The following is a 94,856-nucleotide window of genomic DNA, read 5'->3' on the forward strand; positions in this document are numbered from 1 at the left end:
AGCCGACTCCCTTGGGTGAAGCAGGAAGCAGACCCTTCAAGAGCAATCTTGATTGAATAGTGAGACTTGAGAAAGTTTAGCTAAGTTTTGTGTAGCAGAAACAGAGTTGGCTAGGGAATAGTGGGAAAATTTGGATTTTAGCCGTGTTTTCCGCTACTTAGTAGCTAGGCTGTTGATTTATACAGCCGTACTGCGCTTATTTACCTATAGCCAATATAACAGGCTGGAAGCCTGAGTGGGATCAGCCTAGCGGGGGGAAAACCCTCAATATGGGTATCGCAGCCGATTTGACAGCTAATTTTTTTGGCGAATTCCCCTCTGTTCAATCCTTTGAGGGCTTTTGTCAGGGCGATCGCATTTTAGAGGGCCTATGCAAAGAACCAATTTTTATTAACAACTCGACTGATGCAGAGATTGTCCACCAGTCGAGTTGTCAACAAACAGGCGGCTATTATCTACCCTAGAAGTCGAATCTCTAGCTGAGTCCAGTTAACTGTTCAGCTACTGCTAGAAAGTGGCAGAGTTCGGTAGGCTATATGTAGCAGCCCAATAGCTAATTAGTCAAATTCTTGATTTAATCGCTTCTGATATTTCATCCACTGAATTTTGTGTACAGTGGCTTGAGGGTTCAGCACTGTTGTGGCAATTCCGTAAATTAGAGTAGGCAAAATCTCACGATTTAACCAGCTTTCTCCGGCTTTTCTCATGAAGCGAGTTGCCACAATCTCTCTTAACTTATTGAGTTTTTTTAACGGCGACAGATTTTGGAAAAAGATTTCTTGGTATTGGCTCAAGGTTAACTCTGATTGACCGCGAATTCTGCGTTGCTGGTTTTCTTTAACGCAGTCTATCGCTAGACGCTTGTTAAACCAATATTTATCGGTTAACGAATTGCCCAAAACTCGGTAGTTTCCTAAGGGCATCTTTGTGCTTAGCATCCCGTGCTTTTGAGCTAGTCTGGCCATCAGTTCGGTATCTGCACCTACTTTCCAGTCGTCTAAAAATCCTCCGATTTCTAGGATAGCTTCTCGTTCTACTACTAAAGCTGTAGGAAAAACCCAAGGAAGCGCGCCGTTTTCTTGAACATCCTGCAATTCTTCCCGATTTGTGGGATACGTGGGAATGTAGCTGACTTTCTCGCCTTCCTTGTTGAGATAGCGGAGGGCGTGACCGACTGATTTAACTTCTGGGTGTTTTTTGAGGAGATTCAAACATTCTTCTAGTTTGTTTGGTTCCCAGGTGTCGTCACTGTCTAAAAATGCGATAAATTTTCCGGTTGCTGCTTCGAGCATTAAATTTCTAGATTTGTAAGCTCCTAGGTTTTTCGGATTTTTGTAATACTTAATTCGCGGATCTTGCCCCGCCATGTCAGTAACTATTTTGTCGGTGCCGTCGGTGGAACCGTCATCAATCACTAGGATTTCTATATTCCGGTGAGTCCCCTGGAGTGCGGAGGCGATCGCTTCGCCTATAGTGTCTTTGGCGTTGAATGCCGGCATGATGATGCTAACTTTTTCGCGGGAAAAATTTGTGCTAATGGCAAGTGATGCTGCTTTTCTGACAATCCTGGGTGCGAGAATAGTGGGCGACGCAGTTTTGAGTTTTCCTGTGTTTAACTTGTTATCGATTGCACCTCCCATATCTCTATTCTTGATGTTTTTGAGATTAAATCCGGGGATGAATGCGCCGATGTTGTTTGCGTTCATAAAGCTTGATGGAGATGTTTATTTGAGATGATTGTTTGCTTCAATAGATTCCGATTAACTAACACTCCGGACAGTTTGGTAAACTGCTCACTAAAACTTTTTGTTTTTTTAAGTTCAAGGATTGCGCTTTTTTTTAAAGTTGGGTCTACGGCCTGACTTTTAAAAAAGATCCAGCCTATTACCAGAAAGAATTGGTTGAAAGCCGTAACCCCGATCGGGAGAAATTAAAATCAGACTATTCATTACTCCAATCCTCTGACTTAAGGGTAGAGGTCGCTCTCAAACTGTCAACTGTCAAGCGGTCAACTGTCAACTGTCAACTGTTGAAGTAGATAGGACTTTGAGCCTTAAAATAACCCAAAATTTTGCTCAGAATATTTGTTAATAAAAAATTAATAATTAATGTAGCCATAGTAGCACTCTTCCCACTCGGCTGCAACACTTTTGGCTATAAGTTTTTTTGATAATGCTTAATATTTCTGATCATTTAAATTACCATGTAGTGTATTTAACAATTACCCTACTGAACATATTTGAGTTTGAGTAAACTTGTGGCTGTTAATGATTCTTCGCTGAAGTGAAATTAAATCTATGTCTTTAGGATGATGTCATTTAATTGTCACTGTAATATCTCCTAAGAGAGCGGGGGGAAATGTTTTCAAAGTTAAGCAATAAAGTGCGTATCTATACTTGTTTCATCACGGTAATATCTACTGACAAAGCGGGGAGAAATGTTTTCAAAGTTAAGCAATAAAGTGCGTATTTATACTTGTTTCATCACGGTAATACTGTTAGGTGGGTGCCACCAGCAGCTACAGCCAAACTTGCAGCAGCAGCGCAGCAAACAGGTCATGGCAGTTTCGGCTCACCCCCTGGCGAGCGCCGCGGGGCTGAGCGTGCTGCAACAGGGAGGCAATGCGGTGGATGCGGCGGCTGCTACGGCTTTGGCGATTTCGGTGGTGGAGCCTTTTTCGGCGGGTATCGGCGGCGGAGGTTTTTTGCTGCTGCGACGGGCCGAAACGGGGACTGTGCAAGCGCTGGATTTCCGGGAACGATCGCCCAAACGAGCAACGCGCGATATGTACCTGGACAAGCAAGGTAAGGTACGCAAGCGGGCAAGTCTGGACGGGCATTTGGCGGCGGGCATTCCGGGTACTGTGGCTGGACTTTATACGGTGCACCGCGAGTATGGTAAGTTACCTTGGGCGCAGGTGGTGGCTCCGGCGATCGCCCTTGCCCAAAAGGGTTTTCCAGTAAGTTCCCGCTTCACAAAGGCTACTCTGCAACGAAAGGATGCGATTAACAAGAATCGGGCGGCACGGGATATTTTCACTCGTGGTGATGTTTTATACCAACCGGGGGAGGTTTTGGTGCAGCGAGATTTGGCGCGGACATTGCGACAAATTGCACAAAATCCCCAAAGTTTTTATCGCGGAGATATTGCGCGGGCGATCGCCACCGACATGGCTAAAAATGGTGGCATTATCACTCTCGAAGACCTGAAAAACTATACGCCGATTTGGCGCAATCCGGTTTGTGGCAAGTTTCGCACTTACGAAATTTGCGCGATGTCGCCTCCCTCTTCCGGTGGCGTTCATTTGTTGCAAATCCTCAATATTCTAGGCGATACCGATCTCAAGAGTTTGGGAAGGAAAAGCCCGGATGCGCTACATTTGCTGGCGGAATCGATGAGGATTGCCTATGCTGACAGGGCCGAATATTTGGGCGATCCAGATTTTGTCAGCGTACCTGTCAAAGCTCTGACTAACAAAAATTATGGGAAATTTCGCCGATCGCAAATCGAAATTTCCAAAGCCAAACCTTCGAGCGAAGTAAAAGCTGTTGATGCTAAAACTTTGAGCCGCTTTGTGTACGAGTCGCCGGAAACTACGCACCTGACGGTAGTTGACAAAGAGCGCAATGTTGTTAGTTTGACGTTTACGGTGAATGGAGGTTTTGGGGCTGGGGTTGTGGCGGCGGGTACGGGAATTTTGCTCAACAATGAGATGGATGATTTTGCTGCTGCGCCGGGAGTGCCGAATTTGTTTGGTTTGGTGGGCGGTGAGGCAAATGCGATCGCCCCTCTTAAAACTCCTTTATCCAGCATGACACCGGTTATCGTGACGGAAAATGGCCAATTTCGCCTTGCTGCGGGGGCTCCTGGAGGCAGCACGATTATTACCACGGTTTTGCAAATTGTCCTCAACCTGTTGGTTTACGACATGAATGTGGGCGAGGCTGTGTCTGCTCCCCGGGTGCACCATCAGTGGCAGCCGGATCGCCTGATGGTGGAACGCGGAGGTTTTGAGGCTGGGACGCTTGAGGAGTTACGCAGGCGGGGACACCAGATTGTCGAACGTGACGGCTGGGGAAATGCAAATGCGATCGTCCTGACTGATGACGGTTGGTTGGAAGGGGCTGCCGATCCGCGCGGGGAAGGAGAAGCAAGGGGGTTTTAGCGATCGGTGATTAGTGCTGTCCCCGCTCGCGAACTTTCTCATCAGTCATTTGTCATCAGTCATTTGTTTTGATATCAGGTGGAGTCGATCGACCCCACTCGATATCAATTGCGGATTTACCCAAAAACCCCGGTTTTTTATTTTAGCAAAATCTTTTGTCAAGGGCGATCGTAAACCTCATAAAAACCAGGTTTCTTGGGTATCCTGTGCCTACTTCCTCAAATTATTAGTCTGTGTACGTATATTTTGGTATTAGTATTTTATCCTGAAGTTTATTGATTGAATAATTGCTAAGAAATACCCAAAATATTAACCATCCAAGCCGTAAAATTACGTAGATGTAAAGTCATTGTAAAGGCACTAGACATTGATGCTTATCTAATGTAAAAATGAATTTAGACATTAAACAATCTTAGTCTTTTAAACAAAAATATATGATAAGTTATCACAAAATTGCTGCCTTAACAGCTACCTTGACTGCTGCTCTGAGCTTTTTGGCATCACCAGTAATGGCATTTTCGGTAGGGGCAACTAATAACACTGAGATTTTGAAAAATAATTTGTTAGGAAATAACATAGCAGGATTGAGTGATTTCTCTGTTTTAATTACCGGAAATCAGGCTGCCTTTGGTACTTTTATTAATGACCCTTTTGGTTTGCAGTCAGGCGTTGTTCTCAGCACTGGCAAAGTCACCAATATACCGGGCCAGAATCGGAAAGATAACCTAATGACCAACGGCAGCGATTTAAACACGGACTTTGGAGTAAAGGGCGAATCTGGGGATTTAACTCAGCTAGACCTCAGATTTTTTGCTGACGACACTGCTGAAAAATTGTTCTTTGAGTATGTATTTGGTTCAGAGGAGTTTCCTGAGTTCGGCGGTTCTGAATACAATGACGATTTTGAACTGTTGCTGAATGGTCGTAATTTGGCAAAATTGAGCGACGGGAAAACAGTTACGATTAATAATCTCGTTCCCGATCCAAATAATCGCTCTACAGATCACTCAGACTATATTAACAACCCAAGTTTGATGGGTATTGCTGCTAACATCATTAAGCTAGACGGTTTTACTAAAGTTTTAGGGTTTGAGGGTTTGCTCAAGCAAAATCAGACAAATGTTCTCAGCATCCGCATGAAAGATGTGGGCGACGGTAATTTTGATTCGGCTGTATTTATTAAAGGCGGTTCTGTGGGAACGATCAAAGCTGATACAATTCCCAAATCGGTGGCTGTATTGATTAAAGACAGTTCTGTGGAGACGGTAGAAGCTGAGCCAGTTCCAGAACCGATGACGGTCGGAGGTTTGATGGCGGGAGGTGCTATGCTGGCTGCTGGACGAAAGTTGCGTCGCCGGAAATAATCAATCACGGAAGCGTTCAATCAAAAAAAATCAAGATGGTTAAGTATGTAAAATTATTAGTTTGCAAACCCAATCAATTTCCCAAGTTTTGACATAATAATTGTGAGAAAAGCCTCCCCCAAAAGCCTAAAAAGGTGAAAAGTCAGATCCAACTTGCAGTACATCTCTTGGGGGAGATTTTGGGAATGGAAAATTCGCTGCCGGCTATAGATCAATACGGTTCACTTAAGATGGTCCGAAGAGAGGAACGAAGCATAAGCCCTAGCCCTTTCAGGGCAGCTTCGCCAACGGGCAGGCACGCGCCAACCCAGTATCTATTTTTCATGAGTTTTCCCTCTTGTCATATCATTTCCGGTTGCACTCCTTATGATATAGAGGAGACGGCAGTGCCGTGTCCCTACCGTGATTAATCGTAGGGACACGGCACTGCCGTCTCCTAATTTCCGTTAATAATTCCGATGCAACAACTAACCCCAATCAAAACAGTTACAATTGAGAGAGAATTCCCAGCAGGTACTTCCCTCAAGCGTCTGAAAATCCAAGAATTTGACAATGACATGGAAGTATTCCAGGTAGTGCTGTGAAGGAAAGGATGGAGTAAGCTACTCTTAGAGAGAATTGTTTGCTATTGGTTATATGACAGTAGAAATTCTTCAATTTTAGATTCGAGACTCAAGTTCAAGCTCCCAGATTTAATGCTGCAAGTAAATCTAAAATATAAAATACAAAATCGACTGACATATACAGTACAGGAAAAAAACAATGGCTAGAATTAGACTGATGCACGCTAAGCTACATGGAGTGCGCGTAACCGATGCAAATGTTAATTATGTAGGCAGCGTCACCATTGACAATGAATTGATCGATAAGGTGGGAATTCTGCCTTTACAGGAGGTGGAAATTTGGAATGTTAGCAATGGGAACCGCTTGTCAACCTATGTGTTGCCAGGAGAGCCGGGAAGTGGTATCATTTGTCTCAACGGTGCAGCATCTCATTTGTGCGATCCTGGAGATTTTGTAATTATTGCTGCCTATGAAGAATGCGATCGCGCTGAGGTATTTCGCACCGGGCACGAGGCGCGAGTAGTAATTGCCGATGAACACAATCGTTGTAAAAAGTTTTTCTACCAGACTTTAGTTCCCTGCGAGGGCAAACTTTTGTTTCAATCTGAGACAACCGAATTACCACCAACCACGAATTCCTAACGTTTTATCACAAAAAAAGTAGGACTTACGCATGGGAACCCAGAAACCGGGTTTGTTACCGATATTAAAGATTCCCAGCGAATATTTTCGTGAAAAAACGCGGTTTGTTCCATCGGAGGGCTTCAACAGTTGACAGTTGACAGTTGACAGTTGACAGTTTGAGAGCGACCTCTACCTATAAGTCCGAGGATTGGAGTAATGAATAGTCTGATTTTAATTTCTCTCTCGAAGGCGGGCGGGCTTTCAACCAATTCTTTCTGGTAAGTCCCGAAGAGGATTTTTGGCATCAGCTATGAAATTTTTGGATCGAAACAATGAAATGCTGTTCTTTCAAGTTTTGAACCCATTTCCTTTAATGAGTTTTATCGGTTGGTATTACCTGTCTGCGAGCAAGCAGCAGATGAAGAAATCGGGATAAGATTCAAACATAAAGGTAATACTAAAGTGTGCAAGTTAAATGTGGAACAGCTTATAATTTGACATAACTTAACCGCTATAGGTTCGTAGTGAGGACTTTAGTCCTCTCAATTTGAAGAGGACTAAAGTCCTCACTACGAACCGATTTTATGGGGGTTGTTTTAGGTGACACTATCTAAGTTGGGAGTAACAATTTGCCGAAACTAGATTTTTGGCTTCAGAATTGAGGAAAAACTCAATCCTTTAACTGTGTACGGTACCGTCGGGCAAGATTGTACCTGTTAATCTAGCTCCTGTGAGTTTTACCATGACGCGATCGCCATAACCGATTTTAGCACCCGTCAAATCCGCACCGCTCAAGTCTGCACCGCTCAAATCCGCTCCGATTAAATTGGTTTCTCTCAGGTTGGCATTAATCAAACAAGCTCCTAACAGGTTAGCCCTAAACAAGTTAGCTTTTTGTAAATTCGCACCTGTGAGGTTGATGTTGTGGAGAAAAGTATCGCTTAAGTCGGCTTCACTCAGGTTTGCATTGCTCAAGTTTCTCCCTGAAAAATCCTTTTCTTTTAAGGAAGCTCCTTTGAAGTTGGAACCGCTCAAATCGGGAGCTTGCGGCGCAGCTTGTCGGTAAGATTGAGATGGCTGCGGCTGTGGCGATTGGTAGCGGGAGGCATCGGAATAAGGCCCCGTCGGATTTGGAGCATAGTTTCCACCATAATTTCCCGCATAATTACCAGCAGGTTTTCCTGAATAGGGTTCGGAAGAGTAGCGTGGCTCTTTTGGCGTTGCTGGTGGTGGCTGGGTGTTTCTGTACTGAGTGTTTTGTGGCTGGGTATTTTGTTGTTGGGTGTTTTGATACTGAGTATTTCTGTACTGGGTGTTTTGTTGCTGGGTGTTTTGATACTGAGTATTTCTGTACTGGGTGTTTTGTTGCTGGGTGTTTTGTTGCTGGGTGTGTTTGTGCTGAGTATTTTTATGCTGAGTGTTCTGATTTTGACCTCTTGGCTGAATCGATCGCAATTGTTCCCGAGCTTGATTAATTTCCTTAATCTTTTCTTCAGCTTTCTGGAGTAGTCTAGGATTATCTTTAGGGATGCGATCGGGGTGCCAAATGAACGCTAAATCCTTGTAAGCTTGAGTAATTTCTTCTCGGGAAGCTCCCGGTAATAGTCCCAGCACTCTATAGTATTGATCGAGGTCGTTCATATTACCACCTTTCGCTTTAAGAAATTAGGAATTAAAAATTAAGATCGGAGCAAAAACGGCTATAAAAGCTTGTTTGTCCGATCGTACATTGGATGAACTATAACTCAGCTAAGCTGCTGCTGGCAAAAAGTCTCGGATTAGCTGCAAATATGTTGCGGCATCCTCCAGCATTGGAAAGTGAGCTGTATTGGGAATTATAACAAATTCTACTTTTTTGCTGAGGGAGGCTGCTTGTTCTCCCATGGCGGCGGGGATAATTTGATCGAATTCTCCAGCTACCAGCAGTGTGGGCACACTCAACCGTGCAAATTCCTGGGGCATTTCCTCGGCTGCTCTTTTGCTAACTGCTGTCACCATTGTACCGATCGCAGCTTCCTCGTCTGCCATTAAGAAATCCTTGAGAAATGCTAAACTGACGGCTGTGGGGAGAGATTGGCGCAAAAACCGAGCCATAAAGATGCGATCGGCAAACGGAATAGCAGCCAGCCAAGACGGGCGAAATTTGACTACATAGCCGCCGAATTTATGAAAAGTTGTGAAGGCTTTCTCATCGTATTCAAAAATGCCGCTGCAAGTGAGAATGGCTTTTTCTACTTTTTCGGGGTAAAGGTTGAGAAATAAAGTAGCAATAGATGCTCCTGTAGAGTGAGCGTTGAGAAAGACGCGGCTTAAATTCAGAGCTTCTAATAATTCGGCTAAGTCGCGGGCGTAGGTTTCGAGCTCGTAACTGGACTCAGGAGGTGATGGCGGTAAGGGCGATCGACCAAAACCTCTCATATCGTACAGCAAACAATCAAAGTCATTGGCGATCGCCTGTGCAGTGCTTTCCCAGTAGCGGGCTGAGCCAGCCCAGCCGTGGAGAAATACCATAACTGGTTTGCCGCTGGGTTGGGCGCTATTGTCTGCTGTTATCCACTCGTAATAATGTTCTACACCGCGAACTGAAATGAAAGACATGATATTGATTTTAGATTTTAGATTTTAGATTCTAACTCATAATTGTTCACTAAATACCCAAATTCCCGACTTCTTAAAGAAGTCAGGAATCTCAAAACTACATTTATCCAAAAATCTGCGTTAATCTGCGTCAATCCGCCCACATCTGCGGTCAAAAATCATACACATAGAAACCAACCATAAAGCTTAAGCTGCCGAAGCGGCCAACCAGAATAAACCATCTACTAACAGCGTGCTAAAAACTGCTCCGCTGAAGGCGCGCCAGTGTAATTGACGATCGCGCAAACTGATCAAACCCACAGTCAAAAGTACAGCAATTAAAACGATCGCACAACCAATACCCCAAGGAGTGTCAATTTGCCCGATCGCACTTTGGAAAATCGGCATAGCCAATTCCGGTTCCGCGTGCATCACTTGTCTCCAGTAAGGCATCAAACCTGTCAAGTAAAAATATATGTCGGTAATAGCGGTTCCCAGTAACGAACCTAAATAAAAATATGCTCCAACTTTCCCCCAAGATTTACCCAAACACCAAATCGCAAATGGCAAACCAATTGCTTCTATCGGTAAGTGCAAAATTGGTTCCCATCTAAACCAGCCCCAATAAATCGAACCAGCCAGCCAACATCCGGCAAATCCCAATAATAAGTCTCCCCAAAGTTGAGTTTTTGGGCGGAAAATTAAGATTAAACTAAGTACGAACCAGGGGATAGTTGATAGCAAACTGATGGTGGGATACAAACGCACTAATGGTGCTTGCACAAAGACTGGAATTGAGACTAAAAATGCTGATGCGCCAAATACCAACCACTGCTGAATGCTCTTGCTTCTATCTGAAGAAGATACAGGATTTTCTATGCCGGTAAAAGTAGCAGTAGATGCGATCGCCGATGATAATAAATTAAAGTTAAACAACTGATTGGACTCCGTACTGTTTCAATAAGTGAACTAAAAATGTTGCTGCGGTGGCTGGTTTCGTCGTCTCGATGCGATCGGCTGTTTGACTGATTTGCCAACCTTGCGCGGTTTGGGGCGATCGCCACAAATCTAAATGTTCAACGGGGCGATCGGCATAAAAACTGTCTTCACCGCCACCGAGAATAGCTGAACTCCAGTGTGTAAAGCTATCGTGGCTGATCCGGTGAATCGGGAAATTGCCCCCCAGGGGTACTCCCCAACCGTCCAAAGCAATGAATGCAGCGACTTTCCCGCCGATTTGTTGCCACATCCACGCAGCCCCGATCGCCCCGGCTACTCCAGCCGAAAAACTAACGAATACTAGACTTTCTCCTGTCAACTCTTGACTGCACAAAAAGTGGAATATGTCAAGGGCTGAAAAAGGTGGCTGTTTATGAGCTGGGAAAATCTTAACAGAGTAAGATCTTTGGATATTTTGCCGAGGTTCTACGTTTCCCCAAACTTCCGAAAGTCCCTCTAGGAAACAATCAGTGAGTTTTGGGTCGTGGATTCCGGGGCAAATTACCAGTCTCATTGTGCTTCAATAAAATTAATCAAGAGCTTAACATAACTTTACTTTATTGTACACCATAACTAATTATATGCCATACGGGGGGATAGGATATTAAACTCATGATAGCGCAAAGTTTGAAGAATATCCCCCCAAAATAAACGCTGGGAACGCTGCAAACCTGCGGAATCCGAGGCAAGGCGAAAGAGTCTTAAGAAAACATAAAACTTATCCCCCCTAACCCCATTCCCTGTCAGGCTGAATAAAGTCTGATTCTAGTTCTAGTCACCCTACGAGTTTCGGGTCGGAACCAAAAAACCGATTCACGACTGACACTCATCAACCCGGTTTCTAGGATAAATCAGAGGTTTAGCCCGGAATTATCGGTGCAGAAACCGGGAATCAGCCCAGCGCGCGCAACTCGTGCGATCGCCAACAATCAAAAATCTCAGATCCACTCTTCATCCTGTCTGGATCTCTTAGAATAAATAAAATTGAGGAATACAAAGTGGTTGCTTCTCCAGAAAAAATTGAATTCAAAACATCTGCCGCACCGGCAAACAGCGATCGCGTAGCCGTCTTGCTGATGGGTTACGGCGAAGTCGAAAGCTACGACGATTTTGCGAATTACAACGAACAAGCTTTAAACTTACTGACGGCAAAGTTTGCGCCAGTACCAAATTGGATTTATCCGCCACTGGCGAAGATTTTGGCAATTTTTGACTTGCACGAGTGGAGTCACCAACACGGTAAATTCGTGTCGCCCCACAATGCAATTTTTGAACAACAACGGGCGGGGATTGAACAGAATTTGCAGGAGAAATGGGGCGATAAAGTAAAAGTGTTCAAAGCTTTTAACTTTTGCGCGCCGTTTTTGCCGGAACAAGTAATCCCGCAAATTAAAGCAGAAGGATTTGACAAAATTCTGATTTATCCGCTGTTGGTTGTTGATTCTGTTTTCACTAGCGGGATTGCTGTGGAACAGGTAAACAATGCTTTAGCACAAACCTTTGATGGTAAAGAACATTGGGTAACAGGACAGCGTTATATTCCTTCTTTTTACGATGAACCAGCTTACATCCAGCTAATGGCGGATTTGGTTGAAGAGGAAATTAAAAACGATTTAGCTGTAGCACATTTGCCTTCTCAGATTGGGATTGTGCTGATGAATCACGGTTGTCCGCACAAGGCGAAGGGCTTCACTTCGGGGATTGTGGAAAGTCAAGCTTTGTACGATCGCGTGCGGGAACGTTTGATGTATCGTTATCCTTTGATTTCGGTGGGCTGGCTGAATCATGACACGCCGCTGATTGAATGGACTCAGCCGGATGCGACGTTGGCTGCGAAGAATTTGATTGATTTGGGTGCAACTGCGATCGTGTTTATGCCGATCGGATTTGCGACAGAAAACCACGAAACTTTGTTAGATGTAGACCACATTATTGAGGGTTTACAGAAGCAACGTCAAGGAGTTACTTACCGCAAATTGCCTTGTGTTAACGACCATCCTGAGTTCCTGAAAATGGCGGCAGAGTGGGCAAATCCTCAAATTGAAGCGTTGTTGAGTGAAAGTGCGATCGCGGTTAATCCGAATTTGGTGGTTCGGGATCACGTGCATTCTCATGGGGATCATGGGCATAATCATGGGGATCATGGGCATTCTCACGGCGATCATGGGCATAATCATGGTGGCCACGGGCACAATCATTAATTAGGATCTTAGAAACCGGGTTTTTTGCGATAATACTGCGTTGAAGACGACAGATTCGGTAAAAACCCGGTTTCTTTTTTTGTGGGAGTGGGTAAATCGAGATTAATTTACCCACTTTGGTGTTTTTAGGGAAAGGGCGATCGGCTTTTTTATCAGATTTTCTATGCTTGCCAGACATATGCTTAGTCGCTAAACTGTAGATATATCTTTTAAAAAAATCCTTAGAGTGTTCACACTAGCTATAAAATCGAAGTGTATCAACCTAAATAGGAGAGGCTAAACAATAAATAATACGAAAAACTATTGATGGTATTCTTTGTTTTTATATGTACTATTGCACTTTCAATAGCTTCGTCCAATGCTTGTCCCCACCAAAGCATCACTGCATTAGCTGGTTTTTGCTTGGCTTCTTCAAGAGCGCTTAGTGCTTCAGATGCTCCTATATCACTTAGTGCCCAAACCGCAGCAGCTCTTGTTACAGGATGTTCATGATCAAGAAATGCAACCAAAGGCATAACTGCCCTCTTGTCTCCAATATCTGCTAATGCACGCATGCAAATCCATCTCACATCCCCATCCGTATCTCTCAAGCAATGAATTAGAGCATCAACTGCTTCGCAACTCTTCAAAAGTTTTAAGGACTTTGCTGTGATCCATCGGATATTGCATCGTCTATCCTGTAAATGTATCAGAAGTTCTGAAGCCATTTCTGTATTCTTCGATATTCCTACTAACCAGATGCCAAAAGCTTTTATGTTTTCAAATTTATCTAGCTGAATTAGATATTTACCAATCAGAATTATTAGCCGATTACCTATGAATAAATCTGTTTCACATAAATCAACAAATCGTTGTTGCAAGTTTTTATTCAGCCGATGGTTATTTTCTATTACTTGTTGTCTAAATTCTTTAGAATAGCGTTCTTCACTGGCTAACATTGCTGCACGAGCTAATACGTCTCGTTGACCTGGCATAGTAAATATTCCAGTGATACCAAGCCAACCATACATTATATTTTTGATGAATTTTTCTGGTTCTTTAACAATATCTGCTGCTATGATAATAACTTCTTTCCATTCGTTATTACTAATTTGGGGTGATATATTACCTCCTGAGTCAAAAATTTGCGTGAGTTTAACGGCTGCAAAATATTCTTGAAATGCTTGATGATTCCACTCAATTTTTTGACTGGTTACTTGACGTAAAAATCCATGTAAAAGGATTTCTTCCAATATTTCTTGTGATGAATATTTTATATTTTCTGTATTCTGATTATGCGATTTTGCATAGGTAGCAAATATAAACATTACAAAATCGTAAGTTGCAGTCACTATATACCCATCCTTGAGCATTTCAAATGCAAGACTTGCCAAAAGCTGGATTTTGAGTTGTATGCAGTATTTGTTAGGTCTACAATCCTCTCTGTCTTGGAAAACATGATCGACAAATTTCTTAAATATACCTCCTTTTGATAGATAGGTTCTTTCTTTTGTTTGCTTAAATATTTGAATTGTCATCCAAAGAAGTAAAGGATTTCGCAGTATATTAATAGGTGAATTTGTGCTTTGAAAATCTGATTTTAAATTAAATCCTGTTATTTCAAAAAATCTATTAGTATCTTTTTTATCTAGATAATTTTGAACAAAAACTATTTGTTTTTTTGCCGTCAGACATTGTATAGTAATTGAACTAATTTCTTTTTTTATTTTTGTTCGGAAATCATGAATTCTGCTCGTAAGATAATATTTATTTTTTGGGTATTTATGGATAAACGTTAAAATATTACGCTCAACACCAGATTCTCGTAGAAACAAAGGAATTTCGTTTATGCCATCCAAAAGTACAGTGAAATGTCCATTTGACAGCATTTTACAGAGGATACTATTTGGTACAGACAAACCATTTTGTGAAAGACTTGCATCCAGAAGTTCTAAGATATCATTTTTTTGACTCAACAAAGACAAAGGAACATATACAGGAATTGATGAAAATGCCTGATAGTCCAAAATCAAACCACACTCCCGACGTAGAAGCTCCAAAAGTACAGTGGTCTTTCCAGATCCAGCTTCACCAAGTATTAAAAGTTTTTGGTATTCATTAATGAAATCAAAAACTGGCTTTTCAATGGATACAGAGACTGAGGAATCGTTACTGAGCTTATTTGTAATTTTAGGATCTAAAGAAGTGACTGGATCTACCAAACCTTGCAGTGAGATATACTTCCCACCCCACATACTCTCGTAATAGTTGGTAGACCATTTGATAGCATTAGCCGCATAGTTTACTATCTCTTCTTTCGATATTTCTGCGAGCGGTTCTGGAAACGTCAGTCAGAAATTGAAGGAAGGATTATTAACAGTGCCTCCTTGTACAACCATCCCAATTTTTTCTGCTAATTTTGCAAAATTATAGATGCTAGTCGCTTGAGACTGAACAGCGCCTGCTACGGCTTGAACTGCTTGAGCAATTTCTGGATCTGCGTTTGCCGCGTCTTCTACTTGTTGTTGAATAAGAACTACTTGCCCACCATCTAAGGGCTGTTGTTCGGCTAGTTCTATGGAAGTTGCTGTGGCTGGAAAGCGCTCCTTGAGTAGTCGCACTAACTTGCCACCCTGCTCAAGTGCCTTCTCCCCAATCTTTTCACCTGTCTTTTCAGCAGCTTTCGTTATGACCAAGGTTGCAAGCGCTGTAGCTGTCAATGATACAGGTTCCATAATTTACAGTTTGGTAGTAGTTTGTATCCAGTCTAGCATACGATCTTCCGATTGGCATTGCCAATAGTAATAGCCCTACATTTTGTAGCCGCTCAATAATTTGGGGTAAACCGCTAAGTGACGAGCCTCAAACGAGAGTAAAATCGCTCCCTACAATGAAGCTCAAGTTAACGAAGTTTTCGCTTTTTATGCAGCTCACTCTCAGGAAATAGACGCATCTATTGCCGCCGAGCAAATTATCGAAGCCGATCGCTCGTCGGCGATATTCGCTTGAGGAGTTGGTTGAGCCGATCGCACCTGAAAACATTCATAATGAGATTGATAGTGGAGTTGCTGTGGGTAATGAAGTTTGGTGACACGCTCGAATTATGGTGACAGTGCGAAACTTGGGAAAAAAACCAGGTTTCTTCGATCCGGCATTGAGCGCCAAAATTTGACAATTGACTATGCAGTTTTGACATTACCGACTTTTTCCTTAACTTGCGCTACTTCTGAATGGTTATCTCGCTGCAAAAACTCATCAAGCAACTCATAAAAACGATAAAATGCTCGTTCTTCATTGTTAGTATAAAACTCGATTATTCTTGCCCATGAACCTGATGTTGATACTTCATATCGCTTTTGCAACCAGGGTTGAAAATCGCCATAAAATTGCATTTCCTTTTCTGTGGGTTCAAATCCCAACTCTTCTCTAGCCGTTCTATAACCGACTATAAACATAAAAAGATCGCTTGCAGAAGCCCGTCCGATATACATTCCTGGTTTTTTATGAATTTTATTCAACATCTCAAAAAGTCCGCTCATCTCAATAGTCTCCTTTTTTTTTCAATAAACACTTTTATAAACTGTCTAATTCTTCAACTATAAACTCTCCTCTGCGACAGGAAAAATCATTCACCCAATCTTCTCTAGACAGTCCCTCAGTTGACAAATTATCAAAAACTAGCCCGCGTAGTTCAACTCCGTAGTGAGTTCCATTCGTTGTAATAGACTCATTTGTACCTTCCGATATTTCTAAGCGTGTACTTAAGATAAATTCTTCTCTATACTTAGTTTTGAGCTTGAGTAACTTACCCGCAATTCCATTTTCTGCTAGCCATTTTAACACGGCTTGGGCACACAGGTCACATTTAAGGATATCGTACTGGCTGACGATCGCACCAATCTCTCGATAAATCTCCTCATCGGAAAAATCGCTCACTTTCCCTCACACCCTCTAAAATCTTCCATCAAAATCGATCGCATTCTCAGATTGCAAAGGACGATCAATTTCATTTTTGATCGAGCATCACTTCATCATCCTCATCCAAGCCGAAATTCTCTGGAACTAATCGCTCGAAGCTATTGCGGGTAGGAAGCTCAGGCAAATCTCCCAGCATAGCAACTGCTTCAGCAAGTAGATTCAGATTCTCTGGATCGGGGTGTTTTTGTGCTGCGCGCACAGCCAAGATGACGATACGCAATCCTCCTCTCATGCGATCGACATCACGGGCTAGTCCATACATTGCTTGAAAGTCATTTTCCTCAATAATCCGGTACTGTCCTGTTTTGGTTTGGAGGGTAGCAATGACACCATTGGCGATCGAACTAAGTGCTTCTGCGCCCTGCAAACGAAACTTCTCAAAGGATGTCCAGTTTGCACCGCTTCGCAACCTAAATTTTTTATTTTTAATCTGCATAGTTTAACCTCCTTACTATATCCTAACGTAAACCCAACGAAAAAACAACGGGTAATTAATTTTAGCTTAAAATAATAGGACAGGACTTACGCAGTCCGACCAAAGAAACCGGGTTTTTCACAGTTTCTGCGACTGTAACCGAGTATTCTCGCAAAAACCCGGTTTCTGATTACCCGTGCGTCCAGGACTATAGATAAACCCACTTCGACTATACTAATTGAATGGCTATTTCCCCAACCAACTTATCAATCTCTGCCTCAGTGGTGAAATAGTGAACGCAAGCCCGCACGCAATCAGGATTCAGAATTGTCCGCACCATAATTCCCTGCTTCTCCAACAAATCGACAAGCTTTTTATGCGGCATCCCGTTAGTCAATCGAAACGAAACCAAACCCGCTTCCGGTGCCGAAGTCCGCAAACATTCTACATGGCTAATTTCCGACAAACGTTCCCAGAGATACTTGCTCAAACGGCAGATTTCTGCATACCTTTCCTCGATTGTACCCCATTCATGTTGCAGGGCGATCGCACTTCGCAAACCCGCATACAAAGGATAAGCCGAAGTCGCAATTTCGTAACGTTGAGCTCCCGGTTTTAAGCCAATCGGTTTAGCATTAGCATCCGTCACAATTCCCCGCCAACCGATAAACACCGGCTGCAAATCTGCCAAAGCTTCTGCACTCACATAAAGTCCACCCAAACCTTCCGGGCCACACCACCATTTATGACCCGTGAAAGCATAAAAATCAACTCCCGACTCAATCAAATTCAAAGGCAAAACTCCCACAGATTGAGCCGCATCAACTAATACTCTGACTTTCTTCTTTGTAGCCAGCAATTCCTCTTGTCCCCCCGATGAAATTAGTGCAAATTCCTCTTGTCCCCCCCCTTGGCAAGGGGGGGTTAGGGGGGGTTCATAGCCTTCATGGCACACTTTCACAATCTCAGTCAGAGGCAAAACTTGGCCAGTATTCCACAAGATGTGACTGATTACCAACAAACGAGTATTCGGCTGCAAATAATTAGCAATTACCGCCACCGCATCGCCCTGATTCAAAGTAGCCACTAGCGGACAAATCGAAACCTCAAGGTTGAAACGGCGCTGCAATTCCATTACACTAGCTACAATGCCAGGGTGTTCTCCGTCAGAAAGCAATAAATGGTCGCCAGGATGCCAATCAATGCCCCACAGAGCAATATTGCAGCCGACGGTGACATCTTCAGTCAGGGCGATCGTTTCGGGAGGGACAGCTAACTCGTTTGCGATCGCACGTCGCGTCAGCATCGCCTCCTGAGCCACCCAAGCACCGATTTCCCCCGAAAACGGCCCCCCAAGCTGCACCCGCTTATAGGCCTCATAAATCGCCTCTAAAGCAGTCTCAGGCAACGGCCCTTGTCCGCCGTAGTTAAAATAAGCTTTATTGGCCAAAGCTGGAAATTGTTGCCGGTGTTTGTCCTTTGTCATTTTTTCTGGGGAATTAATTGATAACGTTAATATTGATAGAACTTACACAATAACCCTAGGAATACGCAACTACGGGGATTGCCTCTACAAAATACTATATATGGACTGTGTGTGCGGCATGACAGATTGAATAAATATTAATGTCAAAAACTTCTCTCAAAAAGCCTTCTTACTTCTATCTTTTACATCCATGACATCTGTTACATCCGTTATATAATCAATCGATTGCCAAACCTTCTATCTTTTACATCCGTGACATCCGTGACACAATCCGTTGACGAACCTTCTGTAAACACTAAATGTTAATAACTGACAAACTACTACTTTCCTATCAACGATGTAATCTCCGAGCATTTTTAGATATATTGGGAGATTGGAAACAACAAGATCCACCAAGTGACTTTTTGCTAAAATTGATGCGAGATAGCTCGACATACCAGCAGCAAACTTTAGAATCCGAAACCTACGAACAACCATATTATCCTAGAGGGGATTGGGCGGCTGGTGCGGCGGCTACTTTGAGTTTAATGCAGCAAGGAGTCGATCGCATTTATCGAGGAGTCCTTTGCCAAGATGAATTAGGTAAAACCAATGGTGAAACAGCTTCTATATCAGGGATTGACGGTCAATATTTGCCAGACATTGGCGAGATTCCCGAAACTTCAGTGCATCTTTCCTCCTCAATCCTGCACTCTTCCGAAATCACTCTCGTCAGTCGCCCGCACTTATTAATCAAACAGCCTGGAGATTCCAATTTTGGTAATTGGAGTTATGCGACAGCCGATATGTGGTTAAGTAAAAAACCAAAACTAGACTATCAAATTATTGCTGCTTTTCATGCGAAAGTCTTAGCTTCCATGCAGGGAACAATGCCCGAAACTGCGTGGCTGATGCTGCGGACAAAAGGGCTTTGGGCGGTGAATCTCTACCAGCGAATGCCTCAAATGTTCCAGATTTTGGATGAGTGCATTGAGATGTTAGAAAATCGGCAGAAACCGGAGGTTTTCATTTCTCGGCAAAAGTGTACTCTTTGCGGTTGGTATACGGCTTGTCACGAGGAAGCCGAATCGATTAAACATCTTTCGCTATTGCCGGGAGTTACGGCTAAGCGATATGCTATATTAAAAGTTCTAGGATTGACTGATTTAGCATCTTTGGCTAATGCTAATTCCGATTTATTAGCGAGTTATCCTGAGTTTGTGGCGGGAGTGGCTGTCGATGTGGTGCAACAAGCGCGATCGACTTTGTTAAATCAACCGTTTGTGCGAGAAGCAGGAAGTTCGGCAACGGATTTTGTAACGGATTTAACGGATGTCAAAGAAGGAAGTTCGGCAGCGGATTATGTAACGAATTTAACGGATGTTAAAGATAGAGGTTCGGCAACGACAGCGGTTAATCAGTTTATCAGAATACCAGAAGTTGCAGGGAATAGTTTAGTAATAGCTAAAATTGAGTCCGTAAAGATTACAGAAAATAAATCTGCTGCACCTTCTATACCTGCGCCGATTCTCCGCAAAAAACCAATTCCTTATTCACAATCTGTCTTTTTGCCGATCGCCCCAATCGAACTCTACTTTGACATCGAAGCCGAACCGGAGTTAAATTTAGATTATCTCCACGGAGTATTAGTTGTTGACAGGTACAACAACACTGAAAAATTCCACGGCTTCCTTGCAGAATCACCGGCTGAGGAAGGTGCAATCTGGGAGCAATTTTTAGAACTAATGTGGGCTTATCCCATTGCTCCGATTTTCCACTTTTGTGACTACGAAGTCAAGACTTTTAAGCGACTGGCTAAACTTTACAACACTCCAGCTTACTTGTGGAAGCCTGTGCTGAAAAGGTTTGTGGATATTCACAAGCAAGTGACGCAGCAAGCGATTATGCCGGTGGAAAGTTACGCACTCAAACCCATTGCGCGCTGGTTGGGTTTTGACTGGCGCGATGCTAAGGCTAACGGTGCTCAGTGTGTCTGTTGGTACGATGATTGGCTCAAAACGGGCGATCGCGATCTCTTGGAGGCGATCGTCCGCTACAATGAGGACGACTGTCGCGCTACTTACATCGTTAAAGATTGGTTGACTAATTTTTTGTTGAGTCAGAAACAGTAATTTTCTGATTGAACGAACCGCGAAGACGCAAAGGCCGCGAAGCAAGAAAGATAAGAAGATAGTAAGATGCACAATTTAGGGAAAATACTTATATTTATTGCCTGTTTTTTGATGGCAGCAACTGTTGCTATTTTTGTCAATCTTTCGGCCCAATCTTTCGCTGTTACCAAAATAGATTTTATCGGTAGGGCAATATTTCCAACAGGTTCTCCCTTTGGGGGGACAGAAATTGGCGGACTTTCGGGAATTACCTATGATGCGGAGAAACAAGTTTATTATGCTATTTCTGATGACCGCAGCAGCAAGGCTCCGGCGCGCTTCTATTCTCTGAAAATTAACTTGGCATCTGGTAAGCTGGAGAAAGACAATATTGAATTTACTGGTGTGACGACTTTATTAGATGAAAACGGTAAAAGTTTTCCCGAATTCAGTTTAGATCCCGAAGGGATAACTTTTACTGGCAAAAGCGTGTTTGTTTCTTCTGAGGGAGATGTCGATCGCCAAATCGCTCCTTTCATCAAAGAATTCTCCCTGGATGGTAAACTGCTCAAAACGCTACCAATTCCTGACCTATTTTTGCCCGATGCCAAAGGTACTAAAGGCATCCGCAACAATCTCGCCTTTGAAAACTTGACTCTAACTGCCGATCGCAAATACTTATTCACCGCCACCGAAAACGCTACAGTTCAAGATGGCGCCGTAACTTCCCTAGAAAAAGGCAGCCCGTGCCGGATTTTGCGGTACGATGCTGCGAGTGGCAATCCAGATGCCTCCTTTGCCTACATCACGGAACCGCTACCCCCTGGTGCCAATCCTGTGGGAAAATTAACTAGCAACGGTTTAGTGGATTTATTGGCGATCGACGACAAGCGCTTGCTGAGTTTAGAGCGCGCTTTCTCCCTGGAAACCGGCACGACGATCAGAATTTTTGAGATTTCTTTGGAAAAAGCCGATCGCATTGAAGCACTCCCAAGCCTCAAAACCCGTATCAGCGAGGTTTCCCCCGCCCAAAAACGGCTGCTGCTGGATTTGGAAACTCTGAAAATTCCCCTAGACAACATTGAGGGCTTGACATTTGGCCCCGATTTAGCCGATGGTACCAGAGGCCTGATTTTGGTAAGCGACAACAACTTCAGTCCCCTGCAAGAGACTCAAATTTTGGGCTTCCAAATAAAAGTTCAAAAAACCTCTTGACAAACGGTGCAGTTATCTGCATAATAGAAGTTGTGCCTGAAACAAAGGCAAAACGAGGGACAGTAGTTCAATTGGTTAGAGCACCGCCCTGTCACGGCGGAAGTTGCGGGTTCGAGCCCCGTCTGTCCCGTTCTCTCGAAAGTTTAGGGTTGTAATAAACTTTTTTCTGGATTAAGCAGGAGGCAAACATGACTGCGACGCTCATTCATCCCTCTCCAGAAAAAACCACACAACGGGTGGTACTATCTAGTATCAGTTGGCAGACTTACCAAAGCTTGTTAGCAGAAGCTGGAGACAACAGGTCTTCGCGGTTTTCATATTTTCAAGAAGTATTAGAAATTATCATGCCATCAGATTTGCATGAAACTGTTAATTGTTTGCTAAAACAGTTTGTGACTACTTTAAGCGATGAATTAAAGTTGAAACGTAAGGGATTTGGTTCGACAACTCTCAATCGTGAAGATTTAAAACAAGGTGCCGAACCAGATTCCTGTTTTTATATCCAAAATGTCGATCGCATTCGTGGCAGAAAAATTAACTTATCAATTGACCCGCCACCAGATTTAATCATTGAAGTCGATCTTACCAGTCCATCTACTAATCGCTTTAGTATTTACAAAAACCTGGGAGTTCCTGAAATTTGGAGATATCTCGGAGAGACTGTACAATTTTTTCAATTTCAGAACGGAGAATATGTAATCTGTGAATGTAGTGCCACTTTTCCGATTGTTTCTTCAGAAATAATCACTCAATTTTTGCAGATGGCCGAGACGGAGGATGATATGACTATAATTGACGCTTTGCGAGTATGGGTGAGGGAGCAGTTGCGATCGCCCGAAAATGAATAATACTTAACTTAATTTAACTAATTCCTTTCTCCCACGGACGATCGACTCAAAGGTGTGGGATAATAAAGGGTCGGAATATCTGATATGTCAAAACCAGGGCGATCGGCACTAGGATCGGAATAGCCACTAGCAGTCCCCATTTACCAAACTTAAGTTTTTGACCGTCCGATTTGAACAGGAAAGTCACAGCGACAATTCCCATGAGTACCCAAAGACCACCGAAGCCCATGAAGACTGTATATCCTGCGTCTTCCATTTTTCCCCCTGCTTTTAGTAGCAATCAATCTTTAATCTTAGTTGCAGTTTGTTTCTGTTGAAATCTGCAAATCGGTCGATCGCACTTACTCAATTTAACTCTATTCCAACTTTGCCCGACAGCGACCTTCAATTTCGCACTCGATCCGCGCAGTTCGATCGCTCATAATACTTGCTAAGTCCGGTCTTCCCGTCAAAGGCAGCCGCCAATCAGCCCAAATTCCGTACAGCCAATTCGCGATCGCCCCAACAATCGGCAACTTAGTCACAGCATAGACCCAACCAATCCCCAAAATCTCGTAGATCCGCCGAAATACCTCAACATTTTTAATTGCCGTACCGTCGGGTAACACCGCGTGAATCCGGCCCATCGCCGTTTCGTAGTCGATTCCGCCGTGGGCTTGGGGGTTGTAGTCATCCTCCGCAATATCCACAAACGACACCAAACCTCGGCCCGCGTCCCGCTTTTTCAAGAAATTGACCTCCCGCACGCACAGCGGACATTCACCGTCGTACAAAAGCTCAATCTGCCAAGATGGCTTAATTTCAACAGATTCGGGAAATTCAGTTTTAGCAGTAGACATAGGGAAATTTATTTTAATGGCGATCGCACACAAACATTTTACCTGAAGACGAGCGGAAAGCCGCTGACTTCAGGCTCAGGCATGGGGATGAACGCGGCCCAGACTTGAGTCGCAAGAGAAACGATTACCAGGCTGTTTCTCGCAGTCAAATTTATACACTAGCACGCTTATTTTATCAAAAAATGATATCATAGATTCATGTTAACAGTAACTCACGAGTACAAACTTCGACCTAATAAACACCAAGTCGAAATATTTGAGACTTGGTTAAACGTTTGTCGTCAGGTATATAACTATGCCTTGAGAGAACGGAAGGATTGGGTAAATTCTCGCAAGTCTCCTGTTAATGCTTGTTCGATAGTTGGTGAATATATCATCTCACCAGACACACCTAGACCTACCTATGCTAGTCAGTGTAAAAATCTAGCAAGAGCTAAGAAGATTTATTCCGAATTAAAGGTTCCGCATTCGCAAGTGTTGCAGCAAACATTAAAGGTGTTAGAATCGGCATTTGTGGCAATGTGGGATCGAGGACATGGTTTTCCACGCTTTAAAAAAAGGCTGCGCTCGTTTGTGTTTCCGGCTGTCAAAGATGCAGCAGTGGAGAATGGACGGGTTAATCTGCCAAAAATTGGTTGGGTCAGGTTGAAGATGTCTAGGCCTGTACCAGAGGGTTTTCTCCTGGCGCAAATTAGAGTAGTTAAAAAGGCTTCTGGTTATTTTGTAATGCTGACTTATCGGTTAGCGGTAAATATACCGGACATTCTCCCGTCGGGACATCCTCTAGGTGTGGATATCGGACTAGATAAATACTTGGCAACCTCTGATGGAGAATTGGTAAATCGACCGAGATTCTTTAATGCACTTCACCGCGAGTTGAAATTACTGCAACGAAGATTAAAGCATAAGAGAAAAGGGTCTAATAACTGGCTAAAGCTTCAAAGAAAAATTTCTCAAATTTATCAAAGAATTAGCGATACTCGAAAGGATTGGCATTATAAATTAGCTCATCGGCTGTGCGACCAAGCGTCCATGATATTTGTTGAAAATATCAATTTTAAGGCTTGGGCTAAGGGGTTGTTTGGTAAACATACTTTAGATGCAGCTTATGGTCAATTTTTTTCCATCCTGTCTCATGTGTGCTGGAAGCGTGGGGTGTATTTTGCCCAAGTAGACAAGAACTATACCAGTCAAACCTGCCCTAATTGTGGAACCTTGACTGGTAAGAAAAGCCTAGATGTCAGGGTTCATTCTTGCCCTGAATGTGGGTATACGACCCACAGAGATGTAGCAGCAGCACAGGTGATTAGAAATCGAGGTATCCTTGCGGTTGGACAGCCCGTGAGTCAAATTGCTTCGGGAGGCGTACTGTCGGGAGTCCATAGGAATATCGGGCTAGATAAGGAATAGAAATTAAATAACTTAAGCAAATTTGTGGGATGGGCGGGAGAGCCCGTGCAGAAAGGACGGGCGGGACGCCCATCCCACAACAATCATCGAGCGTGTAAGTTATTAAATTTTCATTCCTAAGTGCCTTTGAGAGAAGAATCCCCCCGATTCATCGGTGGGGAGTGTCAAAAGAATTAATAATTATCGATCGCGCCGACCGCATCCCTGCCGCAGTTATTCCTGCTTTAAAAAATAGGCCCAAAGGTCAATCCAGTCTTGGGCGCCGACAATGCTAATATCGTCAAGATGCCGTCTGCTCAAAAAGCCCGAGACTTTCGCCCGATCGCTAATTAGCCTATTTATCGAGCAATTCCAGGCAAACCAACTGGCAAACACAATTTTTAAGGCGGCAACAAAATATAATAAAATTTGTAGTCACAGCCACAGCAAATCCCCCAACCAGTAAATTGCCCCCAATCTAAAAGCAAAAAGATAAATGAACGTCAGAGTCCGTCTAGCCCCCAGTCCCACCGGAAACCTCCACATCGGTACCGCCAGAACCGCCGTATTTAACTGGCTGTTTGCCCGCAACCAAGGCGGAACATTCATCCTGCGGGTAGAAGACACAGACGTAGAACGTTCTAAAAGCGAATACACCGACAACATCCTCGAAGGACTCACCTGGCTGGGTATGAACTGGGACGAAGGCCCGAGTTTTCAGTCCCAGCGTCTGGAAATCTACCGCCAAACAGTCCAAACCCTTCTCGACAAAGGACTCGCTTACCGCTGCTACACCACGTCAGCAGAACTTGACGAGATGCGGGAAGCACAAAAAGCCAACAAACAGGCCCCCCGCTACGACAACCGCCACCGCCACCTGACGGAGGAACAGCGCGCAGCTTTTGAAGCAGAAGGGCGGCAAGCTGTGATTCGGTTTATCATTGAGGACGATCGCACGATCGCGTGGAACGACATGGTGCGCGACACCGTAACCTGGAAAGGTAGCGACCTCGGCGGCGATATGGTAATCGCCCGCGCATCCAGCGGCGGCCTCATCGGCCAGCCCCTCTACAACCTCGCCGTAGTCGCCGACGACATCGACATGGCCATCACCCACGTCATCCGCGGCGAAGATCACATCGGCAATACTCCGAAACAAATATTGCTTTACGAAGCTTTGGGCGCGACAATCCCAGAATTTGCCCACACACCGCTGATTTTAAACGCGCAAGGGCAAAAACTTTCTAAACGCGACGGCGTTACCTCGATTTCTGACTTCAAAGATATGGGTTATATCCCCGAAGCTTTAGTCAATTACATGACTTTGCTGGGTTGGACTGCGCCGGATTCTACGCAAGAAATATTTACATTGTCCGAAGCTGCGGCAGTCTTTACATTCGATCGAGTCAACAAAGCCGGTGCAAAATTTGATTGGGATAAACTCAATTGGCTTAACGGTCAATACCTGCACAAGATGCCTGTGCCGCAATTGACAGATTTGCTGATACCTTATTGGCAGAAAGCCGGTTATGAGTTTGATTCTAAGGCCGATCGCCCTTGGCTCGAACAAATAGCTGCTTTAATCGGCCCGAGTCTCGTTCGCTTAACCGATGCTGTCGGTATGTGCAAGTTGTTCTTCTTGCCAACTTTGGAATACGAAGAAGAAGCACTCGCACAGTTGCAGCAATCAGGCGCTGCACAGGCTTTACAAGCAGTTCAAGAAGCTCTGGAAAGTCATCCCACCCTAATAGCAGCAGAAGCTCAGAAAATCACTAAAAAGCTCAGTAAAGAGAAAAATCTTAACAAAGGGCTGATTATGCGATCGCTCAGAGCCGCTCTGACAGGTGCAATGCACGGCCCCGACCTGATAGAATCTTGGGTAATCCTTCACCAGCGGGGGACGGCTAAAACCCGCTTGCTTGATGCCATTAGCAACTTGAATTTGCCGGCAGTTGGTGTTGCGGCCGAAACTCCTAGCCTAGAACAACCCAAAGCCGAAACTCCCGCCGAAATTTCCGAGCGGGAACAGCCAGCAGTCGAGGTTTCAACAGTCGAAACACAGGTGGTTGAGCTATCAGCAGCAGAGGTTACAGCAGTCGAAACACCGACTCTTGAAACAGTCGAAACGCCTTTGGTAGAACCAGCAGCAGAGGTTACAGCAGTCGAAACACCGACTCTGGAACCAGCAGCGGAAGTTACAGCAGTCGAAACGCCGACTCTTGAACCAGCAGCGGAAGTTACAGCAGTCGAAACGCCGACTCTTGAACCAGCAGCGGAAGTTACAGCAGTCGAAACACCGGCTGTTTCAACAGTCGGAACGGAGGTTTCAGCAGTCGATATTTCGGCAGTTGAAACAGCCGCAGCAGCAGTTGAAATACCTGCCGCCAATCAGCAAAAAACTATTGCGAGTGGAGAAATGACTTCATCAAACGAACCAGAAACAACCGTTATCATCACCGAAATTCCTGCTGAAAATGAAGCAGACAGTTCGAGCGGTAGCACAAAAGTCATCATTACCGAAGAACCAAATCAGACACAGCAGATCAAAGAACAAATTATTTCAATTTTGTCGGAGTTTCCTGCTTACATCGGCAGCTTTTACGAGCAGTACAAAAGTCCCTTGACAGTTGTCGGTGTCATATTAGCCTCGATTGTTTCTTTGAAAGTGCTTTTGGGCATTGTAGACGAACTCAACGACATCCCCCTGCTAGCACCCACATTCGAGCTAATTGGTATCGGATACAGCGCCTGGTTTATCTACCGCTATTTGCTCCGCTCTTCCAACCGCCAACAATTAGGTCAAGAAATTCAAGCTTTGAAAGAACAAGTTTTTGGCAAAAAGTCCTAAATTTTTGTTGGTAATTTGTTGATTTTGTACCCGATACTGACAAGTTTAAATATGTTGTCAGTGTCGGGTTTTTTAATGAAGGAAGTTCGGCAACGGATTGTGTAACGGATGGAAGGTAGAAGGTAGAAGGTAGAAGGTAGAAGGTAGAAGATAGCCGTAGGGTGCGTCGAAGAAAGAAAAATCCCTCAATACAAACCCAAAATCTGACAGCGACGCACCAGCCATAGCGAGCAGACTCGTAAACAAAACAACTGTTTGTCTTGTTTGCTTAACTATCGTTTCATACCAAATTCTGGTTATTCATCCCCGTTATGAATTGTCTGGTGCGTCGCTGTTTGGGGCATGAAAACTGAATAACTTAAGCAACTTTGCTTCCCGATTTTTGTTCCAGTAAGGACGAAGGGGGGATAGTCGCCTAGGTTATTAAATTTTCATTCCTTAGATGTTCGGGCAATATTCTCTTTCCGATTAGATGTGATGTTGCTTTTCCTACTAAAAATTTATCGAATATGTATAATGGTGCACTTAAAAATCCTAATTTATTCAAAATCATTGCTTTCATGACTTGTCCTGGGTTCAGAAGTTCTTGGGTTCTTATTCCTACTATGAAAGTTGAATTCTTCTACTAATTCCATCTCGTCCATAGCACAATACCGTTTACTTAAGACCGCCCTGGGGGTAAAACCTATGAAAAATAGATACGGAGATTGCTTCGTTCCTCTCGAAGTAGCATCTTAAGTAAACCGTATTGGTCTATAGCAATCCTAAATCATTTGTAAATTTCTTACTCCCTCCCCGAACTCGCTCTGAGGGTTGGGGTGGGGTAAAAAAATTACGACTCCTGCAAAGATTGCTATAGTAGAAGATTTAATTCGAGCAGAAGAAGCACATCTACAGCAACTCGAACAGCAAAATCAGCAACTAGAACAGCAAGTTAATGCAGAAAGGCAGCACGTAGAAAGATTGAAACAGTGGCTTCGAGAATTGGAGGTAGACCTGGATACAGCACTTTAAATTGCAATGCAAAGTCTGATGTAACGTCTGGATTAATTGGTCAGCTCTTTTCTGAAGATAGCAATCACAATCATATTGGTTCGTAGTGAGGACTTTAGTCCTCATAATTAAAGGACTAAATTCCTCACTACGAACCGTTTTTATTAGGAATGATTGATTGGACGCGATCTGATATAGAGTCTGATTTTTTAAAGAAGTCGAGCCTGTGGGTATTCTATGAATGCCTGGTTATCATACAATGATTGTAGATTAAGTGATTTTCTACGGGTCAAAGTCGTGGCTTTCAAAATTGGTTTGCTAGGTTTGGGTACGGTTGGCGCGGGAACAGCAGAGATTTTGCTCTCCCCAGATGGGCGCCATCCGCTGTTGCAGGAATTGGAAATCTATCGGGTGGGAGTGCGCGATATTTCTCGAACTCGGTCTTTACAATTGCCAGAAAATGTGCTGACAACTGACCTAGAGGCGATCGCGACTGACCCGGAAATTGATATTGTAGTAGAACTGATTGGCGGATTGGAACCGGCGCGATCGCTCATTCTGAAAGCGATCGACAACGGGAAGCACGTAGTCACCGCCAACAAAGCAGTTATCGCCCGCTACGGTAATGAAATCTTCGACGCTGCTAATGCAAAAGGCGTTTATGTAATGCTAGAAGCTGCGGTGGGCGGCGGCATTCCGGTCATTCAAACCCTCAAACAATCTTTAGGTGCAAACCGCATCAAAAGTGTCACCGGCATCGTTAACGGCACAACTAATTACATCCTGACGCGGATGCAGACAGAAGGTGCAGACTTTGCCGAAGTCCTCGCGGACGCTCAGCAATTAGGTTATGCTGAAGCTGACCCTACAGCAGATGTGGATGGATGGGATGCTGCTGATAAAATTGCTATTTTAGCTTCGTTAGCTTTTGGCGGACGCATCAATTTAGCAGATATTCACTGCGAAGGTATCAGGCAAGTTAGCGCGGCTGATATTGACTACGCCGACAAGCTGGGATTTACGATCAAATTGCTGGCTATTGCTCAAGAAACTAGCAAAATTTCCGAACATAATGGGGATGCAGAAGGGGAACTCCTCTCGATTCGGGTGCATCCTACTTTTGTGCCGAAAGCTCATCCGCTGGCTAGTGTGAACGGCGTTTACAATGCAATTTTAGTTGAAGGAGATGCGATCGGGCAATTGATGCTCTACGGGCGCGGTGCGGGGGCTGGGCCCACAGCCAGCGCGGTAGTATCCGACATTTTGAATGTGGCTGCTATCCTGAAAACCGAAACTGTGCCGATTCCCCATCCTTTGCTGAGTTGCACTCACCAACACTACTGCAAAATAGCAGAAATGCAGGAACTTGTGACTCGCTTTTACGCGCGTTTTCTGACGCGGGATACTCCGGGGGTAATTGGCAAACTTGGCACTTGTTTCGGCAACCACCAAGTTAGTTTGGAGTCCATTGTGCAGACGGGAATTCACGGCGATTTAGCAGAAATTGTTGTCGTGACTCACGATGTTCGGGAAGGTAATTTCCAACAAGCACTCGATGAAATTCGCGCGATGGAAGCAGTCGATAGTATTGCGAGCACGTTGCGAGTTTTGTAAGAATTGCACAAGGTTATACCAATTTTTTATGAGGTTGCATAGAATCCGATCCCCCCTAGCCCCCCTTAATAAGGGGGGGACAAGATTCCGATCAAAGTCCCCCTTCTTAAGGGGGATTTAGGGGGATCGAGATATGTGCAACTTCACATTAAATTGGTATTAGTAGTGAGGACTTTAGTCATTCTTTTCCTGAGGACTAAAGTCCTCACTACGAACCTTTTTTAGATTGTTTTTAATTTAGTATGGATCAATAAAATTGGATTTTGTCGATCGCCCTACAGGAAGGCACTTGCTAGATTCCCTCTACGAAAAGTTTGCCAAACCCCAACTCCACGATACTGAGGATCCCAGCAATCCGTCAATTTATGTTCGGCACGCAGAGGGGCAAGTTGTTGATGGAAATTATACCATAGAAAAAGTGTTTGAAGACTCGCGCACTGGTTTTTATGCTGAAAGTCGCCTTCCGGTTTCTGGGAATAATCCGCCCGTGCTCGTGATTCGCGGATACGGTTCGTGGTATCCTTTCGATCGCGTTTTGGAAGATACACCCGATGTATTTATGGCCAAAGTACAACGCCAGTTAAAAGCGGCGGAAACTGTAGGCGCTATAGATTGGCTTAAACAGCAATTTCGCAGCGGAAATCCGGCGGATGTCATCGGAGAAAGTTTGGGCGGCAAAGTTGCTCAGCAAATTGTAGCAAAATACCCGGATTATATTCGATCGACTGTAACGTTTAATTCTTTGGGCGTTGCGGAAAAGTTAGCTGAAACTTGCACCGCTAACAATGTTTTTCACTACTTTACTTTAGGCGAAAGGTATGCTTTCTGGGCAAATGGAGGCGATTACATACCGGGAACGATTTTTGTGATTTCCCAGAAAGGGAAAAACTGGTGGTATAAAATCGAAGAGGCGATCGTCCGAATGGCCCGTTTTGAAGGCAAGTTTCGCAAAAGGCGAGTCCTGGTGGTAATGTTGGCTCAGTTGCTGTTGTTAAATCGGCATAATGCGATCGTCCTCAACAAGAAAAAGCCGGTAGTCGTTGAGATCGATCGCGCGCAACTGCAAATTTTCCGAAAAAGCCGCTTCACCTAAACCCCTACCAAAGCCTTCGATGCGCCCGGTGACTGATTTTCCCGCGCTGCGACGGCGAGTACCAGACAAAGCGCTGCGATCGCTTTTTCCCACTCTTCCTTGACGGCGGTGGGTTGAACCCCATCAAAGGCGCTAACTAACCGAGGAATCGATCGATCTAATGCAAGTCTTGGAATCGATTTGTGCATCTCAACTAAATCAGTTAAACTCTCTTGATTCTTCAGAAAACCGACTACCCATTTTGTAGCATGATCTGGACTATCTGGGACATTTTTAATTCCCAATTCTGTTTGCAACCAATCATAAAAAGCTGGGAGTTTTTGGGATAATATAGCCCCAGCAGTAGGCAAACTTTCTTTAAGCAAAGCAGTATCCAGACTTCCCAAGAGTTGATTGAATTCCGGTGAATCCAGCAAGCTGGTTAATGGAAGTGCAAGCAGGGCTTCGGAAGCATCAGAGGATAAATTTAAAGTGCGCGAAAATGTTGATAGCATTGGAAAGTCTCTCAGAAAGATGATGCTTTCACTATGCCAGTAACGCAGAGCAATGAATATGAGCTACCTCATATTAACCCATTTTGATTAGGAATAATTAAATTGAACCCATTTTTTACGCTAGCAACTCATCGACGGCAATACTAAAACCTGGCAAAACTATTTGAGTGCTGACGACTTCACCTATGGTAAATAAAAGTCTCTGCTGTTGAGTAACAACAACAATCCACTGACTCTCAGGAAGTACCAGCCATATTTCTTGACAGCCCGATTGCAGGTATTCATTGGTTTTGGCAAATACTTCTTCCGCTTTATCAGTAGGAGAAATAATTTCAGCAATCAACGGGAAACTTTGAGGAAGTATGGTAAAATCATTAAATTGGGCGACTAATTCTGGTGTCAAGTAAGAAACATCAGGACAGCGACCTCTCTCTACTGTACGGCAACCTGTTTCTGTGTAAACTTCTCCACCTTGTCCGCTGGAAATTGCGTAATTTCCCCAGTAGCGGGATAGCCGAGATTGAATCCGACCAGTTTTTGCTGTCATGCCGTTTTTTTCTACTAATTCTCCATCGATCCATTCTGTGCTGTCAGGCGGGTTTTCCATCCATTCTTCTAGGGAAATTCTGGGAGATTCAATAACTTGAATTTCCCTGGATTCGATGAGTGAACTTACCATCATGTGAGTCAATCCTTCTATATGTGTACTATCTCACAATTTGAGCGGAATATTAAGTTTTCTAGAGTGAAGACCGGGGCGGGTTTATAATAAAATAGGTTTGTAGTGAGGACTTTAGTCCGCAACAAATAAGGACTAAAGTCCTCACTACGAACCTATATAGGAAGCTATATTTGAATGTTTTAAACAAATTCTCCTTTCGCCACCATCACCACTTTACCTCCCACCAAAACTTCTATTTCTTCCTGATTTTTTTGAGCTTTCAACAACAGCAACGAAGGTCTACCAATTTCATAACCCTGTTCGACTCTCACATCAATCTTTGATTCCCCGCAATAAGTATATTCTACCAAATATCCAGCCAAACAGCCATTGGCACTGCCCGTCGCCGGATCTTCGGGGATTCCTAAGGAATGGGCGAAAACTCGGACGTTTAAATCATTAATGTCGCTGTAAGTTTCTGGGCAGAATATCAAAATTTCTTTGGCTTCTGTGGTATTAATTAATTCAAAATATTTATCTAAGTTGACTTGAGCTTTTTTGACGGCTGCGAGGGTTTTTAACGGGACAATTATAAACGGTACTCCGGTAGAAACTTCTTGAATTGGGAAGTTTGTCTCAATCTCATCGGGTTGTAAATTTAGGACGCTGGCGAGAGTTTCGGTTGGCAAAACTTGACCGAATGTTGGTGGGTTTTGTCGCATCCACAAAATATCTGCGGATTCGTTGCGATAATTAAAGGTGACAGGAATTTGACCCACGGCTAAATTGAGAATTACTCGATCGACCTTTTGGCCAATTATCTGTTGTTGTAGCACAAACGCCGTCCCCAGCGTCGGATGACCGGCAAACGGTAATTCCTTCTTGGGCGTGAAGATACGCACGTCATAGCCGCCGTTTTCCGGCTGGTTTGATGGAATAAACGTAGTTTCCGAATAATTGATTTCCTTCGCTATCAGCAGCATTTCGGCCTCTGAGAGTTCCGCAACTCCCGCGCCGCAAAAGACAGCTAGCTGATTGCCAGCATATTTTGACTCGGCAAACACGTCAACGATATAAAAATTCATATTTCCCTCCTTTAAGATTAGAAGACCGGGCGATTGAAATCGCGTCTATACAGACAAAACCCGCCTCCGCTTTCCCTCTTTTAAGATTAGAAGACCGGGCGATTGAAATCGCGTCTATACAGACAAAACCCGCCTCCGCGGGTTGAATACCAGACGGTTAAAATTACGTTATCTTCTCTTTGTCCGCGGAGGCGGACATTGTTTGTGTAGACGCGATTTCAATCGCCGACTCTTATCGACATCGACAAGATTTTTGACCCAGACTCGCTACTTCAAACAGCGAATAGCCTGCAACATACCCCGGGCTTTATTGAGAGTTTCTTCATACTCCATATCCGGGTTAGAATCGGCCACCAAACCAGCACCGGCTTGCACAGAAACCGAATGTTTGTCACCGCCCTGCGATTGAACAACCATAGTGCGAATTGTAATCGCACTATTCAACTGTCCCTCAAAATCATAAAACCCGTAAACCCCAGAATACGGGCCGCGACGGCAACCTTCCAACTCGTGCACAATTTCCATCGCCCGAATCTTCGGAGCACCGCTAACCGTACCAGCAGGAAAACCAGCTTTCAACAAATCCCAAGCCGTCTTATCTTCAGCCAATTCTCCGATTACATTGCTAACAATGTGCATCACATGAGAATAACGCTCAATTTTCATTAATTCGTCAACTTTTACAGTACCGCTGCGGCAAACTCTGCCTAAATCGTTTCTGCCCAAATCAACTAACATCACGTGTTCCGCAATTTCCTTCGGATCTTGCAGTAATTCAGCAGCCAAAGCATCGTCTTGTTGAGGAGTTTGACCCCGGCGGCGCGTACCGGCAATCGGCCGCAAAGTTGCAATCCTTTTGCCGTCAACAGTATTTTCTGCCTTCACCATCACTTCTGGACTGGAACCGATAATCTGCCAATCTCCAAAATTAAAATAAGCCATGTACGGAGAAGGATTGATCAGGCGCAAAGAGCGGTAAAGTGCAAAAGGATCGCCCGTGTATTCTGCTTCCAGCCGCTGCGAAATCACTACCTGAAAAATATCTCCCGCTTTGATATAATCCTTGGCTTTCAATACATTTTCACAATACTTGTCGCGGGTGGTATTGCTGCTGTAAGCTAATTCTGTATTTTCAGTTGTGGAACTTGCATCTTGCCCGTAACTCGGCGGAGTCCATTCTAGGAGAGTAGATTGTTGTGAAAGTGGCGATTTCAGCTTATTTACTAACTGAGAAACCCGATCGCACGCTGCCCCATAGGCCTCGGCCAAATCAACGCCTGTCTCGCGCAAATCCGCATAGGCGACGGCCCAAATTTTCCGTTTCACCTGGTCGAAAATCAGCAAATTATCAACCTGCATCCACAACCCATCCGGCAAATCATTCTCGCCCGCCGGATGCACTGGAACTCGCGGTTCAATCCACTTAATTAACTCGTAACCCCAAAAACCGAACAACCCGCCAATTCCCGGCGGTAACTGCGGCAATTTCACTGGTTTGTAAGGCTGCAAACACTCGGTTAAAGCCTCAAACGGATCGCCCGTAAATACTTTTTCGGAACCGTCGCGGTAAACTTGAGTTGTGCGATCGCCCCTAGCCTCCAAAATCCACAGCGGATCGCACCCTAACAAACTATAACGCCCGAGTTTTTCCCCACCTTCCACCGACTCCAGCAGAAAACTGTAAGGTTGACCGGCGCAAACCCGATACCACGCAGACACAGGCGTATCCAAATCAGCCACCCATTCTTGATATACGGGTACAAAATTGCCTTGTTTCGCCAGTTCCGAAAATTGTGAGAAATCGGGAAATATCATATATAGCAGTTGACAGTTGACAGTTGACAGTTGACAGTTGACAGTTGACAGGAATCAAATTGGAGAGCGATCGCTTGGGGATCTCAGGGGTCTCTTCATGAGGTGCTTTATGTCAATACCTTGAATGGCGGTTGCTATACTAACTTTAATTACAATCAATAAACAAAAGACGGAAACCAACAGCCCTCCGGCGATTGGTACTCGCCAACAGCCATCACCGCCATCGGCTTGACGGCGCGCAGCCCTTGTTGCAAACACCAGCGAAACAAACTTCCATACCTCAGCGGCAAGTGAAAAGCTAGCACATCTTCGGAACTGTACGCAGCAGCCCCCAAGAGCAAAACCTGCATATCTGCCTCGGTTTCGGCGACGCTGTGACCCAAAGCAGATATCGCACAAGTATAAGCCACAATCCGACCTTGCTGGTACGCAACTAACGGACAATAATTATTTAGGGCGTATTCAATCTCGGAAGTTCGATCGCACCCACAGACTTTTTCGCACAAAGCCGCGCATTCGCCCACATTCTCGCCAGCCATCGGCCGCACCTCAAACCCATACTGCGGCACGCTGCGAAACTTCCCCTCCATTAACACGAAAGGTTCCTTCACCTCAAAACCCAGAGAAGCGTACAGCGACAGCGAGGCCATGTTGAAAGATTCTTGCACCAAACGGATGCCTACAGCATCCTGTCCCCGTTCCAGCAAGGCTTTCATGATTTGTCGCCCTGCGCCGCGGCCTTGAAAAGCCCGATCGACACTGACTGGCCCAATACCGCGAATCGGGTTGCGTTCATCCATAAAACCGCAGCCGACAACCGCACCGTCATTCTCGGCTACAACGCCAAAATATGACGGACTTTCGATCCAAAACCGAGTAATTTCGGCCGCCAACTCTACCGTTAGAAAATCTGTGTGAGGGAAGCAGTGGCGATCGGAAATATCTTTAAAAGCTTCATAATTAATGCGAGCGCAAACATCGATATCAGAAATCTGCGATCGCCTGATTGCGACATTCATTTTTAATTTAAGGATTAACTATTAATTAGATTTGATATTTGCAGTAGAAGCTGGGCGCTGCCCATTCCTGTCAACTTAACCCTAAAACCCTTGATAAATCTCGCTTTTCTCCGAGGCCAGATCCCCCTCAATCCCCCGGATAGTCGGGGGAGGAAAGAGAATGCTCTTGTCCCCCCTTTTAAGAAGGAGACGAAAGAGAATGCTCATGTCCCCACCGACTATCAGGGGGGCTAGGGGGATCAGTCTTAACTGAGTCCCAAATAAGCAATATTACTTATGTTTTGCTCAGCAATAGATCGATCGCTTAAGGATCGTAGGTCTTCTTACCTGTGAACTTCACCTTGATCGGATTGGGATTGCTGCCAATATTGCGAGGGACACTACCATTAGCAACACGACCTTCGTTCACCTTCTCAGGGAACACGCCATCCTTGGGATGCAGGTACTCAGTAGAACCGTCAGGAAAAACGCGGTAGATTTTGTAGTTCGAGATTTTGAATTTCGCCCGCAGTTGCTGGCCGCCCAAAGCGATACACTGCTCCTTCCGGGGCAGATACAGCAAGTTGTCGCCTTGACGCATAATCGCAGCGCCACCTGTAGGCATTTCAAACACTTGTTCCTTGGGGCTAGTCCAAGTGATAGCATACTTCTCTTCAACTAGCGCCTTGGTCAGCAAGCCGCCGGTGCTGCCGCCGAAGATGGGGGGTTGTCCAGTCAGTTCTTCTGCCATAGATATATCCAAAGGATTTTTACGGCATCCTATCATCGCCACTGTACCCTGTTATCGAAATTGTAAGGAAAGTTAACAGTTTTTGGGCGATCGATCTTTTCTGATAATTAGGAATTAGTAATTAATAATTGATAATTTGTAATTTTTACCAAAGTTATAAAACAGAACTCTCTCTGCACAAATCCCGAAAAAATATCTCAAAAAAATGTAATGCTTCGGGTACTGGTCGGGCACCCAAAGCATCGCACATTGCCCAATTCCTCACACGCGATCGCACAAATCTGCCCATATATTACCGAGCAGCACCTAACCCTAAGTCAAGAACCAATTAGGGTCATAGCCGCGCGGAATTTGACTCAAAGCAGTCCAAGTTTCTTGGTTGACAATCCCGTCGGCCTCGATCCCAAAGCTTTTTTGAAATGCGCTAACAGCCCGATCAGTCAAAGTGGCAAATTGACCGTCAATAGAGCCCCGATAGTGCTGGGAAATGGTCAGAACTTCTTGAACAGTAGTGACTGCTTCCCCAGAACTGCCGAATTTAAGTACCGGCATATTCACAGGAGCTTCAGTATAAAGGGCCTGCCAAGTCAGCGGCCCGACAATGCCGTCCGGCGACAAGAAAACCCGATACTGAAACAGTTTCACAGCAAATTCAACTGATGAGTTAAAAATTCCTTTTACAGGCTGCCGGTAAACCCGCAACTTGGTTAACATTTGTTCGAGTTCCAATACCGCTTGACCTTGAGAACCTAATTGCAGTTGTGGCTTAGTAATAGCTTGTTGGGTAGATTTCATCTTGGTTGTAAATGACATATTGATTTTCCTCTAGGTTTGAGTATTCCGATCGCAAAAAAGTTTTTCCGGGCGAAATATGGGCATCCTCAACTTTTCACGAATCAACACTGACGCCCGCCCGTGTCTCAACAGATTCGATCGACTGCAAGCCCTCTCCAGACTTGTGGCCCTTCCGACTTAACGCTCCCAATATCCCGGTAGTGCTCTGCCGCCCAACCCTTTATTTTGCCTAAAAGCCGGGTTTAAGACGCAAGCACGTCCTGAATCTGCTTTGATACTTTCGATCCTAAGGCCCAACACCGCCGGGTCGCATCACCTGTAAAAGCTATCTCGCGGGGTGAGAGGAGGTATAGCACAATACGGTTTACTTAAGATGGTCCTTCGATAGGAACGAAGCAATCTCCGTATCTATTTTTCATAGGTTTTACCCCCAGGGCGGTCTTAAGTAAACGGTATTGGGGTATAGCAGCGGAGGCGAGTTCTGCTTTGAAAACTTCTTAACTTTATTCCAGCCAGCGAACCAATATTTTCTTTAAAAACCGAGTTTTTACGCAAGTTTTTTTGATCTACATTACTAACTGCCTACAAAAATAGTTTATAGCTAAGTAATATCCACAGCTTGTACGCTCAAATGATATTAAAGTCCTCGGTAATGTCCACAATGTGTACCTACAATCATATTGATTGTGCAAGTGTAAAAACCAAGTGTTTCTGTGATTCTTTGTTATATCCAGAAATCTCCCAATCCTGCAATTGCTTTCCCCAACGCCCCGCGAGCAGCTATTTATCTACGCCCTAACTTTTATTATTAAAATTTAATAAAGTCATTTACAATGATGGTGGGATGCTGTATGATTTCATTTAAAGGCTGTAACACTTCCACCATAAAAAAATTAAGAGTTGCAATTTCTAGGTCGCTAGACCTCTTAAAACAAACACCTGCTAAATACGTAAGTAATTTTAAGATTGTGCGATCGTTCGATACATCGCTGCAACCTGCGGCTTTGTAAAGTAGCGATCGCCCGCCATTCATTGGGGTTCCATATGTGCCATTCTCTAATTAATTCGGCATTGATTTATAATCAACTGGGAAAATCTACTATGCTGCCAGCTTCAGGGATTTCTGGTTACAACTTACAAGAGCTGATTCACCAAGGAACTAACACAGTTATTTATCGAGCCATATCGACAGCAGAAAAACAATTAGTCATTCTCAAAGTCTTAAACACCGACTGCCCGACCCTAGAACAGAGCGCCAGTTTAAAACACGAATATCAAATCACAAAACATATCGACTCAGAGTATGTCATCAAAGTCTATCGACTCGAAATCCATCCTTTTTGCTTAGTGTTAGTATTAGAAGATATCGGAGGGGTATCCCTGAAATATTGGATCGAAAACTTAGAACATCAACCAGAATTAGCCGAGCCCGAAACCGACAATCTAGAGGCGAATGCCACGCATTACCAATTATCGATTGCCGATTTTTTAAACATAGCCGTATCCTTGGCAAAAGCTTTAGTATTGCTGCATCAAAATCAAATCATACATAAAGACATTAAACCGGATAATATTATCATAAATCCCCAAACAAAGCAAGTAAAACTTGCTGATTTTAGCATCGCTTCGCGGTTGAGAAAAGAACAAACACACTCAAAAAATTCCGATCGCCTAGAAGGAACCCTGGCATATATGTCCCCCGAACAAACCCGGCGCATGAACCGTTCCATCGACTACCGCAGCGATTTCTACTCTCTCGGCGTCACCTTTTACGAATTACTGACAGGACAATTACCATTTACCAGCAGTGACCCGTTAGAAATGGTACACTGTCACATAGCCAAACCACCAGTTCCCCTGCAACAACTCAACCCACAAATTCCCATAGTTTTGACCCAAATTGTGGCAAAACTCATGGCAAAAAATGCCGAACTTAGATATCAAACTGCCACAGGATTATTAGCAGATTTAGAACGCTGCCAAAATCAAATAAAGAATTCAGGGACAATTTCTAACTTTATTCCCGGACAACTAGATGCCCTGAGTCAGTTGTCAATTCCTCAGAAACTCTACGGACGAAACACAGAAATAGCACAATTATTAGAAGTGTTCGATCGTGTCTGCAAAGGCAGCGGTGAAATTGTCCTAGTCAGTGGCTATTCCGGCATCGGCAAATCTGCATTAGTTCATGAGATTGTCCGTGATATAACGCGGCAACGTGGCTATTTTATATCTGGTAAATGCGACCAGTTTAAGCGGAATGTTCCCTACGCTTGTTTCACTCAAGCTATGGGTAACTTCGTGCAGCAAATTTTGATGGAAAGCCCAACTCAGCTAGTAGCATGGCGACAAAGACTACTCAACGCTTTGCAGAAAAATGCTCGAATTGCGATCGATGCTATCCCGGAGTTACAATTGATTTTGGGCGAACAACCTCCCGTACCCGAACTCGGTGCTATTGAATCTCAAAACCGCTTCAACGGAGTGATGAAGAAGTTTGTCCAAGCAATTGCAACAGCCGAACATCCTTTGGTAATGTTTCTCGATGACTGTCAGTGGATGGATGCTGGAAGCGTTAATTTGTATCAACACAACTGCACCGAAGAAAATCCTTACTTCCTGCTTATTCTTGCTTATCGAAATAGCGAAGTAAGTCCGAGCCATCCCTTTATGTTGGCAAATGAGGCAATGAGGGCCGCAGGAATTGCGATCGCCAATATTCACCTGGAACCCTTGGCAATTTATGAAGTAAATCGATTAGTTTCTGACACTTTAAACTGTTCTCCTAGAAAAGTCGCATCCTTGGCACAATTGCTGCTCGAAAAAACTCAGGGAAATCCTTTCTTTTTAAAGCAGTTATTGAAGTCACTGTCTCAAGAAAATTTTCTGATATTTAATATAGAACTTGCAGAATGGGAATGGGACACCCAAGAAATCAAACAGCAAAATATTTCCGAAAATGTAGTTGATTTAATGGCTCATAAAATTCAATATTTATCTGAACAAAGTCAGACAATTTTACAATTAGCTGCTTGTATAAACAACGAATTTAATCTGGATATATTATCAGTAGTGAGCGAACAATCTTTGACTAAAACAGCACAATATTTGTGGGAAGCGCTAGAATTAGGGTTGATTTTGCCTGTAGATGACGCCTATCTAGTACCACAAGTATTTGAGCAATGGGAATTAGAAAAGTTGGCTCCAATAATTGGCAAAGTGCGCTACAATTTTTTGCACGATCGGGTTCAACAAGCCGCTTATGTGATGATTCCTGAGTCCCAAAAACAATCAGTTCACTGGAAGCTGGGACGTTTGTTGTTGGAGGGGAGCAATGAAGCTGAACGTCAAGAACAGATTTTTGATATTGTTAATCATTTGAACTTTGCTCGCGAATTCATTGCTAATCCTGAAGAACTTTATGAATTAGCACAATTAAATTTACAAGCAGGTAAAACTGCTAAAGCTGCTTCGGCTTTTGAAGATGCGCTTACTTTTTTCCAAGCTGGGTGCGACTGTTTGCCTGTCTCAAGTTGGCAAGATAATTATAGCTTGAGTTTTGCGCTAAATTTAGAGCTGGGTGAAGCAGAATATTTAAATAGTAACAATGATGCAGCTTTAGCAATTTTTGACCGGATTCTGACCAAAACTCATACTTTGTTAGAACAGTGTGCGATCGCAGAATTGCAAATAACTTGTCTGCGGATGAAGAATGACTTATCTGCCGCTTATGAGTTAGGGATTGAAACGTTAAATTCTTTGGGGGTTGAGATTGAACCTTACCCGGATGATGAATTTCTAGCCCGAGAATTAGCAGAGACGAAGAGGATGATCGGGCGATCGATCGATATATTAGCAGATTTACCCAAACTTACCGATTCGCTACAACTAGCAGCTCATCGAATTTTGAAAGAACTTTTCCCGATCGCCTATTTTACCAGTCCCAACGCTCAATATCTCTGCGCGATGAAGTTTGTACAAACAAGCATTCTGTACGGGAATTCACCATTTTCCGCCTTTGGTTACACTTTGTACGCCTTTACTTTGGTCAATAAATATCGCGAAATCAAGGCGGGCTGCGCCGCCGGAGAACTCTCGCTCAATCTCTACGAAGGCTGTGACAATAAAGAGTTAGGTACTTGTATTTTTCATATGTGGGGGGCTTTAACTTTACATTATATGAAATATATCGATGAATGCAAGCCTTTTATGCTCAAAGCTTTCAATAGCGGTTTAGAAACAGGTGCTTATCAATGGTCGGGATATGCTTCGATTAATTATCTATGGGTCTGCTTTTTTGGCAACGAGTCTTTGAGCAAAGCTACAGAAATTGCCGATCAATTTATTCCAGCGCTTTCAAAGGTCGATCGCAATATGCTAGCTTATCACTTGCTGACCAAAAATGCGATCGCCCAACTGACTAGCTCACCAGAAACCTACCCAGAGCCGGAAACCTTCATCGACGAACACCAGCTTTTAGAATTTGCCAAATCCTCAGCCGATCTTACCACTGCTTTTGTCATCTATCTTTACAAGCTCACCCATGCTAATTGGTTTGGCGAAGTCGATCGCGCCTTAGAATATGCTCTCTTCGGCGCGGAATTTTTGAAAGGCGGTGCCGGTCATTTTGTCAACCCGGTTTTTCGGTTCCATCACGCGATCGCCCTAGCTGCTGGTTGCACAAACGCCAATGATACCGAGTACAAACTATACCGAAAACAGCTCACTATTAGTCTGGAGAATTTTCGAGATTTGGCAGAACACTGTCCTGCAAATTATCTGCACAAATATTCATTAATTCAGGCAGAAATCGCGAGGTTGTCAGGAGACAGCCATACAGCAGCACAACATTATGATTGGGCGATCGCCTCCGCCCTCAAAAATGGCTTCGTCCAAAATGCTGCCCTAGCCAATGAATTAGCTGCCAGATTTTATATAACACAAAATCGTGCCAATCTCGCCAAAATTTATCTCAATGATGCCCGTTTTTGCTATGTCGAGTGGGGTGCAACCGCCAAAGTTCATCAACTAGAACAATCTCATCCAGATTGGTTTAACAAAATCAGCGACGATCGGATCGCTATAAATACAACTGCGACTACCGCCACTGATGCCAATATTTTTGATTTGAAAACAGTAATCAAAGCTTCTCAGGCTATTTCTAGCGAAATCGTCTTAGAAAAATTGTTAAAAAAACTGCTGCATATTATTTTAGAAAATGCAGGCGCTCAAACCGGGTGTATTCTTTTGGAACGAGACGGATACTTGTTCGTTGAAGTGTCGGATAGCGACCCGCATAATTATGCAATATTTGAAGAATTCCACCCAGTCAAAAATAACTACAAAGTCCCTCTTTCTATCGTCAATTATGTAGCAAGAACTCAGGAACCTCTGGTACTAATCGATGCAACTAAAGAAACACTTTACCAATTCGATACATACATTCAGCATCAGCAACCGAAGTCAGTTTTGTGCGCGCCAATTGTCTATCAAGGAAAGTCAATCGGTATAGTTTATCTAGAAAATAACTTGGTCGCTGGAGCCTTCACTGACGAAGGTTTGACACTTTTGGAAATGTTGACCGCACAAGCAGCAATTGCTATTGCAAATGCGCGTTCCTACGCTAGCGAACAAGATAAATCCCGCCAGTTAACTGAATCCCTACAAAACTTGCAACAATCTCAAGCCGAACTCGCTCAAAAAGAAGAGGAGTACCGCAGTATTTTTGAAAGTGTAGCAGACGGACTTATCTTAATAGATTTGGAGACTAGAAAATTTGCGGCAGCAAACCCGGTAATGTGCGAAATGTACGGTTATTCTATGGAGGAATTCTTGAGATTAAGTCCTTTAGATCTCCTGCACCCAAAGTGCCTACATTTATTCGATGAGTTTATGACAACCGTTAGCTTGCACCAAGAATTTTATTGTGAAGCTGTCGTGCTGCGAAAAGACGGTACAGAATTCGATATTGAGGTAAGAGCAAAGTTTTTTGAATACAGAGGGAAACCCCACGCTTTGTCAATCATTCGCGATATCAGCCAGCGCAAAGTAGCGGAACAAGCTTTACAAACATCAGAAGCTCAACTGAGAGAGAAAGCTGAAAATTTAGAAGCCATATTGATCGAACTGCAACAAACTCAAGCACAATTAGTTCAAACTGAAAAAATCTCTCAACTCGGACAACTGGTAGCTGGAGTAGCCCACGAAGTGAACAATCCTATTGGCTTTATTTCTGGGAACTTGCACCACGTTCAAGAATATATTGGTGATTTAATTAACTTGGTGAATATTTATCAAGAAAACTTTCCAGAACCGGGAGCAGAAATTGAACAGGAAATTGCATCGATCGATCTACAATATCTATTAGCCGACTTGCCCAAAACTACGGCGTCCATGAAGATGGGAATCGATCGCATCCGCGACATTATGCAATCTCTGCGGAACTATTCTCGTAGCGACAGTCAGGAAAAAAGAGCAGTTGACATCCACGAAGGCATTGAAACTACTTTAATGATTTTATCTCACCGCCTCAAGGCTAAGCACAACAGACCGGCAATTAAAATCATTAAACATTACGGTGAGTTGCCAACATTAAAATGCCATCCCGGGCAAATAAATCAAGTATTTATGAATTTGATTGCTAATGCGATCGATGCTGTGGAAGAATTTAACGCGGGCAAAACCTACGCAGAAATTGAACAAAATCCCAATATAATTATGATTTCTACCGTGGGTGTTTGCCAGCAAAAACTGGAAATCATCGATACAATTGTGATTCAGATTGCTGACAATGGAATGGGAATGCCGGAATCTGTCAGAGAAAAAATGTTTGCGCCATTTTTTACAACTAAAGCAGAAGGTAAAGGTACGGGATTGGGACTGTCTATTTGCCATCAGATAGTCACTGAAATACATGGGGGAACTTTGGAATGTTTGTCTTCGGTAGGAGGCGGAACAGAGTTTGTGATTGGTCTTCCGATTTAGGGGAGTTATTGGGCATGGGGCATGGGGCATGGGGCATGGGGCATGGGGCATTGGTTATTGGTTATTGGTTATTGGTTATTGGTTATTGGTTATTGGTTATTGGTTATTGGTTATTGGTTATTGGTTATTGGTTATTGGTTATTGGTTACGTCATTCGTCATTCGTCATGGGATCAGACGGCGGTTGAAACCGCGTCTACACAAACGAAACCTGCCTCCGCAGGTTGAACATCGGACGGCGGTTGAAACCGCCCGGTCTTCTAAACAATTGGAATGGTAAAGTGAAATTCACTTCCTCGGTCTTTTCCTGGGGAATCTACCCAAATTTTACCGCCCCAGCCGGCAACAATTTGTTTGCAAATTGCTAATCCCAAACCGGTGCCGCCGGCGCTGCGCCGCAATGCTCCTTCTTCTTGATAAAATCGATCGAACACTACTTTCAAACTATTCGCCTCTATTCCCCGCCCTGTATCGGCTACAAGCACTTCCACCATGCGAGAACCGTTGCATTTCGCTCTTATGGTGACGCTTCCCTGGGGTGTGGTGAATTTGCAGGCGTTGTCTAGGAGTTTGGACAGTACCTCCACTAACCATTCGCCGTCTGCTTGCACTAAGGGCAATTCTGCGGACACTTCGGCGATAATTTGTGGTAACTGTCGATCGACTCCGCCGCGCGATCGCACGCTGCTGAGGGCCAAGTCAACGCATTCTTGCAGCGTCAGCGATTCTACATTCCATTTAACTCGCCCGCTTTCTAAGTGAGAAAGTGTTAAGAAATCCTGGACGAGTTTCCGCATTCGATCGGCATCTCCGAGGGCTGTTTCTAACATGATTTGCCGCAATTCTTGGGGCATATCTGGCTCGGAGTTCAAACTTTCTAGACACACTTGAATGGTAGAAAGTGGGGTGCGGAGTTCGTGGCCTGTGATGGCAATTAGATTGCTGCGAGTGCGGTCTAATGCTTCTAATTGTTGGTTGAGTTCTTCTAAGTGAGCGTAGGTTTCGGCTTGAATTAAGGCTGCTCCGAGTTGGGTGGCGATCGCCTCTACGAGAGCAATTTCGTCTTCTTCCCAAGGCGAAGTCGATCGGCATTGGTGCATTTCCACCATGCCCAAAACCCGCCCTTGATAAAGCACCGGCACTATTAACCAAGAGACAATCTGCCAATTTTTGACAATTTCGCCCAGGGATTTTGTATTGACAATCTGCGGGTGTTGTGCTGTCTCTTGGATGTAAACTCGCTCTTGTCGCGCTACCGCGTCCCGAAATATGGGATTTTCCTGCAACGGCCAAGTCTCGTTTAGCACAGAAGTAGCGCCGGCACGCAAAAATTCGCGATCGATTTTGACCGCCGCATCTGCTGCTTTGCACCGATAAATCAAACAGCGGCTTGCTGACAGGGCTGTTCCCAGTTCAGAGACTGCGACTTCGACGATTTCTTGCGGGTTGAGAGACTGCCGCATTGCCGTTGTAATTAAGTTGATCAGGCGTTCTTTGCGTTCTTGGGCGGCGATCGCGCTGTATGCTTTCAGAAGTTTGTGCTGACCTGATTGCAAGTAGGTGACTAAGCGTTCGGCAAAAGCGTCGCTCAATTTGGGATTGGGAATTCTTGAGTTTTTTGACGCACTTTTCGCTGGTTTTGCCGCTTTGTCTGCGGCGGATTTCCGCGTTTTTTTGGGTTTTTTGCCCAGATTGTAAGTTGTGCGCGCTCGATCGATCTTTTCGGCCAATTCCGGGCGATATTTGACAATTTTATCGAGCAACAATTCGGCAGCTTTGCAGCTTACCTCTCTGTCGAATGTCCAAATTCCTTCAAATCGGCGAGCTTGATCCATCAACAGCGGGCTGCGCTCGTCTTGGTTGTCGATCGGCACAATTTTTTCTTGACAAATCAGACAAGTTGAGTAATGTTGCCCAACCACCACTAAGTGCCACTCTTTACTTAAGGCATCTTCCGCTGCAAACGCCACATTTTCGTGACATTCCGAGGAATTTTTAAACTCAGTTTCCGGTGCAGCCAGCACGTATACCTGAGAGGATCGATCGGCAATGCGCCGGTAGCGGTGAGCTTCTTGGCGGTAGAAGCGCTCTCGCTGAAAGCTGGCAATCACTAGGGGTTCGTCGTCGGAACCCGCCAAAACCAAGTCTTCCATCGCGTGAGACAGCGCTGTCATGGAAGATTTGAAATAAATTTGTGCCCGGAGTTGGGGCAAAGCTTGCAGAAGTTCTGCCAGTAGCGAAATTGGGACGATCATCTAGCCTTAAACGTGCATTTTTGCCGATGACAAAACAGGAGCGATCGACAGTCAGTTGAGATCGATCCCTTTTAAGTATCTCTCAAAACTAACTACAAATTGGCCGTTAGCGAGAAACTAACGGCCAATTATTTTTTTAGGGCGATCGCCCGTAAGTATAAATGCTGGGAACGCGATCGAATCAGGCTAGCTCGCCGCCTTCGTCACTGCCGCCGGGAGATGATTTGTAAAGAGCATCTAATTGTTCGCGCGCGTCTTGGACAGTCAGCGAACGCATCACTAATAGCGGTTCGTTAACAATATTTCCGTATTCGTCTAACAGTTCTGGATGGGGCACGGCTTGAGAGCGAGGATAGGATGCGTAGCGATTATTTGCCCTGAATTGTTGGGGGCGCTGGGACTCCATACCTACGGTGACTAGACTGCGGATTAAGTTACTGACGGCCAAAAAGGCAAGAACGGTGAAAGCTAAAATATAAAGCAGGTGTAACATTATTTTCTCCTCCGGGCTCTGATAGCCACACAGCAATTTACAAAAGTGTTTCAGCAAGTATTGACACTCCCGGGCGTAAACGCGGGGATTCTTGGTTCACTGACATACCTTTAAACTATTCATCCCTTCGGCAATATTTAAACCAAAAACCCGTCCAATTGAACGAAGCTTCGAGCCTAATTTGAATAGTCCCAGAGGGCTTGTCTCCCCAAGCGTTAAGGGATTATTCCCTTTGTTTCCGTATGCCCTACGGTACATCTAACTACTAAGATTTTGAGTTTTCTGGTATGGGTGCACGATGGCTACCCTAGCTATGTTTTTGTGGTTTTCGCCACCCACGAGACATTATTGTTTCCTAGCCAGTCGTTTTGGGTTTGGTTATCCATTTGTGCTAGCGGTTATTCTACCTGTATCTATTTGTAGTATAGGGTACTATTTGGGAAACTTTTAGAACTTTTTGGAAATAAAAACTTCCTAAAACGACGGGGTTTTAAACCCTATTTTCTGATAACTTATTAACTGGAAATCTGTTTGAGCTTGTCAAGTGGACGCGACATTTCCCAAGGTTGGGAATTTGACTGCGGGTTGAACTTGAACTTGCCTTTTTATTTTCCAGGGCGAGCTGACTGCTCTTTCCGAAAGCGCGCCGATACTTGCCAGCATTCGGCGAGCAGTCTATGCCACGGCATGAGTGCTGCGGTTTCAATTGCAACTTGCCCTCCGGTTGCTTGAAATAGAGCTTTAGCCGCGCCTACTTCTTGCTGAGCCTGTTTGACTCGCGCCAGCAAGTCGGATTGATCGTCGCCGCTCAGAAAATGAATTTCCTCAGTTTCTAAGAGAGTAGCCGATCGCTCGAACCAGTATTTAAAATCCTCTAACAGCGGTTCCAGTAGGGATTTGAGCAATTCTGATTCTGGCAAATTGGAGTTAAGCATTGATTAAAATTGGGTTATTTATCTATTCTAACCTTAAATGTACTTTACAAACTGTAACATTTTTTTTAACAAAAATTCAATAATTTCACAAAAATTAGCAGGTGAGTCAGTCCTGGACGCAACTGTCACATTAAAGGTATAAGGTACGTAGTTGCGCTTGGGCGCTCTTTCATATATCAAAGAAAGAGCGCCCAAGCGCAACTACGTACCTAAAAATTAAATTATTGTAGGGTGCGTCAGCGGGCTGAATGTAACTACCCCAGACTAAAGACTTTGCCCCGCTGACGCACCCTACGGTTAGTTAGCACTCCTGTAACAGTTCCCCAGCCGGAAGTCGGCGCTTGCTGTCCCAACCTGAGTAATATAGAAGCAAGTGCAACTAAATTAATTGATAATTCAGCCGATGTCTAGCTCAGAATCCATGAACGCTCCAGAAGAGTCCGTTAAGATAGAGTTGCTCCGCACGAGTGAGTCGGAACAACTAAAAAAAATTCGCCACACCACATCCCACGTTATGGCGATGGCGGTACAGAAATTATTTCCCAAGGCCCAAGTCACAATCGGCCCTTGGATTGAAAATGGTTTTTATTACGATTTTGATTGTCCAGAACCTTTTACCGAAAAGGATCTCAAGGCAATCAAAAAAGAAATGATCAAAATCATTAACCGCAAATTGCCTGTAATTCGGGAAGAAGTCAGCCGCGAGGAAGCGGAACGGCGCATCAAGGAGATCGACGAACCTTACAAATTAGAAATTTTGGCAGGTTTGATCGAACCGATTACTCTTTACCATTTGGGTGACGAATGGTGGGATTTGTGCGCTGGGCCCCATTTGGATAATACCAGTGAAATCAATGGAAGGGCGATCGAGCTCGAAAGCCTAGCAGGAGCATATTGGCGCGGCGACGAAACCAAAGCTCAATTGCAGCGAATTTACGGCACAGCTTGGGAAACTCCCGAACAATTGGAAGCCTACAAACACCGCAAAGCAGAAGCCCTAAGGCGAGATCACCGCAAACTCGGCAAAGAATTAGGCTTGTTTATTTTTGCCGATCCAGTCGGCCCAGGCTTGCCTTTGTGGACGCCCAAAGGCACTATTTTGAGAAGTATTTTAGAAGACTTCTTGAAACAAGAACAAATCAAACGTGGCTATCTACAAGTTGTGACTCCCCACATCGCCAGAGTCGATTTATTCAAAATCTCTGGACATTGGCAGAAATACAAAGAAGATATGTTTCCGCTAATGGCAGAAAATGCAGAAGCGGCGGCAAACGAACAGGGTTTTGTAATGAAACCAATGAACTGTCCGTTTCACATTCAAATTTACAAAAGCGAACTGCGTTCCTATCGGGAATTGCCGATGCGCTTAGCAGAATTTGGCACAGTTTACCGCTACGAACAATCGGGAGAATTGGGCGGTTTAACCAGAGTGCGCGGCTTTACGGTTGATGATTCCCACTTGTTTGTCACGCCGGAACAGTTGGATGCTGAATTCTTGAGTGTGGTCGATTTAATTCTGTCAGTATTCAAGAGTCTGCAACTGAAAAACTTTAAGGCGCGTTTGAGTTTCCGCGATCCAGAAAATTTAGATAAATACATCGGTTCCGATGAAGCTTGGGAAAAAGCGCAAGGTGCCATCCGCCGCGCGGTGGAAACTTTGGGAATGAATTATTTTGAGGGAATTGGGGAGGCGGCTTTTTACGGGCCGAAACTCGATTTTATTTTCCAAGATGTGTTGGATAGAGAATGGCAATTAGGAACTGTTCAGGTAGATTACAATTTGCCAGAACGTTTTGATTTGCAATACGTTGCTGAAGACGGCACTCGCCAGCGTCCGGTGATGATTCACCGCGCTCCTTTTGGTTCTTTGGAGCGTTTGATCGGGATTTTGATCGAACAGTATGCGGGGGATTTTCCGATATGGTTAGCGCCGATTCAGGTGCGGTTGTTGCCTGTCAGCGAGGAGTTTTTGCCGTTTGCTAAGGAAGTGGAGGCGAGGATGAAGGCGCTGAATATTCGCGCGGAAGTTGAGAGTAGCGAACGTTTGGGTAAGTTGATTCGCAATGCTGAGAAGGATAAAATTCCGGTGATGTGTGTTGTGGGTGCTAAGGAGGTTGAGGCGAATAGTTTGAATATTCGGACTCGTGCTTCTGGGGAGTTGGGGGCGATTTCGGTTGATGAGGCGATCGCAAGGTTGCAGTCTGCTATTAGTAATTACGGGAATTTTTAGGGGAGTTTAACCGCAGAGGTCGGCGGATTAACGCAGATTAACGCAGATGATAGCTTGATATTGTCTGCGTTTTTATAATTCATTAGCTAAAATAGTAGAATTAGGTAAGTTAACAGGAGTTAAATCAATGGCTAATCCATTTCCGGGGATGAATCCTTATTTAGAAAGTCCTGGCTTTTGGAGTTCTGTTCATAATAGGTTGATAGTGGCAATAGCCGATTGGTTAACTCCGCAACTACTGCCTAAATATTTAGTAGATATCGAACAAAGAATTTATCAAATCAGTGGCGAAGATGCTTTACTAATTGGCATTCCCGATGTCACAATACAGCAGACACCGACTCGAAGAACCGAGAGTGATTCTAATGTTGCTGTCGCCGCTCCACCCGCCAAATCTTTGAAGGTAACAATACCTTTACCGCTGGAATTAAAAGAAACTTATTTACAGGTAGTCGAAATAGAAACTAAACAGGTAGTCACGGTAATTGAAGTGCTGTCACCCGCCAACAAACGTCCTGGTAAAGGGCGCGAAATGTACGAAAAAAAGCGAGAAAAGGTGTTTGGTAGTTGCAGTCATCTGGTAGAGATTGACTTGCTGCGAAGTTACCAACCTCTACCAGTTTTTGGCAATGAGATTGAGGCAAGTTATCGAATTTTGGTGAGTCGGGCAAATCAAAAGCCTTTGGGGGATTTGTATCTTTTCAATTTACCCGATACAATTCCTTGTTTTCCGTTGCCTTTGCGTGCAGGTGATGTTGAGCCGATCGTAGATTTGCAGGCGTTGTTGAATATAGTGTACGATCGCGCCGCCTATGATTTTAGAATCGATTATACCGCCGAACCCGTGCCGCCGCTTGCCGAACCGGATGCTGTTTGGGCTGATGCTTGGTTGCGGGAGATGGGAGTGAGAGGTTGATAACAGTGGTAGTTCGCATTAAAATCAAAGAAACCGGGTTTTTGGCAGTTTCTGGATGGTGTATCGATATTCAAAGGAAAAACCCGGTTTCTAGCCACCCCTGCATAAGTCCTAAGTAAGTCAATCAACAGGAGTTAAATCAATGCCTAATACATTTCCAGGGATGAATCCTTATTTAGAAAGCCCTGACTTTTGGTCAGAAGTACATAATAGGCTGATCGTAGCGATCGCAGATGTTTTAGTTCCCCAACTGGTGCCGAGGTATCGAGTGGCTATTGAAAAGCGAATTTATGAAATTAAGGGAGAACAATCGCTGTTAGTTGGGATTCCTGATGTTTCGATCCAGCACAATCCGATTCCTAGAAATTCAAGTACATCTAATGTAGCTGTCGCCACACGAACTACTGAACCTTTGAAAGTAAGATTAGCGATGTATGAGGAGGTGAAACAAGGATATTTGGAGGTGATAGATATGGCGACCAAGGAAGTTGTGACAGTAATTGAGGTGCTTTTACACGCTAATAAACCATCTGGAAAAGGGCGTGAAATGTATGAGAAAAAGCGGGATAAGGTGTTGGGAAGTCGGACTAATTTTGTGGAGATTGACTTGTTGCGGGGTTGGGAACCTCTCCCGGTTTTTGACAATGACAATGCAGCGAGTTATAGAATTTTGGTGAGTCGGAGCAATGAAAGACCGATCGCCGATTTATACTTATTTAATCTACCAGATGCGATCCCTTGTTTTCCGTTGCCTTTGCGCGCAGGCGATGTGGAACCAATGGTAGATTTACAGGCGCTGTTGAATACAGTGTACGATCGCGCCGCCTATGACATTACCCTCGATTATACGGCCCAGTTAGTCCCTGCACTTTCAGAATCCGATGCTGTTTGGGCCGATTCTCTGCTGCGCGAAACCAGCCTCCTGCCATCCGAAAGCTAAAAAAATCTACACAAAACGTTACAAATTTGTTAACATCGTGGCGAGTCTGTCCTCCGCAGCCTCTGGTGTTAACCTTCTAAAATAACCGCTATGACTCAACCTCCCTCGCCAACAACCTCCGAAGAATCCGCCCCCGAAACCCCGATCGCCCCGACAAACAATGCACCTCCACCGAGTTATGTCAAGCTAGCCATGCGGAATATGGTTCGCAAGCGGGCGACTTCTCTGTTTCATTTTGCTTTGACGGCGGCTGGACTTTTGGGCGTACTCGTCGGTTTGGCTTTTCTCGATCGCTATTTCAACTCTTAGAATACCGATTGAAACCGCGTCGATACAGACACTCACGCACTAGAAAGCGGGTTAAATACCGGGGGGTTCGATCCGATCGTGCGATCGACCCATTGCAATCTTGAACAGATTATTGTAATCTTCCTGCTAAAAGCAAAAAGTCGATTAGCCCGCCCAATTTTCACTTATCAAAAAATTCAATACATCCCTTGACAAAAGAACCAAAAAATGATAATTGAGGTGAACGTCGAAGACTGTTATGGGTTCGCCGACGCTGACAACCTCCCGGAGAATCAACCCAGCGGGGAGATTGCCGCCCAAACCTGGGAAAATTGGTTTAGCGTTTGGCTAGAAAACCAGCAAGCAGATGTGCCAGAAGCCCCCGGCTACGAAGTCAGTCTGCGTTTAACCGCCGATGCCGATATCCAAGCCCTCAACGCCCAGTACCGTCAACAAGATCGATCGACCGATGTACTAGCTTTCGCCGCATTAGAGGTAGACTGTCCTCAAAGAGAGGAAATGCAGTCATCCGAACCCCTATACTTGGGTGATATCATCATCTCGATCGACACAGCGAAGCGACAAGCCCAGCAGCAAGGACATTCCCTAAAGACTGAACTAGCTTGGCTCGCATCCCACGGTTTTTTGCATCTTTTGGGCTGGGATCACCCGGATGAGGAAAGTCTGACTCAAATGCTCGATCGACAAGAAACACTGCTGCGCGCGATCGGACTTGAGATCCAAACAGCATAACTGACGTTGATGGTGACTTAACCAATCATGTCAACCCAAACATAACTTTCTGAAATCATACCAAAACTTTAGTAAAAACTTAGGAAAGTTAACTAGACTTGATGAAGGAAATTTTCAAAGTCTAGCTTTCGTTAATCTCTGTAACTTAAAGTTGGTTGTTTATGCCACTAGATCAACCGTCAATTTCATCAAACATCCCACCGTTTGCGATCGTGCCTCCAGATTCTGCCATGCCTACAGTCCACGAGCCGAAAAAAGCCTTGAAATACAAGCGAGAGCTTTCCTGGAAAATCGCATCTAGTTTAGCTACGAGTTTTCGGTATGCTTGGGGTGGGCTAACCTATGCTTTTGAAACTCAGCGCAATTTTCGGATTCACACTGTTATAGGAACTTTGGCGATCGGACTCGGACTATTTTTGCACCTCAAACCTGTAGAAATATCAGTGATCGGCGTCACAATTGGTATAGTTTTAGCAATGGAATTGTTGAACACGGCGATCGAATCAGTGGTAGACTTAACCGTCGGGCAATCTTACCACGAACTCGCCAAAATTGCCAAAGACTGCGCTGCCGGAGCCGTTCTGGTATCCGCAATGGCTGCGGCCATTGTCGCTGCTGCACTGCTGCTTCCTCCGTTATGGGTAGTTGTTCAAATTGCGATCGTCCGTTAGTAAACTTGATTGGGCAAGCTAAATTTTAGGTTTTAGATGACCAACTTGAGATTTTTGGTTTTATTCCTACATATTGGAGCTATTTTAATCTTGGGCATCTATCTAAAATATTCCAACTCTTGCATTCAGGCAGCGAGTCAATCTAAAATCTAAAATCTAAAACCTAAAATCCAATTTAACCCGTGATTATAGTCATCGATAACTACGACAGTTTTACATACAATTTGGTACAGTATCTAGGAGAACTCGGTGCTGAGTTGCCCGTAGCAAAAGAAGTCCAAGTCTACCGCAACGATCAAATTTATTTAGAAGATATTCGCCGATTGCAACCCGCAGCAGTAGTAATTTCTCCAGGCCCAGGGCGGCCGGAAGATGCGGGGATTTCTCTGAAATTGATCGAAGAATTGGGGCCGACTCTACCAATTTTAGGCGTGTGTCTCGGACATCAAAGTATTGGTCAAGTATTCGGTGGCAAAATTGTTTCCGCACCGATATTGATGCACGGCAAAACTTCTCAGGTAGAACACGCAGGAGTCGGAGTTTTTGTAGGTGTAGAATCGCCGATGATTGCAACTCGCTATCACAGTTTGGTAATTGAAAAAGAGAGTTGTCCAGAAGTTTTGGAAGTTACGGCTTGGGTGGAAGATGGCACGATTATGGGCGTGCGTCATCGGGAATATCCACACATTGAAGGCGTACAGTTTCATCCGGAAAGTATTTTGACTACTTCGGGAAAGCAATTATTGCGGAATTTTTTGGAACGGCTTTAAGAAGAAGGAAGAAGGAAGAAGGAAGAAGGAAGAAGGAAGAAGGGAGAAAGACATACATACACACTCAGCTTGAATGCGAGCCGTATTTTACGTTTAATCAAGTGGATTTGCTTATGTTGAGAGTTGAGTTTCTCTGGATTTGTAGAGTAGGCAATGGGAACCTTACGGGAAAACTCGATCGCACATTTCGCACCTGGCGGCATTTTGTGATATAACAACAAACGACCAACACCCGATAACCGCAACCAAAAAGATGAAACGGCGACAATTAATAAGTTACGCACAGACGGGTTTGCTAGCGGCTTTCTTCACTGGTTTGCCATCTGGATGGGAAAGCTATCAAGCTCAAACTGCTGGTTCTTTGTCGGTTCAGTGGTTAGGGCACACTTGCTTCTTGTTTGCCGGTGGCGGTGCGAGGGTGCTGGTGAATCCTTTTCGCCCCCTGGGCTGTACGGCAGGCTATCGTTCTCCTAAAGTCCCCACAGATTTGATTCTGATTAGCAGCAGATTGCTTGATGAAGGGGCGGTAGACGGATTTTCGGGCAATCCCGGCCTTTTGTACGAACCGGGCACTTATAGGTCTAACGGGCTCAGGATTCAAGGGATTCGGACGCAGAAAGACCGTGAAGGAGGAAGGCGGTTTGGGGTGAATGTGGCTTGGCTCTGGCAGCAAGCCGGTGTTAAGATTTTACACTTGGGCGGAGTCGCTGGCCCGATCGGCATTGAAGAACAAATCTTAATCGGGCGGCCGGATATTTTGCTAATTCCCGTGGGCGGAGGGCCGAAAGCTTACACTCCGGCGGAAGCGAAGCAAACTGTGCAACTGCTCAAACCGAAAATGGTGATTCCCACACACTTCAAAACCCAAGCCGCCGATGCTGCTGCGTGCGATTTAGTATCGCTAGATGAATTCTTGGGCCTAATGGATGGTACATCGATACGCCGATCGAATAACGACACGATTTCGGTCAAATCTGCTGACTTACCGCAAACAGGTTCGGTGATTGAGGTTTTGAGTTACAGATTTAGCGGTTGAGCTTCTTTTTACCTGAGCTTGCGCTATAGTAAGGGAGTTTTAGTCGATCGACAATCCCAGCTCATTTTATCTCTACCGAGTGCCTTTGGCAACCTTACCTTTTGCGGAAATTTGGCTAACATAACAATTCACGTTCACTGTTTTATTGTCATAAGGAAAAGCAAGCCCAATGAAAAATCAAAATTTACCTAGCTGGATGAAACAACTCACAGGTTTCGCAGGAGTAATCGGCGCTAGTGCGTTGATTGGTTTCCCCGCTTGGGCTCACATCAACTCCAGCACAACTGTTAGCAATACAACACCAACTCAACAAGTTGCAGGAAATGTGAAAATTGCTGCTTCACCAGCACCAACAGCCTCACCGAAATCAACCACTTCACCAGCACCAACAGCCGCTACTAAGGATATTGTCGCTATTGCATCTGGCGACGCTCAATTTAAGACATTGACTAAAGCCTTGACAGCCGCAGATTTAGTTAAAACCCTCCAAGGAAAAGGCCCTTTCACTGTTTTTGCACCGACAGACGCGGCATTTGCTGCTGTGCCAAAAGCAACTTTGGATGATTTGCTCAAACCAGCAAATAAAGCCAAACTTGTTAAGGTTTTGACTTACCACGTTGTTTCTGGTTCAGTTTTATCTACCAGCCTCAAATCCGGCGATGTTAAAAGTGTGGAAGGCGGCTCGCTGAAGGTGGTAGTTGCCGCAGGCAAAGTTACTGTTAGCGGCGCTAATGTTGTGAAAGCTGACATCAAAGCTAGCAATGGCGTTATTCACGTAATTGACAAAGTTTTGATCCCTGCTGATGCGAAGTAGGACGAGCATTTTGGGTCTCAAATGATTTCAAATTAGGTACGTTGTTGGGCTTAAGCCCTCTTTGATCTACAGGTATAAAGGAGGCTCAACCCCAACAACGTACCTTTATTTATTAATATCACAGTAATCCAAACGTATTGGGATAGATTACAATAGTGTCGGCAACATGAGAGTAAAAGTTGACCCCTTGCCTAACTCGCTATTAACAGTAATTTCTCCCCCCAGCATCTCAGAGTATTTCTGCGCTATAGCCAAACCCAAACCCGTACCTCCGTACTTGCGGGTAGTCGAAGCATCAGCTTGCGTAAAAGGTTGAAATAACTTTTCTAGCTGTTCCGGAGTCATCCCAATTCCCGTATCAGTACAATTAAAAATTAACTCTTCAACATCCCAACTATTCTCGTCATTTTGATTTTTTTTAACGCTGAGTGTAACAATCCCTTGCTGAGTAAACTTCGCTGCATTGCTGAGCAAATTAAATAAAATTTGAGTTAACTTAGTTTTATCGGAATGCAATTGGCCAATATTAGGATCGCATTCAACATTCAGGCGATTGTTGTTTCGGAAAAATAACGGCTCAACAGTTTTTACTACATCTTTAATTGTCTCGAATACGTCAAAAGTTTCTAATTCAAGTTCCCCGTGACCTGCTTCAATCTTCGACAAATCCAGAATATCATTAATCAATCCGAGTAAATGGTTGCCTGCATTGTGAATTCTTTCCAAATCCGACACAAAGTCTTCTTCGCCAATATCTAAAGCATCTTCTTGCAGAATCTCGCTGTAACCGATAATCGCATTCAGAGGAGTTCGCAGTTCGTGGCTCATGTTAGCCAAAAATTGACTTTTCGCGAAATTAGCTGCTTCTGCTGCTTCTTTTGCCTTATAAAGTTCTGCCTCGGCTTGCAAGCGGTCGGTTACGTCGTGAGCCAGCACTAATTCAGCATTTCTGCTGTCAAATATCAGGGTATAAGAAGTAATTTCTACATCAATAATTGTGCCGTTTTTTGTCTGGTGCTGCCACACACCCCCAAAATCAATTCCGGCATCTACTTGGGATATATCTTCTAGCAATCTGGACAGTTCTTGGCGCGGACGAATATCCGCAACGGTCATGTTGAGAAATTCGTGGCGAGTGTACCCGTAGTGCTCTACAGCAGCGTGATTGACGGCTATAAATTCCAGAGTTTCTAAGTCGTAAACCCACATCGGATGGGGGTTGTTTTTAAACAAAAGTCTGTAGCGTTCTTCCGAGGCTCGGAGTTCGGCTTCGGCTTGCTTGCGCTCGGTAATGTCGCGGATAACAGTGCAAATAATCTCGCGGCCGCCGTAGGAAATCAGGCTGGCGCTTACTTCCACATCCACGCAGGAACCGTCTCGGCGGCGGTAGAGAACTTCGCCAATTCTGAGTTGTTTCTCTCTTAGCAGGAACAGGATATTTCGGTCAACCAGGTCTTTGGAATAGGCGACGATATCGTAAACACTCAGTTGCGAAATTGCATCAAGACTGTAATCGAGCAAGTTTCTAAAGGCTGTATTGGCTTCTAAAATGCGTTTGGTTTGAGCGTCCCACAGGAAAATGCAGTCTGTAGCTTGCTCGACTACGGCTTGGTAGCGGGCTTTTTCCTCAAGTTGTTCGCTTTCGGCGATCGCGATCGTCCCGAGCATTCCATTGATAGTATGGGCAAGGTCGGCCAACTCGTCTGCGCCCGTGACCGGCAGTCGCACCGAGAGGTCTTGGCTGCTGCTGACGCGGTTAACTGCTTTCGCCAAACTGCTCAACCGAGACAGCACCAAACGCTCAATCAGCAGCAGAGTGCAGCCGATAAACCCCATTCCCGCTAACCCTACAGACACCAGCAGGTACATTAAACTGGTTTGACCTTGGCGGTAGATTTCTCTGGGCATATCCACCCGTAGAAGTAGCGCCGGTCGATCGTAAATATCCCGGATCAAAGCATAACCCGCCATCAAATCTTCGCTGACAGGACGCACAAAAATCGGTTTTTTTCCCGACAGTTTGTGTCGCGCTTTCAGAAAGTCAGCCGGTAAATGAGCTTCATTAACGCTGTGTACAATCAGCGGCAACCGAGTAATTTTAGAAAGCTTCTCAATGCCCGCAGCATCGAAATTGCGCCCGAATACCAGCGTGCCCCGAATCGGGCCGGTGCTTTTTGTAGTGAGAATTGGCCGGGAAGTAATCAGTATCGGCCCTGAGGGCAGCAGCAGGACACCAGCGAGGCTGCTTTTGGCGTTGGGGTGCTGCAACAGCGGGTCGTTGAGAGAAATATGCTCTTTTAATGCTTCTGGAACAGGCGTTAGTTTCATCTTGTCGCTGTCTAAACCCGTACCGTAAACTATTTTGCCAGAAGTATTGACAAATATGGCTAGATGAACTCTCAAATTATTCAGCCCTTCTGGAACTAAATTCGAGGCAATGAATTCTGAGTTGCGGTTTTGGATAAAAGTGTAGGTGTCATCCCACGCAGACCAGTCAGCAAAGCGCGAGTTGAAGTCGTCTGCGGTTTGCCCGAACACGCTGAGCACTCCCTTGACAACCTGTGTGGCTTCTTGTTCCTCTGCTTTGACAAGGCTGCCCAAAAGGATGCTGGAGGAGGCTGCATAGAGAATGCCAGTCAGTCCAGCGATGGTAATGCCAACTATTGATAGTGTTTTCCGACGCAGTTTCATCTTGCCGAGTGTGTGATGTCCGTCTGAAATTCTCAACTCAGGAGCAATTTTACTGCTGTTTCCTGAATCCTGGCTGCTGGCGCTGCACCAGTCTCCCGAGAGGGAGTATTGTAGGGTGCCCCGTAGCCTCACATTTTCTCGGATATTTCCAGTTTCTTGTGTGACGCACTCTACTGCTGCCTTGTTAAGGAGTATACAACTAACATCCGCTAACTTCAGGCATGGGGATGAGACCTGGGTTTTTGTTAAACAAGATTTTCGCCAAACGGGAAAAGCCTCTTAGAAATTAGGTTGGGTTGAGGCACTCGTACCGAACAAATAGGTTTTAGCTTCGCTTTACCAAAAACTTGGGTTTAAAGCCCCGTCCTTCTAGGACGGCTTTGTGTTAGATTTTTAACGTAGCGAGTTCCTACGTAAGATGTTCGTTCTAGAATTCAAGGCGATCGGCAAATTAAATCAGTACGCAGCAATAGACGAAGCAGTCAGAACTGCTCAATTCGTTCGGAATAAGTGCATCCGTTTTTGGATCGACAACCGAGGAGTAGGGCAAAAAGACTTGTACCGTCACAGCACTGCGCTCAGAGAAGAGTTTGCTTTTGTCAAAGACTTGAATTCTAGTGCTTGCCAAGCCTCTGTGGAAAGGGCTTATTCTGCCATTGCTCGGTTCTACGACAACTGCAAGAAAGCTGTTCCCGGAAAGAAAGGTTATCCGACTTTCAAGAAAAACAGTCGCTCAGTTGAGTATAAAGTCAGCGGCTGGAAACTCTCAGAAACTCGGAAGCAAATCTACGTTCAATTTGCAATCAGCGCTGACAACAATGTAGATACAACGCCAGCAGGTAAAACAGTTGGATTGGACGTGGGACTGAAAGAGTTTTATACAGACTCCGATGGTCATGTTGAACCGAATCCCAAGTTTTACAGAAAAAGCGAGAAACAGTTGAAGTTTCGACAACGCCGTGTTTCTCGCAAAAAGAAAGGCTCTGCCAACCGCAAGAAAGCAATTAATCGATTAGGGCGAGTACACCTCAAAATAAGTCGGCAACGTGAAGAACACGCCAAGAAACTGGCGCGTTGCGTAATCCAATCTAACGATTTGGTCGCCTATGAAAATTTGAGGATAAAGAATCTAGTAAAGAATCACTGTCTCGCTAAATCAATTATGGTATCAATTCAGAAAGTGGTTGGAGTATTTTGGCGTAAAGTTTGGCAGGGTAACTGTCGCAGTCAATCCTGCTTATACTTCGCAAAAATGTTCAAATTGCGGTGCAATCGTAAAAAAATCCCTATCCGTAAGAACCCACGCTTGTGAATGTGGGTTTGTTATGGATAGGGATTGGAACGCAGCGATTAATATTCTGAAATTAGCCTTGAGTACGGTAGGGCATACCGGAACTTGGGTCTTAAACCCGAACGCTTTGGGAGATTCGACCTCTACTTTGACGCTCAGAAATCCTGTCTGAGCAAGTTGAGTCTATGAACAAAGAATCCCCTCGCCTTTAGGCAGGGGAGTGTCAATATACCCAAGAAACCAAGAAAATCGCGCAGGTATTGGTTAGACGATTTTCACCAATGAATGCAACTGTAGGGAAACTCCAAACTCTTATGCAGTAAATCATTCCCAATTCTTTAATCCCCAATCGAAAATCGAAAATAGTATTAATTTCCCCAAACCTGCTGTTTGTGAGCTTCCTTGCAAATACCTAAAATGCGCCGATCGTTGTCGCTGACGGCCCAAATAGGGTAATACTGTTGCAGGTTTACGGAGTAGGGAGAGCGACTGCCGTCGTAAGTGTCCACTACTGTTAAATTTAACTGAGTTCGCTCCGCAGTGCCGTAAAAACAGTAAAAAGCAGACCGAGGCAGGTAAAAAGCGCCGACTACTTTACTCTGTCGCATTTCAAATACAAAATATTCTTTTTTAATTTGATCGGGCTGGCTCGACTGGCCGTAGAGGTATATACCCTCTGCTAAACCTGTGCTAGCGGTATCTGGCGCAGCATTTGGGAGGGATTGGGAGGTGAAAAGGCCGGATTTGATGTCCGATTGCTGTGCCTCGCCTAGGGGAAATTCGATGCTGAAGTTACCGGGCGAGAGAGCAAGGGCGATCGCCTCTAAAGTGCTTGTTAATACGATCGAATAAGTCAAAACCACTTGCTTGCCCCAAAGTTTCAAATACCTGCTGCGCCGCCCTTCTTGTACCTGTTTCAAAGAGATATTACAGAAACCGGGTATTTGGCTTAATCCTGAATATTAACTTGAATTTTCGATCGCCCGCCCGGTTCCTAAATTCAAATCTCAGATTAGGAATAGAAATTAAATAACTTAAGCAAATTTGTGGGATGGGCGGGAGAGCCCGTGCAGAAAGGACGGGCTCTCCCGCCCATCCCACAACAATCATCAGTTTTGATAAATTGCGATCGCCCATCAAGTGCGATCGACATCTTAAATATAGCGCTTTTCAAATCTCTCTTCTGTACTCGTCAGCCTACCAATTACCCATTATACCATTTTTCTAAAGATCAGATAGAGATAAAGGACGACAAGACGTTGTAATTCTCTCGTTTCCCTTGTTTGCAAAAGTCTGTCATAACTTTAAAAAAATGGTATTACTATCTGTACCTCACTCAGATCGTGTCCAGTGCATGACCATCACAAAAAGGGTTCGTAGTGCGGACTTCAGTCCGCATCTAAAAAGCGGACTGAAGTCCGCACTACGAACTTTACTTATTTTGGTCAATTGGCCAGAAAGCGGACTGAAGTCCGCACTACGAACTTTACTTATTTTGGTCAATTGGCCAAAAAGCGGACTGAAGTCCGCACTACGAACTTTACTTATTTTGGTCGATCGACCGGACATGATATCACTTCAAAATTGCTTGGGATAAAAGTATCCTTCCCGGAGGCGCCTGCACAAAAAAAGAGTTGAGATTTGGAGAAAATCTCAACTCTTTTAGTGACTAACTAGCCAAATATTCTCGGACTTGAGACTGACGCCGCCGCAGGTGGGCGAGGGCTTGATGTTCTAGCTGTCGCACCCGTTCGCGGCTGAGATTGAGCCGTTCTCCGACTTTCGCCAGAGACATTTCGGTGCCGTCTTCCAAACCAAAGCGCAGAACAATCACATCTCGTTGCTGGGGGGTCAGTTCTGATATCAAGGTATTGAGGTCTTGCCGCAGCAATTCCGAAGTAATGTAGTTGTCTGGAGATGCTGTTTCGTCTTCTAAGAGTTCTTGCAGTTCCGTATCTTGGTTATCTCCTACGCGCAAGTCCAAAGAAACTGGATGTCTTGCCATCAGCAGGTATTCCCTAATTTGGGAAGGTTGCAGTTCCAGGGCGGTGGCAATTTCCGCAGGCGAGGGAGAACGGCCCAACTGCTGGGTGAGTTCCCGCTGCACTTTTTTGATTTTGTTGAGTTTTTCGGTGATGTGAATTGGCAATCGAATGGTGCGGGCGTGTTGGGCGATCGCGCGAGTGATTGCTTGGCGAATCCACCAGTAGGCATAGGTAGAAAATTTGTATCCCCGCATCGGGTCAAATTTTTCGACTCCCCGTTCTAAACCGAGGGTGCCTTCTTGAATTAAATCCAAGAATTCCATATTGCGTTTCTGGTATTTTTTGGCGATCGCAACTACTAGGCGCAAATTCGCTTCAATCATCTTTTGCTTGGCGCGCCGCCCTAACTGCAAGATCCGGTTCAGTTCGGCTTCGGTCAACTCCATTTGGGCAGCCCACTCTTCATTCGTCAGATCTCGCTGCCATTCTTTAGCAAGCGCTTGTTTTGCTTCGATTAATTTCATCATTTGCTGTACCTGCTTCCCGAAAACAATCTCTTCTTCTCGGGTTAGCAGGGGTACTCGACCGATCTCGTGCAGATAGGTACGAACCGTATCCGTTGAGGAGTATGGCCGGCTGCCCATGCGATCGGCTTTCACTGTTTTGGTTTTGGGGGTGGTAGTGGACATGGGTGAGTATTGCACTCCTTGTAACAACAGATAAAAAGTTGGTGATACCCTGTCCCACTTTTACAAGTGGGATAAAGACTGCGACAGGGGGGATGTTACCCCTCCTGTTTATCGGTGACGATCGGTAGAAGCTTGTTGTTTTGGATTACTTTTGTGCTTGATTGTCCAGTAATCCCCGTCGATTTTCCGTAGCTTGCTAGCTTTAACGGCTAGTTCTAGGCGAAGTGAATTTGAGTTTACTTTTCTCAATATTATTCCAAATTTTGAGGCTCGTAAAGGGTAAAAACCTCTGTCTTAAGGTCAAGATTCTACATTTTTCCTTAAGGTTTTCAATTCCCTGCTAGTTTTAAGTGCAACTCAACTTCACAATACTCATGCAAACAGACTCAAGCAAACACGCTCATGCAAACAGACTCATGCAATTCGAGGGCTTTGTTTAGCTCTCTATTCCATCATCGCTTGAATTTTTCTCGCTGCCTAGATGCTGCGATGCGAGATAACCGAACTCGATCGCCGTATTCGCTGCGACTTACCGTTTAAAATATTTCTTGACATTTTTATTTAAATATGCTAATCAACTTTTGCTGTCAGTGAGTAAAGATATATTAAGAGCGGGATGTTTGGCTATTTGAGTTAAATTTTGCCGATCGACTGAACAATATTTAACCTTATCCAATTTTTATGAAGTTAGGGATGATGGGTGACGGGTGTGAGGGCAAAAGCCCTTGCTTCATTCAGTTGACAGTTGACAGTTGACAGTTGACAGTTGACAGTTGACCGCTTGACAGTTGGTTGTTATTAGAATTTTTGCATAAATCTTCGATCGCCGGGCCGCAGATGCAAGGCAGATAAACACGGATAAACGCAGATTATTTTCAGATTGGACAGCTTGGGAAAGCAATCTTGTCTCATCTAAAATCCCAAATCCATTTTAGCAGATTCTGCCTCAGCAAACACTTGTTCATCCGGCATTTCTTGCCAGTCAATATCCCCAATTTCTTTGTAGAATTGCTCATCGTAGGGACGAGTCTGGACAACTACCGGCATCGGTACGGCGTGCCCCAAAACTAAAGCTTGCTGTTTGGAGTCGAGTTTGGCTAAAACCGATCGCAAACTCTGGCCTCCAGAAACGCCCGTAAAGATAGCATCGATGTCTTTATCGTCGTTTAGCAAAGCTGTGATCCGCGTGCCGACTTGCGACATCACCTCGCCGTCGATACCGGAGGGACGCTGGTCTACAATCAGCAGAGTTACGAAGTATTTTCGCATTTCGCGGGCGATCGTCCCGAAAATAGTCGATCGCACGATCGCCGGATCCAGAAAGCGGTGGGCTTCCTCAATGGTAATCACTAACGGTTGCGGGCGATCGCACGGATTTTTACTCATCAAAAACTTCTCAGCTTTCCGCACGTAAGCTCCGTGAATCCGGCGAGTAATCACATTTGCTGCTAACATATATGACAGCAAATCCGAGTGCGAACCAAACTCGATTACTACATTTTTCCCACTATCCAAACACTGCAAAACTTCAGTGACATAATTTTTGGGACAGCGTTTGCGAATGTATTTCAAATCATTTAAACGCTCTAATTTCCGCTGCAAAGCCATAATCGAAGATTTATTTCCCCGCTTTTCTTCGCAAAACATTTGAATATCTTCGTTGGTCATTTCCAGCAACTTGTTAATCCAACCCTTGCCCAACTCATTTCGCAAAATGATCGCATTTTCGATACTAGCTTCCGACAAATTTAACTCCCGCTGGACTAGCGAGATATCTTCCACTTCAATTTCCTCGAAACTCAAAAACAACTCTTGAGCATCGCGGACTCCCCGGCGCTTTGTAGACTCTGGATCGAGAGTATAAATCTGTATTTTATCGGGAAACAACTGCCGCAAACCTTTAACAGTGCTAAATTGTTTTCCTTCGGAAACCGCTTCCCACCCGTACTCCGAGTGCATATCAAAAATTAGATTGACAGCAGCTTGCTTGCGAATAATGCCCGACAGCAGCAAGCGCGTCAAAAAAGATTTTCCTGTTCCAGACTTACCAAAAACTCCGTTGCTGCGTTCCACAAATCTGTCTAAGTCCAAGCACACAGCCACGTCCATGTCAATCGGTTTGCCGATCGCAAAATTGCGGCGATATGGATCATCTTCCCAGCCAAAAACCGCTCGAAAATCGGTTTCTTTGGCATCAAACACCTGGGAAAAGTGGCTGGGAATCGTTTTCACCGGCAGCAATTCCATATCGGCGCCACTTTGCGGCTCAAAAGAACCCAAATTTCCTAAAGCCAGCTTTTTATCGGGGACTCCGTTACCTGTGGGATTGAAGATGGCTTGAGATTTTTCTTTTTCCGCAGTCAGCATCAACATGGGCGCAAGCTCGATCGTACCGTAGGTGCTGCTACCTGCGAGGACTGCGAGGAGAAAATCGTCGTTGGGGTTGGGAGGATTGGATAAAATCCGACTGCTGGATGTTCCAAGAGACACATCGGTGAGCATACAGAAAAAGTGCGATCGTACCCCCCGCACTACTAAAAATTTCCCCACCCTCATATCTTCCACTGAAACGTCGGCGTGCAGTCGCACTTCTAATCCCTTGCTGAGGGAACCTTGAATAACAGAGCCTAACGGTTTGTCATTAATCATTAGTCAGTTGTTAGTTATTAGTTGTTATTTGTTAGTTATTAGTTGTTATTTGTTATTTGTTATTTGTTATTTGGGGAGCATCTCATTTTTGAAAAAAGCATTTTTCATTATAGTGCGAGCGTCCCCGCTCGCGAGCAGTATAATCGCGAGCAGTATAATCGCGAGCAGTATAATCGCGAGCAGTATAATCGCGAGCAGTATAATCGCGAGCAGTATAATCGCGAGCACAGTATAATCGCGAGCAGTATAATCGCGAGCAGTATAATCGCACTATATGCAAAACTGAGATGCTCCCGTTAGTTGTTAGTTGTCAGCTTCCCCGCTCGCGGGTCGTTGGGTTGTTAGTTGGCAGTTGTTAGTTGTGATTCGTCAGTTGTGATTCGTTTTTGTTTATTTGTTATTTCGTAATTATTAGCAACTAGCAACGGCCAACTGCTAACTGTCAACTGCCAACTGCCAACTGCCAACTGCCAACTGTCAACTACCATTCCGATTCTAATGGTAGTTCAAAGAAACTCGGATTCAGATCTACATCAGTCAAATCCGTTTCGCTCAAATAAGCATCAGTCAAAGATACCCCTTTTAAACTTGCGCCTTTAAGATTTGCACCTTTAAGGTTAGCACCTCTGAGATTAACTCGGAATAAATGAGCATCGCTCAAGTCTACTTCAGTTAAATCGGCTCCCTCCAAATTTACTCTCATCAAATCTGCTTTTCTGAGGTCAGCTTCGTTTAACTTCGCGCCGCTGAGGTCGGCTTTTGTCAAGTCTACACCTCTCAAGTCGGCGCCGCTCAAGTTAGCGAACAGCAAAGTAGCTCCGGTGAAATCTGTTTCCCTCAAGTCGGCATCGCTCAAATTAGCGCCGCTGAGGTCAGCCCTTGTTAAGTCTACACCCCGGAGGTCAGAAGAACTCAAGTTTACTTGGTGCAAAATTGCGCCGCTTAAATCGGCTCCTCTCAAGTCTGTTCCCTCCAAGTTTGCACCTTTGAGGTAAGCTTTTTTTAAGCTAGCTTTACTGAGGTCTACATTTTTGAGATTGACCGAACTCAAGTTAGAACCGCTCAAATTAGCTCCGCTTAAATCTGACCCGTTTAAGTCGGCTCCGGTTAAGTTCACCCCTTGCAGCGATACATTAGGAGCAATTAAATAAGCTCCGCCCAGACGGGGGTCAATGCCTTCTGAAAACAATGTTTGGTTGCTGTAAACAGCTTTTTCTAAAATGACGCCGCTGAGACTGGCTTCCCTCAAGTCCGCTGCGCTGAGGTTGGCTCCTGCTAAGTTTGCCCGATCGAGCTTTGCTCCAAATAAAATAGCTTTATATAAGTTTGTCCGCCGCAAATCGGCCCCTTTTAAATCGGCTCCGGTCAAATCTACCATAGCCAGATTTAAGCCCGGGAGCGAGGCATTGGGAGCTAGCAAAATTGCTCCCAATGCAGCGGGGTCAATATCGTCGGGAAACATTGTCCGGTTGTTGTAGACTGTCTTGTCTAAAATAACGCCAGTCATCTGAGAGCCTCGCAAATCTGCTCCACTGAGATTGGCTCTGGTTAAGTTGGCTTGTTGGAGATTTGCTCCAACTAAATTGGCCTTGATCAAACTTGCTTGTTTGAGGTTGGCTCCCGTGAGTTCTGCTCCTACGAGAGTAGCTTCTCGGAGGACAGCACCGGTCAAATCGGTTCTGGTGAGGTTGGCTAAATTCAGAAATGACTCAGCTAAATCCGCCCCGCTAAGATTGGCGCGGGTGAGATCGGCTTCGATCAGATCTGCATACCTGAGAATTGCGTCGCTGAGATTGGTTTCTCGGAGATCTGTTCCCCTGAGGTTGGCTCCCCGGAGTTCCGCACCGCCGAGGTTGGTGCCTTTAAGCGGTTGTCCCCTGAGGTCGAGCCGGTGCAAAAAGTCACCAACGTTCATTTCCATATCGATTCGCCCTTTCTAGTCTTGACCTTAGCTTGACATTCCGAGGGCAGAATCGGGAATAGCGGAAAAACTATAGATTTTTTGAGGTTGAAGTTTCGCACAGGCGGACGCGACTTGTTCCAGGGGGAAGCTTTCGCGATCGAGCTGGACTTGCAGGGTTTTGAGCGGATCTGCGCCGGAGGAAACCATGAATTCTAATGTTTGCAAGTCGGGCTCTGTGCTGATAGATTCAAGAATTTGCCCGATCGCCCTGACGTAAGGATGGTTTGGATCTTTGTACCAATCGGGGGCTGCGAGTCCGGCTTGGTCGAAGCCGAGGTGAACGATGAGGGAGCTTTCTCCGAACAGGGCTATTCCCACCGGCCGCGCTTCTTCTTGCAGTAGTAAATCGCGACTTGCTACCAAATGCCGCAGTTTCTCAAGGTGTTCGTACCGATTTTGAATGGCCGAATCTTCCTCTTTTCCTTCTTCCTTCTTCCTTCTTCCTTCTTCCTTCGTTTCGTACTGAATCGCTACTGTGACTAAATAAGTTTGCAGCAGCATATGACCTAGTTTTTCGGCTTTGGTTGCCAGATAGATCGAGTTGTAATCTGTGGCTTCAATGAGTAAGGGGACGCGATCGACTACTTCAATGCCGTAACCTTTCAAACCGGCAATTTTTCGCGGGTTGTTGGTAATCAACCGAATTTTTTCCACTCCCAAATCGTTAAGCATTTGTGCTCCAACGCCGTAGTTCCGCAAGTCGGCGGGAAAGCCCAAGCGTTCGTTAGCTTCTACGGTATCGTATCCGATATCTTGCAGCGAGTAAGCTTTGAGTTTATTGACCAGTCCAATCCCCCGACCTTCTTGGCGCAAGTAAACTATGATGCCGCAACCGGCATTTTCGATCATTTTCAGTGCTGCTTGCAGTTGCATCCGACAGTCGCAGCGCAGGGATCCCAAAGCATCTCCGGTCAGACATTCGGAATGCACCCGCACCATCACGGGTTTGTCTTTAAATTCTGCCGGGTCGCCCTTGACAATGGCAACGTGTTCTGAATTGTCTTGAGTGTCGCGGTAGGCGTAGATCGTAAACTCGCCGAATTCAGTCGGCAATTTGGCGACTGTTTCGCGGCGGACAAATCGATCGTGCTTGAGGCGGTAGCTAATTAAGTCAGCAATGCTGATGATTTTGAGGTTGTGGGTTTTGGCGTATTCGATCAATTCGGGCAACCTCGCCATCGAACCGTCGGGGTTTTGAATTTCGCAGATGACGCCGCTGGGATAGAGGCCGGCGAGTCTGGCGAGGTCAACGGAGGCCTCGGTGTGACCGGCGCGTTTGAGGACGCCACCGTCGATCGCCCGCAGCGGGAAAATATGACCGGGACGGCGCAAATCTTGAGGTTTGGTATCTGGGTGGATGGCTACTTGGATGGTGCGGGCGCGGTCTTCGGCGGAGATGCCGGTGCTGACGCCGTTGACTGCATCGATGCTGACGGTGAAGGCGGTTTGGTTGTTGTCGGTGTTTTTGCTGACCATGAGAGGCAGTTCTAGGCGATCGAGTCGATCGCCAGTCAATGCCAGACAAATCAAACCCCGGGCCTGTACTGCCATGAAATTGATATTGTCGGGGGTGGCGAATTGGGCGGCACAAATCACGTCGCCTTCGTTTTCGCGGTTTTCGTCATCGACTACTACCAGCATCCGACCTGCTTTCAGGTCTGCCAGGGCGCTGTCAATTGAGTCAAATTGAAAGGATTGAGTTGAGGTGTTGTTGTAGGGCACTGAGGAGTTCAAGCTATAAACAGTATTGTTATGGAAATAGAATCTATTATTGATTGTAGCCTGTTGTTTCCGGCTGGGTGATTCTCCGAGTCAGATGAGTTTAACACCATTTTCGAGCTTGCATACTAGAAATAATCCTTTTTGTCAATCAAAAATTGCCAGAGTATTTCATGAGTTCGATCGAGATTCCGAGGCTTTTAGGGAAAGAGAAGGAAAATTATGTTGACTCTAAATCGGAATTTGTTCGATATTAATGCGATCGTCAAAGCGCGGTTGAGTTGTTAATTTAGCAATTGTGGCGATGAAGAAAGCAGTGACAATCGATCGAATTTGTAATCAGGAAGGGTTTTGGGGCGATCGAGAGTGCCCGGATGTAGCGCTATTGTTAAAATATGGATCTGTCTGAGGGAGGTTCAAGGATGAACCAATACTTTGTCTGAAGGCTAAAGCAATTGCGGAAGCTCAAGTGTAGTGGGACAATATTGATATCCGCCTCAATTGTCCCTCTCATGAATAACTGGCCGAAGTTCCTCCCCCTTCCTGCATCATGGGCAAAAGGTTTTGCATTAAGCAGTGGCTTTTGGCTAATTGTTTCGGTACTGCTGCCTGGATATTACTACTACTCCTACAGATTTAGCACAGCGTACTGGCGCAGCATCAGGAGTTATGACGAAGGCGCGATCGCCTTTGCTTGGTTGTGCCAAATCCCGTTATTTGCTTTCTACCATTGGGGATTAGCTAAATTTGCTGAGTGGGTGGAAAGTCGCAGCCAGAACCAACCGCCGACAGTAACAGTATCGCCTTGGCTGCACTGGAGGGAAGGGTTTATCGCATTTGCGACGCTGCCGGCTGCGATCGTCATGGGAATTCCGGCGATCGCCTTTTTGATGCTGCCGCTGAGGGACTCTTCGGGCTCAATTGTTGCTTTAATTATCGGAACTGCGATCGCATCGGCTTATTTGTATCACTTCCGCTTTGCAAGGCTGCTGAAAATTCTGGTCAAATTCCTCTGGATTTTCTATGCACAATTGCTTAAAATATTGCAACTTCTGTTAGTACCAACACTAACCGGTATGCCGTTTTTTGTGCTGACTTTTGTGACGGCGCCAATGGTGCCAAAACAACTGCTGCCACTGACGACCTTTCTATTAGTTATTTCTGTATTTCTCAGTGGCATAGTCGGATATGCAGCTTTGCAGTATTGGTCGGCGCATTTAGTTAATTGGGCCGCGAAGTGGTGGCCGGCCCACTCTCCTGGTTACAGTCGGGTTCAAGCTCGCACAGCTTGGAAACACAACAAAACAGCAGCTACTCAATCTTTGGTTCGGCATACAACCAGTTGGCATTTAGCGGCGAATGATACTACCTACCTAATTTATTTCAATTTGAGTGCGATCGTCTTTGGTGCGATCGGTTCTGTGCTGTTTGGAGAGCCGTCAACATGGTCAGAAACAGAAGAAGAGATGTTAGGATCTGCCGTGGCGCTAGTTTGGGTGGCGCAGTGGCATTTTTGGGGTTGGCGTCGCGAAGTAGAAATTGCTAGGGGTAAGCCCGAGGCCAAAAAGAGCTCGCGCGATCGTAATTTACCCGCCGCCGATCCAATTGAAGTCGAGCTCAACCAACTTGTAGCCGAGTTCGGCGATGCTCGGATGAAGCCTGTCAGAAAACCTGCGTCAGCAACTAAAAAGCCTAAGTCACAGCAGGCTCAGTGGTACGTATTCCGCAGCGGTAAAGCCGAGGGGCCTTATACTAAGCGACAGTTGCGAGATGTGCAGCAAATTACCGATCGCACCAAAGTACGCCGCGGTGAAGCCGAGTGGCAGCGCGCTGGTGAAATTCCCGAATTAGCGCAGTTTCTGACTGAGAAATAAATAATTGACTGCATTGCCCGCATTTTCCCCAATAAAAAGCCCTCAACTTTGTGAGGGCTTTGCGATGCCAAGACGGAGATTTGAACTCCGGACACGTGGATTTTCAGTCCACTGCTCTACCAACTGAGCTATCTCGGCTTGTTTTTTTACGCTTAACTACCTTAGCAGACACATACGGAATTTAGCAAGCACTTTTTCAAAATAATTTTTAGAGCGCCCGGAACCGCCCACCTGTAAGCTAAAAACTGCAAGCTAAAATCCAAAAATCGCAATGGCACAGGAACATCGGGACAGCCGGGGCAAGAGTATGCTGATCTTAGGCATAATTTGGCTGCTGGGGGCAATTAGCGATCGCCTCTGGTTTGCCTGCGATCGATCTGTACCCGCCTGGGATCAAGCAGAATACCTCACTAGCACGCTGAATTACTTACAGGCGTTGCAGCATCCTCAGTGGTTTTCCGGCGACTGGTGGACAAGTTTCTGGCTGCTTTCGACGAAGATTCCGCCCTTGGTGTACATCTTAACGGTGCCGTTTCTGCATATTTTTGGTACTGGGGGCGATCGGGCAACCCTCGTTCATTTATTATTTAGTGCTATTCTGCTCGCCTCAGTCTACAATTTGGGCACCAAATTATTTAATCGACAAGTTGGTTTATGGGCTGCTGCTATTTGCGTTTTGTTACCGGGACTTTATCGCTTCCGCTTGCAATTTTTGCTAGATTTCCCCCTAACTGCTGCGATTACTTTTTGTTTCTATTGTCTGACAATGTGGAAGAAACAAGAAAATGCGGCAGCGGATTTTGCCGTATATATAACGGAGAGAAAAAATCAGGAAAATCGTAAAATATTTTACCTGAATCGATTATCTTTCTTCTGGGCGATCGCCTTTGGAATTTCTCTAGGGTTATCAATATTAGTTAAACACACTACAGTATTATTTTTGTTTACACCGATTCTGTGGTTAGCAGTTGGTGCAGTGCGACAAAAAGCATGGGGAAGATTAGCTCAATTAGCTGGTGCATTGTTGCTGTCTGCTGCCGTGTTTGGCCCGTGGGCAAAAACCAATTGGCTGTTAATTTTGACCGGGGGAAAACGGGCAACGTTCGATTCTGCGATCGCCGAAGGAGATCCGGGCCTGAATACGATCGGTGCTTGGATTTACTATATTCAGCACTTACCAGAACACGTTTCCTGGCCTCTGTTACTGATTCCCTTAGTCGGATTTATACTCTATTATTGGCGAAATCGAGCCGATAGTCAGTCAATCTTGTACCTTGACTCCTGTCGGTGGCTGGGGGTATTTTGGATAGGAGCTTATTTAATTAATTCCCTAAATATCAACAAAGATGACCGATATGTGATACCTTATTTACCAATATTAGCAATATTTTTAGCCTACTGTTTAACCCTGTGGCCGCAGCGTTGGGGAAAGCAAATTCGTTGGGGAACAATTGGCTTAGGAATCCTAGCGATGCTGTTCCATATCTGGCCGCTGGGCGGTGGTTTGGGACACAACTCCGTTCAAGTTGTCAGTCCCGGCAATTCTAGCTATCCTTATTTAGGTAAACAGTGGCCGCACCAAGAAGTAATTGCCGAAATTATTGATACCGAACCTTATTTGCAATCGACTTTGGGCGTGTTGCCTTCCACACCGGAAATTAACCAGCACAATTTGAATTATTACGGTGCTTTGGCGAATTTTCAGGTTTACGGGCGACAGGTGGGAACCAATTTAAAAGAAGTGCCGCAAGATGTGCGATCGCTTTCTTGGTTTGTTACCAAAACTGGCCCGCAAGGTTCGATTCGGGAACGGATTAAAAAAGCTCAAAATGCAGCGGTGGCGGCGATTGAAACTGGTGGTAAGTTTAACTTGCAAAAAAGTTGGGTTTTGCCTGACAATACTAATTTGAATCTTTACCGCAAGCAGTTGCACGCGGTGGAAATACAGCCGTTGCCTGAAGCGCGATCGCAAGTACAATTAGAGCAGGTGACTGTTTTGGCAAAACCGGTTCCCGGTGTGGCGTTGCCGGTGACTTATACTTGGTCTGGGCCTTGGCAGCAGTTGCAGTCTGGTTTAGTGTTGTTAACGTGGCAAAATCAGCAGTCTGGCGATATTCCAGCGGGACAGACTGTGAGGATTTTACACGATCGCGCGATCGGCCAGGCAACTTTGCATCCGGGAATGCTGGAAGCCGATAAATTTGCTGTGGGGTTTCGAGTAGTCGATCGCACGGCGATGCTAACTCCTGCTAATATTGCACCGGGAAGCTACAATCTGCAAGCGACTTATCTCAATCGCAAAACCGGGGAAACTTATCCAATCAATGTGCCGCAGGTAACGCTTAAAATCGACGCTCAGCCCGAGGTTATTGCTTCCCAGACTCGCACGGATAACGAAAACGATAAAAAATTGAAAATCGCCGAGCAAGTCCCAGCAAATGAAGATACGCCCGAGTTAGATTTGGTAACTCAATTGCGGGCGATGGCGGTTAATTTACCCAAAGGATTGCCCGGTTTAGAACCAGTGTTCGAGCAGATTGGACGGATCAATCAGTACGATCCGATTCAAGATTATACCGTGCAAGCGGAACAAGCGTTAGCATATCGGCTGAAGCAGGAACCGAACAATCTAGAATTCGCCTATGCTTTGGCATTTTCTAGAGTATTGCAGCAAAATGTCGAAAGTGCGATCGCGGCTTTAGAAAAAGTCACCCAACTAGACTCTCAAAACCCCTATGCTTACGCTTATCTCGCCTTCGTCCAGATTTACGGCTGGCACCCAAAAGCCGCTGAAACAGCCTTAAAACCCGCACTCGCCCTTAACCCGAACCTACCGGAAATTAGAATTTTAAACGGTTTAGCCGCTTTAATGCAAGGCAATGTCATTCAAGCGTGGCAAGATTTGCAATTCTTGAAAAAATTGAAGATTTAAGCTGTTGCGGCATTTAAACTGTATGTCAATAAATAATCCAAGTCTTGTGGGATGGGCTTCTAGCCCGTCCCGAATATGCAATGTTTATTTGCGCGACAGCTTAGCAATCAAAACTAATACTCAATACCAGCTTGAGCCTTAATACCTTGTTCTCGAAATGGATGCTTAACCAAAGTCATTTCCGTCACCAAATCGGCGCGTTCAATTAATTCGGGTGGCGCGCCTCTGCCGGTGAGAATTACATGAGAGTCTTTGGGTTTTTGTTCTAAGGCTGCGAGCACTTGTTCGACTTGCAAATAACCCAACTTTAATGCTATATTGACTTCATCTAGCAAGACCAACCTAAACTCAGGATTGCAGATAAAGGTTACAGCTTTATCCCAGGCTTTTTGAGCTGTAGCAATATCTCGATCGCGATCCTGCGTATCCCAAGTAAAGCCTTCACCCATCGCATGAAATTCTAGCTGATTTTCCCAGAGTTCAAAAACAGCTTTCTCTGCCGGTTCCCAAGCTCCTTTGATAAATTGTACTATGGCGACGCGGTAGCCGTGACCGAGCGATCGCAAAACCATGCCTAAAGCAGCCGTAGTTTTGCCTTTACCGTTACCCGTATTCACAATTATCAAACCTTTATCTTCAGCAGCATTAGCAATTCGCTGCGCCTGAACTTCTTGTCGGCGCTGCATTTTTTGTTTGTGTTGTTCGGCTGTTAGGGAAGTTGTTACTTTAGTTTCCATTAGATTTTTTTAACGCAGATTGGAGACTCAGAAACCGGGTTTTTTAATACATACTTCGGTGCAACCCGCAGATTGGGAAAAAACCCGGTTTCTCGGATTCGGATTTAGCTATTATGTCCACAGCGATCGCAAGTTTAGCACGAAACCGGGCAAAATGTGTTCTCCAGAAAGTTCTGCGGGACATTCGATAATTTCTTTTTCTTGTCCTTCGCGGTAGATTTCAACTCTGCGCGTTTTACGGTTGATTAACCAGCCTAATTTTACTTGGTTTTCCATGTATTCTTGCATTTTGTCTTGAGCATCTTTTAGACTGTCTGTCGGCGACATTAACTCTAAAACAAAATCTGGGGCAATCGGAGGAAATTTTTGTTTTTCTTCGGGAGTGAGTGCATCCCATCTTTCTTGTTTAATCCAAGAAACATCGGGGGAACGATTGGCACCGCTGGGGAGTTTGAAGCAAGTTGAAGAATCGAAACAAACTCCTAGTTTAGTTCGTCTGTTCCAAATTCCAAAATCAATAGATATTTCAAAATTGTAATTTCCAGTTTCTCCTCCTGTGGGTGACATGACGGTTATTTCTCCTTGGGCGTTGCGTTCAAATTTGACCTCGGGGTTTTGGCGACACAGTTGATAAAATTGGTCGTCGTTGATTTGGGCGATCGCATTAAAGTTGATGGTAACTGCTAGCATGGTATTTTAGAGGCTGCACTTGGACTATTGTAACCGCAGATAAAGGCCGAGCGATGCAGGTTGTGTAAATCGCAAACCGGAGAATGCTATTTTTGAAGCCGGAAGATTTTGCGAAATACTTGTGTTGGCATTATATCACAAAGTTATAATGACGCGTTCATCTTGTTATGAAAACTTTTTTCCAGGAAAGATTTGCAGACATACCAATAATAAAATGCAATGTTGATTTCGCTCAATAACTTAGGAACCCCTTCTAATAAACTAGCTAAGATCTTGCCTTCTAACTTCAGCGCGTCCATGCCGATCGCAAAAAACAACAATCCCAATCCAGCCAACAAGATTTTGTAGGGAGTAGACTGTAGTTCTCGCCGAAAAAACCATCCGTAGGAGAACACAAATATAGCGTACAACAAACTAACTCCTAACTTAGGAATTCCCAAGGCGCTAATATATAGATGAATCCTGTAAATTTCATTGAGCAGAAATGCGCCTGTCAACAAAGCAGAGAACAGAATAAATCGAGTTTCCGTAGGGCGCAGTTGCATAGTTTTAGCCAATCCATAGCTAAAGCTACAAACAATAACTGGCACAGCACATAAGATTTGAAAGGTTCGAGTTAATAAAGCCACATTGGGATTGGGGGAGAAAAAAGGGTGAAAGAATAAATCGCTGACTTGCAAGCCTGAAAGTTGAGTCAGGACAACCAGAAATCCCACCAGAAATAGAGATAAACAATTGAGTCGAAAAGCTGAGCGAAAAATAGTCATAAGCTAAGGACGACAAAAAACGGTTTACCGCAGAGGAATCAAAAAATACATTTCCACTATAGCTGCTGATTTGCTAAACTAAGAAGAGTCTTGTTAAACTGGGTGACACTGATGCTGTCCGTAAAAGAAGCAGAATCTATCGTTCTAAATTTGGCGCAATCCCTCGACAGTCAGCGGGATGTAGAAATTGTAGACTTGTTGGCAGCATCGGGGCGCATTTTGGCTGCACCCGTCACCGGTTCCCTCGATTTTCCTTATTGGGACAATTCGGCAATGGATGGCTATGCGGTGCGGTTTGCTGATGTGGAAAATTGCAGCGCCGAAAAACCTGCGGTACTCGAAGTAGTCGAGGAGATTCCAGCCGGATATCAGCCTCAAACTACCGTGCAATCGGGCCAAGCAGCCCGAATTTTTACGGGCGCGATGATGCCAGATGGTGCTGATACGGTGGTAATGCAGGAAGAAACGAGGCGTGAGGGCGATCGCATTTTTATCTTAGTTTCTCCTGAAAAGCCACAAGCATTTGTCAGGCACAAAGGCACTTTTTATCAAGCAGGAACAAATTTACTAACTCCGGGTACAGTTATCAACGCCCCAGAAATGGCAGTATTAGCAACTGCACAGTGCATTCAAGTTCCAGTTTATCGGCGTTTGCGGGTGGCTATTTTTTCTACGGGTGACGAATTGGTATCGCCAGACAAAACTTTGACTTACGGTAAACTGGTAGATTCAAATCAGTATGCTTTGACAGTGTTGTTGACTCAAATGGGATTTGAACCGATTCGATTGGGGATTGTTCCTGATAGTAAAGATGCGCTAAAGGAGGCAATCGATCAGGCTGTTTCGACAGCAGATGTGGTGCTTTCTACGGGTGGCGTTTCGGTAGGAGATTACGATTATATCGAGCAAATATTGGCGGAGTTGCAAGGCAAAGTTCACATTAGTTCTGTGGCGATTAAGCCCGGTAAACCTTTGACTGTCGCTGCATTTAAACGAGATGAAGAAAAATCAGATTTGCCGATTGCGAGTTCGGATTGTCTCTATTTTGGTTTGCCGGGAAATCCAGTTTCGGCTTTAGTATGCTGTTGGCGGTTTGTTGTGCCTGCTTTGCGAAAGATGTCTGGGCTGGGCGCGGATGCTTGGGGCCCGGAGTTTGTGCGGGCTCGATGTGATGTTGAATTGCGATCGCCTGGCAAGCGCGAAACTTATGTTTGGGGTAAACTACATTTAGTTGCCGGATTCTGGGAATTTGAACCTGCAAGCGGCAGCCAAAATTCAGCAAATTTAATTAACCTCGCAAATACGACTGGTTTAGCAGTTTTGCCCGCATCGGAAACCTGGATTTTGCCTGGTGAATTTGTAGAAGTTTTAAAAGTTAGTTGACAGTTGACAGTTGACAGTTGTCAGTTGACAGTTGGCAGTTGGGGAGCATCTCATTACTATAATAAATGCAAAACAGAGATGCTCCCGTCAGTAGTCAGTAGTCAGTTGGCAGTTGGCAGTTATTAGTTATTTGTTATTGTTGAGAACCTACCAATTCCCAATTCCCAATTCCCAATTCCCAATTCCCAATTCCCAATTCCCCCTTCCCAATTCCCAATTCCCAATTCCCAATTCCCAATTCCCAATTCCCCATTCCCAATTAACAATGAAAATTCTAATTGTTGAAGACGATCCGATGATGCAACTGGGATTAGAGCAAGTTTTAGCCGATTCCCCAGAAATAGAAATAGTAGGACAAGCAGAAGATGGATATTTAGGCGTAGCCGCCGCACTGAAGCTGAAACCAGATATTATTGTAATGGATATCGGTTTGCCGCGACTGGACGGCATAGCAGCGACGCAGCAAATTAAAGCACAACTGCCGGAAGTTAGAGTGGTAATGTTAACTTCTCATACCGCTGAAACTGAAATTATTGCTGCCCTTTCAAGCGGTGCTGATGCTTATTGTATTAAAGGTGCTTCCGTAGACAGGCTGTTAGCAGCGATTGCAGCGGCAGCAGAGGGGGCTACTTACCTCGATCCTCAAATTGCTCGGACTGTCATCGATCACCTCAAACCGCCTACACCAGCCTCTACAACTACTTTTGGCCAATTGTCACAGCGGGAATTAGAGGTGTTAAAGTTAATGGTGGAAGGTAACAGCAATCCGGAGATAGCGGCGGCACTTTATTTGAGTCCAAATACTATTAAAACTCATGTTCGCGGTATTATGAATAAGTTGGCTGTGGACGATCGCGTGCAAGCAGCCGTTGTCGCACTGAGAAGTGGGTTGGTTTGACACTCCCCGACCTTAAGGTGCGGGGATTCTTGGCTCAACGAGACCACTTAACCTAGATACCTTGCAGTGTCTAGCAAGCGAGGTGGGACTCTCCCCAAGCGACTTCGGGTATGCCCTACCCTAGTTGGATTGCTCCAAGTTCTTTTTTAATTTGAAACGATATGTCTCAAAAAAACTGTTCGTCTAGCTCCTCTGAATCTTTTACCTACTGCGAGGTGGAGTCTAGAAAAATGCAGTAGAACCGCATAGATTCAATTTTCTCTTGTTCAGTGTGCCTCTCGGCGACTGGGTTTTTTAAGTGGTTGATTACCCTATCCACTATAATTAGTGTACCACATCTGTACACAAAATGGCAAAGAAAGAATTGTACATCAGAGTATCAGAGGCCCAGATGGATATGCTTGAGGAATACGCCAAACAGAATAGTCGAACCAAGTCCGATATTGTTGGCGAACTTATCAGAACACTCTCGAAAAGTCGTCCTAGAAGGACGAGGCTTTAAACCCAATTTTTCGGTAAAGAGGGAAGAAGGGAGAGGGGGAGAGGGGGAGATGGGGAGAAAGGGAGAGCTGACAGGTGTAGGTTTTCCCCTGGCAAAACCCAGCAAATTTAGACAGTGCAAAGGTTTTGGGCTTTTGCATCTTAAAATCTCAAACTCTTATGGGATAAGGCTTTTACCAAAAAACCTACACCCGTCAGAAGGGGGAGAGAGGGAGAGGGGGAGAATTACCCAATTAGCAATTACCAATTACCAATTACCAATTACCAATTACCAATTACCAATTACCAATTAGCAATTACCAATTAGCAATTACCAATTAGCAATTACCAATTACCAATTACCAATTACCAATTACCAGTCACTAATGACTAATGACTAATGACTAATGACTAATTATTAGCAATTTGAGTAAGAGAATTTATGTCTGAGTGGATAGAAATCGGTACAATTGTAGCAGCTCAAGGTTTATACGGGGAAGTGCGAGTCTATCCCGATTCGGATTTCCCGGAAAGGTTTATTGAACCGGGGAGGCGGTGGCTTTTGCGCCCTAAGAAAACTGAACCGGAACCGATCGAGTTTTTGGGCGGTCGCTACATTCCAGGCAAAGGGTTGTATGCTGTAGAGGTGGAGGGTGTAGAAGACCGCGATGGCGCTGAAGCGCTGCGGGGCTGTAAGTTGTTAATCGAAAAGGGCGATCGACCTTACCTCGAAGCTGGTGAGTTTTACGTCCAAGATTTGCTTGGTATGGAAGTTTTTAACCAGTTAACCGGGGAAATCCTAGGTAAGGTAAGCGATATTATCCCCGCAGGTAACGACCTTTTAGAGGTAGAAACTAATCTCACAGCGCCGGAAGTTGTCCCCCCAGGAGTAGCTAAGCCAAAACGCCCGGAAACTCCCACAGCAAATGCTGACCCCAGAAATACCCGCAAACCACGGAAAATCCGGGTTAAAGAACCTAAATCAACGAAAGTTTTGATTCCTTTTGTGCAAGAGATTGTGCCAATTGTTGACTTGGAGAAAGGCAGAATTGAAATTGTGCCTCCTGCTGGTTTATTGGAAGACATCTAGGCAAGACGGCGGTTTCAACCGCCCATTTTTCTAGACAAGAAAGGAAAGGATTTTTCAAGCAAAGCCGGATTGGGTATTAGTTATTGATGACAATTCCCAATTCCGAATTACTAATGACTGATGACTAATGACCAATATTAATCATTTGCTTTATTGGCAAACCGCACTATCAGGTAACTGATGGAAAGCGCAAAAATGGCTGCTGCTAAACCAATCAAGTCGGCTGCTGTTTTTTTTTCTAGGTCAAGAATGATTATTTTTCGAGATACTGCTATCAAAGAAGTTACAATAACTAGCTCTACTTGAATTACGTGCTTTTTCAGATAAGCTGTAATATTTTCCAAGATTTCCAGGGCAATTAAAACATTTAAAAACAACCCGAATATGACAAACAACGTATCTTTTAATAAAAAACTCTCGTGGTCGTTAAACAATTCTTTTGCTAAATAAATCAGCAAATCGCAAACGCTGATTATAATTACCAAAATCATCGCCAGCGATAAAATTTTGGATATTATGACTTCTACATTTTCTGTAAAATGCAGAAATTGTTCATCACTGCCAAACTTAGAAATTTGCCTAAATAGTTTTTTCAGCATACCGATGATTTAGCGATCGTCGATCATTCTGTCATTCTTCGGTACACTTGGCAATCCCGAAACTCTGTGATTGCTTGTTTCCCTCGGAAAACCGGAGTCTGAGGAAGGTTATTTTTTCTGCCCGTTATATTTTACAGGCTTTCGGGTCAGCTCCGAAATCGATCGCACACAGTCCATTTCCCGATTCAGAAATTTTGCAAATAAAAAAACCTCAAACTCTAGCTTATCAAGAGTTTGAGGACTTTCAGACACGGTACGATCGCACAATCAACTACTTATTCTCAACAGATAAGGATTGTTGACTGCATTTTCGCCCTGTCGAACACACGACCAAGCTAAATTTTTAGCTTGGGTGGTTTAGTAGCGGCGAGAAGAGCGGTCGTTGTTGCCCCAGTTGCCGCTGTTGGAAGAACCGCGCTCTTCGCGGGGTTTTGCCTTGTTGACTTTGAGGTCGCGACCCATCCACTCAGCACCGTCAAGAGCCTCAATGGCTGCGGCTTCTTCTGCTTCAGTAGACATTTCTACGAAAGCGAAGCCCCGCATCCGACCTGTTTCGCGGTCAGCAGGCAATTGAACGCGCTTTACTGTGCCGTACTCTCCAAAAGTTTGGTTGAGGTGCTCCTGCGTTACTTCGTAGGATAAATTGCCGACATAGATTGACATTGAACATTCTCCAGAATCGAGGTTGTAGAGATTTAAATCCGGAGGAACGCCGATCGAACGAACTGTACTGCCGAAAATAAAGCCTTATAAAAATAGCATAGCACCTATAGGTGCAAACTGCAATTTTTCCGATCCGCTCGATCGACTAAAAATAAGGAATAAAGAATCAGGAATCAGGAATCAGGAACAAGGAATCAGGAAAAACCCCGAATAAAGCAGGAAAAACTAGAAAAAATAAATTTAATTTTCTTGATTCGCGAACTCTGCGGGAGAACGCAGCTTGTCGGGTGCTTCAACAGTTGACTGTTGACTGTTGACTGTTGACTGTTTGAGAGCGACCTCTACCTGGAAGTCCGAGGATTGGAGTAATGAATAGTCTGATTTTAATTTCTCCCTCAAAGACGGGCGGGCTTTCAACCAATTCTTTCTGGTAATAACTCAAAATTACTCGATAACCTTGCCCAAAAACAGGTACAAGCCCCGGACTTAAGTCGTGGAGATCCCAAAATTTGAGACCCTTCGACAAGCGAACGGCCAACGCCAAAGTTCCAACTCCCAGATTGCATCTGTGGAGTAAATCAAAAAATGGAAAATCGAAAAATAGAAAATCGACTGACAAAGGTCTTGATTGCTGTAGAGTACCCTGCTATTGTGCCTCAGCCATAGCTAAGAAACTGGGTTTATTGACAAAAAAACTAGAATTTTATTTGAGTCTGTGGCAAGAAACCAAGGTAAAGTTGGACGGCAACTCAAGAATTGACCGTGACGGTGGATTTTGCCCAATTAAACTCCCCAACTTCTGCGGCCACTTCTGCCCCAATCAGCACTAACTGCACCGCACAAGCTTTTAACTCGGGCTGTTTGGAATCTGGACAACTTGTAGCATGAGTCATGGCATTGGCTTCAGCACTTTCTGCCCACAGAGAACCCCAGTGCATCGGTACAAATAGCGTACCAGGGGCGATCGCCTTGGTGACTTTTGCTGGAAACTGAGCCTTACCGCGGCGCGATCGAACTTCTAGCAAATCACCCTCCTTAATCTGCAATTTAGCAGCATCGCGCGGGTGAATTTCCAAAAACGGATCTGGGTGCAATTTATTGATTTTCTCTGTTCTCCCAGTCCGAGTCATCGTGTGCCAATGTCCGTAAACTCTTCCTGTGGTTAACACAAACGGATAGTCGGGATCTGGTGGTTCTGCTAGTCCCCGGGAGTGATAGGCCGAAAATCTCGCCCGCCCGTCAGGAGTGTGAAAACGCCTGTCAGTATACAGCCGTTTAGCTTCAGTCGCTGGATGCACAGGCTGATTTTCGGGACATGGCCACTGTTGGGGGCCTTGAAGGCGCAAATATTCATGGCTGAGGCCTGTTACGTCGCAGGGACGATCGCGTGTCAACTGCACGTATTCTTTGTATATATCGGCGCTGCTGTCGAAAGCAAAGTGTTCGGCAAAACCCAACCGGCGGCCGACTTCTGCAAAAATCTTCCAGTCGTCGCGCGCTTCGCCGGATGGTTCATCGAAACCGGGACAAAGCGTCACGCGGCGTTCGGAATTCGTCATCACTCCGGTTTTTTCGCTCCACTGGGTTGCCGGCAGCAGGATGTGAGCGTAGGCTGAGGTTTCGGTGGGATAGTATGCTTCTTGATAAATCGTCAAGGGCGATCGCAACAAAGCAGCTTTTGTCCGTTCCAAATCCGGCATACTCACCACCGGATTGGTGGCGGCAATCCACAACAACTCAACATCGCCAGTTTCCAAACCGGTAATCATATCCCAAGCATTGCGGCCTGGATTCGGCGAAATGCTTCCCGGTGCGATTCCCCAAAACTCCTCGACTTGGGTTCTGTGTTCGTCATTTTTGACAAAGCGGTAGCCTGGAAGTAAGTGAGAAAGTCCTCCAGCTTCCCGGCCTCCCATCGCGTTTGGCTGGCCTGTGAGGGAAAACGGGCCAGATCCCGGTTTGCCGATTTGACCAGTCATCAAGTGCAAATTAATTAGCGATCGCACCTTTGCCGTACCTTCGGAGGACTGGTTAATTCCCATCGACCACAGAGACAAAACCCGTTGTGACTGTTCCCAATAGTTGGCAGCAGTTTCTAACTCGCTGACAGTAATGCCGCAGCGCGAGGCTACAAACTCCGGCGTATAGCTGCTGAGAACTTCAGCAAAAGCTGAAAAATTTGCCGTGCATTCTTGAATAAACTCAGGATCTATTGCTTGCCTCCGCAACAGCAAATATGCCATTCCATTGAGTAAATCTATGTCCGTCCCTGGTTTAATTGCCAAGTGCAAATCTGCGACTTCAGCAGTCGGAGTCCGCCTCGGATCTACCACAACTATCTTGACATCGGGATGTTTTTTGTGGTACTTTACTAATCGATTGAATACAATTGGATGGCATTCCGCTGTATTGCTGCCGATAATAAAAGCGCAATCTGTTAATTCTAAATCGTCGTAACAGCAAGGCGGCCCGTCCGAACCAAAACTTTGAACGTATCCCGAAACCGCTGAAGACATACACAAACGAGAATTCGCATCAAAATTATTAGTGCCCAGACAACCTTTCATGAGTTTCTGGGCAACATAATAATCTTCTGTAGCGAATTGACCTGAACCGTAAACGCACAAAGCATCTGGCCCACTGGTACTGCGAATTGCCTGGATGCGGTCAACAATGGCATTGAGAGCTTCGTCCCAGCTAGCGCGACGGAACGGCTGGTCGAGAGTCTCTCGCATCATCGGATAAAGTAGCCGATCGCTGCGAATGGACTCTGTTACCGTTGCTCCCTTGATACAAACCATGCCCTGAGTCGATGGGTGATTGCGATCGCCCCGCACTTTCCAAGTTTGTTTTTTGTCGGGAACAACTTCTAGACCGCAACCTACACCGCAGTAAGGACAAAGAGTTTTTATAGTTTCCATCTGGTGATTTTAGATGCTAATTTTTGAAAGCTCATGGATAATTCGTAATTCGTCATTATAGTTGGAACTGAGGACTCCTACAAATAATGTATCAATAATTACTAAATTACCCCGGAAATGCTTTACATAAGCGGAAAATACCCTGATTTCAAATTAACCGCTATCTTTAGTTAAACTCGCGATCGCACTCGGATAGGTTTGTAGTGAGGACTTTAGTCCGCCGAAAGAAGGACTAAAGTCCTCACTACAAACCTATTTTATAGTAGTCGATCGAGCCGAGGCGATCGGCTTCTCAATCGAAAATCTTCAACTATCCAATGCAAAAATGGTATAAGTCACCTATTTCGCGGTTTTAACTTCTAATAAGCCGCCGCCACCGCTGGTGGGGCTAAACGTTACTTGGAAATCAGCAGTTTTTTGAGCGCCTGCTGCGGCACCGGCAGGAGTTTGCAAAGTCGGCAGAGGAGTTTCTTTGAGGAAATCTTTAGCTGCTTTATTTGTGGGCTCGAACTGTACGATATCTCCGTTTTGTTTCACTTTGACTCGATAGGTCAAACTTTGGGTAAATGTCGGAGTTGTTTTCCAATTTTCGTCAATTCGTGCATACAACTGATTTCCGATCGCATCAAGTTCAGCTTTGTCCGAAATTCCTGAACCTGCACTGCTTGCTGCCTTGGTGGGTGAGGTTGCAGGACTGGCAATGGATGCAGGACTTGCAGCAGCACTCGGTGCAGGACTGGCAATGGATGCAGGACTGGCAATGGATGCAGGACTGGCAATGGATGCAGGACTGGCAATGGATGCAGGACTGGCTGCAATTGGTGCAGGACTGGCAGCAATCGGTGCAGGGCTGGGAGGAGAACTGACAACCGCCGCCGCAGTTGGTGCTGGTGCAGTTTCTGCTAGCTTGGCTTGCTTGAGTTGGCTGGAAACAGCAGATGTATTGACAGCAGCTAAAGTTGCCATTGTTACCAACCACGAGATTGCCAGGACGGCACCTTTGATTGGCGAGGCTTCTAAGGGTTGTGCAGCGTGAGGCACAAAGGATACCGGTGGCATGGGCTTGTCAGCAGTAGCCCCAGGCTTTTTGCTAGCGGGTAATGGCAGGACGACGGGTGCCATTTCTGAGTCCGTTGTGTCCTCTTCGTGGTGGGCGTAGCGAGAGAACAGGAATTCTAAAGCAAAGTTGCGGAGTTCGTAGTATTTCGGGTCTTCCATCATCCGCGTGCGGTTGCGGGGACGGCTGAAGGGAATGTGCATATCTTCGCCGATTGATGCAGCAGGGCCGTTGGTCATCATCACGATGCGATCGGCTAAAAACAAAGCTTCATCAATATCGTGAGTAATCATGACGATCGTAATTTTGTACTCGTGCCAGATTTTCAGCAATTCTTCCTGCAATTCTTCCCTGGTAATCGGATCTAGTGCTCCGAAGGGTTCGTCCAAAATCAGCAGTTTGGGACGAGTTGCCAGGGCTCGGGCGATCGCCACCCGCTGTTTCATACCGCCCGACAACTGGCCCGGTCTTTTGTTGCAAGCTTCTGTCAGCCCCACTAATTCCAGGTTATCTTTGACGATCTTGTCGTGTTCCTCTGCGGACTTATCCCCGTAAACAGTTTCAACACCGAGGTGGATGTTTTCTGTAGCAGTCAGCCACGGTAGCAGCGAGTAGTTTTGAAACACCACCATGCGATCGGGGCCCGGTTCAGTAATCCGCGCACCTTCGAGAGCAACTTCTCCGCTTGTCGGCCCGTTAAATCCCGCAATCATGTTCAGCAAAGTTGATTTGCCGCAGCCAGAGTGACCGATCAAACAAATAAATTCGCCTTCATTAATCGTCAGGTTCACACCGTCGAGAATCACGAAAGGTTTTTCTGGTTCTTTCAGGTTTGGGTAGACTTTTGATACATCTTTAATAGTCAAAAAGCCTGATTTCTTACTCTGAATCTTCGTTGCCGGGGGCGCTTTGATAGTTTGCATATTTTCAGGATTTGGTTGGGGGTTTGCGGAATTAGACATGAGAATTTAGGATTAAGGGTTAGTAAGAGAGGTAATTAGGAAGCGGGAAATGTGGAGTCTTGTTTCCTGATTCCTTACTCTTCACTCCCTCTTCCTATTTGGTGATTATGCTGGCTGTCTGATGGAACACTGACTGCCTATTTGTTCAATTAAGATTTCTTCAATGCGAAGGTCGCGCTTGATTTTGACGTTTTCAAGGTAGTCGATCGGGTCGTCTAGATTAAAGACAGTGCCGTCAAATAGTTCGATCGTCCGGCGAGCTCTAGCGATATCCGGCAAACCCAACTCGCGCACTGCTTGACCGAACACATCGGGCCGCAAAACTCGATCGACCACTTCCACCCAGTTTTTCGGGAACGGAATCAGTCCCCAGCGGGCCATCTGCGACATCACCCACACCATTTCTAGGCGGTCTGGACAATTGGTTTTGTCAACATAGAACTGGTTGAAATTGTAGAGCATTTCGGGTTGTGCCTCCGTACCGGAGTTGTACGGGTCGATGAACCCCGGACGGATGTCTTTTGGATCCGCACCGATGTATTGTTCTTGGCAAATCAATTCTAGGATTTCTTCGCGGTTGCGGCGGTCGTCGCAGTATTCGCAGGCTTCCAAAAGCGCTTTGACGAGGGCGACGTGGGTTTTAGGATATTTCTGAGCCCAATCTTCGCTAACGCCGAGAACTTTTTCGATGTGTCCGGGCAGAATATCCAGGGAACGGGCGATGGCAAAACCGGTACCGTCGTTGACTGCTTTGGAGTTCCAGGGATCGCCGGCGCAGTAGCCCTGGATGTTGCCTGCTTTTAAATTCGATACCATCTGCGGGGGAGGAAGCATGGTCAAGGCTACATCGCGATCGGGGTCAATCCCACCGGCAGCCAGCCAGTAGCGGAACAGCAGATTGTGCATGGAAGCGGAGTGTACCATGCCCAAGGTTTGTACCTTGTCGGGGGTCTTGGCGATCGCAGCTTTGAAATCCTTTAATGTCCGAATACCTTGGTCGTAAAGGTGTTTCCCGAAAATAATCGAGTTACCGTTGCGGGACAGGGTTAAGGCGCTGTTGATGGGAACCGGGGCTTCGCCGTCCAATCCCAACAGCATGGCGATCGGCATTCCTGCAACCATTTGCGCCGCGTCCAGCCGTCCTTGCGCGATACCTTTGGCAATTTCTTTCCAACTAGGTTCGCGCACGAGAGTGACTTCTTCTAAGCCGTGGGCTTTGAAGAATCCTTTCTCTTTGGCTACGACTAAGGGCGCGCAGTCGGTGAGGGGAATAAAGCCGATGTCGAGGTTGACTTTTTCCAGGCCGTTGCGGGCGATCGCCACGGATGGGGCTTGTTGTTTGGCCCGGCGCTGTTTCACCCGCTTTTGCTGGTTGAGGAAGTAAACCATTTCGTTTCGCAGCGCGTAGTAACTCGGATGGTTGACCACTTCCATGCGCTTGCGGGGCCGAGGAATGTCCACTTCCAGAATTTGTCCGATTTGCGCTTCCGGGCCGTTGGTGAGCATTACAATGCGATCGCTCAGCAACAAAGCTTCATCCACGTCGTGAGTTACCATCACGCTGGTGACTTTACTTTCTTCGCAAATGTTCATCAATTGGTCTTGCAAACCACCGCGAGTTAAAGCATCGAGAGCACCGAAGGGTTCGTCTAGCAGGAGCAATTTTGGGCGGATAGCGAGGGCGCGGGCGATCGCAACTCTTTGTTTCATCCCCCCAGAAATTTCGCTGGGGCGCTTGTTGGCAGCCTGTCCGAGTCCCACCAATTTAATGTGGTATTCGATTACCAACTCGCGATCTTCTTTAGAGTTACCGCTGTAAATTTCATCTACTGCTAGAGCAATATTTTCGCGCACCGTCAGCCAAGGTAGTAGCGAGTAATTTTGAAATACCACCATTCTATCCGGGCCTGGTTCGCGGACTTCGCGCCCTTCTAAAGTAATCCCGCCCTGACTTGCTGTGTCCAGTCCGGCGATGATATTTAACAGTGTAGATTTGCCACAACCGGAGTGTCCGATTAAGGTGATAAATTCTCCCTTTTTAATTTTAAGTTCGATATTTTTGAGAGCGATGTATTGCTCGCCATTTGGCAAGTTAAATACGCGGTCTACGTGGTCTACTTCAATAAGGATTGACATGATTATTTTCTGTTAGTTTGTACTTTAGTAGATGCTAATTATTAATTTGGCAATGGGGAATTGGGAATTGGGAAGAAGGCCAAACAGGTCATTGGCCAAACAGGTCATTGGGCATTGGGCATATATAATTATTCCCGCTTCCTAATAACTAATCACCAACTACTAATCACCCATTCCCCATTCCCCATTCCCCATTCCCCATTCCCCATTCCCCATTCCCCAATCTTATTTATTGTCTTCAGGAACAACTTTGGAAGCGACGAAACCAACGAGTCTGTCTAAAATCAAACCGACGATTCCTACATAAAGCACTGCCAGAATCACGGCGCTGAGTCGAGAACTGTTATAAGCGTCCCAGATGAAGAAGCCGATGCCGACACCGCCGACTAACATTTCCGCAGCTACGATCGCCAGCCAAGACAAACCGATACCAATTCTCAACCCTGTGAAGATGTAAGGAACCGAAGACGGTAGCAAGATTTTCCAGAAGTATTTTTGGTTGGGGAGGCGCAAGACTCGGGCGACGTTTCTGTAATCTTGAGGTATTTGTTGAACGCCTACTGTGGTATTAATCAGAATCGGCCAGATTGCTGTAATCAAGATTACGAAAAGTGCAGAAACTTCGTTAGCTTTCATCCCCAAGCCTTCAAAGGGATTGAACTGTTGAAATACTGCCAGGGCGATCGGTAGCCAAGCCAGGGGCGGGATTGTTCTAAATACTTGAAATAGCGGGTCTAAAGCATCGAACATTAAAGAGTTTGTACCGATTAATATTCCTAAACCAATGCCTAGAATTGCTGCTAGAGTAAAGCCGATCGCCACCCGCTGCAAGCTAGCAGCCAGTTGCCAGAATAAACCTTTGTCAGTACCACCGTTATCGAAGAACGGATTGATAATCAAATTCCAGCTTTCTTGGACGGCTTTAATCGGGCCGGGCAAGGTGGATGTGGGGTCGTGGCAGAGGATTTGCCAAACTACCAGCAGAACTGTAATCGCAACTAGCGGGCGGATGATTTTTTTGCGGTTTTTTTGAACCATATCCAGCACGAAATTTGCTGGATTTTTGCTCTTAGAAACAGAGAGATTGGTTGCCATTTGTCTGTTTGCAGTACAGTAGTGAATAATCGATTATTTGTAGATACTTTGAATTGAGAACCCTATCGGCTGTGGTGGGTTGAGTTGCGAAACTCAACGCCACTAAATTTTATGATTTGTCAACTGTCAACTGTCAACTGTCAACTGTCAACTGTCAACTGTTCACTAATTAGGCTTTCTTGATAGCCAGACTCTTCAGATATTCTTCTGGTTTTTCCGGATCAAACTTCACGCCGTCAAAAAATGTTTCGACACCGCGAGAAGTGGTAGCCGGAATTTGGGCAGCGGGAACGCCAAGTGCTGTCGCTGCTGCTTTCCAAATATCCTCGCGGTTAACTTTATCAACCGTGGCTTTGATGTCGGTAGTTGCCGGCATATAACCCCAGCGAATATTTTCTGCGATGAACCAAGCATCGTGACTCTTGTAGGGATAGGAAGCATTGTCAGCCCAGAATTTCATTGCTACTAAACTAGCTGCTTCAACGCGGCCAGTACCATAGTCAATTTGTCCTTTCATGCGACCTGCAATATCTGCAAGTGGTACTTTCAACCACTTATCTTGAGAGATGATTTGGCACATCTCATCTTTATTTTCTGGCTTATCGCACCACTGCTGAGCTTCCAGTACGGCCATTGTAATTGCTTTAGTAGCTTTAGGGTTTTTCTCAACCCAATCTGCTCTTAAAGTTAAGGCTTTTTCTGGGTGATCTTTCCAGAGTTCTCCCGTTACTAAGGCGGTGTATCCAACTTTTTGAGTAACTAGCTGGGCATTCCAAGGTTCGCCGACGCAAAATGCTTCCATGCTGCCGGATTTCATGTTAGCTACCATTTGAGGTGGCGGTACTGGAATAACAGAAACATCTGTATTCGGATCGATGCCACCGGCTGCTAACCAATAGCGCATCCACAAATCGTGGGTGCCGCCGGGAAAGGTAACAGCAATTTTTTGATTGGCGAGGGCTGCTTTGAGTGGTTTGCTGTCTGTACCTACTTTTAAATCTAGGTATTTTTTGCTTACGGAGATGGCTTGACCGTTGGTATTTAACCGGGCAACAATGTTCATCGGCACTGGTTGATTGCCTTTGGTAATTGTGCCTAAGGTCATCTGGTAAGGCATGGGGGAGAGGATGTGGGCTCCGTCAATGCCGCCTTTTTCAGAACCGAGTTCTAGGTTGTCGCGAGTAACTGGCCAAGATGCTTGTTTGAGGATTTGTACGTCTTTCATGCCGTACTTGGCAAATAACCCTTTTTCTTGGGCGATGATTATGGGTGCGGAGTCGGTGAGGGCGATGAATCCGAGTTTGGCTGTAGTAACTTCGGGGGCGTCGGCGGGGTTGACGTTGACTGCTGGGGCGGCGCTGGGTGAGGCAGCGCCCGGTGAGGCAGCGCCCGGTGAGGCAGCGCCCGGTGAGGCGCTGGTAGTGCTGGAACCGGAACTGCAACCGTGGGCGAGGAGGGTGCCTGCTGCTGTTGCTCCGGCGGTGATGATGAATTTTCTTCTGGAGAGGTTGCTCATTTGTCTTGAATTGTTGGTGTACTTTGAGATACTCGAAATGTGAGATGCCTGATGTGAGATTGGTTTACGACCTTCGCAATGACATAATTTCGATCGCACTGAGACAATATCATTCGCAATGACATAATTCTGTTCGCAATGAGATAATTCTTTGGGTCTCTCGAATCTCACATTATGATATTAGGCGTCGATCGACACTTTGCCGATCGCCCGCGCGCTGCAAGCTAAGATGAACCCTGGTTCTAAGTCGGAGGCTGCGTCAGGCTGGCTGTCGTAGACGGTTTTACCTTCTAGGAGTTGCTGCTTGCAAGTGCCGCAGGTTCCCGATCGACAACTGCTGTCCAGTTCAAGCCCAGCCCTTTCGGCAACGTCGAGAATGAACTCATCTTCGCTGCAAGCAACTGTTTTGCCCGATCGAGCGAAAATGACAGTAGATGTCTGAGGTTTCGCCATCAGAACTGTTTCGTCTCTCTCAACCGTCAGTTGCAGTTGCCGGTTCAGGGAAGCGACATCCCCGAAAGCTGGATTGGGCACGGCCCCAAACTTATCAATTAACAGTTGATGCAGCACCGGTTTCAGGTCTTCGCAAGGAATGCTTTTTTGGACGCAAGTACCCAAATGAGCATCTTTGCCAACTGTTCCTCCCATGTAGATGTCTACACCTTCGAGGGTTTTGCCGTTCTTCCGAACTTTTGTACCCATCAAGCCGATGTCGGCTACCTGGGGTTGAGCGCAGGAATTGGGGCAACCAGTCCAGTGAATTCTGACCGGTTTGGGAACAGAGAGTTCGGCTTCCAGTTCCCGAATCATTGCCACGGATCGGGCTTTGGTTTCGATGAGGGCGAAGTTGCAAAACTTCGACCCGGTGCAGGAAACTAAGGCTCGCATCAGGGGTGCGGGGTCGATCGAGAAACGTTGCAATAACGGTTCTTTTACGAGGGATTCGAGCCGCGAGTCCGGAACATTGGGAACAATCACGTTTTCTTCGACGGTGAGCCTGAGTTCGCCGCTGCCGTAAACCTCAGCGATTCTGGCCAAATCGTACAAATCCGCTGCTCGCAGCCGTCCGACGGGAACGTGCAACCCTACATAGTTGAGCCCTGATTGTTTTTGCGCGTAGATGCCGATGTGGTCGCGTTTGTCCCAGATGATTTCATCTTTGGGGGAGGCGGGGGACAAAGTGCGGCCTACTTCTTTTTCGACGGCTGCGCGGAATTGTTCGATGCCGAGTTCGTCAATCAGCCACATCAAGCGAGATTTTTGGCGGTTTGCTCTCGGGCCTCGATCGCGATATACCGTTAATATCGCTCTGCACAAATCTACAACGTCGCTGGGACTTGCCCAGACGTTGAGAGGAATTGCAGCTTCGCAGCGTTTGGCGGAGAAGAAGCCGCCGACTAAAACGTTAAAGCCGATGTTGCCGTCAGAGTAAGCGGGTACGAAGGCGATGTCGTTGATTTCGGCGTGGACTGAGTTATCGCGGCAACCTGCGATCGCAATATTAAACTTTCTCGGCAGATTGGAAAACTCTGGGTTGCCTTCGCCGCTGTTGGTAATCATGTCTTGGACTTGGTTCGCCAATTCCCACGTATCTATCAGTTCGTCGGCATCCAAACCCGCGACTGGGGAACCCGTGATGTTACGTACATTGTCCATGCCAGACTGAACGCTGGTCATCCCCGCTTCCTTGAGGCGGCGGAATATATCGGGCACATCTTCGATCCGAATTCCGCGCAGTTGCAGGTTTTGTCTGGTGGTAATGTCAGCGCTGCCGTCGGAGCCGTAGCGTTGCAATATGTCTCCTAACGTTCTAGTTTGATTGCTGGTAATGACGCCGTTGGGCAAGCGCAGGCGCATCATGAATTTGCCCGGAGTTACTGGCCGAAAGAAGATGCCGAGCCATTTGAGGCGGTGCTCGCGGTCTGTTGCATCCATTGCTTCCCAGCCGATTTGGGCAAAGTGATCTAGCTCAGCTTTAACCGCTAAGCCATCTTTTTCGGCTTTGAGTTTTTCAAATTTGTTTAGGCTCGCTTGGGGTTCTACTGTTTGGGTCATCGATTTACCCTCGCTGCTGGTTTATTCCCTGAGATATTGACTTGGAGCATAAAATGTGTTTCCTGCTAACCTTAATGAGCCTGTGGATTTAAAACTGTATATTTAGTTACTGGATCTAATTTCGTTTAAGCATGGTTGGTCTTTTGTATACTTGAGCTTTGCCAGGCGCTGTCTCGAATTCAGCCAAACTATATATGGTTATAGTTGTTACCGATGGCTCGATCGCTGTATTCCGATGCACCTTTGTTATGAACTAATGTAAAGCGCGCAACAGTAAATATTCGTAGCTATTTTTACAAAATCTTGAGTTTTATGAGCTTTTTGCATCACCGCAATGCGTTTTATACATTGGAAATGGGTAAAGACACCCACAGATCCCAAAAAGCTTTATAAATCTTTAGATTTTGGAGGGGAGTGGAGGCAATGGGTAGCTCTGACATAATATTGTGACGGCGATCGCAGACTTCAAACGTCGCTCGTCACAAAATAAGCTCCGTGGTTATCACACAGTTAGGCTCAAAACATCACGCTCTCTGCCATGCCAGCGTCACTCTGTTACCGATACGGGCAGTTTGACTGTAGCCGATCGCTACGGTTTGATGGCCGCTGTATTGGATGACTCTCTCGACGAGCAAGACAGACATTCGATCAACCGCCTGCTGCGCTCGGTGCTCAAGGGAAAAGTCAAAATTGTCAACGAGCTCTCGGCGATAGGTTAAGAGCAAGACTTAAGTGGCAAATAGGAAAGCTAAACTTATCTACAGTTGATTGCTGAGAGTCAGTTCCATGTTTGCCGTCAAGCGAGCGCTCAAATTGAATAATACTGAAGCGACCTTGATGGCAAAACACGCAGGCTTTCGGCGCGTGGTATTTAACATGGGTTTGAGCCTGAGAGTTCAAATGTACGGTGGAGGTGAGTTTTCCGACTCAAAGGTCATCAACGAAATCAAGAAAGTTCTCACTAACTACGTCAAGAAACAACCTGAATGTGCTTGGATGAATCAGTTGTCTTCTCGTGTTTACCAAAACGCTTTGATTGATTTAAAAGAA

77 protein-coding genes, 2 tRNA genes and 3 pseudogenes are annotated in these 94,856 nt (G+C 45.3%); 36 read left to right on the top strand and 46 right to left on the bottom strand.

All coding sequences use genetic code 11. From position 1 onward, the window contains the following. Positions 1–269 precede the first annotated feature (269 nt). Entirely contained in the window at positions 270–464 is a 195-nt protein-coding gene (locus JGK16_RS15820) for a hypothetical protein (protein ID WP_293179331.1), read from the top strand. Positions 465–557: 93 nt separating this feature from the next. Here the strand turns inward: JGK16_RS15820 and JGK16_RS15825 are convergent, their stop codons facing one another. Then, positions 558–1,706 carry a glycosyltransferase family 2 protein gene (locus JGK16_RS15825; protein WP_293179334.1) on the bottom strand — a complete coding sequence of 383 codons (1,149 nt, stop codon included), beginning with the start codon at positions 1,704–1,706 and terminating at the stop codon, positions 558–560. A gap of 731 nt (positions 1,707–2,437) precedes the next feature. Between JGK16_RS15825 and ggt the strand changes: the two genes are divergently transcribed. The 4 genes from ggt to panD all read left to right on the top strand — a co-directional run bounded on the left by ggt (position 2,438) and on the right by panD (position 6,735). After that, positions 2,438–4,165 carry a gamma-glutamyltransferase gene (gene ggt, locus JGK16_RS15830; protein ID WP_293191294.1) on the top strand — a complete coding sequence of 576 codons (1,728 nt, stop codon included), beginning with the start codon at positions 2,438–2,440 and terminating at the stop codon, positions 4,163–4,165. A gap of 434 nt (positions 4,166–4,599) precedes the next feature. Continuing rightward, positions 4,600–5,529 (top strand): choice-of-anchor L domain-containing protein, encoded by a 930-nt coding sequence (locus JGK16_RS15835; protein WP_293191296.1) that lies wholly within the window; start codon positions 4,600–4,602, stop codon positions 5,527–5,529. 458 nt (positions 5,530–5,987) lie between these two features. Continuing rightward, positions 5,988–6,113 (top strand): hypothetical protein, encoded by a 126-nt coding sequence (locus JGK16_RS15840; protein WP_293203255.1) that lies wholly within the window; start codon positions 5,988–5,990, stop codon positions 6,111–6,113. A gap of 178 nt (positions 6,114–6,291) precedes the next feature. Further along, positions 6,292–6,735, top strand: a complete 444-nt coding sequence (gene panD / locus JGK16_RS15845; protein WP_293179342.1) for an aspartate 1-decarboxylase — start codon at positions 6,292–6,294, stop codon at positions 6,733–6,735. Positions 6,736–6,857: 122 nt separating this feature from the next. Here the strand turns inward: panD and JGK16_RS15850 are convergent, their stop codons facing one another. The 5 genes from JGK16_RS15850 to JGK16_RS15870 form a co-directional block, all read right to left on the bottom strand. After that, complete coding sequence (locus tag JGK16_RS15850) at positions 6,858–7,022, bottom strand: hypothetical protein (protein ID WP_293203258.1); 165 nt, start codon at positions 7,020–7,022, stop codon at positions 6,858–6,860. Positions 7,023–7,395: 373 nt separating this feature from the next. Continuing rightward, on the bottom strand, positions 7,396–8,358 hold the full coding sequence (locus tag JGK16_RS15855) for a pentapeptide repeat-containing protein (protein ID WP_293191300.1): 963 nt from the start codon (positions 8,356–8,358) through the stop codon (positions 7,396–7,398). A gap of 108 nt (positions 8,359–8,466) precedes the next feature. Continuing rightward, positions 8,467–9,315 (bottom strand): alpha/beta hydrolase, encoded by an 849-nt coding sequence (locus tag JGK16_RS15860; RefSeq protein ID WP_293179348.1) that lies wholly within the window; start codon positions 9,313–9,315, stop codon positions 8,467–8,469. Positions 9,316–9,501: 186 nt separating this feature from the next. Continuing rightward, positions 9,502–10,230 (bottom strand): DUF3120 domain-containing protein, encoded by a 729-nt coding sequence (locus JGK16_RS15865; RefSeq protein ID WP_293179350.1) that lies wholly within the window; start codon positions 10,228–10,230, stop codon positions 9,502–9,504. Continuing rightward, the gene (locus JGK16_RS15870; protein WP_293179353.1) at positions 10,223–10,807 is read right to left on the bottom strand and encodes a hypothetical protein; all 585 of its coding nucleotides are present in this window, start codon (positions 10,805–10,807) and stop codon (positions 10,223–10,225) included. Before JGK16_RS15870 ends, JGK16_RS15865 begins: the two co-directional genes overlap by 8 nt. A 484-nt stretch (positions 10,808–11,291) precedes the next feature. Between JGK16_RS15870 and JGK16_RS15875 the strand changes: the two genes are divergently transcribed. Next, positions 11,292–12,494 carry a ferrochelatase gene (locus JGK16_RS15875; RefSeq protein WP_293179356.1) on the top strand — a complete coding sequence of 401 codons (1,203 nt, stop codon included), beginning with the start codon at positions 11,292–11,294 and terminating at the stop codon, positions 12,492–12,494. Between the two features lie 257 nt (positions 12,495–12,751). On the opposite strand, the gene JGK16_RS15880 is transcribed toward JGK16_RS15875, so the two are convergent. Continuing rightward, positions 12,752–14,695 carry a HEAT repeat domain-containing protein gene (locus JGK16_RS15880; RefSeq protein ID WP_293179359.1) on the bottom strand — a complete coding sequence of 648 codons (1,944 nt, stop codon included), beginning with the start codon at positions 14,693–14,695 and terminating at the stop codon, positions 12,752–12,754. A gap of 129 nt (positions 14,696–14,824) precedes the next feature. Beyond that, positions 14,825–15,208: a hypothetical protein gene (locus JGK16_RS15885; protein WP_293179362.1), complete on the bottom strand. Its 384-nt coding sequence runs from the start codon at positions 15,206–15,208 to the stop codon at positions 14,825–14,827. Positions 15,209–15,429: 221 nt separating this feature from the next. Between JGK16_RS15885 and JGK16_RS15890 the strand changes: the two genes are divergently transcribed. Continuing rightward, positions 15,430–15,564, top strand: a complete 135-nt coding sequence (locus JGK16_RS15890; protein ID WP_293191304.1) for a hypothetical protein — start codon at positions 15,430–15,432, stop codon at positions 15,562–15,564. A gap of 88 nt (positions 15,565–15,652) precedes the next feature. Here the strand turns inward: JGK16_RS15890 and JGK16_RS15895 are convergent, their stop codons facing one another. The 4 genes from JGK16_RS15895 to JGK16_RS15910 form a co-directional block, all read right to left on the bottom strand. Continuing rightward, positions 15,653–16,012, bottom strand: coding sequence for a hypothetical protein (locus JGK16_RS15895; RefSeq protein ID WP_293179368.1), 360 nt, complete (start codon positions 16,010–16,012; stop codon positions 15,653–15,655). Between the two features lie 34 nt (positions 16,013–16,046). After that, positions 16,047–16,409 (bottom strand): papain fold toxin domain-containing protein, encoded by a 363-nt coding sequence (locus JGK16_RS15900; protein ID WP_293179371.1) that lies wholly within the window; start codon positions 16,407–16,409, stop codon positions 16,047–16,049. A gap of 70 nt (positions 16,410–16,479) precedes the next feature. Then, complete coding sequence (locus JGK16_RS15905) at positions 16,480–16,887, bottom strand: hypothetical protein (protein WP_293179374.1); 408 nt, start codon at positions 16,885–16,887, stop codon at positions 16,480–16,482. Between the two features lie 208 nt (positions 16,888–17,095). After that, positions 17,096–18,352, bottom strand: a complete 1,257-nt coding sequence (locus tag JGK16_RS15910; RefSeq protein ID WP_293191306.1) for an aminotransferase class V-fold PLP-dependent enzyme — start codon at positions 18,350–18,352, stop codon at positions 17,096–17,098. A gap of 299 nt (positions 18,353–18,651) precedes the next feature. Here JGK16_RS15910 and JGK16_RS15915 point away from each other — a divergent pair, with 299 nt between their 5' ends. The 4 genes from JGK16_RS15915 to JGK16_RS15930 all read left to right on the top strand — a co-directional run bounded on the left by JGK16_RS15915 (position 18,652) and on the right by JGK16_RS15930 (position 22,505). Then, complete coding sequence (locus tag JGK16_RS15915; protein ID WP_293191308.1) at positions 18,652–20,463, top strand: TM0106 family RecB-like putative nuclease; 1,812 nt, start codon at positions 18,652–18,654, stop codon at positions 20,461–20,463. Positions 20,464–20,574: 111 nt separating this feature from the next. Then, positions 20,575–21,657, top strand: coding sequence for an esterase-like activity of phytase family protein (locus JGK16_RS15920; protein WP_293203261.1), 1,083 nt, complete (start codon positions 20,575–20,577; stop codon positions 21,655–21,657). Positions 21,658–21,713: 56 nt separating this feature from the next. After that, a tRNA-Asp gene (locus JGK16_RS15925) sits at positions 21,714–21,787 on the top strand. 58 nt (positions 21,788–21,845) lie between these two features. Continuing rightward, entirely contained in the window at positions 21,846–22,505 is a 660-nt protein-coding gene (locus JGK16_RS15930; RefSeq protein WP_293179502.1) for a Uma2 family endonuclease, read from the top strand. A gap of 46 nt (positions 22,506–22,551) precedes the next feature. Here JGK16_RS15930 and JGK16_RS15935 read toward each other — a convergent pair whose 3' ends face one another. Together JGK16_RS15935 and JGK16_RS15940 are read right to left on the bottom strand one after the other, a co-directional pair. Beyond that, positions 22,552–22,761 (bottom strand): hypothetical protein, encoded by a 210-nt coding sequence (locus JGK16_RS15935; RefSeq protein ID WP_293191312.1) that lies wholly within the window; start codon positions 22,759–22,761, stop codon positions 22,552–22,554. 100 nt (positions 22,762–22,861) lie between these two features. Then, on the bottom strand, positions 22,862–23,344 hold the full coding sequence (locus JGK16_RS15940; RefSeq protein ID WP_293179508.1) for a thiol-disulfide oxidoreductase DCC family protein: 483 nt from the start codon (positions 23,342–23,344) through the stop codon (positions 22,862–22,864). Positions 23,345–23,542: 198 nt separating this feature from the next. Between JGK16_RS15940 and JGK16_RS15945 the strand changes: the two genes are divergently transcribed. The 3 genes and pseudogenes from JGK16_RS15945 (at position 23,543) to JGK16_RS15955 (ending at position 27,581) form a co-directional block, all read left to right on the top strand. Continuing rightward, on the top strand, positions 23,543–24,754 hold the full coding sequence (locus tag JGK16_RS15945; protein ID WP_293191314.1) for a transposase: 1,212 nt from the start codon (positions 23,543–23,545) through the stop codon (positions 24,752–24,754). A 475-nt stretch (positions 24,755–25,229) separates the two neighbouring features. Next, positions 25,230–26,663, top strand: a pseudogene (gltX, locus tag JGK16_RS15950) (glutamate--tRNA ligase); the annotation flags it as partial. Positions 26,664–27,149: 486 nt separating this feature from the next. Continuing rightward, positions 27,150–27,581, top strand: a complete 432-nt coding sequence (locus tag JGK16_RS15955; RefSeq protein WP_293182875.1) for a CAAD domain-containing protein — start codon at positions 27,150–27,152, stop codon at positions 27,579–27,581. Between the two features lie 415 nt (positions 27,582–27,996). On the opposite strand, the gene JGK16_RS15960 is transcribed toward JGK16_RS15955, so the two are convergent. After that, positions 27,997–28,143 (bottom strand): DUF4277 domain-containing protein, encoded by a 147-nt coding sequence (locus JGK16_RS15960; protein ID WP_325314938.1) that lies wholly within the window; start codon positions 28,141–28,143, stop codon positions 27,997–27,999. Between the two features lie 251 nt (positions 28,144–28,394). Here JGK16_RS15960 and JGK16_RS15965 point away from each other — a divergent pair, with 251 nt between their 5' ends. The 3 genes from JGK16_RS15965 (at position 28,395) to JGK16_RS15975 (ending at position 31,281) form a co-directional block, all read left to right on the top strand. After that, positions 28,395–28,595 carry a hypothetical protein gene (locus JGK16_RS15965; protein WP_293191316.1) on the top strand — a complete coding sequence of 67 codons (201 nt, stop codon included), beginning with the start codon at positions 28,395–28,397 and terminating at the stop codon, positions 28,593–28,595. Positions 28,596–28,871: 276 nt separating this feature from the next. Beyond that, complete coding sequence (locus tag JGK16_RS15970; protein WP_293191318.1) at positions 28,872–30,188, top strand: homoserine dehydrogenase; 1,317 nt, start codon at positions 28,872–28,874, stop codon at positions 30,186–30,188. Between the two features lie 256 nt (positions 30,189–30,444). Next, positions 30,445–31,281, top strand: a complete 837-nt coding sequence (locus JGK16_RS15975) for a hypothetical protein (protein WP_293191320.1) — start codon at positions 30,445–30,447, stop codon at positions 31,279–31,281. On the opposite strand, the gene JGK16_RS15980 is transcribed toward JGK16_RS15975, so the two are convergent. The 7 genes from JGK16_RS15980 to JGK16_RS16010 form a co-directional block, all read right to left on the bottom strand. Continuing rightward, positions 31,278–31,775: a hypothetical protein gene (locus JGK16_RS15980; RefSeq protein ID WP_293182861.1), complete on the bottom strand. Its 498-nt coding sequence runs from the start codon at positions 31,773–31,775 to the stop codon at positions 31,278–31,280. The two genes, JGK16_RS15975 and JGK16_RS15980, sit on opposite strands and share 4 nt — an antisense overlap. A 115-nt stretch (positions 31,776–31,890) precedes the next feature. Next, positions 31,891–32,457: a Uma2 family endonuclease gene (locus tag JGK16_RS15985; protein ID WP_293191322.1), complete on the bottom strand. Its 567-nt coding sequence runs from the start codon at positions 32,455–32,457 to the stop codon at positions 31,891–31,893. A gap of 179 nt (positions 32,458–32,636) precedes the next feature. Beyond that, on the bottom strand, positions 32,637–33,521 hold the full coding sequence (locus tag JGK16_RS15990; RefSeq protein WP_293182857.1) for a PhzF family phenazine biosynthesis protein: 885 nt from the start codon (positions 33,519–33,521) through the stop codon (positions 32,637–32,639). 267 nt (positions 33,522–33,788) lie between these two features. Next, positions 33,789–35,336, bottom strand: a complete 1,548-nt coding sequence (trpE, locus tag JGK16_RS15995; protein ID WP_293182855.1) for an anthranilate synthase component I — start codon at positions 35,334–35,336, stop codon at positions 33,789–33,791. A gap of 155 nt (positions 35,337–35,491) precedes the next feature. Further along, entirely contained in the window at positions 35,492–36,355 is an 864-nt protein-coding gene (locus JGK16_RS16000) for a GNAT family N-acetyltransferase (RefSeq protein ID WP_293191324.1), read from the bottom strand. A gap of 304 nt (positions 36,356–36,659) precedes the next feature. After that, the gene (locus JGK16_RS16005; RefSeq protein WP_293182871.1) at positions 36,660–37,085 is read right to left on the bottom strand and encodes a photosystem I reaction center subunit II PsaD; all 426 of its coding nucleotides are present in this window, start codon (positions 37,083–37,085) and stop codon (positions 36,660–36,662) included. Positions 37,086–37,397: 312 nt separating this feature from the next. Then, on the bottom strand, positions 37,398–37,898 hold the full coding sequence (locus tag JGK16_RS16010; protein WP_293182851.1) for a peptidoglycan-binding protein: 501 nt from the start codon (positions 37,896–37,898) through the stop codon (positions 37,398–37,400). Between the two features lie 1,083 nt (positions 37,899–38,981). Between JGK16_RS16010 and JGK16_RS16015 the strand changes: the two genes are divergently transcribed. Together JGK16_RS16015 and JGK16_RS16020 are read left to right on the top strand one after the other, a co-directional pair. Continuing rightward, positions 38,982–44,864: an AAA family ATPase gene (locus JGK16_RS16015; protein WP_293182849.1), complete on the top strand. Its 5,883-nt coding sequence runs from the start codon at positions 38,982–38,984 to the stop codon at positions 44,862–44,864. 21 nt (positions 44,865–44,885) lie between these two features. Continuing rightward, positions 44,886–45,143 carry a hypothetical protein gene (locus tag JGK16_RS16020; protein ID WP_293203264.1) on the top strand — a complete coding sequence of 86 codons (258 nt, stop codon included), beginning with the start codon at positions 44,886–44,888 and terminating at the stop codon, positions 45,141–45,143. On the opposite strand, the gene JGK16_RS16025 is transcribed toward JGK16_RS16020, so the two are convergent. The 3 genes from JGK16_RS16025 to JGK16_RS16035 form a co-directional block, all read right to left on the bottom strand. Further along, positions 45,124–47,118 carry a DICT sensory domain-containing protein gene (locus JGK16_RS16025; protein ID WP_293191329.1) on the bottom strand — a complete coding sequence of 665 codons (1,995 nt, stop codon included), beginning with the start codon at positions 47,116–47,118 and terminating at the stop codon, positions 45,124–45,126. The two genes, JGK16_RS16020 and JGK16_RS16025, sit on opposite strands and share 20 nt — an antisense overlap. A 181-nt stretch (positions 47,119–47,299) precedes the next feature. Next, positions 47,300–47,611, bottom strand: coding sequence for a DUF2973 domain-containing protein (locus JGK16_RS16030; RefSeq protein ID WP_293148252.1), 312 nt, complete (start codon positions 47,609–47,611; stop codon positions 47,300–47,302). 605 nt (positions 47,612–48,216) lie between these two features. Then, a complete protein-coding gene (locus JGK16_RS16035; protein ID WP_293182843.1) occupies positions 48,217–48,546 on the bottom strand; it encodes a DUF2605 domain-containing protein in 330 nt (109 codons plus the stop codon). Between the two features lie 403 nt (positions 48,547–48,949). Between JGK16_RS16035 and thrS the strand changes: the two genes are divergently transcribed. The 9 genes from thrS (at position 48,950) to JGK16_RS16080 (ending at position 56,964) form a co-directional block, all read left to right on the top strand. Further along, positions 48,950–50,776 (top strand): threonine--tRNA ligase, encoded by a 1,827-nt coding sequence (gene thrS / locus JGK16_RS16040; RefSeq protein ID WP_293182841.1) that lies wholly within the window; start codon positions 48,950–48,952, stop codon positions 50,774–50,776. Positions 50,777–50,903: 127 nt separating this feature from the next. Continuing rightward, a complete protein-coding gene (locus JGK16_RS16045; protein WP_293182839.1) occupies positions 50,904–51,692 on the top strand; it encodes a DUF4058 family protein in 789 nt (262 codons plus the stop codon). A 142-nt stretch (positions 51,693–51,834) separates the two neighbouring features. Further along, positions 51,835–52,632, top strand: a complete 798-nt coding sequence (locus JGK16_RS16050) for a DUF4058 family protein (protein ID WP_293191331.1) — start codon at positions 51,835–51,837, stop codon at positions 52,630–52,632. A gap of 90 nt (positions 52,633–52,722) precedes the next feature. Then, positions 52,723–52,941 carry a DUF3285 domain-containing protein gene (locus JGK16_RS16055; RefSeq protein ID WP_293148240.1) on the top strand — a complete coding sequence of 73 codons (219 nt, stop codon included), beginning with the start codon at positions 52,723–52,725 and terminating at the stop codon, positions 52,939–52,941. Positions 52,942–53,148: 207 nt separating this feature from the next. Further along, a complete protein-coding gene (gene ybeY / locus JGK16_RS16060; RefSeq protein WP_293182833.1) occupies positions 53,149–53,673 on the top strand; it encodes an rRNA maturation RNase YbeY in 525 nt (174 codons plus the stop codon). 161 nt (positions 53,674–53,834) lie between these two features. Beyond that, positions 53,835–54,344 carry a diacylglycerol kinase family protein gene (locus JGK16_RS16065; RefSeq protein WP_293182831.1) on the top strand — a complete coding sequence of 170 codons (510 nt, stop codon included), beginning with the start codon at positions 53,835–53,837 and terminating at the stop codon, positions 54,342–54,344. Positions 54,345–54,526: 182 nt separating this feature from the next. Beyond that, a complete protein-coding gene (locus tag JGK16_RS16070; RefSeq protein WP_293182829.1) occupies positions 54,527–55,114 on the top strand; it encodes an aminodeoxychorismate/anthranilate synthase component II in 588 nt (195 codons plus the stop codon). A gap of 253 nt (positions 55,115–55,367) precedes the next feature. Continuing rightward, positions 55,368–56,150 (top strand): MBL fold metallo-hydrolase, encoded by a 783-nt coding sequence (locus JGK16_RS16075; RefSeq protein WP_293191333.1) that lies wholly within the window; start codon positions 55,368–55,370, stop codon positions 56,148–56,150. A gap of 169 nt (positions 56,151–56,319) precedes the next feature. After that, positions 56,320–56,964, top strand: coding sequence for a fasciclin domain-containing protein (locus tag JGK16_RS16080; protein ID WP_293182825.1), 645 nt, complete (start codon positions 56,320–56,322; stop codon positions 56,962–56,964). A 147-nt stretch (positions 56,965–57,111) separates the two neighbouring features. On the opposite strand, the gene JGK16_RS16085 is transcribed toward JGK16_RS16080, so the two are convergent. After that, positions 57,112–59,787, bottom strand: coding sequence for a CHASE4 domain-containing protein (locus tag JGK16_RS16085; protein ID WP_293191336.1), 2,676 nt, complete (start codon positions 59,785–59,787; stop codon positions 57,112–57,114). Positions 59,788–60,073: 286 nt separating this feature from the next. Between JGK16_RS16085 and JGK16_RS16090 the strand changes: the two are divergent. Beyond that, positions 60,074–61,158, top strand: a pseudogene (locus JGK16_RS16090) (transposase). A gap of 156 nt (positions 61,159–61,314) precedes the next feature. On the opposite strand, the gene JGK16_RS16095 reads toward JGK16_RS16090, so the two are convergent. The 6 genes from JGK16_RS16095 to ribBA form a co-directional block, all read right to left on the bottom strand. Next, a complete protein-coding gene (locus JGK16_RS16095) occupies positions 61,315–61,866 on the bottom strand; it encodes a hypothetical protein (protein ID WP_293192530.1) in 552 nt (183 codons plus the stop codon). 749 nt (positions 61,867–62,615) lie between these two features. Then, complete coding sequence (locus JGK16_RS16100) at positions 62,616–63,620, bottom strand: RNA polymerase sigma factor, RpoD/SigA family (RefSeq protein WP_293184266.1); 1,005 nt, start codon at positions 63,618–63,620, stop codon at positions 62,616–62,618. A gap of 912 nt (positions 63,621–64,532) precedes the next feature. Beyond that, entirely contained in the window at positions 64,533–66,269 is a 1,737-nt protein-coding gene (locus JGK16_RS16105; RefSeq protein ID WP_293184264.1) for an ATP-binding protein, read from the bottom strand. A gap of 341 nt (positions 66,270–66,610) precedes the next feature. Beyond that, positions 66,611–66,757, bottom strand: coding sequence for a hypothetical protein (locus JGK16_RS16110; RefSeq protein ID WP_293184262.1), 147 nt, complete (start codon positions 66,755–66,757; stop codon positions 66,611–66,613). Further along, entirely contained in the window at positions 66,751–68,190 is a 1,440-nt protein-coding gene (locus tag JGK16_RS16115) for a pentapeptide repeat-containing protein (protein ID WP_293197319.1), read from the bottom strand. Before JGK16_RS16115 ends, JGK16_RS16110 begins: the two co-directional genes overlap by 7 nt. A 27-nt stretch (positions 68,191–68,217) precedes the next feature. Next, entirely contained in the window at positions 68,218–69,954 is a 1,737-nt protein-coding gene (gene ribBA, locus JGK16_RS16120; protein ID WP_293192536.1) for a bifunctional 3,4-dihydroxy-2-butanone-4-phosphate synthase/GTP cyclohydrolase II, read from the bottom strand. Positions 69,955–70,463: 509 nt separating this feature from the next. Here ribBA and JGK16_RS16125 point away from each other — a divergent pair. Beyond that, on the top strand, positions 70,464–71,825 hold the full coding sequence (locus JGK16_RS16125; RefSeq protein ID WP_293184256.1) for a DUF4339 domain-containing protein: 1,362 nt from the start codon (positions 70,464–70,466) through the stop codon (positions 71,823–71,825). A gap of 65 nt (positions 71,826–71,890) precedes the next feature. Here JGK16_RS16125 and JGK16_RS16130 read toward each other — a convergent pair. After that, positions 71,891–71,963: transfer RNA gene (locus JGK16_RS16130), tRNA-Phe, on the bottom strand. 133 nt (positions 71,964–72,096) lie between these two features. On the opposite strand from JGK16_RS16130, the gene JGK16_RS16135 reads away from it, so the two are divergent. Further along, complete coding sequence (locus JGK16_RS16135) at positions 72,097–74,757, top strand: glycosyltransferase family 39 protein (protein WP_293192539.1); 2,661 nt, start codon at positions 72,097–72,099, stop codon at positions 74,755–74,757. Between the two features lie 113 nt (positions 74,758–74,870). On the opposite strand, the gene cobO is transcribed toward JGK16_RS16135, so the two are convergent. From cobO to JGK16_RS16150, 3 genes are all read right to left on the bottom strand, one after another. Then, on the bottom strand, positions 74,871–75,494 hold the full coding sequence (gene cobO / locus JGK16_RS16140; RefSeq protein ID WP_293184250.1) for a cob(I)yrinic acid a,c-diamide adenosyltransferase: 624 nt from the start codon (positions 75,492–75,494) through the stop codon (positions 74,871–74,873). 111 nt (positions 75,495–75,605) lie between these two features. Further along, positions 75,606–76,184: a Uma2 family endonuclease gene (locus JGK16_RS16145; RefSeq protein ID WP_293192541.1), complete on the bottom strand. Its 579-nt coding sequence runs from the start codon at positions 76,182–76,184 to the stop codon at positions 75,606–75,608. A gap of 143 nt (positions 76,185–76,327) precedes the next feature. After that, positions 76,328–76,951 carry a hypothetical protein gene (locus JGK16_RS16150; RefSeq protein WP_293184246.1) on the bottom strand — a complete coding sequence of 208 codons (624 nt, stop codon included), beginning with the start codon at positions 76,949–76,951 and terminating at the stop codon, positions 76,328–76,330. Between the two features lie 111 nt (positions 76,952–77,062). Between JGK16_RS16150 and glp the strand changes: the two genes are divergently transcribed. The 3 genes from glp (at position 77,063) to rimM (ending at position 80,802) form a co-directional block, all read left to right on the top strand. Continuing rightward, positions 77,063–78,334, top strand: a complete 1,272-nt coding sequence (gene glp / locus JGK16_RS16155; protein ID WP_293192543.1) for a gephyrin-like molybdotransferase Glp — start codon at positions 77,063–77,065, stop codon at positions 78,332–78,334. 265 nt (positions 78,335–78,599) lie between these two features. Further along, the gene (locus JGK16_RS16160) at positions 78,600–79,232 is read left to right on the top strand and encodes a response regulator transcription factor (protein WP_293148190.1); all 633 of its coding nucleotides are present in this window, start codon (positions 78,600–78,602) and stop codon (positions 79,230–79,232) included. Positions 79,233–80,154: 922 nt separating this feature from the next. Continuing rightward, positions 80,155–80,802 (top strand): ribosome maturation factor RimM, encoded by a 648-nt coding sequence (rimM, locus tag JGK16_RS16165; RefSeq protein WP_293192545.1) that lies wholly within the window; start codon positions 80,155–80,157, stop codon positions 80,800–80,802. Between the two features lie 137 nt (positions 80,803–80,939). Here rimM and JGK16_RS16170 read toward each other — a convergent pair whose 3' ends face one another. The 10 genes and pseudogenes from JGK16_RS16170 to JGK16_RS16210 form a co-directional block, all read right to left on the bottom strand. After that, a complete protein-coding gene (locus JGK16_RS16170; RefSeq protein WP_293184235.1) occupies positions 80,940–81,401 on the bottom strand; it encodes a phosphate-starvation-inducible PsiE family protein in 462 nt (153 codons plus the stop codon). 357 nt (positions 81,402–81,758) lie between these two features. Continuing rightward, positions 81,759–82,064, bottom strand: a complete 306-nt coding sequence (locus JGK16_RS16175; protein WP_293148182.1) for an RNA-binding protein — start codon at positions 82,062–82,064, stop codon at positions 81,759–81,761. Between the two features lie 292 nt (positions 82,065–82,356). After that, complete coding sequence (locus JGK16_RS16180; protein ID WP_293184233.1) at positions 82,357–82,683, bottom strand: hypothetical protein; 327 nt, start codon at positions 82,681–82,683, stop codon at positions 82,357–82,359. 130 nt (positions 82,684–82,813) lie between these two features. Continuing rightward, positions 82,814–84,985 (bottom strand): nitrate reductase, encoded by a 2,172-nt coding sequence (locus JGK16_RS16185; protein ID WP_293184231.1) that lies wholly within the window; start codon positions 84,983–84,985, stop codon positions 82,814–82,816. Positions 84,986–85,324: 339 nt separating this feature from the next. Then, on the bottom strand, positions 85,325–87,004 hold the full coding sequence (locus JGK16_RS16190) for a nitrate ABC transporter ATP-binding protein (RefSeq protein ID WP_293192547.1): 1,680 nt from the start codon (positions 87,002–87,004) through the stop codon (positions 85,325–85,327). Positions 87,005–87,109: 105 nt separating this feature from the next. Next, on the bottom strand, positions 87,110–89,140 hold the full coding sequence (locus JGK16_RS16195; protein WP_293184227.1) for a nitrate ABC transporter ATP-binding protein: 2,031 nt from the start codon (positions 89,138–89,140) through the stop codon (positions 87,110–87,112). A gap of 225 nt (positions 89,141–89,365) precedes the next feature. After that, positions 89,366–90,235, bottom strand: coding sequence for a nitrate ABC transporter permease (ntrB, locus tag JGK16_RS16200; RefSeq protein WP_293184225.1), 870 nt, complete (start codon positions 90,233–90,235; stop codon positions 89,366–89,368). Between the two features lie 169 nt (positions 90,236–90,404). Next, complete coding sequence (locus JGK16_RS16205; protein ID WP_293192549.1) at positions 90,405–91,751, bottom strand: CmpA/NrtA family ABC transporter substrate-binding protein; 1,347 nt, start codon at positions 91,749–91,751, stop codon at positions 90,405–90,407. A 180-nt stretch (positions 91,752–91,931) separates the two neighbouring features. Continuing rightward, positions 91,932–92,204, bottom strand: a complete 273-nt coding sequence (locus JGK16_RS32760; protein ID WP_293271524.1) for a 2Fe-2S iron-sulfur cluster binding domain-containing protein — start codon at positions 92,202–92,204, stop codon at positions 91,932–91,934. 75 nt (positions 92,205–92,279) lie between these two features. Continuing rightward, positions 92,280–93,806, bottom strand: a pseudogene (locus JGK16_RS16210) (ferredoxin--nitrite reductase); the annotation flags it as partial. Positions 93,807–94,339: 533 nt separating this feature from the next. On the opposite strand from JGK16_RS16210, the gene JGK16_RS16215 reads away from it, so the two are divergent. After that, positions 94,340–94,525, top strand: a complete 186-nt coding sequence (locus tag JGK16_RS16215; RefSeq protein ID WP_293184273.1) for a hypothetical protein — start codon at positions 94,340–94,342, stop codon at positions 94,523–94,525. A 67-nt stretch (positions 94,526–94,592) separates the two neighbouring features. Beyond that, on the top strand, positions 94,593–94,856 hold a 264-nt coding region (locus JGK16_RS16220; RefSeq protein WP_293192553.1), incomplete at its 3' end, for a helix-turn-helix domain-containing protein.

Source organism: Microcoleus sp. PH2017_09_SFU_O_A (genome assembly GCF_020738625.1).
In the GTDB taxonomy this organism is placed as follows: Bacteria; Cyanobacteriota; Cyanobacteriia; order Cyanobacteriales; family Microcoleaceae; genus Microcoleus.

What these genes read in the sequence shown, in the direction of transcription:
- JGK16_RS15820 (WP_293179331.1), top strand. Translation starts at nt 270, where the DNA reads ATGGGTATCGCAGCCGATTTGACAGCTAATTTTTTTGGCGAATTCCCC.
- JGK16_RS15825 (WP_293179334.1), bottom strand. Translation starts at nt 1,706, where the DNA reads ATGAACGCAAACAACATCGGCGCATTCATCCCCGGATTTAATCTCAAA.
- ggt (WP_293191294.1), top strand. Translation starts at nt 2,438, where the DNA reads ATGTTTTCAAAGTTAAGCAATAAAGTGCGTATTTATACTTGTTTCATC.
- JGK16_RS15835 (WP_293191296.1), top strand. Translation starts at nt 4,600, where the DNA reads ATGATAAGTTATCACAAAATTGCTGCCTTAACAGCTACCTTGACTGCT.
- JGK16_RS15840 (WP_293203255.1), top strand. Translation starts at nt 5,988, where the DNA reads ATGCAACAACTAACCCCAATCAAAACAGTTACAATTGAGAGAGAATTC.
- panD (WP_293179342.1), top strand. Translation starts at nt 6,292, where the DNA reads ATGGCTAGAATTAGACTGATGCACGCTAAGCTACATGGAGTGCGCGTA.
- JGK16_RS15850 (WP_293203258.1), bottom strand. Translation starts at nt 7,022, where the DNA reads ATGCCAAAAATCCTCTTCGGGACTTACCAGAAAGAATTGGTTGAAAGC.
- JGK16_RS15855 (WP_293191300.1), bottom strand. Translation starts at nt 8,358, where the DNA reads ATGAACGACCTCGATCAATACTATAGAGTGCTGGGACTATTACCGGGA.
- JGK16_RS15860 (WP_293179348.1), bottom strand. Translation starts at nt 9,315, where the DNA reads ATGTCTTTCATTTCAGTTCGCGGTGTAGAACATTATTACGAGTGGATA.
- JGK16_RS15870 (WP_293179353.1), bottom strand. Translation starts at nt 10,807, where the DNA reads ATGAGACTGGTAATTTGCCCCGGAATCCACGACCCAAAACTCACTGAT.
- JGK16_RS15885 (WP_293179362.1), bottom strand. Translation starts at nt 15,208, where the DNA reads ATGGAACCTGTATCATTGACAGCTACAGCGCTTGCAACCTTGGTCATA.
- JGK16_RS15895 (WP_293179368.1), bottom strand. Translation starts at nt 16,012, where the DNA reads ATGAGCGGACTTTTTGAGATGTTGAATAAAATTCATAAAAAACCAGGA.
- JGK16_RS15905 (WP_293179374.1), bottom strand. Translation starts at nt 16,887, where the DNA reads ATGCAGATTAAAAATAAAAAATTTAGGTTGCGAAGCGGTGCAAACTGG.
- JGK16_RS15910 (WP_293191306.1), bottom strand. Translation starts at nt 18,352, where the DNA reads ATGACAAAGGACAAACACCGGCAACAATTTCCAGCTTTGGCCAATAAA.
- JGK16_RS15915 (WP_293191308.1), top strand. Translation starts at nt 18,652, where the DNA reads ATGTTAATAACTGACAAACTACTACTTTCCTATCAACGATGTAATCTC.
- JGK16_RS15920 (WP_293203261.1), top strand. Translation starts at nt 20,575, where the DNA reads ATGGCAGCAACTGTTGCTATTTTTGTCAATCTTTCGGCCCAATCTTTC.
- JGK16_RS15930 (WP_293179502.1), top strand. Translation starts at nt 21,846, where the DNA reads ATGACTGCGACGCTCATTCATCCCTCTCCAGAAAAAACCACACAACGG.
- JGK16_RS15935 (WP_293191312.1), bottom strand. Translation starts at nt 22,761, where the DNA reads ATGGAAGACGCAGGATATACAGTCTTCATGGGCTTCGGTGGTCTTTGG.
- JGK16_RS15940 (WP_293179508.1), bottom strand. Translation starts at nt 23,344, where the DNA reads ATGTCTACTGCTAAAACTGAATTTCCCGAATCTGTTGAAATTAAGCCA.
- JGK16_RS15945 (WP_293191314.1), top strand. Translation starts at nt 23,543, where the DNA reads ATGTTAACAGTAACTCACGAGTACAAACTTCGACCTAATAAACACCAA.
- JGK16_RS15955 (WP_293182875.1), top strand. Translation starts at nt 27,150, where the DNA reads ATGACTTCATCAAACGAACCAGAAACAACCGTTATCATCACCGAAATT.
- JGK16_RS15960 (WP_325314938.1), bottom strand. Translation starts at nt 28,143, where the DNA reads ATGAAAGCAATGATTTTGAATAAATTAGGATTTTTAAGTGCACCATTA.
- JGK16_RS15980 (WP_293182861.1), bottom strand. Translation starts at nt 31,775, where the DNA reads ATGCTATCAACATTTTCGCGCACTTTAAATTTATCCTCTGATGCTTCC.
- JGK16_RS15985 (WP_293191322.1), bottom strand. Translation starts at nt 32,457, where the DNA reads ATGATGGTAAGTTCACTCATCGAATCCAGGGAAATTCAAGTTATTGAA.
- JGK16_RS15990 (WP_293182857.1), bottom strand. Translation starts at nt 33,521, where the DNA reads ATGAATTTTTATATCGTTGACGTGTTTGCCGAGTCAAAATATGCTGGC.
- trpE (WP_293182855.1), bottom strand. Translation starts at nt 35,336, where the DNA reads ATGATATTTCCCGATTTCTCACAATTTTCGGAACTGGCGAAACAAGGC.
- JGK16_RS16000 (WP_293191324.1), bottom strand. Translation starts at nt 36,355, where the DNA reads ATGAATGTCGCAATCAGGCGATCGCAGATTTCTGATATCGATGTTTGC.
- JGK16_RS16005 (WP_293182871.1), bottom strand. Translation starts at nt 37,085, where the DNA reads ATGGCAGAAGAACTGACTGGACAACCCCCCATCTTCGGCGGCAGCACC.
- JGK16_RS16010 (WP_293182851.1), bottom strand. Translation starts at nt 37,898, where the DNA reads ATGTCATTTACAACCAAGATGAAATCTACCCAACAAGCTATTACTAAG.
- JGK16_RS16015 (WP_293182849.1), top strand. Translation starts at nt 38,982, where the DNA reads ATGCTGCCAGCTTCAGGGATTTCTGGTTACAACTTACAAGAGCTGATT.
- JGK16_RS16020 (WP_293203264.1), top strand. Translation starts at nt 44,886, where the DNA reads ATGGGGCATGGGGCATGGGGCATGGGGCATTGGTTATTGGTTATTGGT.
- JGK16_RS16025 (WP_293191329.1), bottom strand. Translation starts at nt 47,118, where the DNA reads ATGATCGTCCCAATTTCGCTACTGGCAGAACTTCTGCAAGCTTTGCCC.
- JGK16_RS16030 (WP_293148252.1), bottom strand. Translation starts at nt 47,611, where the DNA reads ATGTTACACCTGCTTTATATTTTAGCTTTCACCGTTCTTGCCTTTTTG.
- JGK16_RS16035 (WP_293182843.1), bottom strand. Translation starts at nt 48,546, where the DNA reads ATGCTTAACTCCAATTTGCCAGAATCAGAATTGCTCAAATCCCTACTG.
- thrS (WP_293182841.1), top strand. Translation starts at nt 48,950, where the DNA reads ATGTCTAGCTCAGAATCCATGAACGCTCCAGAAGAGTCCGTTAAGATA.
- JGK16_RS16045 (WP_293182839.1), top strand. Translation starts at nt 50,904, where the DNA reads ATGGCTAATCCATTTCCGGGGATGAATCCTTATTTAGAAAGTCCTGGC.
- JGK16_RS16050 (WP_293191331.1), top strand. Translation starts at nt 51,835, where the DNA reads ATGCCTAATACATTTCCAGGGATGAATCCTTATTTAGAAAGCCCTGAC.
- JGK16_RS16055 (WP_293148240.1), top strand. Translation starts at nt 52,723, where the DNA reads ATGACTCAACCTCCCTCGCCAACAACCTCCGAAGAATCCGCCCCCGAA.
- ybeY (WP_293182833.1), top strand. Translation starts at nt 53,149, where the DNA reads ATGATAATTGAGGTGAACGTCGAAGACTGTTATGGGTTCGCCGACGCT.
- JGK16_RS16065 (WP_293182831.1), top strand. Translation starts at nt 53,835, where the DNA reads ATGCCACTAGATCAACCGTCAATTTCATCAAACATCCCACCGTTTGCG.
- JGK16_RS16075 (WP_293191333.1), top strand. Translation starts at nt 55,368, where the DNA reads ATGAAACGGCGACAATTAATAAGTTACGCACAGACGGGTTTGCTAGCG.
- JGK16_RS16080 (WP_293182825.1), top strand. Translation starts at nt 56,320, where the DNA reads ATGAAAAATCAAAATTTACCTAGCTGGATGAAACAACTCACAGGTTTC.
- JGK16_RS16100 (WP_293184266.1), bottom strand. Translation starts at nt 63,620, where the DNA reads ATGTCCACTACCACCCCCAAAACCAAAACAGTGAAAGCCGATCGCATG.
- JGK16_RS16105 (WP_293184264.1), bottom strand. Translation starts at nt 66,269, where the DNA reads ATGATTAATGACAAACCGTTAGGCTCTGTTATTCAAGGTTCCCTCAGC.
- JGK16_RS16110 (WP_293184262.1), bottom strand. Translation starts at nt 66,757, where the DNA reads ATGGTAGTTGACAGTTGGCAGTTGGCAGTTGGCAGTTGGCAGTTGACA.
- JGK16_RS16115 (WP_293197319.1), bottom strand. Translation starts at nt 68,190, where the DNA reads ATGGAAATGAACGTTGGTGACTTTTTGCACCGGCTCGACCTCAGGGGA.
- JGK16_RS16125 (WP_293184256.1), top strand. Translation starts at nt 70,464, where the DNA reads ATGAATAACTGGCCGAAGTTCCTCCCCCTTCCTGCATCATGGGCAAAA.
- JGK16_RS16135 (WP_293192539.1), top strand. Translation starts at nt 72,097, where the DNA reads ATGGCACAGGAACATCGGGACAGCCGGGGCAAGAGTATGCTGATCTTA.
- cobO (WP_293184250.1), bottom strand. Translation starts at nt 75,494, where the DNA reads ATGGAAACTAAAGTAACAACTTCCCTAACAGCCGAACAACACAAACAA.
- JGK16_RS16145 (WP_293192541.1), bottom strand. Translation starts at nt 76,184, where the DNA reads ATGCTAGCAGTTACCATCAACTTTAATGCGATCGCCCAAATCAACGAC.
- JGK16_RS16150 (WP_293184246.1), bottom strand. Translation starts at nt 76,951, where the DNA reads ATGACTATTTTTCGCTCAGCTTTTCGACTCAATTGTTTATCTCTATTT.
- glp (WP_293192543.1), top strand. Translation starts at nt 77,063, where the DNA reads ATGCTGTCCGTAAAAGAAGCAGAATCTATCGTTCTAAATTTGGCGCAA.
- JGK16_RS16160 (WP_293148190.1), top strand. Translation starts at nt 78,600, where the DNA reads ATGAAAATTCTAATTGTTGAAGACGATCCGATGATGCAACTGGGATTA.
- rimM (WP_293192545.1), top strand. Translation starts at nt 80,155, where the DNA reads ATGTCTGAGTGGATAGAAATCGGTACAATTGTAGCAGCTCAAGGTTTA.
- JGK16_RS16170 (WP_293184235.1), bottom strand. Translation starts at nt 81,401, where the DNA reads ATGCTGAAAAAACTATTTAGGCAAATTTCTAAGTTTGGCAGTGATGAA.
- JGK16_RS16175 (WP_293148182.1), bottom strand. Translation starts at nt 82,064, where the DNA reads ATGTCAATCTATGTCGGCAATTTATCCTACGAAGTAACGCAGGAGCAC.
- JGK16_RS16185 (WP_293184231.1), bottom strand. Translation starts at nt 84,985, where the DNA reads ATGGAAACTATAAAAACTCTTTGTCCTTACTGCGGTGTAGGTTGCGGT.
- JGK16_RS16190 (WP_293192547.1), bottom strand. Translation starts at nt 87,004, where the DNA reads ATGTCTAATTCCGCAAACCCCCAACCAAATCCTGAAAATATGCAAACT.
- JGK16_RS16195 (WP_293184227.1), bottom strand. Translation starts at nt 89,140, where the DNA reads ATGTCAATCCTTATTGAAGTAGACCACGTAGACCGCGTATTTAACTTG.
- ntrB (WP_293184225.1), bottom strand. Translation starts at nt 90,235, where the DNA reads ATGGCAACCAATCTCTCTGTTTCTAAGAGCAAAAATCCAGCAAATTTC.
- JGK16_RS16205 (WP_293192549.1), bottom strand. Translation starts at nt 91,751, where the DNA reads ATGAGCAACCTCTCCAGAAGAAAATTCATCATCACCGCCGGAGCAACA.
- JGK16_RS32760 (WP_293271524.1), bottom strand. Translation starts at nt 92,204, where the DNA reads ATGGCGAAACCTCAGACATCTACTGTCATTTTCGCTCGATCGGGCAAA.